This window comes from Pseudomonas sp. gcc21 (genome assembly GCF_012844345.1).
In the GTDB taxonomy this organism is placed as follows: Bacteria; Pseudomonadota; Gammaproteobacteria; order Pseudomonadales; family Pseudomonadaceae; genus Halopseudomonas.
In genome coordinates this window covers 1605036-1720378 of sequence record NZ_CP051625.1, presented here as the reverse complement: position 1 = coordinate 1720378, position 115343 = coordinate 1605036, and the positions used below count along the sequence as shown (strand labels likewise).

The 115343-nt window shown below is 58.7% G+C and carries 108 protein-coding genes and 2 pseudogenes (1 of these 110 only partly in view); 75 read left to right on the top strand and 35 right to left on the bottom strand.

Going from position 1 to position 115343, the window contains the following annotated elements:
- Positions 1 to 30: 30 nt before the first annotated feature.
- The 12 genes from HG264_RS07965 (at position 31) to HG264_RS07910 (ending at position 12343) form a co-directional block, all read left to right on the top strand.
- On the top strand, positions 31 to 288 hold the full coding sequence (locus tag HG264_RS07965) for a type II toxin-antitoxin system Phd/YefM family antitoxin (protein ID WP_169407165.1): 258 nt from the start codon (positions 31 to 33) through the stop codon (positions 286 to 288).
- On the top strand, positions 288 to 707 hold the full coding sequence (locus tag HG264_RS07960; RefSeq protein ID WP_150299302.1) for a type II toxin-antitoxin system VapC family toxin: 420 nt from the start codon (positions 288 to 290) through the stop codon (positions 705 to 707). The genes HG264_RS07965 and HG264_RS07960 overlap by 1 nt, the downstream gene beginning before the upstream one ends.
- Before the next feature lie 366 nt (positions 708 to 1073).
- A complete protein-coding gene (locus HG264_RS07955; protein WP_169407164.1) occupies positions 1074 to 2006 on the top strand; it encodes a hypothetical protein in 933 nt (310 codons plus the stop codon).
- A gap of 435 nt (positions 2007 to 2441) precedes the next feature.
- Positions 2442 to 4403, top strand: coding sequence for a flagellin (locus tag HG264_RS18710; protein ID WP_169407163.1), 1962 nt, complete (start codon positions 2442 to 2444; stop codon positions 4401 to 4403).
- 74 nt (positions 4404 to 4477) lie between these two features.
- On the top strand, positions 4478 to 4882 hold the full coding sequence (locus HG264_RS07945) for a flagellar protein FlaG (RefSeq protein ID WP_169407162.1): 405 nt from the start codon (positions 4478 to 4480) through the stop codon (positions 4880 to 4882).
- A 96-nt stretch (positions 4883 to 4978) separates the two neighbouring features.
- Entirely contained in the window at positions 4979 to 6439 is a 1461-nt protein-coding gene (gene fliD / locus HG264_RS07940) for a flagellar filament capping protein FliD (protein WP_169407161.1), read from the top strand.
- Positions 6439 to 6807: a flagellar export chaperone FliS gene (fliS, locus tag HG264_RS07935; protein ID WP_169407160.1), complete on the top strand. Its 369-nt coding sequence runs from the start codon at positions 6439 to 6441 to the stop codon at positions 6805 to 6807. Before fliD ends, fliS (HG264_RS07935) begins: the two co-directional genes overlap by 1 nt.
- Positions 6808 to 7251: 444 nt before the next feature.
- Positions 7252 to 7632, top strand: coding sequence for a flagellar export chaperone FliS (fliS, locus tag HG264_RS07930; protein WP_169407159.1), 381 nt, complete (start codon positions 7252 to 7254; stop codon positions 7630 to 7632).
- A gap of 10 nt (positions 7633 to 7642) precedes the next feature.
- Complete coding sequence (locus HG264_RS07925; RefSeq protein ID WP_169407158.1) at positions 7643 to 7939, top strand: flagellar protein FliT; 297 nt, start codon at positions 7643 to 7645, stop codon at positions 7937 to 7939.
- 172 nt (positions 7940 to 8111) lie between these two features.
- Entirely contained in the window at positions 8112 to 9587 is a 1476-nt protein-coding gene (locus tag HG264_RS07920) for a sigma-54 dependent transcriptional regulator (RefSeq protein WP_169407157.1), read from the top strand.
- Between the two features lie 123 nt (positions 9588 to 9710).
- On the top strand, positions 9711 to 10955 hold the full coding sequence (locus HG264_RS07915) for a PAS domain-containing sensor histidine kinase (protein WP_169407156.1): 1245 nt from the start codon (positions 9711 to 9713) through the stop codon (positions 10953 to 10955).
- Positions 10952 to 12343: a sigma-54 dependent transcriptional regulator gene (locus HG264_RS07910; protein WP_169407155.1), complete on the top strand. Its 1392-nt coding sequence runs from the start codon at positions 10952 to 10954 to the stop codon at positions 12341 to 12343. The genes HG264_RS07915 and HG264_RS07910 overlap by 4 nt, the downstream gene beginning before the upstream one ends.
- 376 nt (positions 12344 to 12719) lie before the next feature.
- On the opposite strand, the gene HG264_RS18705 is transcribed toward HG264_RS07910, so the two are convergent.
- Positions 12720 to 12968, bottom strand: a complete 249-nt coding sequence (locus tag HG264_RS18705) for a transposase (RefSeq protein ID WP_306085229.1) — start codon at positions 12966 to 12968, stop codon at positions 12720 to 12722.
- A 525-nt stretch (positions 12969 to 13493) separates the two neighbouring features.
- On the opposite strand from HG264_RS18705, the gene fliE reads away from it, so the two are divergent.
- From fliE to flhB, 18 genes are all read left to right on the top strand, one after another.
- Complete coding sequence (gene fliE, locus HG264_RS07900) at positions 13494 to 13826, top strand: flagellar hook-basal body complex protein FliE (protein WP_169407154.1); 333 nt, start codon at positions 13494 to 13496, stop codon at positions 13824 to 13826.
- A gap of 47 nt (positions 13827 to 13873) precedes the next feature.
- A complete protein-coding gene (fliF, locus tag HG264_RS07895; protein ID WP_169407153.1) occupies positions 13874 to 15601 on the top strand; it encodes a flagellar basal-body MS-ring/collar protein FliF in 1728 nt (575 codons plus the stop codon).
- Positions 15594 to 16613 (top strand): flagellar motor switch protein FliG, encoded by a 1020-nt coding sequence (gene fliG, locus HG264_RS07890; protein WP_169407152.1) that lies wholly within the window; start codon positions 15594 to 15596, stop codon positions 16611 to 16613. Before fliF ends, fliG begins: the two co-directional genes overlap by 8 nt.
- Before the next feature lie 65 nt (positions 16614 to 16678).
- A complete protein-coding gene (gene fliH / locus HG264_RS07885; protein ID WP_169407151.1) occupies positions 16679 to 17470 on the top strand; it encodes a flagellar assembly protein FliH in 792 nt (263 codons plus the stop codon).
- Entirely contained in the window at positions 17463 to 18809 is a 1347-nt protein-coding gene (gene fliI, locus HG264_RS07880; protein ID WP_169407150.1) for a flagellar protein export ATPase FliI, read from the top strand. The genes fliH and fliI overlap by 8 nt, the downstream gene beginning before the upstream one ends.
- Complete coding sequence (fliJ, locus tag HG264_RS07875) at positions 18802 to 19257, top strand: flagellar export protein FliJ (protein WP_169407149.1); 456 nt, start codon at positions 18802 to 18804, stop codon at positions 19255 to 19257. Before fliI ends, fliJ begins: the two co-directional genes overlap by 8 nt.
- Before the next feature lie 54 nt (positions 19258 to 19311).
- Positions 19312 to 19617, top strand: coding sequence for an STAS domain-containing protein (locus tag HG264_RS07870; RefSeq protein WP_169407148.1), 306 nt, complete (start codon positions 19312 to 19314; stop codon positions 19615 to 19617).
- A 3-nt stretch (positions 19618 to 19620) separates the two neighbouring features.
- Positions 19621 to 21330 (top strand): fused response regulator/phosphatase, encoded by a 1710-nt coding sequence (locus HG264_RS07865; protein ID WP_256663816.1) that lies wholly within the window; start codon positions 19621 to 19623, stop codon positions 21328 to 21330.
- Between the two features lie 44 nt (positions 21331 to 21374).
- Complete coding sequence (locus tag HG264_RS07860) at positions 21375 to 21722, top strand: Hpt domain-containing protein (protein WP_169407147.1); 348 nt, start codon at positions 21375 to 21377, stop codon at positions 21720 to 21722.
- Positions 21723 to 21804: 82 nt separating this feature from the next.
- The gene (locus tag HG264_RS07855) at positions 21805 to 23001 is read left to right on the top strand and encodes a flagellar hook-length control protein FliK (RefSeq protein WP_169407146.1); all 1197 of its coding nucleotides are present in this window, start codon (positions 21805 to 21807) and stop codon (positions 22999 to 23001) included.
- A gap of 485 nt (positions 23002 to 23486) precedes the next feature.
- Positions 23487 to 23999, top strand: coding sequence for a flagellar basal body-associated FliL family protein (locus tag HG264_RS07850; RefSeq protein ID WP_169407145.1), 513 nt, complete (start codon positions 23487 to 23489; stop codon positions 23997 to 23999).
- A gap of 8 nt (positions 24000 to 24007) precedes the next feature.
- On the top strand, positions 24008 to 24979 hold the full coding sequence (fliM, locus tag HG264_RS07845) for a flagellar motor switch protein FliM (protein WP_169407144.1): 972 nt from the start codon (positions 24008 to 24010) through the stop codon (positions 24977 to 24979).
- 38 nt (positions 24980 to 25017) lie between these two features.
- Positions 25018 to 25485, top strand: coding sequence for a flagellar motor switch protein FliN (gene fliN, locus HG264_RS07840; protein ID WP_169407143.1), 468 nt, complete (start codon positions 25018 to 25020; stop codon positions 25483 to 25485).
- A gap of 1 nt (position 25486) precedes the next feature.
- On the top strand, positions 25487 to 25915 hold the full coding sequence (fliO, locus tag HG264_RS07835) for a flagellar biosynthetic protein FliO (protein WP_169407142.1): 429 nt from the start codon (positions 25487 to 25489) through the stop codon (positions 25913 to 25915).
- Complete coding sequence (gene fliP / locus HG264_RS07830; RefSeq protein WP_169407141.1) at positions 25915 to 26664, top strand: flagellar type III secretion system pore protein FliP; 750 nt, start codon at positions 25915 to 25917, stop codon at positions 26662 to 26664. The genes fliO and fliP overlap by 1 nt, the downstream gene beginning before the upstream one ends.
- A 13-nt stretch (positions 26665 to 26677) precedes the next feature.
- Positions 26678 to 26947, top strand: a complete 270-nt coding sequence (gene fliQ / locus HG264_RS07825) for a flagellar biosynthesis protein FliQ (RefSeq protein WP_169407140.1) — start codon at positions 26678 to 26680, stop codon at positions 26945 to 26947.
- A complete protein-coding gene (fliR, locus tag HG264_RS07820) occupies positions 26948 to 27724 on the top strand; it encodes a flagellar biosynthetic protein FliR (protein WP_169407139.1) in 777 nt (258 codons plus the stop codon).
- The gene (gene flhB / locus HG264_RS07815) at positions 27724 to 28863 is read left to right on the top strand and encodes a flagellar biosynthesis protein FlhB (protein ID WP_169407138.1); all 1140 of its coding nucleotides are present in this window, start codon (positions 27724 to 27726) and stop codon (positions 28861 to 28863) included. The genes fliR and flhB overlap by 1 nt, the downstream gene beginning before the upstream one ends.
- 389 nt (positions 28864 to 29252) lie before the next feature.
- Here the strand turns inward: flhB and HG264_RS07810 are convergent, their stop codons facing one another.
- Positions 29253 to 30206: a nitronate monooxygenase family protein gene (locus HG264_RS07810; RefSeq protein ID WP_169407137.1), complete on the bottom strand. Its 954-nt coding sequence runs from the start codon at positions 30204 to 30206 to the stop codon at positions 29253 to 29255.
- Between the two features lie 207 nt (positions 30207 to 30413).
- Here HG264_RS07810 and trpS point away from each other — a divergent pair.
- From trpS to HG264_RS07795, 3 genes and pseudogenes are all read left to right on the top strand, one after another.
- Positions 30414 to 31424: pseudogene (gene trpS, locus HG264_RS07805) on the top strand (tryptophan--tRNA ligase); the annotation flags it as partial.
- Between the two features lie 87 nt (positions 31425 to 31511).
- The gene (locus tag HG264_RS07800; protein WP_169407135.1) at positions 31512 to 32228 is read left to right on the top strand and encodes an SIMPL domain-containing protein; all 717 of its coding nucleotides are present in this window, start codon (positions 31512 to 31514) and stop codon (positions 32226 to 32228) included.
- 54 nt (positions 32229 to 32282) lie between these two features.
- Entirely contained in the window at positions 32283 to 33161 is an 879-nt protein-coding gene (locus tag HG264_RS07795) for an alpha/beta fold hydrolase (protein ID WP_169407134.1), read from the top strand.
- Between the two features lie 307 nt (positions 33162 to 33468).
- On the opposite strand, the gene HG264_RS07790 is transcribed toward HG264_RS07795, so the two are convergent.
- From HG264_RS07790 to ectA, 5 genes are all read right to left on the bottom strand, one after another.
- Entirely contained in the window at positions 33469 to 34899 is a 1431-nt protein-coding gene (locus tag HG264_RS07790) for an aspartate kinase (RefSeq protein WP_169407133.1), read from the bottom strand.
- Between the two features lie 66 nt (positions 34900 to 34965).
- Positions 34966 to 35874: an ectoine hydroxylase gene (gene thpD / locus HG264_RS07785; RefSeq protein WP_169407132.1), complete on the bottom strand. Its 909-nt coding sequence runs from the start codon at positions 35872 to 35874 to the stop codon at positions 34966 to 34968.
- 19 nt (positions 35875 to 35893) lie between these two features.
- Complete coding sequence (locus HG264_RS07780; RefSeq protein ID WP_150299269.1) at positions 35894 to 36295, bottom strand: ectoine synthase; 402 nt, start codon at positions 36293 to 36295, stop codon at positions 35894 to 35896.
- Positions 36296 to 36305: 10 nt separating this feature from the next.
- A complete protein-coding gene (gene ectB, locus HG264_RS07775; protein ID WP_169407131.1) occupies positions 36306 to 37592 on the bottom strand; it encodes a diaminobutyrate--2-oxoglutarate transaminase in 1287 nt (428 codons plus the stop codon).
- Between the two features lie 18 nt (positions 37593 to 37610).
- Positions 37611 to 38117 (bottom strand): diaminobutyrate acetyltransferase, encoded by a 507-nt coding sequence (ectA, locus tag HG264_RS07770; protein WP_169407130.1) that lies wholly within the window; start codon positions 38115 to 38117, stop codon positions 37611 to 37613.
- 343 nt (positions 38118 to 38460) lie between these two features.
- Between ectA and speA the strand changes: the two genes are divergently transcribed.
- Positions 38461 to 40380: an arginine decarboxylase gene (gene speA, locus HG264_RS07765; protein WP_169407129.1), complete on the top strand. Its 1920-nt coding sequence runs from the start codon at positions 38461 to 38463 to the stop codon at positions 40378 to 40380.
- A gap of 7 nt (positions 40381 to 40387) precedes the next feature.
- Here the strand turns inward: speA and ligB are convergent.
- From ligB to HG264_RS07715, 10 genes and pseudogenes are all read right to left on the bottom strand, one after another.
- Positions 40388 to 42034: pseudogene (ligB, locus tag HG264_RS07760) on the bottom strand (NAD-dependent DNA ligase LigB); the annotation flags it as partial.
- Between the two features lie 77 nt (positions 42035 to 42111).
- Positions 42112 to 42765, bottom strand: coding sequence for a 7-cyano-7-deazaguanine/7-aminomethyl-7-deazaguanine transporter (locus HG264_RS07755; protein WP_169407127.1), 654 nt, complete (start codon positions 42763 to 42765; stop codon positions 42112 to 42114).
- A 113-nt stretch (positions 42766 to 42878) separates the two neighbouring features.
- On the bottom strand, positions 42879 to 43850 hold the full coding sequence (locus tag HG264_RS07750) for an alpha/beta fold hydrolase (protein WP_169407126.1): 972 nt from the start codon (positions 43848 to 43850) through the stop codon (positions 42879 to 42881).
- Positions 43851 to 43966: 116 nt separating this feature from the next.
- Positions 43967 to 44629 (bottom strand): BLUF domain-containing protein, encoded by a 663-nt coding sequence (locus tag HG264_RS07745; RefSeq protein ID WP_169407125.1) that lies wholly within the window; start codon positions 44627 to 44629, stop codon positions 43967 to 43969.
- A gap of 337 nt (positions 44630 to 44966) precedes the next feature.
- Positions 44967 to 45407, bottom strand: coding sequence for a hypothetical protein (locus HG264_RS07740; RefSeq protein ID WP_169407124.1), 441 nt, complete (start codon positions 45405 to 45407; stop codon positions 44967 to 44969).
- A gap of 18 nt (positions 45408 to 45425) precedes the next feature.
- Positions 45426 to 46823 (bottom strand): efflux transporter outer membrane subunit, encoded by a 1398-nt coding sequence (locus HG264_RS07735; RefSeq protein WP_169407123.1) that lies wholly within the window; start codon positions 46821 to 46823, stop codon positions 45426 to 45428.
- Complete coding sequence (locus HG264_RS07730; protein WP_169407122.1) at positions 46813 to 48777, bottom strand: MacB family efflux pump subunit; 1965 nt, start codon at positions 48775 to 48777, stop codon at positions 46813 to 46815. Before HG264_RS07730 ends, HG264_RS07735 begins: the two co-directional genes overlap by 11 nt.
- On the bottom strand, positions 48777 to 49961 hold the full coding sequence (locus tag HG264_RS07725; RefSeq protein WP_218573050.1) for an efflux RND transporter periplasmic adaptor subunit: 1185 nt from the start codon (positions 49959 to 49961) through the stop codon (positions 48777 to 48779). The genes HG264_RS07730 and HG264_RS07725 overlap by 1 nt, the downstream gene beginning before the upstream one ends.
- Positions 49962 to 50087: 126 nt before the next feature.
- Positions 50088 to 51470 carry a sigma-54 dependent transcriptional regulator gene (locus HG264_RS07720; RefSeq protein ID WP_169407121.1) on the bottom strand — a complete coding sequence of 461 codons (1383 nt, stop codon included), beginning with the start codon at positions 51468 to 51470 and terminating at the stop codon, positions 50088 to 50090.
- The gene (locus HG264_RS07715) at positions 51460 to 52986 is read right to left on the bottom strand and encodes an ATP-binding protein (protein WP_169407120.1); all 1527 of its coding nucleotides are present in this window, start codon (positions 52984 to 52986) and stop codon (positions 51460 to 51462) included. The genes HG264_RS07720 and HG264_RS07715 overlap by 11 nt, the downstream gene beginning before the upstream one ends.
- Before the next feature lie 156 nt (positions 52987 to 53142).
- Here HG264_RS07715 and HG264_RS07710 point away from each other — a divergent pair, with 156 nt between their 5' ends.
- From HG264_RS07710 to rpoS, 12 genes are all read left to right on the top strand, one after another.
- Positions 53143 to 53664 (top strand): hypothetical protein, encoded by a 522-nt coding sequence (locus tag HG264_RS07710; protein ID WP_169407119.1) that lies wholly within the window; start codon positions 53143 to 53145, stop codon positions 53662 to 53664.
- A gap of 210 nt (positions 53665 to 53874) precedes the next feature.
- Entirely contained in the window at positions 53875 to 54402 is a 528-nt protein-coding gene (locus tag HG264_RS07705) for a hypothetical protein (RefSeq protein ID WP_169407118.1), read from the top strand.
- Positions 54403 to 55379: 977 nt separating this feature from the next.
- Positions 55380 to 55790 (top strand): DUF4168 domain-containing protein, encoded by a 411-nt coding sequence (locus HG264_RS07700; protein WP_169407117.1) that lies wholly within the window; start codon positions 55380 to 55382, stop codon positions 55788 to 55790.
- A 218-nt stretch (positions 55791 to 56008) separates the two neighbouring features.
- Positions 56009 to 57121, top strand: coding sequence for an S-(hydroxymethyl)glutathione dehydrogenase/class III alcohol dehydrogenase (locus tag HG264_RS07695; protein WP_169407116.1), 1113 nt, complete (start codon positions 56009 to 56011; stop codon positions 57119 to 57121).
- A gap of 89 nt (positions 57122 to 57210) precedes the next feature.
- On the top strand, positions 57211 to 58062 hold the full coding sequence (gene fghA, locus HG264_RS07690; protein WP_169407115.1) for an S-formylglutathione hydrolase: 852 nt from the start codon (positions 57211 to 57213) through the stop codon (positions 58060 to 58062).
- 93 nt (positions 58063 to 58155) lie between these two features.
- Complete coding sequence (ispF, locus tag HG264_RS07685; RefSeq protein ID WP_169407114.1) at positions 58156 to 58629, top strand: 2-C-methyl-D-erythritol 2,4-cyclodiphosphate synthase; 474 nt, start codon at positions 58156 to 58158, stop codon at positions 58627 to 58629.
- Positions 58626 to 59690, top strand: coding sequence for a tRNA pseudouridine(13) synthase TruD (gene truD / locus HG264_RS07680; protein WP_169407113.1), 1065 nt, complete (start codon positions 58626 to 58628; stop codon positions 59688 to 59690). Before ispF ends, truD begins: the two co-directional genes overlap by 4 nt.
- Positions 59690 to 60439: a 5'/3'-nucleotidase SurE gene (gene surE / locus HG264_RS07675; RefSeq protein ID WP_169407112.1), complete on the top strand. Its 750-nt coding sequence runs from the start codon at positions 59690 to 59692 to the stop codon at positions 60437 to 60439. The genes truD and surE overlap by 1 nt, the downstream gene beginning before the upstream one ends.
- The gene (locus tag HG264_RS07670; protein ID WP_150299247.1) at positions 60439 to 61113 is read left to right on the top strand and encodes a protein-L-isoaspartate(D-aspartate) O-methyltransferase; all 675 of its coding nucleotides are present in this window, start codon (positions 60439 to 60441) and stop codon (positions 61111 to 61113) included. Before surE ends, HG264_RS07670 begins: the two co-directional genes overlap by 1 nt.
- A 50-nt stretch (positions 61114 to 61163) precedes the next feature.
- Positions 61164 to 62048, top strand: a complete 885-nt coding sequence (locus HG264_RS07665) for a DUF368 domain-containing protein (protein WP_169409052.1) — start codon at positions 61164 to 61166, stop codon at positions 62046 to 62048.
- Between the two features lie 41 nt (positions 62049 to 62089).
- On the top strand, positions 62090 to 63013 hold the full coding sequence (locus HG264_RS07660; RefSeq protein WP_169407111.1) for a peptidoglycan DD-metalloendopeptidase family protein: 924 nt from the start codon (positions 62090 to 62092) through the stop codon (positions 63011 to 63013).
- A gap of 170 nt (positions 63014 to 63183) precedes the next feature.
- Positions 63184 to 64197, top strand: coding sequence for an RNA polymerase sigma factor RpoS (gene rpoS / locus HG264_RS07655; RefSeq protein WP_169407110.1), 1014 nt, complete (start codon positions 63184 to 63186; stop codon positions 64195 to 64197).
- A 191-nt stretch (positions 64198 to 64388) separates the two neighbouring features.
- On the opposite strand, the gene HG264_RS07650 is transcribed toward rpoS, so the two are convergent.
- The 4 genes from HG264_RS07650 to HG264_RS07635 form a co-directional block, all read right to left on the bottom strand.
- Positions 64389 to 65867: an FAD-dependent oxidoreductase gene (locus tag HG264_RS07650; protein ID WP_169407109.1), complete on the bottom strand. Its 1479-nt coding sequence runs from the start codon at positions 65865 to 65867 to the stop codon at positions 64389 to 64391.
- A 216-nt stretch (positions 65868 to 66083) separates the two neighbouring features.
- The gene (locus HG264_RS07645; RefSeq protein WP_169409051.1) at positions 66084 to 68150 is read right to left on the bottom strand and encodes a bifunctional diguanylate cyclase/phosphodiesterase; all 2067 of its coding nucleotides are present in this window, start codon (positions 68148 to 68150) and stop codon (positions 66084 to 66086) included.
- A gap of 181 nt (positions 68151 to 68331) precedes the next feature.
- The gene (gene sodB, locus HG264_RS07640; RefSeq protein ID WP_169407108.1) at positions 68332 to 68913 is read right to left on the bottom strand and encodes a superoxide dismutase [Fe]; all 582 of its coding nucleotides are present in this window, start codon (positions 68911 to 68913) and stop codon (positions 68332 to 68334) included.
- Between the two features lie 185 nt (positions 68914 to 69098).
- Positions 69099 to 69707: a LysE/ArgO family amino acid transporter gene (locus HG264_RS07635; protein ID WP_169407107.1), complete on the bottom strand. Its 609-nt coding sequence runs from the start codon at positions 69705 to 69707 to the stop codon at positions 69099 to 69101.
- A gap of 96 nt (positions 69708 to 69803) precedes the next feature.
- On the opposite strand from HG264_RS07635, the gene HG264_RS07630 reads away from it, so the two are divergent.
- Positions 69804 to 70703: a LysR family transcriptional regulator ArgP gene (locus HG264_RS07630; RefSeq protein ID WP_169407106.1), complete on the top strand. Its 900-nt coding sequence runs from the start codon at positions 69804 to 69806 to the stop codon at positions 70701 to 70703.
- Here HG264_RS07630 and HG264_RS07625 read toward each other — a convergent pair.
- A complete protein-coding gene (locus tag HG264_RS07625; protein ID WP_256663812.1) occupies positions 70696 to 71751 on the bottom strand; it encodes a trans-acting enoyl reductase family protein in 1056 nt (351 codons plus the stop codon). The genes HG264_RS07630 and HG264_RS07625 overlap by 8 nt on opposite strands.
- 171 nt (positions 71752 to 71922) lie before the next feature.
- Here HG264_RS07625 and HG264_RS07620 point away from each other — a divergent pair, with 171 nt between their 5' ends.
- From HG264_RS07620 to HG264_RS07605, 4 genes are all read left to right on the top strand, one after another.
- Complete coding sequence (locus tag HG264_RS07620) at positions 71923 to 72816, top strand: hypothetical protein (RefSeq protein WP_169407105.1); 894 nt, start codon at positions 71923 to 71925, stop codon at positions 72814 to 72816.
- Complete coding sequence (locus tag HG264_RS07615; protein ID WP_169407104.1) at positions 72816 to 73409, top strand: ACP phosphodiesterase; 594 nt, start codon at positions 72816 to 72818, stop codon at positions 73407 to 73409. Before HG264_RS07620 ends, HG264_RS07615 begins: the two co-directional genes overlap by 1 nt.
- A gap of 118 nt (positions 73410 to 73527) precedes the next feature.
- Complete coding sequence (locus tag HG264_RS07610; protein ID WP_169407103.1) at positions 73528 to 74301, top strand: MBL fold metallo-hydrolase; 774 nt, start codon at positions 73528 to 73530, stop codon at positions 74299 to 74301.
- Between the two features lie 98 nt (positions 74302 to 74399).
- Positions 74400 to 75557: a phosphatidylserine/phosphatidylglycerophosphate/cardiolipin synthase family protein gene (locus tag HG264_RS07605; RefSeq protein ID WP_169407102.1), complete on the top strand. Its 1158-nt coding sequence runs from the start codon at positions 74400 to 74402 to the stop codon at positions 75555 to 75557.
- A gap of 40 nt (positions 75558 to 75597) precedes the next feature.
- Here HG264_RS07605 and HG264_RS07600 read toward each other — a convergent pair whose 3' ends face one another.
- The 3 genes from HG264_RS07600 to HG264_RS07590 are packed head-to-tail and all read right to left on the bottom strand — an operon-like array spanning position 75598 to position 78435.
- The gene (locus tag HG264_RS07600; RefSeq protein WP_169407101.1) at positions 75598 to 76368 is read right to left on the bottom strand and encodes an enoyl-CoA hydratase; all 771 of its coding nucleotides are present in this window, start codon (positions 76366 to 76368) and stop codon (positions 75598 to 75600) included.
- A gap of 17 nt (positions 76369 to 76385) precedes the next feature.
- A complete protein-coding gene (locus HG264_RS07595) occupies positions 76386 to 77312 on the bottom strand; it encodes a 2Fe-2S iron-sulfur cluster-binding protein (RefSeq protein WP_169407100.1) in 927 nt (308 codons plus the stop codon).
- Complete coding sequence (locus tag HG264_RS07590; RefSeq protein WP_169407099.1) at positions 77305 to 78435, bottom strand: GGDEF domain-containing protein; 1131 nt, start codon at positions 78433 to 78435, stop codon at positions 77305 to 77307. The genes HG264_RS07595 and HG264_RS07590 overlap by 8 nt, the downstream gene beginning before the upstream one ends.
- A 260-nt stretch (positions 78436 to 78695) precedes the next feature.
- Here HG264_RS07590 and HG264_RS07585 point away from each other — a divergent pair, with 260 nt between their 5' ends.
- Positions 78696 to 80216, top strand: a complete 1521-nt coding sequence (locus HG264_RS07585) for a fumarate hydratase (RefSeq protein WP_169407098.1) — start codon at positions 78696 to 78698, stop codon at positions 80214 to 80216.
- Positions 80217 to 80752: 536 nt separating this feature from the next.
- Here the strand turns inward: HG264_RS07585 and pyk are convergent.
- Positions 80753 to 82204, bottom strand: coding sequence for a pyruvate kinase (gene pyk, locus HG264_RS07580; protein ID WP_169407097.1), 1452 nt, complete (start codon positions 82202 to 82204; stop codon positions 80753 to 80755).
- Positions 82205 to 82522: 318 nt separating this feature from the next.
- Here pyk and edd point away from each other — a divergent pair, with 318 nt between their 5' ends.
- From edd to HG264_RS07565, 3 genes are read left to right on the top strand one after another with little or no spacing between them, the layout of a single operon-like run.
- On the top strand, positions 82523 to 84352 hold the full coding sequence (gene edd, locus HG264_RS07575; RefSeq protein ID WP_169407096.1) for a phosphogluconate dehydratase: 1830 nt from the start codon (positions 82523 to 82525) through the stop codon (positions 84350 to 84352).
- Positions 84353 to 84356: 4 nt separating this feature from the next.
- A complete protein-coding gene (gene pgl / locus HG264_RS07570; RefSeq protein ID WP_169407095.1) occupies positions 84357 to 85067 on the top strand; it encodes a 6-phosphogluconolactonase in 711 nt (236 codons plus the stop codon).
- Positions 85068 to 85077: 10 nt separating this feature from the next.
- Positions 85078 to 85716: a bifunctional 4-hydroxy-2-oxoglutarate aldolase/2-dehydro-3-deoxy-phosphogluconate aldolase gene (locus HG264_RS07565; RefSeq protein WP_169407094.1), complete on the top strand. Its 639-nt coding sequence runs from the start codon at positions 85078 to 85080 to the stop codon at positions 85714 to 85716.
- A gap of 44 nt (positions 85717 to 85760) precedes the next feature.
- On the opposite strand, the gene HG264_RS07560 is transcribed toward HG264_RS07565, so the two are convergent.
- The gene (locus tag HG264_RS07560; RefSeq protein ID WP_169407093.1) at positions 85761 to 86699 is read right to left on the bottom strand and encodes a universal stress protein; all 939 of its coding nucleotides are present in this window, start codon (positions 86697 to 86699) and stop codon (positions 85761 to 85763) included.
- A 216-nt stretch (positions 86700 to 86915) separates the two neighbouring features.
- On the opposite strand from HG264_RS07560, the gene HG264_RS07555 reads away from it, so the two are divergent.
- The 3 genes from HG264_RS07555 (at position 86916) to sbcB (ending at position 89237) form a co-directional block, all read left to right on the top strand.
- Positions 86916 to 87341, top strand: coding sequence for a DUF4124 domain-containing protein (locus tag HG264_RS07555; protein ID WP_169407092.1), 426 nt, complete (start codon positions 86916 to 86918; stop codon positions 87339 to 87341).
- A complete protein-coding gene (locus tag HG264_RS07550) occupies positions 87341 to 87721 on the top strand; it encodes a PilZ domain-containing protein (protein WP_169407091.1) in 381 nt (126 codons plus the stop codon). Before HG264_RS07555 ends, HG264_RS07550 begins: the two co-directional genes overlap by 1 nt.
- Before the next feature lie 64 nt (positions 87722 to 87785).
- The gene (sbcB, locus tag HG264_RS07545) at positions 87786 to 89237 is read left to right on the top strand and encodes an exodeoxyribonuclease I (protein WP_169407090.1); all 1452 of its coding nucleotides are present in this window, start codon (positions 87786 to 87788) and stop codon (positions 89235 to 89237) included.
- A 75-nt stretch (positions 89238 to 89312) separates the two neighbouring features.
- On the opposite strand, the gene mvaT is transcribed toward sbcB, so the two are convergent.
- Positions 89313 to 89690 carry a histone-like nucleoid-structuring protein MvaT gene (mvaT, locus tag HG264_RS07540; protein WP_169407089.1) on the bottom strand — a complete coding sequence of 126 codons (378 nt, stop codon included), beginning with the start codon at positions 89688 to 89690 and terminating at the stop codon, positions 89313 to 89315.
- 209 nt (positions 89691 to 89899) lie between these two features.
- Between mvaT and purU the strand changes: the two genes are divergently transcribed.
- The 7 genes from purU (at position 89900) to HG264_RS07505 (ending at position 98938) form a co-directional block, all read left to right on the top strand.
- Positions 89900 to 90751: a formyltetrahydrofolate deformylase gene (gene purU, locus HG264_RS07535; protein WP_169407088.1), complete on the top strand. Its 852-nt coding sequence runs from the start codon at positions 89900 to 89902 to the stop codon at positions 90749 to 90751.
- Positions 90752 to 90793: 42 nt separating this feature from the next.
- Positions 90794 to 91204 carry a CBS domain-containing protein gene (locus HG264_RS07530; protein ID WP_169407087.1) on the top strand — a complete coding sequence of 137 codons (411 nt, stop codon included), beginning with the start codon at positions 90794 to 90796 and terminating at the stop codon, positions 91202 to 91204.
- Entirely contained in the window at positions 91201 to 91380 is a 180-nt protein-coding gene (locus HG264_RS07525) for a hypothetical protein (protein WP_169407086.1), read from the top strand. Before HG264_RS07530 ends, HG264_RS07525 begins: the two co-directional genes overlap by 4 nt.
- A gap of 183 nt (positions 91381 to 91563) precedes the next feature.
- The gene (locus HG264_RS07520) at positions 91564 to 93189 is read left to right on the top strand and encodes a methyl-accepting chemotaxis protein (RefSeq protein ID WP_169407085.1); all 1626 of its coding nucleotides are present in this window, start codon (positions 91564 to 91566) and stop codon (positions 93187 to 93189) included.
- 142 nt (positions 93190 to 93331) lie between these two features.
- Positions 93332 to 94414: an efflux RND transporter periplasmic adaptor subunit gene (locus HG264_RS07515; protein WP_169407084.1), complete on the top strand. Its 1083-nt coding sequence runs from the start codon at positions 93332 to 93334 to the stop codon at positions 94412 to 94414.
- 4 nt (positions 94415 to 94418) lie between these two features.
- A complete protein-coding gene (locus HG264_RS07510; RefSeq protein ID WP_169407083.1) occupies positions 94419 to 97490 on the top strand; it encodes an efflux RND transporter permease subunit in 3072 nt (1023 codons plus the stop codon).
- On the top strand, positions 97487 to 98938 hold the full coding sequence (locus HG264_RS07505) for an efflux transporter outer membrane subunit (protein WP_169407082.1): 1452 nt from the start codon (positions 97487 to 97489) through the stop codon (positions 98936 to 98938). Before HG264_RS07510 ends, HG264_RS07505 begins: the two co-directional genes overlap by 4 nt.
- A gap of 63 nt (positions 98939 to 99001) precedes the next feature.
- On the opposite strand, the gene ahpF is transcribed toward HG264_RS07505, so the two are convergent.
- Positions 99002 to 100597, bottom strand: a complete 1596-nt coding sequence (ahpF, locus tag HG264_RS07500) for an alkyl hydroperoxide reductase subunit F (protein ID WP_169407081.1) — start codon at positions 100595 to 100597, stop codon at positions 99002 to 99004.
- A gap of 100 nt (positions 100598 to 100697) precedes the next feature.
- A complete protein-coding gene (ahpC, locus tag HG264_RS07495; protein WP_169407080.1) occupies positions 100698 to 101261 on the bottom strand; it encodes an alkyl hydroperoxide reductase subunit C in 564 nt (187 codons plus the stop codon).
- Positions 101262 to 101613: 352 nt separating this feature from the next.
- Between ahpC and moaC the strand changes: the two genes are divergently transcribed.
- The 4 genes from moaC to moaA all read left to right on the top strand — a co-directional run bounded on the left by moaC (position 101614) and on the right by moaA (position 103893).
- Positions 101614 to 102090: a cyclic pyranopterin monophosphate synthase MoaC gene (gene moaC, locus HG264_RS07490; RefSeq protein WP_169407079.1), complete on the top strand. Its 477-nt coding sequence runs from the start codon at positions 101614 to 101616 to the stop codon at positions 102088 to 102090.
- Positions 102087 to 102335: a MoaD/ThiS family protein gene (locus HG264_RS07485; protein WP_169407078.1), complete on the top strand. Its 249-nt coding sequence runs from the start codon at positions 102087 to 102089 to the stop codon at positions 102333 to 102335. The genes moaC and HG264_RS07485 overlap by 4 nt, the downstream gene beginning before the upstream one ends.
- Before the next feature lies 1 nt (position 102336).
- Positions 102337 to 102795 carry a molybdopterin synthase catalytic subunit MoaE gene (gene moaE / locus HG264_RS07480; protein ID WP_169407077.1) on the top strand — a complete coding sequence of 153 codons (459 nt, stop codon included), beginning with the start codon at positions 102337 to 102339 and terminating at the stop codon, positions 102793 to 102795.
- A gap of 105 nt (positions 102796 to 102900) precedes the next feature.
- On the top strand, positions 102901 to 103893 hold the full coding sequence (moaA, locus tag HG264_RS07475; RefSeq protein WP_169407076.1) for a GTP 3',8-cyclase MoaA: 993 nt from the start codon (positions 102901 to 102903) through the stop codon (positions 103891 to 103893).
- A 106-nt stretch (positions 103894 to 103999) separates the two neighbouring features.
- Here moaA and HG264_RS07470 read toward each other — a convergent pair whose 3' ends face one another.
- From HG264_RS07470 to modA, 4 genes are all read right to left on the bottom strand, one after another.
- Complete coding sequence (locus HG264_RS07470; RefSeq protein WP_169407075.1) at positions 104000 to 104869, bottom strand: hypothetical protein; 870 nt, start codon at positions 104867 to 104869, stop codon at positions 104000 to 104002.
- Between the two features lie 378 nt (positions 104870 to 105247).
- Positions 105248 to 106312: a molybdenum ABC transporter ATP-binding protein gene (gene modC / locus HG264_RS07465; RefSeq protein WP_169407074.1), complete on the bottom strand. Its 1065-nt coding sequence runs from the start codon at positions 106310 to 106312 to the stop codon at positions 105248 to 105250.
- Complete coding sequence (gene modB / locus HG264_RS07460) at positions 106309 to 106995, bottom strand: molybdate ABC transporter permease subunit (RefSeq protein ID WP_218573058.1); 687 nt, start codon at positions 106993 to 106995, stop codon at positions 106309 to 106311. Before modB ends, modC begins: the two co-directional genes overlap by 4 nt.
- Positions 106996 to 107049: 54 nt before the next feature.
- Complete coding sequence (gene modA, locus HG264_RS07455; protein WP_169407072.1) at positions 107050 to 107841, bottom strand: molybdate ABC transporter substrate-binding protein; 792 nt, start codon at positions 107839 to 107841, stop codon at positions 107050 to 107052.
- Between the two features lie 250 nt (positions 107842 to 108091).
- On the opposite strand from modA, the gene HG264_RS07450 reads away from it, so the two are divergent.
- Both HG264_RS07450 and hemN read left to right on the top strand, forming a co-directional pair.
- Positions 108092 to 108526 carry a hypothetical protein gene (locus HG264_RS07450; protein WP_169407071.1) on the top strand — a complete coding sequence of 145 codons (435 nt, stop codon included), beginning with the start codon at positions 108092 to 108094 and terminating at the stop codon, positions 108524 to 108526.
- A 103-nt stretch (positions 108527 to 108629) separates the two neighbouring features.
- Positions 108630 to 110012, top strand: coding sequence for an oxygen-independent coproporphyrinogen III oxidase (hemN, locus tag HG264_RS07445; protein ID WP_169407070.1), 1383 nt, complete (start codon positions 108630 to 108632; stop codon positions 110010 to 110012).
- 57 nt (positions 110013 to 110069) lie between these two features.
- Here the strand turns inward: hemN and HG264_RS07440 are convergent, their stop codons facing one another.
- Positions 110070 to 110846: an enoyl-CoA hydratase gene (locus HG264_RS07440; RefSeq protein ID WP_169407069.1), complete on the bottom strand. Its 777-nt coding sequence runs from the start codon at positions 110844 to 110846 to the stop codon at positions 110070 to 110072.
- Positions 110847 to 111046: 200 nt separating this feature from the next.
- Between HG264_RS07440 and HG264_RS07435 the strand changes: the two genes are divergently transcribed.
- The 4 genes in view from HG264_RS07435 to aliB are tightly spaced (at most 57 nt apart) and all read left to right on the top strand, a layout consistent with a single transcriptional unit that may run on beyond the window.
- Positions 111047 to 112711: an AMP-binding protein gene (locus HG264_RS07435; protein ID WP_169407068.1), complete on the top strand. Its 1665-nt coding sequence runs from the start codon at positions 111047 to 111049 to the stop codon at positions 112709 to 112711.
- A 32-nt stretch (positions 112712 to 112743) separates the two neighbouring features.
- A complete protein-coding gene (locus HG264_RS07430; protein ID WP_169407067.1) occupies positions 112744 to 113511 on the top strand; it encodes an SDR family NAD(P)-dependent oxidoreductase in 768 nt (255 codons plus the stop codon).
- 14 nt (positions 113512 to 113525) lie between these two features.
- Positions 113526 to 114308 (top strand): enoyl-CoA hydratase-related protein, encoded by a 783-nt coding sequence (locus HG264_RS07425; protein ID WP_169407066.1) that lies wholly within the window; start codon positions 113526 to 113528, stop codon positions 114306 to 114308.
- A gap of 57 nt (positions 114309 to 114365) precedes the next feature.
- Positions 114366 to 115343, top strand: partial view of a cyclohexanecarboxyl-CoA dehydrogenase gene (aliB, locus tag HG264_RS07420; protein WP_169407065.1) — the 5' portion only. 162 nt of this gene lie beyond the right edge of the window; 978 of the gene's 1140 nt are visible here — the first part of the coding sequence; the start codon lies at positions 114366 to 114368; its stop codon lies off the right edge, out of view.

Genomic DNA, 115343 nt, shown 5'->3' with positions numbered 1-115343 from the left:
TACATATACTAGGGCGAGCGAGGTTAGGGCATGACTACTATTACCACGGTATCAAGCCGGGAGTTCAACCAGGCGGCCAGCGAAATAAAACGGGCCGCAAATAATGGCCCGGTCTTTATCACTGATCGTGGCCGACCGGCGCATGTACTGTTAAGTATTGAGCTGTGGCAGCGTTTGACCGCAAGCCACACAAAAATAGCCGATTTGCTGGCGATGCCTGGGATTGATGGCGCGGAGCTGGAAATTTCGCGTTCGCGTGAATCGGCACGACCTGCGGACTTTTCCTGATGTTTCTGCTCGATACCAATGTCATCTCGGAGCTGAGAAAAGTGAGATCAGGTCGAGCCGATACTAACGTGGCACAGTGGGCCGACAGTGTGGATGCCGTGGATTTGTATGTATCTGCAATCACGGTACAGGAACTGGAGATGGGTATCCTGTTGGCCGAGCGCCGTGATCCTCCGCAAGGCGCTATTTTTCGAACCTGGTTCGACAGCCACGTTTTGCCTGCTTTTGCGGGGCGCATCCTGCCGGTGGACACAGCTGTGGCGCAACGTTGCGCTGCGCTTCATGTCCCCGATCCGCAGCCGGCGATGGATAGCCTTATCGCGGCTACCGCTTTGGTGCATGGTATGACGCTGGTAACGCGAAACGTTGCGGACTTTCAGTCATCTGGCGTGGCGCTGCTCAATCCTTGGGAGCCATAAATGTACCTGACTTCTTTTTCTCGAGACCAGTTGCAGATCGGCGGGATAGTTTTCAGGACTAGACAGCCGGCAACCTATCGGCGCGGAAATGTTCATCTGACCCCAGCTCCACAGTTGTGGTCCCCGAACCGCAGGTGGATGTAGATCAACGCCGCTGGGTTTCCTGGGAGGTTCGAGCCACCAGCTCGTACGGTTTTCTCCGAAACGTTCATCTGACCCCAATTTCTACCTCATCTGGCCCAGAGGTCCAACGCGGGCTCGTGTGCATCTGGTTTATTCTCATCTGGCCCGGACGTCCACATTCATTCCTGATGGACCACTCCGAAACGTTCATCTGACCCCAATTTCTCCACTTTCACCGCGTTCATGGTCTCTGACGGTTTCATCAATCCAGGCTGGACGCGTCGGCAGGAGCTTGAAGCAGACAAGCTAGGCGTTGATCTGCTGGTTGCTGCTGGTTACAACAGTGACGCCATGTTTACCCTGTTGGACAAGATGGCCATCTGGGAAGAGCGCAACCGAACCGCCCAGGGCGAGCGCAATGCTCTGATTGATCAGCTCTTTATGGTCAATGATCCCGAGCTGGAAAAAACACGCGTGGGTGAATTGTTGGGTGGTTTTCTTGATCAATCCGCTGTCAGCGTCGGCTCCTTTGTGAACAAACTCAGCCAGAATCATGACGCCGCAGAGAAACGCTACGATAATCTGCTGACCTACGTGGATGCGCATTACGCAGGCGCGCCGGCTCCCGCGCTGGAAGTAAAAAACTGGCAGGCCATCAGCAAGACCCAAAAGACGGAGCGAATCTGGCAAGGGCTGGTACAAGTGGTAGAGGCTCGGGAGGGAGTGTCCCGGGGCAGGCTGGCCGACTCGGAAAAACTCATGAGATCTGCAGTCAATCCGCATACAACCCACCAGAACTTTCTGCGCCAGTCCTTCTACGAACTGCGCGCCGCCCAGCGTCAGAAGTCATCCATGCAGCAGAATTTGGCGTTGGGCCTGAACGGAACCTATCCCTCTCTCACCATGCATGTCGAGCATACCCGCTTGGCCGAGGGAAATGATCCAGCCACTGTCAAACAACTGATATCCACCTTCGACCAATACGGCCGCCCGCCGACTTACTTCCAGCAGGTCATCACCATGGCGGAAGCGTCCGAGCTGAGCGGTGACGTTCTGACACTCAAGGCAGAATGTACGGTGAAATACGTAGGCGAAGGCATCGCCTGCGGCGACAAGGCAGCAGCAGCAAAAAACGAATTGTCCTATGGGCGCTTGCTGCAGTCTTTGGCGCCTTAGCAACAACGGATCAAATCTGCTCCACCGCCCGGTTCTCTGCATGAGAGCCGGGCTCCCTCATCGATCGGCGTACCGATCTTCTGCTAAACCGCCCATCGAGCTGGTGCTCGACGTTCCCAGCAAGCCCTCAAAAAAGGCGCCCATGGCCACGCACCGGTTTCCCCCTGGGAAGTTCGAGCACCAGCTCGTACTGATTCTTCAGCTTCCCCATTAAAGCTTTCCCACCCTTAACCGATAACCCTCCCATCGGCGCTGCGTACGTTTCTTGCTGTACAACCCTTTGTCAAGCCAGCAAAAAATGTTTTTTCAGGAAAGGCCTAAAGCTCTTGGCCACCACGCCGATACAGTAACTGAACGCGAACACAATGGGTGCCTGGGATAGCCGGCCCATGAGTCGCATCAGGCATACCTTTTCGGTCTAATGGAGAATTACCCATGGCACTTACAGTAAACACAAACGTAGCTTCGCTTAACGCCCAGCGTAACCTGGGTAGTTCTTCCAGCAACCTGCAGACTTCTCTTGAGCGTCTGTCTTCTGGTTCGCAAATCAACAGCGCCAAGGACGATGCAGCCGGCCTGCAGATCTCCAACCGACTGACCAGCCAGATCAATGGCCTGGGTGTTGCGGTCAAGAACGCCAACGACGGTATCTCCTTGGCGCAGACCGCTGAAGGCGCTCTGCAGGAATCCACCAACATCCTGCAACGTATGCGTGACTTGTCTTTGCAGTCCGCTAACGGCGGTAACGGTGATTCCGAGCGCAAGGCTCTGAATGACGAAGTGGTGCAGCTGAAAAACGAGCTGGATCGCATCTCCACACAAACGAAATTTGGCAGCAAGTCTCTTTTCGACGGAAATTTTTCGGAGAATATTCAGGTAGGTGCTGAGGCCAATCAGACCATCAGTCTCAAGATCGATAGCTTCCGGACTACTGATATGGGCACTACCGCTAGTCGTGAGGCGACTGCTGCCACGCTAGTTGCCGCGAAAGAAGTGAATAGCTTGACCATCGGTACCACAGCGACGCCAGCCAGCGTGGCAGGCGGCGTCGAACTTGCAGTGGCGAATTTGGGATTTGGTACAGTTGCGGGCGTCAAATCTGATATCAAGGGTTCAGTTGATATCGATACAAACGACGTTACGCTTACCGCAGCAAGTAATAAATTCACTATTAACGGTGGTGGCCTGCCGTCTGCAGGGCTTGCTGTCGAAGTGACAGCGAAGACCTACGAATCTGCTGAGGATATGGCGGCTGCGGTCAATACTGCCATTGAAACCGCTTATGGCAGCGGCACTCCGACAGTGGAGGCTTACGCTAGCGATGATGGCATGGTTGGGCTGCGAGAGGTTGGCGACTCAGCGTCTGGGACGGCTATTACAGTCGCCCCGCATGCCTCCGAAGATGGTTCTGCTGCCATTTTCGGCACCCCAACGACTGAAGCGGCAGCATCGGCTGCGAACACAGCTGCTAATAGTAGCTTCACTGTCGCTCTGGGCAACGGCGCAGCGCAAACCATCACCCTCAATCAAGATTATGCCGATGCTAGTGCCTTAGCCGAAGATATAAACTCCAAGATCGGGAAAAGCACTTTGGCCGGGCTTGTCGCTGCGAGCGCAGATGCTGACGGCAAATTGACTTTGACTCAGACGGGAACCTTGGGCGGCGAAGCTCTAACCGTCGGCGGGGCAAGTGCTGATGTGCTTTTCGGCGCTCTTGGAACAGGCGCCACTGATCGTAGTGAGAACACAGGTGATCTGGACTCCTCGAACACTTCCTTCCAGATCGCTCTGGGCACAGGTGCAGCTCAGACAATTGAGATGACTGAAGGCAATTACACCACCGTCGAGGCACTGGCTGACAACGTCAACCAGAAACTGGCGGCTAATGACGAACTGTCAGGTAAGGTCCGCGCAACTGTGGATGGGGGCAAGCTATCTTTTGTCACTACCGAAAAAGGTGGGGAGGCGGAGATCACGCTGTCTGAAGTGGCAGGTAACGTGGGTTTGAGCAATCTCGGCTTTGATGTAGCCGATTCTGATGCACTGACTAAATCTGGGGTCGCGGAAGGAGCTAACAACCAACTGTCTGTCGAAAAAATCGACATCAGCACTGTAGACGGCGCTCAGTCCGCCATCGCTACGATCGACGCGGCGCTTTCAGAAATCGATTCTACCCGCGCCTCCCTGGGTGCCGTCCAAAACCGCTTCGAGTCCACCATCAGCAACCTGCAGAACGTATCCGAGAACGCCTCCGCTGCCCGCGGTCGTATCATGGATACCGACTATGCTGCTGAATCGGCCAACATGACCAAGAACCAGATCATGCAGCAGGCTGGTACTGCGATGCTGGCTCAGGCCAACCAGTTGCCCCAGGCCGTCCTTAGCCTGCTCGGCTAAGGGTAGGTAAGAGGTAACGAATGCGGGGGAAGGGGCGACCCTTCCTCCGCTTTTTCCTATGCGAGGTAAGCACCATGGAAGTGGGCATACACAAGCCGTTTGAGATCAGCCGTATTACCAGTTCTGCTGGACCGGCCGAGGCGGGCCTCAGCAATCGTCCTGCCAGCAGGCAGGCGGGCGCAGCACACCACAACTCCACGGTTGCACCGGTGGAACCCCTTTCTCAGCTACCGGTCGAGCAGCCTGCAGATGCCGAGCGCAACCAGCTCGAATCGGCGGTCACTGACATGCAGCAGTTTGTACAATCGGTCAGCCGTGACATCGACTTCACTCTGGACCATGAAAGCGGCCGTACGGTTGTCAACGTAACGGACCGCGCCAGCGGGAACGTTATTCGGCAAATCCCTTCGGAGGAGGCATTACGACTCTCCGAAAGCCTGTCCGAGATTCGCAGCCTGCTTTTCAAGGCAGAAGCCTGATAGAACGTACGGGGTTGGCTGGCACGTTGCTTGCTACAGTCCCGGAATAGGCGACGCAGTAGCAAGACCGTCAAAAACTAGTCGGGAGGCAGGCACATGGCAATTATGGGGCTCGGATCTGGGATGGATATCCGCGGTATGGTGGATGCCCTGGTCAATGCTGAGGCGGCGCCAAAAAACGCGCAGCTCAATCGCCTGGAAAAGGCCACCACTGCCAAGTTCTCCGGTCTCGGCCAATTTCGCAATGCTCTGTCTGAGTTTCAGACCGTCCTCAAGGACTTGAACAGCCCGGCCCTCTTTGAAAAGCGCAGCGCTTCGTCCGGCAAGGCGGATGTGTTTTCTGTCGCGGCAACGTCCAAGGCGTCAGCCGGTAACTACAGCGTCCAGGTATTGAATCTCGCACAGACAAGCAAGGTCGCCCTCAGCCAAGTGCCGAATGTCACTGACGCAATCGGCACGGGCAAACTGACGGTGACAGCGGGCGACAAATCACTGACGGTTGATGTGACCGATGCCAATAACAGTCTTACGGGTATTCGCGATGCCATTAACGCAGCCGGCAAGGAAAGCGGTTTAAGCGCGACGGTCATCAATGATCCGAACGGTGGCGGTGGGGCGCGATTGATATTGAGTTCAAGCGACTCAGGCACCGGTAAAGATATCAGCGTCACCGTGGATACTACCGGCGAGGTCAATAGCGATCTCAGTGTATTGGCCTTCAGTCCAACCGTCCCGGCCGATTTCAAACTGCCTGAGGTTGACCCTGAGTCAACCGGGGCACGGGTGATCAGCTATGCGCGGGATGCCAACCTGGCGATTGATGGCATCCCGATCAGCAGTGAAACTAATACGGTTGAAGGTGCATTGGACGGCGTCATCCTGACGTTGAAATCAGCACAATCCGCCGAGGACATCGAGAAGGGAAATACCGTCAATCTCAATGTGTCGGAAGACCGTGCAGGTATAAAAACCCAGGTTAAGAAATTCGTCGATGCCTACAACAAGATGATGGAGACCGTCGGGTCACTGACCAAGGTGACGCCGGTTGGTGGCGATGATGGCGAGCCACTTGCTGCTGCGCTGGTAGGTGATGCGTCGGTACGGTCCTTTACCTCTGCTATTCGCGGTGAGCTGGGATCTGTAATCGGCGATACAGGTGGGCTGCGCGTCCTGGCCGATTTGGGCATTTCAACTCAACGCGACGGCTCTTTGAAGCTTGACGATACGAAGTTTGATGCGGCCCTCAAGGATAATTTCGACAGCATGGCGGGCTTTCTAACCGGTAGAGACGGGCTGATGGCCAAGCTCGAAAGCCGCGTCGCTCCGTACACTGCAAACGGCGGTCTTCTTGAGAGCCGCACCACGTCTTTGCAAAACACTCTTGCCAGCGTTGATGATCAACGGCTGGCTTTAACGCGCAGGGTGGAAAAGCTGGAAAGTCGCTTGCTCGCACAATTCAACGCAATGGATTCTATGATTGGCCAGCTTGCGGGCACCAGCGAATACCTGACCGGCGTCCTCGACAGTCTGCCCGGCGTCGTAAAAAAGGATAACTAATGAAAAGCCCCATCGACACCTACAAGCAAGTCAACATCGCTCAGGAAGTTTCCCAGTACCGCGCGGTGCAGCTATTGCTCAATGGCGCCATCGAGCGGGTCAAGCTTGCCCGACACGCTCAGGCTAGCGGCAACCCGGAGCGACGCGGTACGGCCGTGAGCAGCACCCTGAGTATTATCGGTGCGCTGCAGGGGTCGTTGGATAAGGATCTCGGCGGCGAGATTGCCGAAAACCTTGATTCGCTCTACGACTACATGACCCGCAAGCTGGCCGGCGTGGCGCTGGATAATACGCCGCGGTCGCTGGATGAAGTGCAGGGGTTGCTGGAGGAGATCAAGGAAGGTTGGGACTGGATTGAGCCTAAGTAGGGCTTTGTGTGCTGCTGAAATGACGAACCCCGGTTTATAGACCGGGGCTTGTTGTTTCTGGAGGGCCGCTTTTCGGGGAGTAGTGCCCCGGTCGGCGTTCGAGCGCGCCGGCGGGGTTTGGTGTGGTTTGCGAGCTCGGCGTAGCGCAGGCGCGCTACACCCCCAGGGGTGGCTTCCTGCGGCGAGTTGTACCGGTGGGCTGATTGTCGATGGGGGCAGGCCAACGCCGATGTGCCGGAGGGAAGCTGGGTTTGCCTGGGGTTGTAGAGCGCCTGCTCTACGACAGGGTTTTGTCGGGCGGATGGATTGTTGGCGTAGCGCAGGCGCACTACATACCCAGGAGCGACGTCCCGTTGGGTTTAACGAACATCCAAATTACCCTTCAAGTTTTCCCCGTTCTGCCGATATATCAAGCATGTGCAATACACTCCAGGATATTTCGTAATGAACGCCTACGCCGCGATGAAGCAGTACCAGAACGTTAACGTGAACGCCCAGGTAACTGAGGCTGATCCGCATCGTTTGATTCAGATGTTGTTTGAGGGCGGGCTGCAGCGGATTGCTCAGGCGAAGGGTGCCATGCAGTATGGCAACGTTGCATTGAAGGGTGAGCTGATCGGTAAGTCGATCGGCATTGTGAGCGGGCTGCGGGAGTCGCTTGATATCAAAAAAGGCGGTGAGCTGGCAGCTAACCTGGATAATCTTTATGCTTTCATGATTCAGCGCCTAAGCCACGCCAATTTGAAGAATGATCCGGCTGTGCTCGATGAAGTCGCTAATCTGTTGCGCGAGATCAAAGAAGGCTGGGATGCGATTCAGGCCTGAGGAGACGGACATGGCTGTTGCAGTCAAACAACTGGAAGACGCGCACGTAGCGTTGATCGCGGCGGTGCAGGGTGGGGACTGGGAGCAGGTCGGCGAACTGGACGCGCTGTGCCGGCTGCTGGTCGGTCAGGCAATGGAGCAGCCGGACCGCAACGAGCAAGCCCTGGCCGAGGTGTTAACCTCTCTCTCCGAAACCTATAAGGAAGTCATCGCGCTATGTCAGGCGGTGCAGGGGAAGCTAGCCGACGAACTGCATGGGCTGCAGCGCAGCAAGCAGAGCGCCAAGGTGTATCAGATGTTCAGCTGAAATGCCCGCTGTAGAGCTGATGCAGGCAGTTTGCCGGCATAGCAGTTTTAGTGCGCCAAGTATTTGACTCCCATCACAAATATGTCTATCTTTGACTCATCTTACAAAGGCATGGCATTGCGCCATCACGCCAATGATCGGCTGCCTGTGAACAGGACTAGTGCACTCCCTTATGTTGCCAAACAATCACATTTTGTTGATCGAAGACTGCCCGGAAAGCCGGCGTGACCTGCAGGTCATTCTCGAGTTTCTAGGCGAAGACGCGGTTATCACCTGTTCGGAGACGTGGCAGGCGGATGTTGAGGCAATGCTCGACAGCCCGGCTGCGGCGCGCTGTGTCATTCTCGGCCGCTGCGATCATCCGCAAGGCGCGCAGGGATTGCTGACCCAGCTCGATAAGTGGGATGCGAATCTACCGATCATTCTGTTCGATGGGCACCAGTCCACGCCATGGCCAGAGCATTTGCGTCAACGTCTGCTTGCCGTATTGGCTCCCCCGTTGAGCTACAACCAATTGCTGGATTCGCTGCACCGCGCGCAGGTGTATCGCGAGGTAGTGGACACCCGTAACAAGCGCGGCAGCCAGCGCGAACCCAACCTGTTCCGCAGCCTGGTCGGTACCAGCCGCAGCATTCAGTCTGTGCGACTGATGATGCAACAGGTAGCGAACACCGAGGCAACCGTGCTGATTCTGGGTGAATCGGGGACGGGCAAGGAAGTGGTTGCGCGCAACCTGCATTACCATTCTTCCCGCCGCGAAGCGCCTTTTGTGCCGGTCAACTGCGGCGCGATTCCGGCAGAGCTGCTGGAAAGCGAGCTGTTCGGGCATGAGAAGGGCGCCTTTACGGGTGCGATTACCACGCGCGCTGGGCGGTTCGAGTTAGCGCAGGGCGGCACGCTGTTCCTCGATGAAATCGGCGATATGCCGCTGCCGATGCAGGTCAAGCTGCTGCGTGTGCTGCAGGAACGCACTTTCGAGCGCGTGGGCAGCAACAAGGTGCAGACCGCCGATGTGCGCGTTATCGCGGCCACACACAAAAATCTTGAAGACATGATCGAGCAGGGCACTTTCCGTGAAGACCTGTTTTACCGCCTCAATGTGTTCCCCATCGAAATGCCGGCGATGCGTGAGCGGGTTGAGGATCTGCCGTTGTTGCTTAATGAGCTGATCACTCGCCTGGAACGTGAGAAGCGTGGTTCGATTCGCTTCAGCACCTCGGCCATTCTGTCGCTCTGTCAGCACGACTGGCCGGGTAACGTTCGTGAGCTCGCAAACCTGGTCGAGCGCATGGCGATCATGCATCCCCATGGCGTGATCGGCGTGAACGAGCTGCCGCGAAAATTCCGTTACGTTGAGGATGATCACGGCGATCTGCGCAGCCAGCATGAAGAGAGCGAAGACGACGAGCGCGGGGAAGCCTTCAACGGATTGGTCGGATTGGATAGTCCCGCCTTCCTGCCGCCCGAAGGGCTGGACCTCAAGGAATACCTCGGTGGGCTGGAGCAGACGCTGATCCAGCAGGCCCTGGATGAATGCTCCGGCGTGGTGGCACGTGCCGCCGAGCGGTTGCGTATTCGCCGTACCACCTTGGTCGAGAAGATGCGGAAATACGGCCTGAACCGCGGCGCTGAAGTCGTTGAAGAATGACAAAAGACTGACGCTGCTTTGCGTAATTCCATATAGGTCATTGATTTATAAGGGTTTGATTTTAATGGCATAGGCCTTGCTATATCCCCTGTTGAAGAGCGTTTTCGTCATCAGGGGATTTTCATGGCCGTACCTGCTCAGCATTTGCCTCAAGACAATGGATTGCCCGCCGGCAGCGCAGAGGCTGAAACGCGGGATGCTGCCTCTCTTGAGCAGGCTTACCAGCAGTTCAGTAATCTTTCTGGTCAGCTTTCTGAATCCTATGCGCTGCTTGAACAGCAGGTCGCAACGCTGAAATCCCAGTTAGCCGAAGTCAGCCAGCAGCGCACCCGCGAGTTGGCTGAAAAAGCGCGCCTGGCCGGTCGGCTGCAAAATCTGCTCGATCTGTTGCCCGGCGGGGTAGTAGTGCTTGATGGGCGTGGCGTTGTGCGTGAAGTGAATCCCGCTGCGCGCGAGCTGCTGGGAGAACCCATCGAAGGCATGCTCTGGCGCGACCTCATTCGCGAACGTTTTGCGCCGCGTGAGGATGATTACCACGAAGTGTCGCTGCGCAGCGGCCGTCGCGTCTCCATGGCGACGCGTTCACTGATGGGTGAACCGGGCCAGCTGATCCTGATTACCGATCTCACCGAAACCCGGGCATTGCAGACCCAGCTGGCGCGGCATGAACGGCTGTCGGCTCTGGGCCGCATGGTCGCCTCGCTGGCCCATCAGATCCGTACACCGCTTTCTGCGGCGCTCCTATATGCCAGTCACCTCACCGATCCTGCGCTCGCGGACACCCATCGCCTGCGCTTCAGCGAGCGCCTGAAAGGCCGGCTGGAAAGCATTGAGCACCAGGTGCGCGACATGCTGTTGTTTGCCAAAGGCGACTTGCCACTGGAAGACCGAATCAGTGTGGGCGACCTGTTTGCCGCCTTGCGCCAACAGGCCGAGCCGCTGATAGAGCAGGGCGGCGCTGTGTGCCGGTGGGTGGACCGTTGTCCGGGTCATCTGACGCTGCGCTGCAACCGCGAGACGCTGGTCGGCGCCGTCAACAATCTTATCGAGAACGCCATACAGGCCGGTTCGCCCGCTGCGCGGCTGAAGGTGTGCGCGCGTCTGATCGAAGATCAATTGAGTCTGAGCGTGGTGGACGTGGGCGCCGGGATGACCACAGCCCAGCTCGCACGCATCGGGGAACCCTTTCATACCACGCGTGAGCAAGGCACAGGGCTCGGTGTATCAGTGGTCAAGTCCGTGGCCAGGGCACATGGCGGGGCGTTTTATATGCGCAGCAAGGCGGGTTGGGGCACGTGCGCCGAGATTCTGCTGCCCTTTGCCCGTGAAGTGCAGCGCGCTCCGCTGGATGAGGAGCACAGCCAATGACGACGCGGATATTGCTGGTCGAAGACGACCGCAGCCTGCGAGAGGCGCTGGCCGATACGCTCTCGCTGGGCGGTTATGACTATTTCGAGGCAGAGAGTGCTGAAGCTGCGTTGAAGCTGCTGGAGCGCGAAGCTGTTTCGATGGTGGTCAGCGATGTGAATATGCCGGGCATGGATGGGCACGATCTGCTGCGTATTCTGAATCAGCAGTATCCGCAACTGCCAGTTCTACTCATGACCGCTTACGGCACAGTGCAGCAGGCCGTGACTGCCATGCGCGACGGCGCCGTGGATTATCTGGTCAAACCCTTTGAGCCCAGGGCGCTGCTGGATCTGATTGCCCAGCACAGCCAGGGCCGTCTGCAGCCGCTGAATGAAAACGGTCCGGTGGCGGTCGAGCCTGCCAGTCAGCAACTGCTACAGCTGGCAGCACGGGTAGCCGCCAGCGACTCCACCGTGTTGATTTCAGGCGAGTCCGGCACCGGCAAGGAGGTTCTCGCCCGTTATATTCACCAGCATTCCCCCCGTGCAGACCAGCCGTTTATTGCGATCAACTGCGCGGCTATTCCCGAGAACATGCTTGAGGCTACGCTGTTCGGTCATGAGAAAGGCTCTTTTACTGGCGCCATTGCGGCTGCGCCGGGCAAGTTCGAGCAGGCCAACGGCGGCACTCTATTGCTCGACGAAATATCCGAAATGCCGCTGGCGCTGCAGGCCAAGCTGCTACGCGTGTTGCAGGAGCGCGAGGTCGAGCGGGTCGGCGGCCGTAAACTGATCAAGCTGGATATCCGCGTGATCGCCACCACCAACCGCGACATGCTTGCGGAAGTGGCGGCGGGGCGCTTTCGCGAAGACCTGTATTACCGGCTCGGTGTCTTCCCGCTGCAATGGTCGCCGCTGCGTAACCGTCCCGGCGATATCCTGCCGATAGCCGAACGGCTGTTGAATAAACACATGCGCAAGATGAATCAGACCCGCGTGCAGTTTGCTGAAGATGCCCGGCAGGCGTTGAGGCAGCATCCCTGGCCGGGCAACGTGCGTGAGCTGGATAACGCGGTGCAGCGCGCGATGATCCTGCAGCAGGGCGGGGTGATTCGTTCGCAGGATCTGTGCCTGGGAATGGTGCCGGGTGCGGCGATTTCCTCTCAAGCGACTGTTCAGCCGCAGGTTTTGCCCGCTTCATCAGTGGCTGCTGCGCCCCCTGTCGCAGGTGATCTCGAATCGGGCGTAAAGGGGCATGAGTACCAGATGATTCTGGATGTGCTGCGTGCGGAACGGGGCCGGCGCAAGGAAGCCGCCGAGCGCCTCGGTATCAGTCCGCGGACATTGCGGTACAAGTTGGCGAGAATGCGGGAGGCCGGTTTTATAGTTGAGGGGGGTGGGGTTTAGGCGGGTTGGCACGGACCTGCTGGCTGCGCGTGCTCTGGTTTGAGCTTCTCTGTTGCTGTGGTCACATCGCCGCGGGTCGCGCCTCCTACGGGTTATTTTGTGCGTTGGATGAGATGGGGTTTGGTGCAACTTCATCGTCAATTCAGGGCACTTACCCGCAATCGGCACGGCGCCAATTCAGGCCACAAATCCGCAATCGGCACGGCGCTAATTTGTAGGAGGCGCGACCCGCGGCGATCGGGCCTCGCCCGTTGCTACCGAGCCAGTACCTATCTCAAATCCTGGCAGCATTCTCTCTAATTTCACGAACCCAACATGAACTCATTGTCGGGAGGTGTGATCAGGGCTGGCAGGCACGACATAGCATAGACCACGTTCAAAGCCATACAGCATCCCAATGCGGATAATCGCCCACCGAATCCACCAGTCCAGCGCGAAGCGGATTGGCAATAACGTACCGCGCCATGGCCTTGAGGTTTTCTTCGCTCCTTACAGCCCGATCATGGAACCCATCCTGCCAGACACGCCTGCCAAGCTGAGCGGAGGTCAGGCGTTTGATCCGTTGTACGGTTTTCGAGAGGCTTTCGTCTTGCAGTTGCATGAGCCAGTGAAAGTGGTCTGGCATGACCACATAGGCAGGTCTGCGCCTGATTTCTTGCAGATGCCTCGCGGAGTATGTTGATAAGCACTCTGGCGGACCGAAGATCCTGGAAAAGTGGCTGGCGATCGAGTGTGACGGCGGTGATGAGGTAGTAGTGGCCGGGCTCGGATCGGCGGCCTTTGCGAAGGGATTGGGAGTGGGGGTTGAGTGTCATTGGTAACAAGTATGTGGATGATGACTTATTGAATCAGGTGTCACGTTGATTGCGATGTGATATCCATCAAATTGTGATGCTAGTTGCGTTTCATTACACCGGGTCGCAGGAGTTGCGCTCGGCACGCGGCTATTCAGCGGTTGCGGATTTGATCGCCGCGGGTCGCGCCTCCTACAAATTTGTCTGTGCTGCGCCTGCTGTTTCTGTGAACAGACCTGCTCTGTGTATGTGACGACGCCACGCTAGCGGCAGCCGATCCTCATCTGGCACCAATATTGCTTCAGTAGTCTCAAAGCCGAAAGCGCCGTCAAATTTCTTACGGCATGGAGATTGAGATGACCCAGGGTGTCGAGATGAATCGTCTGATGTTGCAAATGCGCAGCATGCAGCTGGAAGCGATGGGCAAGCCCCAGGCGCCGGCGCAGGTCGAGAAGAGCGCTGACGCTCCCGCCTTTGACGACATGCTCAAGATGGCATTCAACAAGGTCAACGAACTCCAGAAGACCACTGGCGAGCTGCAGAGCGGTTATGAGCGCGGCGTGCCGGGTATTGATCTGACCGAGGTGATGGTCGCTTCGCAGAAATCCAGCGTCGCGTTTCAGGCGATGACCCAGGTGCGTAACAAGATGATCAGCGCTTACGAAGACATCATGAAGATGCCTATCTGACCCCGATTCCTCTCACCTCCCGCCTTGATTGACCGAGGACAGTTTTCATGGATGCAACGCCTAATACACCCGCCACGCGCAACGCCCCGGGACCTGATCCCGAGCGTAAGCCCCTGTTGGGTATGGCTTTTCTGGACAGTCTTGCGCAGCTGCCGATGCTGCGGCAGTTTGCCCTGCTGGTCGGTCTGGCCGCCAGTGTGGCGGTTGGCTTTGCCGTGGTGTTGTGGTCGCAGGAGCCGGACTATCGTCCGCTCTACGGCAGCATGGATAACTATGATTCGGCTCAGGTGCTCGAGGTGCTGCAGCAAAGCCGTATTGATTACAAGGTCGAGCCCAATAGCGGTACTTTGCTCGTGCGTAGTGAGGACTATGCCGACGCGCGTATGCGTCTGGCCAGCTCCGGCGTGACCCCGACTGACCGTAATCTAGGCTTCGAAATCATGGACCGTGAGCAGGGTCTGGGCTCCAGCCAGTTCATGGAGACCACGCGCTATCGTCGCGGCCTGGAAGGTGAAATGGCGCGGACCATTTCCAGCCTGTACAACGTCAAGGCGGCGCGGGTGCACATTGCCATGCCACGCTCGACCGTGTTTGTGCGTGATGATCGCAAACCCAGCGCGTCGGTACTGCTCGAAATGTATGCCGGCCGCAGCCTCGAGCCAGCCCAGGTCATGGCTATCGTCAACCTGGTGGCGACCAGTGTTCCCGAGTTGAGCAAGGAACAGGTCACGGTCGTCGACCAGAACGGTAATCTGCTGTCCGACCAGGCCGAGCTTAACGAACTGACCATGGCCGGACGCCAGTTTGACCATGCACGGCGGCTGGAAGATACCTACACTCGCCGTGTCCACAATATCCTGCAGCCGGTGTTGGGCGATGGTCGATACAAGGCCGAGGTGTCTGCAGATGTCGACTTCAGCGCGGTGGAGTCCACCTCTGAAAGCTTCAATCCCGAAGCATCCATACGCAGCGAACAGATCCTCAATGAGCAGCGCGCCAGCGGTGCTGGTGGTCCACAGGGGATACCCGGTGCATTGAGCAATCAGCCACCCGGCGCGGTATCCGTGCCTGAGCAGGTGATTGATCCGGAAACCGGTGAGCCGATTGTCGTCGCGCCGCCGAAGGATATTCGTGAACAATCGACGCGCAATTACGAGCTCGATCGCCAAATCAGTTATACCCGTCAGCAACAGGGCAGGCTGCGACGACTTTCCGTCGCGGTGGTGGTAGACCACACCCTGCAGGTTGATCCGCAGACAGGGGAAGCCGTGCACGTTCCGCTTGCCGAGGCAGAGATCGAGCAGCTGACTCGTCTGGTACAAGACGCGGTGGGCTTTGATGAGGCGCGCGGTGATAGCGTAAGTGTGATCAACAGCCGGTTCGTCCCGGCAGGTGCGCCGGAGCCGATTGCCGAGCCACCGTTCTGGACCGAACCCTGGGTCTGGGACATGGCCAAGCAGTTCCTGGGCATCCTGTTCGTCCTGATTCTGGTGTTCGGCGTGTTGCGACCAGTGCTCAAGAACCTGACTGCCAATAACCGCACCCCGGCCACTGCGGGGGGGTATCCCGCGACAGTGGACGATCTGGGCGGCATGGACGAGGATCTGCGCGAAGACCGCGTCAGTCTGACCGGTTCAGGTTCACCTGCACCGGCCTTGTTACCCCCGCCGGGCGCCGGTTATGAACAGCAGTTGAATGCGATAAAAGGCCTGCTGGCCGAAGACCCAGGCCGTGTGGCTCAGGTAGTCAAAGAGTGGATTAACGACGATGAGTGATGATGCCAAGCGTTTGCAAAAACTGAGCAAGCTCGATAAGGCGGCTATCTTCCTGCTGAGCCTGGGTGAATCCGATGCGGCAGCCGTTCTAAAGCACATGGGCCCCAAGGAAGTACAGCGCGTCGGCACTGCAATGGCCGGGCTGCGTACCGTTCAGCGTGAACAGGTCCAGCAGGTGATGGGCGACTTCATCAGCGTGGTCGGTGATCAGACCGGGCTGGGAGTCGGCGCTGACAATTACATTCGCACCATGCTTACCCAGGCGCTGGGCGAGGACAAAGCCAACAATCTCGTCGACCGGATTCTGCTCGGCGGCAGCACCTCCGGCCTGGATAGCCTGAAATGGATGGAGCCGCGCGCCGTGGCGGATGTCATCCGCTTCGAGCACCCGCAGATTCAAGCTATCGTGGTGGCGTATCTCGACCCCGATATGGCCGCAGAGGTAATCGGCTATTTTGATCACAAGGTACGCCTGGATGTGCTGCTCCGGGTCGCCTCGTTGAATACTGTCCAGCCCTCAGCCTTGAAAGAGCTGAACGAAATTCTCGAGAAACAGTTCGCCGGCAATTCGAACACTATCCGCGCAAACATGGGTGGTGTGAAGCGCACCGCAGACATCATGAATTTCCTCGAATCCACCACCGAATCACAGTTGATCGAGGCTATCCGCGATATCGACCAGGATCTATCCACCAAGATCGAAGACTTGATGTTCGTCTTCGATAACCTGTCAGATGTGGACGACCGAGGTATTCAGGCGCTGCTGCGTGAAGTATCCAGCGAGATCCTCATCGTTGCGCTCAAGGGCGCGGATGAAGCCATCAAGGACAAGATCCTGCGTAACATGTCCAAGCGCGCATCCGAATTGCTGCTGGATGACCTTGAGGCCAAAGGGCCGGTGCGTATCAGCGAAGTGGAAGCGGCGCAGAAGGAAATCCTGACCATCGCCCGGCGCATGGCCGATGCCGGCGAAATCGTGCTGGGCACCAAGGGCGGCGAGGAAATGATCTGACGCGCCATGGTGCTGCGGCGGGACGGGTTGACGGTGGTTAATGGGTATCAGCCTCAGAGGGCGGAATGAAAAACAAACAAGACAGCGATCTGATTCGGGGCAGCAAGCCGGAGGCGTTCAGCCTGTGGAGTCTGCCGAGCTTTGACGAAGAGCCCGACCAGGTAACGCTGGAGCCCCAGGAGCCGGAAGCGCCCGAGCTGGAGGAGCCGGCGCTAACGGCTGAGCCAGAGGAAGAGGTCGAGCATGCGAAGCCTTTTACTGTTGAGGAGCTCGAACAGATCCGCGAAGAGGCCTACAACGAGGGGTTCTCGACTGGCGAGAAGGATGGTTTTCATTCCGGCCAGCTGAAGGCGCAGCAGGAAGCGCGCAGCAGGATTGACGCACGACTACTTGAACTGGAAGCCCTGATGGCCCAGTTGATGGAGCCGATGAAAGATCAGGACGAGCAGGTCGAGGACATGCTGCTGACGCTGGTGGAAACCATGGTTCGGCAGGTTATCCAGCGTGAGCTGACAACTGATTCAAGCCAGATTCTGCAGGTGCTGCGCGGCGCGCTCAAGGCGCTCCCTATGGGGGCTGGCAATATTCGTATCTACCTCAATCCCGCGGACTTCGAGGCGGTCAAAGCGCTGCGTGAACGCCACGAAGAAACCTGGCGTCTGCTGGAAGATGACAGCCTGCTGCCCGGCGGCTGCCGTATTGAAACCGAACACAGCCAGGTCGACGCCTCGCTGGAGACCCGCCTGAAACTCATCGTGGAACAGTTGTTCGATGCGCGACTGGAACAACGCGCGCACCCGCCAGAGCCTGATCTGCAGATCCCTGTCGCGCTGGACGGAAGCACGCCGGATGTCTGATCGCATCAGTTTTGCCCGCCGTCTGGGCCGCTATCAGCCGCTGCTGAAATTGTCATCCGAGCCAGTTGTCGAGGGTCGGTTGATCCGCATGGTGGGTCTGACGTTAGAGGCCGAAGGCTGCAAGGCACCGGTGGGCGGGCGCTGCATGGTCATCAGCGAAACGCCGCAGGGCAGCACTCAGATCGAGGCCGAGGTAATGGGCTTTGCTGGCAGCAAGATCTATCTGATGCCGGTGGACAACATGCAGGGTCTGCAGCCAGGTGCGCGTGTGGTCCCGTCCGCAAGCGGCGGTAAATTGCCGATGGGCTTCGGAATGCTTGGCCGCGTGGTAGACGGGATTGGTAGGCCGCTGGATGGCAAGGGCATGTTCACGGCAGACGATTGGGTCGATCTCAACGGCCCGGTGATCAACCCGCTGAAACGTCATCCCATTGAAGCCACCCTCGACGTCGGTATCCGTTCGATCAACAGTTTATTGACGGTTGGCCGTGGTCAGCGTCTGGGCCTGTTCGCCGGTAGCGGCGTGGGCAAGAGTATGTTGCTGGGTATGATGACGCGCTTTACCGATGCTGATATCACCATCGTGGGGCTGGTCGGCGAGCGGGGCCGGGAGGTCAAGGAGTTCATCGAGCAGATTCTCGGCGAGGAGGGTATGGCGCGCTCGGTGGTGGTTGCCTCGCCAGCTGATGACGCACCGCTGATGCGCCTGCGCGCAGCCATGTACTGCACGCGTATCGCCGAATATTTCCGTGATCAGGGCAAGAATGTGCTGCTGCTGATGGACTCTCTGACCCGCTTTGCCCAGGCCCAACGCGAGATTGCACTGGCAATCGGCGAGCCGCCCGCCACCAAGGGCTACCCGCCATCCGTGTTCGCCAAACTGCCGCAACTGGTGGAGCGCGCCGGCAATGCCGAGGAGGGTGGCGGCTCGATTACAGCGTTTTACACCGTTTTGTCCGAAGGGGATGATCAGCAGGACCCGATCGCCGATGCCTCCCGTGCGATTCTCGACGGCCACATTGTTCTGTCACGCCGACTTGCCGAGGAAGGACACTATCCGGCTATTGATATCGAAGCATCGATCAGCCGGGCAATGCCGCAGATCGTCAGTCGTGAGTATCTGCAGCGCGCCCAGTTGTTCAAGCAAATGTACGCCCGCTATCAGCAGAGCCGCGACCTGATCAGCGTCGGCGCCTACGCCGCAGGTTCTGATCCCCTGACCGATACCGCTATCGCCAGAATGCCGCAGATGCAGGGTTTTCTGCGTCAGGCCCTGCATGAAAGTGTCAGCCTGCCTGAAAGCCAGGCCGGACTTGAGCAACTGGTGAGCCATGAGTGACAGCCGGGTGCGCCGGCTTGCGCCGGTGCTTGATATGGCGCTGGAAGATGAACGCAAGGCCGCGAAACAGCTCGGCGATGCCCAGACGCAACTCGATGCCGCGCAAACCCGCCTGCAGGATCTGGAGTTTTACTGCAGCGAATACGAAAAGGGTTGGACGCAGCGCGGCGAACAGGGTGTCGGTCGCGACTGGCTGTTGAATTATCAGCGATTCATGGCGCAGATGCAGACGGCGATCGACCAGCAGAAGAACACCGTGAGCTGGCACGCCAGGGCACTGGATAAATCCCGGGAGCAATGGCGTCAGCGATATCAACGGCTGGAAGCCATGCGCAAACTGATCGAGCGTTATCAGCAGGAGGCTCGCGCCAAGGCGGACAAGCAAGAGCAAAAATTGCTGGATGAACTGTCACAGCGAGCCATCGGTATGCGCCGCGACGTTAGCTGATACCAGACTCTGTTGCTAAGCTGACTATTACCTGCGAACAGCGAGGAGCTCAGTATGGCGATTCAGGCGAGCCATTCCACCGATGGTCAGGTGTTGACGATCCGTGTGAGTGGGCGTTTCGATTTCAGCGTCCACCAGGCGTTTCGAGAGGCCTACGAGCGTAGCGGGCTTACGCCTCAACGGTACGTGGTGGATCTGCAGGATACCGATTACATCGATAGCTCGGCGCTGGGCATGCTGTTGTTGCTGCGCGATCATGCCGGCGGCGATGAGGCGCTCATCCAGATCGTGCATTGCAACCCCGACGTGCGGAAAGTTTTCAGTATTTCCAACTTCGAACAGCTCTTCAGTATCGAGTAGCACGTGCCGCTTTCTTTCCAGCCCCAACCGTCCGCTGAACTGACGGTGCTGGTCGCCGACGACAATCCCCCTGACCGGATGATTCTGGATCGTCTGGTGAGCCGGCTGGGGCATAAAGTGATCAGTGTGGAAAACGGCCTGCTGGCGGTCGAACAATTTTCGGCGCAGCGTCCCGATCTGGTTCTGCTTGATGCCTTGATGCCGGTCATGGATGGTTTTGACGCAGCGCGGCGTATCAAGGAACTGGCCGGCGAAGATCTGGTACCGATTATCTTCCTCACCAGTCTGAGTGAATCCGCTGCGCTGGTGAAATGCCTCGAAGCCGGCGGTGATGATTTTCTCTCCAAACCCTATAACCCGGTGGTCCTGCAAGCCAAGATCACGGCCTTCGGTCGCATGCATGACATGCACAATACCCTGCGCGCGCAGCGCGACCTGATCACCAGCCAGCACCAGCGGTTGGTCCGAGATCAGCACCTGGCCAAAACGGTATTTGATCGCGTCGCGCATGCCGGCTGTCTTTCAGCAAGCAATCTGCGCTATCTGCAGTCAGCCTTTGCCATGTTCAACGGAGACATTCTGCTGGCGGCCTATAAGCCCTCCGGCGGGATGCATATTCTGCTGGGGGATTTCACCGGTCATGGGTTGTCGGCGGCCATCGGCGCGATGCCCCTTGCCGAAGTGTTCTATGCGATGAGTGCGCGGGGCTTCAACGTGCGCGACATCATCGTCGAGTTGAACGGCAAGCTCGCGCAGATTCTGCCGGTGGGCATCTTCTGTTGTGCCGTGCTGATCGAGGTCAACCCGGCGAAAGCTCTGGTAGAAATCTGGAATGGCGGGCTGCCGGAGGTGCTCATCATCGGTCATCAGGCCGAGCTTCTGCATCGAATCCCCTCCGCTCATCTGCCGTTGGGGGTAGCCAAAGCCGAGCGTTTCGACCCCAATCCGGTCGTGCTCGCCATGCACCCGGGGGATCGCCTGCTGTGTTGGACCGACGGCGTGATAGAGAGCCGCAACCAGCAGGGCGAGCCTTTCGGCGAAGAACGGGTGTTGCGCTTGCTGGATAATTATCCGGGACGTCCGCAGCTGTTCTTCGATGGACTGTTGCATGCGATCGAAACCTTTCACGGGGCTCCGCAGGATGACATCAGCCTGCTTGAACTGGTAATGCTGGAGCCCGCACAGCAGCGTCCCACGGGTGCGGCCAATGCTGGCTACGCACAATCGGCTCAGGACTGGCAGTTGGCCTATACTTTCCGCGCTGCCTCGGTACGGCACTACAATCCGTTACCTTTTTTGCTTGAAACGTTGATGGATATTCCGGGTCTGCGCCCGCATATTGGCAGCATCTATGTCATCCTCAGCGAGCTGTACAGCAACGCGTTGGAGCACGGCCTGCTGAGCCTGGATTCGAAGCTGAAGCGCGACTCCGAGGGGTTTGCCCAATACTATGCCCAGCGCAGCCAGCAACTGTCAGCCCTGCGTGACGGTTGGATTCAGGTGGTGCTCGATCATTCGCCCACCGGGCAAGGTGGCGTACTGCGCATCGAGGTAAGCGATAGCGGCGAAGGTTTCGCGCCGGCGATGACATTCCCCAATAATGGGTACGCCGGGAGAGGGCTCGCATTGGTTGCCGCGCTGGCCGACGAGATCAAATACAATGCGCAGGGCAACCGGGCCAGAGCTGTTTTCAGTTGGGCCATCGGGCCCTAGGGTCTGAAGGCCCTTCCCAAACTATCATCAAGGATCGACTACCCATGTCGGAGCCGCTGGACCTGGAACCATCCGTTCAGGCATCGCTCAGAGAGCTGATGTTGGATGAGTATGAGGTGTTACTGGAAACCTTTATTACCGACACCGAGATGCGTCTCGGTCTTTTGCGCAGCCACTTACTGACGGAAAACTGGCGGGCCTACCGTCAGACTGCGCACAGTTTACGCGGCAGCTGCGGAAATATCGGTGCTCTCGCTTTGCATGGGGCAGCTGCAGAGGCAGAGCGTGCAGGCGCGGCCGCCGACCGGCAAGCCGCAACCGCTGCCTTCGAGCGGCTCCTTCACTTGTATGACCGGGTCAAGCCGCAGCTTTCGCTGATCATTTTCAAATAATCCCTCCTATAACCTCTCCCTGGCCCGCAGTTTGCTTGTAAGTGTTAACAGAGCAATTGCTCATTTGCCATGGAGATCATCAATGTCAGTTAGCCAAGCCCTGCTGGCGTTATCCTCGCCTGAAGTTCGAGCTGCCGGCACCAGTCGCGCAGCCTTGTCATCCGGCACGGGCGACACAGAGCAGGTGGATTTCGCCAACCTGCTGGCCGAACAGCAGCCGGAACGCCTGAACGCCTTGCTGAAACGTCTCGAGGAGAGCGGGCTGGCGGCAATCGAAAACCTTGCGCTTGCCGGGGACGGCAAGCCGTTGCCGGATTCCGTTCAGGATTGGCTTGGCCAGCTGGCTGACATTGGCGACTTGAGCGAGACATTCCATTCAGCGTCGGGAGAGCAATCGCCTGCCGGGACGGCGGCGGTTATGGCTGACGGGTCCTTGACGGAAATGTCCGAGCGGTGGATGAAGTGGTTGAATGAATCCCGCGAATCCTTGACGCCTGCTACTTCAAAACAGCCGGTTGACAGCAGAGCGGCTCTGGCTTTGGTTGCAGTCAAAACTGACGCGCCGATAACTGCAACGCAGGTTGAAGTGTTGCGGCAGTCGAACGATGCGCCGATTTCGATGCAGCGCAACGCTCCACTGGTGACGTTGGGCGAGCAGGTGGCCATTGCCGGTAAGCTCGTGGAGCAGATAGATCTCAAGGCGCTGAATCATGACACCTTACCTGGCGACTCTGAGAGCAAGGACGGGTTCGATCGGCCGGCACTCGCAGCGCAATCGAACGCGGTCCAGCCTGCGCTTACGGCGCGGCCAGTAAATGCAGCAGCCCAGACGCTCGGCGTCCCCTTCGGCCAGCATTCCTGGAGCGAGGCCGCTGTCGAAAAAGTAATGTGGATGTCCAGCCAGAATCTGCGCAGCGTCGAAATTATGCTTGACCCGGCCGAACTGGGGCCGCTGGAAATTCATATCCAGAACCGCGGGCAGGAGCATCAGGTTCAGTTTGTCAGTCAGAACCCCTCAGTGCGCGAAGCCCTCGAAGCACAGATGTTTCGGCTGCGGGAAATGTTCAGTCAGCAGGGCATGGATCAGGTCAACGTCTCGGTCTCGGATGGATCCGCGGGTCAGCAGTCCGGTCGGGAAGCACAGGCCGGCACGTCGGGTCAGGGATCTCGACAAGGGCAGGGCGGTAGCGCGGAAATAACCAGCCAGTCTGATTCGCTGCTGACTACGGCTGAAGCAGCCAGGGTCTCGGCTGAACGTCTGGTTGACTACTACGCCTGATCTGCTGTCGAAGCCGGCGTCACGCCCCAGCGCGAACACATTCCCAAGAACCCGCATGGCTTTGCGGCAACCTGGGGCTGTAGCGCGCCCGCGCTACGGCAAGCGTCCAGCATGCACAAATCCCAATCCTTACGCGATACAAACCCGCTTTCAATCCCAAACACGGCCTGAGCCGCTCGGCATCAGCAGTAAAGAAAGATAGGCGGCAGCACCCCGGGGCTGTAGCGCACCCGCGCTACGGCTATCTCTCAGCAAGCACCAACTCCCAAACCCACCGGGAACCCACGCCACCCGGAATGCGCTCCAGCCAATGACAGCCAGAGACATTCCCTCCGCTTGGCTTTACCCTATGTCTTCATTAAGACGGTGCGCCCAGCGACTCGTCGCCAGCCATTATGGGATGCTCGCCGGCGTCCTCCTTGGCATGCTCAATGCAAGCAGTATCCGAAACAGTTGATTTCACGCATTACTGACGGAATATTGGCATGGCCCGACAACAGCCCGAACCCGCCCAGCCGGCGACGCCCGAGAGCCCACCGGCAAGCCGTAAGAAACTTCTCCTCCTTGTGGGCGCAGGTTTGTTCGCCTTGTTGTTATCTATCGGCGCGGCAGCCTTCTTCCTGTTTGCCAGTGAAGACGAAACGGTGGCCGAGACGCCCGTCGTAGAGGCCGGTAAACCCATGGCCATCTACCAGTCCCTGGATCCTGCCTTTGTAGTGAATTATGTCCATGAAGGCCGGCAGCGCTATATGCAGGTCAATGTGGTGCTGATGGGGCGAGACCCGCAACTGATGACTCAATTAAGTTCCCATTTGCCGTTGATCCGCAACGAGCTGGTCATGCTCTTCAGCAGTGAAGAATTTGACGCACTGTTCAGCCCGGAGGGTAAAGAAGCCCTGCGCGAGCGGGCGTCGCTTGCGGTCAAGGCACTGATGGAAAAAGAGCTCGGCAACCCGATAATCGAGTCCGCGCTGTTCACCAATATCGTTCTGCAATAGGAAACACCATGGCCGTCCAGGATCTGCTGTCACAAGACGAAATCGACGCGCTGCTGCACGGGGTCGATGACGGCGCGATTGATATGGAAGACGATGCCGAACCCGGCACAGCCAAAACCTATGACTTGACCAGCCAGGACCGCATTGTTCGCGGTCGCATGCCGACGCTGGAAATGATCAACGAGCGCTTCGCACGTTATACCCGTATCAGCATGTTCAACCTGCTGCGCCGCTCGGCGGATGTGGCAGTAGGTGGCGTGCAGGTGATGAAGTTCGGCGAATACGTGCACTCGCTCTACGTGCCGACCAGTCTGAATCTGGTGAAGATGAAGCCACTGCGCGGCACCGCGCTGTTTATTCTCGACGCGCGCCTGGTATTCAAGCTGGTGGACAACTTCTTCGGTGGCGATGGCCGTCATGCCAAGATCGAAGGCCGCGAGTTTACCCCCACTGAACTGCGCGTGGTGCGCATGGTGCTGGATCAGGCCTTCGCAGACATGAAGGAAGCCTGGCAAGCAGTTCAGGACGTTACCTTCGAGTACGTTAATTCCGAGGTTAACCCCGCGCTGGCCAATATCGTCAGCCCCAGCGAGGTGGTCGTCGTCTCGACCTTCCATATCGAGCTGGACGGCGGCGGCGGTGATCTGCACGTGACCTTCCCCTATTCAATGATCGAGCCGCTGCGCGAAGTGCTGGATTCTGGTGTGCAGTCCGATGTGGACGAGCATGACGAGCGCTGGGTGCGTGCCCTGCGTGAGGAAATTACCTGCGCCAAGGTGCCGCTGAGCGCGACGGTAGTTCGGCGTGAACTCAAACTGAAGGACCTGTTGAGCATGCAGGCCGGCGACGTCATCCCGGTTGAATTGCCCGATCACATGGTGCTGTGCGCCAACGGGGTACCCACGTTCAAGGCCAAGCTGGGCTCGGTGAAGGGCAATCTCGGCTTGCAGATTCTCGGCCCTATCGCGCGGCCACGATAAACAACGAATACGTAACGCTAATTTAGAGGAACGGCACGATGTCTGATGACAAGAACTCCGGCGAAATCAGTCCTGAAGAGCAGGCGCTGGCGGATGAGTGGGCAGCCGCGATGGAGGAGGCCGGCGATTCCAGCCAGGCTGATATCGATGCCATGCTGGCTGGCAATAACGGCTCCCAGGCGTTGCCCATGGAAGAGTTTCCTAAACCTGCCAAGCCCTCTGACGATTACTTCCAGGGTACCGATGGTCCGAATCTGGACGTCATTCTGGATATCCCGGTAACCATCTCAATGGAGGTCGGTAATACCGAAATCACCATTCGCAATCTGCTGCAGCTCAATCAGGGTTCGGTGGTCGAGCTTGACCGTCTGGCCGGCGAACCGCTGGATGTGAAGGTCAACGGTACGCTGATTGCTCACGGTGAGGTGGTGGTAGTGAACGAGAAGTTCGGCATCCGCCTGACCGATGTGATCAGCCCCTCTGAACGCATCAAGAAGTTGCGCTGATATGCGGGGGATTTCGTTCATTTTACTGGCTGCTCTGTCGGCAGGTGCGTTTGCCGCAGAGCCCGTCGCCTCTGCCACCACCAGCGCTGCGCAGACCTCGCTCATCGGGCAACTCGCCCAGCTTGGACTGGGATTAGTGCTGGTGGTGGGGCTGATTTTCCTCATGGGCTATCTGATGCGCCGTGTTGGCCCGCTGGCCGCCCAGGGCGGTCAGCATATCCGCATCGTCAGCAATCTGCCGCTGGGACCGCGTGATCGTCTGATACTTGTCGATGTCGGCGGCAAACAAATGCTGTTGGGCGCATCCCCTGGCCGCATCAGCACGCTGCATGTGTTTGAAGAACCCGTTGCCGAAATTCCGCTGGAAACGGTCGACGGTGATTTTGCGCGCAAGCTGCAAGCGCTGCTTAAACGGGAGAATCGCCCGTGATGCGTTGGGTGTTAATGATGCTGGCGCTGCTCGCGCCGGCGGCCCTGGCGCAGACTGCCGGCGATCCGCTGAGCCTGCCGGCGGTCACCCTGAGCACCGACGCCGATGGAGAACAGACCTACTCGGTGAGTCTGCAGATCCTGCTGCTGATGAGCGCGCTGACGTTCATCCCGGCCTTCGTCATGATGATGACCAGCTTCACCCGCATCATCATTGTGTTTTCGATATTGCGCCAGGCGCTGGGCCTGCAGCAGACGCCGTCGAGCCAGATTCTTATCGGGCTGGCGCTGTTTCTGACGATTTTCATCATGGCGCCGATATTCGAGCGCATTAACGAAACTGCGTTGCAGCCCTATCTCGCCGAAGAATTGGCGCCACAGCAGGCGCTGGAGCAAGCCAGCATTCCATTGCGCGAGTTCATGCTGGCGCAAACCCGGGAAACGGATCTGGAGTTGTTCGTGCGGTTGGCGCGGCGCACTGATATCGCTACGCCGGAGGACGTTCCCTTCCATATCATGGTGCCGGCTTTTGTAACCTCTGAGCTGAAAACCGCGTTCCAGATAGGTTTCATGATCTTCATTCCCTTCCTGATCATCGATCTGGTGGTGGCCAGCGTGTTGATGGCCATGGGTATGATGATGTTGTCGCCGCTGATTATCTCGCTGCCGTTCAAAATCATGCTGTTTGTGCTGGTGGATGGTTGGGCGCTGATCATAGGCACCCTCGCGGCCAGTTTCGCCGTTACTTAGCCCGGAAAAATACATGACACCTGAAGTAGCGGTAGACCTGTTTCGCCAGGCCCTGTGGCTCACGACTGTGATGGTCGCGGTGATCGTATTGCCGAGCCTGCTGGTTGGTCTGGTGGTGGCGATGTTTCAGGCGGCCACGCAGATAAACGAGCAGACGCTGAGCTTCCTGCCGCGTCTGCTGTTTACCTTCATCACCCTGATTGTGCTCGGCCCCTGGCTGGTCACGCAGGTGATTGACTTCACCGACAACCTCTACCGGGCGATTCCCGGACTGATCGGCTGAATGTTCGAATTCGCCGCAGCTGAGATCAGCCGTTGGGTGGCCAGCTACATGTGGGTGCTCTTCCGGGTGGCCAGTGTGCTGATGACCATGCCGGTGTTCGGCACGCAGATGCTGCCGGTACGCATTCGCCTGTACCTCGCGTTGATGATCGCCATGCTGATTACCCCGATGATCCCTCCAGTGCCGGCGATTGACGCGTTATCGCTGGCCACTTGGGTGATCATCGGCGAGCAGATTCTGATTGGTGCGGCGATGGGCTTCATGTTGCAGTTGCTGTTCCAGATCCACGTGCTGGCTGGCCAGATCGTCGCCATGCAGATGGGTCTGGGCTTCGCCTCGATGAACGATCCGAGCATGGGCGTTTCCGTCGCGGTGGTGGCGCAGGTATTCACCATGCTGGTGACCCTGTTGTTTCTGGCGATGGATGGCCATCTGGTGGTGATCGAGGTGTTGGCCGAGAGCTTCATGACATTGCCGATTGGCGAGGGGTTGCTGGCCACAGACTTCCATACGTTGGTGTTGCGGTTCAGCTGGGTGATGGCTGCTGCGCTGCTCATCGGGCTGCCGGCGATTACGGCGCTGCTGATCGTCAACCTGTCTTTCGGCGTAATGATGCGCGCCGCACCGCAGCTGAATATTTTCTCCATCGGTTTTCCGCTGACCCTCGTGTTCGGCCTGTTTATTCTCTGGGTAGTGCTGGGCGACGTCGGCGCTCAATATCATTCGCTGGCAACCGAAACCCTGGAGTGGTTGCGTGAAATGGTGCGGGTGCGCTGATGGCAGAGCAACCGGACAGCGGTCAGGAAAAAACCGAAGAGCCCACGGAGAAACGCCTAAAGGAATCCCGTGAGAAAGGCCAGATTGCCCGCTCCAAGGAGCTGAATACACTCGCCGTGGTGATGGTTTCGGCGATCGGGCTGCTCATGGTCGGGCCAGCCATGGTCGGCAAGCTGATGAGTCTGATGGTGTTCAACTTCAGTCTTGACCGTGAAGTGCTGTACTCAACCGACACCATGGCGCTGCACCTGCTGGCATCGGTCGAACAGGGTTTCAGCGTGCTCGGCCCGCTGTTTCTCATGGTGCTGGTTGCCGCACTGGTTGGGCCCCTGCTGCTGGGCGGCTGGCTATTCAGTGCCAAGTCCCTTGCGCCCAAGTTCGAGCGAATGAACCCGCTGGCTGGCTTGAAGCGCATGTTTTCAGTCAAGGCGCTGGTTGAATTGCTCAAGGCGCTGGCCAAATTTCTCGTCGTGCTCATGGTGGCGCTGGTGGTGCTGAACATGCGTCAGGATGATTTGCTCGCGCTTTCGCGAGAGCCCTTGCCTGACGCCATCGCCCACAGCGGCTGGGTGCTCAGCAGCTCGCTGCTGTTTCTAGCCTGTTCGCTGATCCTCATTGCCACCGTGGATGTGCCTTTTCAGTTGTGGGACAACAAGAAAAAGCTGAAAATGACCAAGCAGGAAGTGCGCGACGAGTACAAGGATTCCGAAGGCAAGCCGGAGGTGAAGTCCCGGATTCGCCAGCTTCAGCGCGAAATGGCGCAGCGCCGCATGATGGAAGAGGTGCCCAATGCCGACGTGGTCATCACCAACCCGACGCATTATGCCGTTGCGCTGAAGTATGACCCGGTCAATTCCGGCGCGCCTGTGGTGGTTGCCAAGGGCGGCGACATCATGGCGCAGAAGATCCGGGAAATCGCGGGCGAGCACGACGTCGTCATCCTCGAGGCACCGCCGCTTGCGCGGGCCGTGTATTACAGCACCGACCTCAATCAACAGATCCCGGCCGGGCTTTATTTGGCTGTGGCGCAGGTGCTGGCTTACGTATTCCAGCTGCGTCAGTACCGGGCGGGTGAGGGCAAGCGTCCAGGACCTATGCCGGATGTGCCTATTCCGGATGACTTGCGGCGGGATGAGTAAAAGCGAATAGCTGAACGCGAAAAGCAAATCCCCCCTAGCCCCCCTTTTTCAAAGAGGGGAATTAGTTCTGCGTGTTGGTTGTGTCGGCGCGAGGCTGGTGGTCATGGACAGCGACGCAACTCAAGAGCATATGTCACACGCACAGAAGAGCAGCGTCTCGGACGATTCCCCCTTTGGCAAAGGGGGCTAGGGGGATTTGATTTTGAGATTGCGAACCCGCAGATCAGACACGCCCACAGCGAGCTCAAGCTCTATGGCGTAGCGCGCCGACGAGGCCGCGCTGACCGTGCGATGACATGGATGTCATCGACGAGCTTACAGGGATGTACTTGCTGCGTGTCAGCGAGGGCTCGTCGGCGCGCGATAGCTGACTTCGGAATTCAAGCGACTCACCCCAGCAACCGCTGCTTGGCCGCCAGATAATCCCGCTTGAGCTCAGCAATTACCTCCGCCGTAGACGTCACTTCACCAATTCCGCCAACGCCCTGACCAGCGCCCCAGATATCCCGCCACGCCTTGCTTTTGTCGCTACCGAATGACATTGCGCTCTTGTCTGCTTCCGGCAGGTTGTCTGGATCCAGCCCTGCCTTGGAGATGCTGCCGCGCAGGTAGTTGCCGTGTACGCCGGTAAAGAGGCTGGAGTAGATAACGTCGGTAGCAGAACTGTCGACGATCATCTGTTTGTAGGCTTCGTCGGCGTTGGCTTCGTGGGTCACGATAAAGCGCGTGCCCATGTAGGCGAAGTCCGCGCCCATGGCTTCGGCGGCAAGGATCTGCTTGCCCTGGGTGATGGAGCCAGACAGGGCGATCGGGCCGTCATAGAACTTGCGGATCTCGGACACCAGCGCGAAGGGGTTGAGGGTACCGGCGTGTCCACCTGCGCCTGCGCAGACCAGAATCAACCCATCGACGCCCGCTTCGATTGCCTTTTCCGCGTGACGCACGCTGATGACGTCATGGAATACCTTGCCGCCGTAACTGTGCGCCACCTTAACGGCATCGTGTGGGGCACGCAGGCTGGTGATCATGATCGGCACTTCATATCGAGCGCAGACTTCCAGGTCGTGCTCCAGTCGGTCGTTGGAATGATGCACGATCTGGTTTACCGCAAAAGGGGCGACCTTTTTGCCGGGGTTGGCGGCCTTGAAATCAGCCAGTTCGGTCGTCAGCTGCTGCAACCATTGTTCCAGTACTTCAGACGGGCGCGCGTTGAGGGCAGGGAAGGATCCGACTACGCCGTTCTTACATTGCTCGGCCACCAGACGCGGGTTGGAAATGATGAACAGGGGAGATGCAATAACCGGCAATTCGAGCTGTGCCTTGAGTTCCTCAGCGAACGACATCGTGCCTTCCTCGGGTGATCAACAGGGCAATCAGTCTAATCAAGCAGACTTGGCTCGACCAGCAACCGGGGACCAGTATCAGGCTGTGCAATGGTTCGCTATCAGCGATCGGGGCACCGCTTCAAGGTGTGTGGTCGCTTTGAAAAGTCCCGCCGTTGTACACTTGGCCCCATTCATTTCATAGCTTACAAGTAGAATCGCTCGCCAATGCAAAAGACCCGTGTACTTACCGGCATCACCACCACCGGCACGCCGCACCTCGGCAACTATGTCGGCGCTATCAAGCCCGCTATCGCAGCCAGCCAGGATCCCAATGTGCAGTCCTATTATTTTCTGGCTGATCTGCATGCGCTGATCAAATGCCAGGACCCGAAGCGGGTTCAGGAATCGCGGCTTGAAATCGCTGCGACCTGGCTGGCGCTGGGACTGGATACCGATAATGCAGTGTTCTACCGGCAGTCGGATATTCCCGAGATCACTGAGCTGACCTGGATGCTTTCCTGCGTGTGCGCCAAGGGGTTGATGAACCGCGCGCATGCCTATAAGGCATCCGTTGCGGATAACGAGGCAGCCGGTCAGGCGGATCCCGACAAGGGCGTAACCATGGGTTTGTTCAGCTATCCGGTGCTGATGGCGGCGGACATCCTGATGTTTAATGCCAACAGGGTGCCGGTCGGGCGCGACCAGATCCAGCATATCGAGATGGCGCGCGACATGGGCGGGCGCTTCAACCATCTGTTCAAGGGACAGTACTTCACGCTGCCCGAGGCGCAGGTGGATCAGAGCGTGGAAGTGCTACGGGGGCTGGATGGGCGCAAGATGTCCAAGAGCTACGACAACACCATCCCGCTGTTCACCCCGGAAAAGAAACTGCTCAAGCTGGTGCGCAAGATCAAGACCAACTCGCTGGAGCCAGGCGAGCCGAAGGATCCGGATACCTGCACCCTGTTCCAGATCTATTCGGCTTTTGCCACACCCGCAGAGTCCCAGGCGATGCGCGCCCGCTACCTCGAGGGGATCGGCTGGGGCGAAGCCAAGGATCAGCTCTTTGAATACCTGAACCACTATCTGCGTGAGCCACGTGAACGTTATCAGGCGCTGCTCGAAGACCCGGCGTATATTGAGAGCGTCCTGCTCAAGGGTGCGGAGCGCGCCCGTGCCGAAGCCGCTGAATTGATGACGCGGGTGCGTCAGGCCGTGGGGCTGGGTTCCTTTATCTGACCCCCGGCCCGGCATTCGTGCCGGTTTCGCATGGCGTCGGGCAGAACCAGATATCCAACAAGAAGTAATCTGGAGACGTGAAACATGAGTAAGCCGGTAATGACTGCCATCACTGGCATCCTCGCTGCGCTGATTGTGGCGACAGCGCTGGTGTTGATGGCGATGAGTCTGAAGAGCGGATTGCTGCAATTCGGCGGCGCTGACAGGGTGGTCAGCGTCAAGGGCCTTGCCGAGCGCAACGTCGAAGCTGATCTGGCACTCTGGCCGGTCAGCTTCTCGGTGGCTGATGACAGCCTCGACCGTTTACAGGGCAAGATTGAGGAACAGCAGGGTCTGGTCCGTTCCTTCCTGCTGCTCCGTGGGTTCGTTGAAAGCGATATTCAGCTGTCCATGCCCAGGATCACCGATCAGCACGCCAATACGTACGGCAACACCCTGTCACCTGAACGCTACCGCGCGGAAGTAACGGTGCTGGTGCGCACGCAGGATATCGAGAGTGTGCAGAGCGGCATGCAGACGGTTGGCGAGCTGGTCAAATCCGGCATTGCCTTGACGCAGAACTACGATAGCCAGCCGCGGTTTCTGTTTACGCGGCTGGAGCTGATCAAGGCCGACATGATCGCCGACGCAACCCGTGATGCCCGTGCAGCTGCGGACCAGTTTGCCCGCGATGCCGACGCTGAGGTTGGGAGCATACGCCGCGCGTCCCAGGGTTACTTTTCCATTGATGATGTCGACCCTTACACGCCGCAGGTAAAGCGCGTCAGGGTCGTCACAAACATCGATTACAGCCTGCGCTGACAGGCCGCTGCGCAGGTGATTCGACCTGCCGGTTCACTTTTCGGGGAAACCTTTATGACGTTGTTGCCCTGGGCACATCAGACAAGTGCCGGGTTCACACTGCGCGGCTGGCATACCGCGCCCAGTGACAAACCCTTGCTGCAATTCCTGCACGGTAACGGCTTCTGCGGCCGCACCTATGAGCCCTTTCTGAAGCATCTTTCCGAGCATTTCGATCTGTGGCTTTGCGACCTGCAAGGGCAGGGCGACAGCGATCACGGCGGGGATTTTCTCGGCTGGAATCGCAATGCCGAGCTGGCGCTGGAAGCCTTCAATGCGGGCAGGGAGCAATTCGGCGCTGTGCCTTTATATGCGTGTGGTCACAGTTTCGGCGGCGTGCTCACCAGTCTGATGCTGGCCCGTCACCCCGGTGTGTTTGATAAAGCCGTGCTGCTCGATCCCGTTCTGTTTCCTCAGTCGCAATTGCTTATGCGTACAGCGCTGGGCCTGGTTGGCCAGCGCAGTAACGCCTTGTCGAAAAAGACTCGCACCCGCCGCGATCAATGGCCGGACCGCGACTCGGCGTATAAAGCGCTGCACAATCGCGGCATGTTCCGGGGCTGGGAGGAGAGCGCCTTCAGCGCGCATATCGAACATGGGTTGCGCCAGGTCGAGGACGGCAGCGTAACGCTCAAGTGTCGGCCCAGCCGCGAAGCCGAAGTGTTCGAAAGCTGGCCGAGCAGGCTGTGGTACTCGCTGGGCAAGATTCAAACGCCCACCTTGCTGATGCACGGTGATGCGACCTATCCCTTTGTGAAGCTGTCAGCTCAACGGCTGGCGCGGATCAATCCCAGCGTCACCGAGCGCGAATTGCCGGGCGGGCATTGTTTCATGTTGGAGGATTCCAAGCGGGCGGCGGGAGAGATGGTGAGGTTTCTTGCTTCACCGGTTTGATAATTCAGCTCGTTTGGTGGTTCGGGCCGCGTTCAGTTCCAGGGTTGGGCCTGGTGCGGCTGCAGGCTTTGGCGTAGCGTAGGCGCGCTACACGCCCAGGATGCAGGCGCCGCTGGGGTTTTCTGGGGTTGGCGTGCGCCTGCGCGCCGACAGATGGACGGCGTACGGACTCGCCAATGGGACTGGTTTCGGAGGGCGGTGTTATCGCACGGCCTCGGCGTAGCGCAGGCGCGCTACACCCCAGGCAAATGCAATCTTGCAGATACAAAAAAGCCCGGCGAGTGCCGGGCTTCGTTCGCGGACCAAATCAGGCGGCGACGATAACGTCCCCGTGATTCTCCGGCTCGATCAACGCCTTGTGCAGCGCATCGACCGCAGCGTCGTAATCGTCTTCGTTGATCACGCACTGCATCTCGACCTGACGAATCGACTGGTGAATCGCCTGGATGCTGATGCCGGCGCTGGCCAAAGCGGCAACGGTCTTGGCGAGGATGCCCTTGACCTTCAGGTCCGAGCCAATCGCCGAGACGATAGCAATGTTGTGTACCCGTACCTCAGCCATGGGATAGCGTTCCTCGATCAGCCGTGAGGCACGGTTGATCAGCTTGCGCGAACCGGAAGCGTAGTAGGTGATGCTGTTGGCGTCGGAGTCCTTGTTCACGACATAGAGCTTCAGCTGCTTGAGCAACTTAGTGATCTCGATGTCGTAGGCGACGTCGCCGAGCATCTCCTGGTCGAACACCTCGAGGCCAAATACATCCTTGCGGCCGGCGATGATCTCGACGCAGGGCTTCTCGCTGCAATAGTCCTGGCTGATCAGTGTGCCGCCGTGATCGGGCTCGAAGGCATTCTTGATGCGCAACTGAATGCCGGCACGACGCAGCGTACGCGCTGCCTTGGGATGGATAGCCTCCATACCCAGATTGGACAGCTGATCGGCGACGTCGTAGTTGGTGCGGCCAATGGTCACGACCTTGTCGACGCCAACCAGATTCGGATCTGCGCTGGAAAGGTGATACTCCTTGTGAATGATCGCCTCGTGCGCACCTGTGGTCGCGGCGATCTGGGCGAAGGTGATTTCGCTGTAGCCACGATCGAAGGTATTCATCAACCCTTCGGAGCAATGGGTATAACCCGTTGCAACAACCAGCTCCTTGCTCAGGTCGATACCGGCGAAGCTGTCCTTGATCATCTGCTGGAACTGCTTCGGCTCGCTCTGATTCCAGCCAGTAAGGTCGACTAGGCGGGCGTTCACGCCGCGCTTTTTCAGCGCAAGCACGGTATTGAACGCACTGTGTGCTTCGCCAAGGGCGGCCAGCATTTCGCGCACTTTCATCAGGTGCTCGGTCAGCTGGAAGTGACCGTAAGTACACAACTGCTGCAAGCTGACCATGCAATCCCGAACGTCGCTGATGCGGCCTTCGATGAAGCGGTCAGCGGCCTGGCGCTCATATTCGCTGGGGAACAGCTGATGATTTTTGCGCTTCATGGTGGCGAGCACCGCGTCCAGCGCTTCAAGCCAGGCATCTTCGTTCTGCGCATCGGCAAAACGCTCATACACGCCCGGCTCACCGGTTTTCTTGTGTTCAAGCAGCATGTTTGTCATGCCGGAATAGGCAGAAACAACAAATACCCGGTTGTAAAGCTCGGCTTTTTCTCGGTCGCCAATGAAAATGTTGTTCAGTACTTCATCAAAGCGGCTCATTGATGTGCCGCCGATTTTTTCTACTGTATGCATAATCCTGGTTTCTTTTCCTGGTGAATGTCGTCCCTGCCGATCAGACAGAGGCGAGGGCTCCTGCCCTCAGTCGTACTGCTGCGGAGCTATCTGCAGCGGCTCGACCTGTCCGCGTTCGGCAACAAAGTCCGGTCGCGGTGGCACCTTGCCAAAAGGCTCAACCGGCAAGTTGTCTACATGGTTGTAGACAAAGAACAGGTTGCTGCGCGGGCTGGGCGTGATGTTGCTGTTAGACCCGTGCAGGGTGTTGCAGTCAAACAGCACCACGGAGCCAGCCGGCCCGGTGGCCATATCTACGCCGTTACTCTGAAACAGTTCCTGGAGGCTGCCTTCATCGGGTACGCCCAGTTCCTGTTTGCGTAGTGATCTCTGGTAGTGATTCTCCGGCGTCTTGCCTACACAACTGATGTATTGCTTGTGCGAGCCGGGAATCAGCATCAAGGGACCGTTGAACGGATGGTTGTCTGTCAGCAGAATCGAGCAGCTGACGGTACGCATCCGCGGCAAGCCGTCTTCGACGTGCCATGTTTCGAAATCGGAGTGCCAGTAGAATTCCTTGCCCTTGAATCCCGGTTTGAGATTCAGTCGCGACTGGTGGACATAGATGTCCCCGTCGAGAATGTAACGAGCAATACCGGCAATCCGCTCGTCCTGCGCCACCCGGGCAAACAGGTCGTTGCTCCGGTGGATCGCGAACAGTGAGCGTAGCGCGCCACTGTCCGGTTCCCGTATGGCTGCAGGCGAATCAAGGACTTCCTGTAACTGACTGATCCGGCGCAGCTCCCGCTTGAAGACTTCAACTTCGCGGGGGCTGAATACCTCCGGTAATACCAAATAACCATCGCGTTCAAAGCTGGCCATCTGTTCGGCGCTGATCGGCGCATTGTGCAGGTCGCGCCGGTACAGCACCGGGTCTAGCCGTTCGTGCCAGCTGGGCTGGTCGTGCTCACGTGATGGGTACAGATCAGCAAACATTGATCCTCCTATTCGATTTTTAAGGGGCGTTTTCCTCTATATCGGCCGGGTAAACGCCGTTCTCGTCATGTACTTCCTTGCCACTGAGCGGCGGGTTGAATACGCAGGCCATTTTCATGTCCTCGGTGCCGCCACGTAGCATGTGCTCATCGTGCTGGTCCAGGATGTAAAGCGTGCCTGGCTCGATGGGGTAGACCTTGCCATCGGACAAAGTTTCAATTTCGCCGTTTCCGCTCATGCAGTACACCGACTCCAGATGGTTCTGGTACCAGATGTGCGTTTCGGTGTTGGCATAGATGGTGGTGATGTTGAACGAAAACCCCATCTTGTCTTCCTTGAGAATCATCCGGGTGCTGTCCCAGGTCTCGGTGACAACCTTGCGCTCGGAATTCTCACAATCTTTCAACTGACGTACGATCATTCGGTGTTCCTCAGGATGCTTGAGTTTCAACTTGTTCGCTGAATACGGTGGCGAATGCCGCATCCAGAATAGTCATGGCCTTGTCGATCTGCTCTTCGGTGATGACCAGCGGGCACAGGCATTTGACGACCTGGCTATGGTTGCCACTGGTTTCGACTACCAGGCCGCGCTCAAAGGCTTCGCGGCAGACCGCTGCAGCGGTTTCGCCGTCGGGGCAGCTGATGCCGAGCATCATGCCGCGGCCCTTGACGAACAGTGAGTCGGGGCCATGCTTGCGTACGATCTTCTGCATACGCTCCTTGATAATCTTGCCCTTGGCCTGAACGCTCTTGGCAAACTCATCGGTGGTCCAGAAATGCTCGAAGGCAGCAGCAGCGGTGACGAAGGCGTGGTTGTTGCCACGGAAGGTACCGTTATGCTCGCCCGGCTCCCACTGGTCCAGATCGCGGCGCATCACTACAACGGCGAAGGGCAGGCCATAACCGCTCAGTGATTTGGACAGGGTAATGATGTCCGGTTTGATACCCATTTCTTCAAAGCTGAAGAAGGTGCCGGTACGGCCACAACCGGCCTGAATGTCGTCAACGATCAACAGCATTTCATGCTTGCGGCACAGCTTCTCGAGCTTGCGCATCCATTCAGCTGAGGCCGCATTCAGACCGCCTTCGCCCTGGACCACTTCTACGATCACAGCAGCCGGCTTGTCGATGCCGCTGCTCGGATCGCTCAGCAGCTTGTCCATCATGGCAACGGTGTTGACCTTGTCGCCAAAGTAATTGGCATAAGGCATGCGGCTGACGTCGGTCAGCGGTACGCCTGCGGCGCCGCGGTGGTGACCATTACCGGTAGCGGCCAGGGCCCCGATGGTGCAGCCATGGAAACCATTGGTGAAACTGATGACGTTCTTGCGGCCAGTGACCTTGCGCGCCAGTTTCAGGGCGGCTTCAACCGAGTTGGAACCGGTAGGACCACTGAACTGAACAACGAAATCGCCCATGCCGCGCGGCTCAAGGATCACGCGGTGGAAGGTTTCGAGGAAACGCTCCTTGGCTTCGGTGTACATATCCAGACCGTGGGTCAGACCGTCAGCCTCTAGATACGCAATGAGTGCTTTCTTCAATACGGGGTTGTTATGCCCGTAGTTGAGCGTCCCGGCACCGGCCAGGAAATCGATATAGGACTTGCCATCGCGCGTGATCAGTTCTGCGCCCCGTGCCTGGTTGAATACGACGGGGAATGAACGGCAGTAGCTGCGGATTCCGGACTCATGTTTTTCGAACTGTTCGAAGTTTTTCATGTTGGCTCCTGGAGCTTTTTAGGCAATTTGAAAGTTGAACGGGCCGGCGCGATAAAGCACTTCGTCATCATGCAGGCCATTGAAATGGGTGGCGCGATCAAAGATCACGCGGGTGCTGTATTCGACGCCAAGCTGCCGGAATGCTTTCTTGAACAGCGCTTCGGAGGCGTCGTTGCCTGGCGAGATCGTTGTCTCAAGCCAGTGCACGCCTTGCGGTGCGACGCGTTCAATCAGTCCCATCAGCATCTTGAGGGCGAGGCCCTGACCGCGCGTACTGCTGTCAACAGCAACCTGCCAGATGAACAGCGTGTCAGGACGGGACGGGGGGCGGTAACCGGAAATGAAGCCAACCAGTTCGCCCTGAGTGTTTTCTGCGGCGATGGCCGTGTCGGCGAAGTCGCTGCACTGGAGGAGGTTGCAATAAACGGAATTGGTATCGAGTGGCTTACAACGTTCTACCAGTTTGTTGACTGCCTGACCGTCCGTATCAACCGGGCGGCGAAGCGTAAAAGGTGTAGAGGTCAAAAGGCCCTGCCTTTATTTACTATTGAATTCTTTTTCTATAAAAACACATCGAAAAATTTATCTCAACCCAACAATTCCGCCACTTACAGGGATGATGCCTCATATTTGAATGTTTATAGCTGTTAAATATTTGTGTCATTTCGATGTGCTTGGGGGCGCTGCGTCCAAGCAAATCAGCGGTGTTTAGAGCGATCGGAGGGTTGAGCGGTTCCCCGTTTTTTCCTGGCGGGTTTACTGAAGGACTGGCTCATGAAAAAGATTGTTAAAAACTGCCCGACGGGGCAGGCGTGACGCATTTGCTTTATCCTATGCCCAGATTTCTCAACCTGCAGAGGTGTGCTCGATGGTTTCACAGCGGCGTTCACGCAAAGAAGATGCATCGGCCTGGACGGTGGGCGATAGCCGGAGCGTCTACGGAATACGTCACTGGGGGGCGGGCTATTTCAACGCCAACGAGCAGGGCCATGTTGAAGTCATGCCGCGCGGGACTGAGGGGCAATCCATCGATCTGCACGAGCTGGTTGCGCAGCTGCGCGACAGCGGTCTTGATCTGCCCTTGCTGATTCGTTTTCCCGATATTCTTCAGGACCGCGTACGTCAGCTGACGGGTGCCTTCGATCGCAATATTGCAGAACTAGAGTACGGCAACAGCTATACCGCTCTGTATCCGATCAAGGTGAACCAGCAGGAGGCGGTGGTCGAGAACATCATTGCCACTGAGAACGTATCCATTGGCCTGGAAGCCGGGTCCAAGCCCGAATTGATGGCGGTGCTGGCTCTGGCACCCAAGGGCGGAACCATTGTCTGCAACGGCTATAAGGACCGCGAGTTCATCAATCTGGCTCTGATCGGGCAGAAGCTCGGGCACAACGTGTTCATCGTGATAGAGAAAGAGTCCGAGGTGCGTCTGGTCATTGAAGAGGCCGCCGCCCTCGGAGTGATTCCGCAGGTGGGCCTGCGCGTGCGGTTGTCCTCGCTCGCATCCAGCAAATGGGCCGATACCGGCGGCGAGAAATCCAAGTTCGGCTTGTCCGCGGCGCAGTTGCTCCGCGTGGTTGATCGGTTCCGTGAGGCAGGCCTGCAGGACGGTGTGCGTCTTTTGCATTTCCATATGGGTTCGCAGATAGCAAATCTGGCTGACTATCAGCATGGTTTTCGTGAAGCGATCCGCTATTTCGGCGAACTTCGGGCCTTGGGCCTGCCGGTGGACCATATCGACGTAGGCGGCGGGTTGGGTGTGGATTACGACGGCACACATTCGCGCAACGCCAGTTCGATCAACTACGACGTCGGTGAGTACGCGCACACGGTTGTGTCGATGCTGAAGGACTTCTGCGATGACCAGGGTCTGCCGCATCCGCATATTTTTTCGGAAAGCGGGCGGGCGATGACCGCGCACCACGCTGTGCTCGTGGTGCAGGTGACGGATGTCGAGCGGCACAACGACACCGTTCCGCCGATCGACAATCTTGAGGATCTACCGCAGGTGATTCGCAATCTGGTTGGTTTGCTCGGCCAGAACGATATCGAAATGGTCACTGAAACCTACTGGCGTGCCACCCATTACATTGCCGATGTGGCAGCGCAGTATGCCGAGGGTCGTATCACTCTGGCCCAGAAGGCGCTGGCCGAGCAATGCTACTACGCGTTGTGTAACCGACTGCATACCTTGCTCAAGGCGCGGCAGCGTTCGCACCGCCAGGTACTGGACGAGCTCAACGACAAGATGGCCGACAAGTACATATGCAACTTCTCGGTTTTCCAGAGCCTGCCGGATACCTGGGCCATTGATCAGGTATTGCCCATCCTGCCGCTCAACCGGCTCGACGAAGAACCGCTTCGGCGGGCCGTGCTACAGGATCTGACCTGCGACTCCGACGGCAAGATCCGCCACTACGTCGATGAGCAGAGCATCGAGAACAGCCTGCCGGTGCACGATCTGCGCGAGGGCGAGGATTATCTGCTGGGGATCTTCATGGTCGGCGCGTATCAGGAAATCCTCGGTGACATGCACAACCTGTTCGGCGACACGGATTCGGTCAACGTCTATCTGCGCGCTGACGGCAAGGTGGTGCACGGCGGCATCGAAACCCATGACACCATCGAAGACATGCTCAAGTACGTACACTTCGAGCCCGACGAGCTGGTCACCAAATACCGCGACAAGGTATCAGGAGCGCGCCTCAGTGCCGTCGAGCGTGCTCGCTTTATCGACGCGCTGCGCCTGGGCCTGACACGGTCGTCGTATCTGACTGCCGAATAACCGGCTGAAACCCGTCAACACCGGCCTCTGCCAGACTGCTGGCGAGGCCTGTATTGTGTAGATGCGTTGTAAATTCGACCAGCTGGCGGGCACGGGTGGGGCCGATTCCGTGCTGTGCTTGCCAGTCTGTCGCGCTCATACGCTGCACGGCGTTCCAATTATCGGGGAGCTGGGCGCTTCCGCTGGCAGGTAGCGATAACGCTCTGAGCCATGTCTTGAAGGGACGCTGTCGGGCCGGCGCAAGCCTGGCGCCTATTTTTGCATCACACCCCTGTGCCGTCCTCTCAGGCAGCACCAGCCAGTCAAGCAATCCAGTAATGGCGCCGTTGTCGATCAGGCACTGCCACGTGCCGGGCCCGACTCCCTGCAAATCCAGCCCGTTTTTGCCGCCAAGCCAGCTGAGTCTCGCCAGAAATTGTTCTCGGCAGTCCTCGGTAGCGCGCCAGCAACTGAGTGCGTGGTATTTCCCCTCTGGCGGCGCGCTAAGGAAGGCAGGTTCAGGTGCTTTGCTGACCAGATGTTCTATCTGCGGAATGGTCTGACCGGCCAGACGTATGGAAATCAGATCACCGGCGCCAACGCCCAGTTCTTGCCAGTGTTGCAGCGAGCCGGTACTGACCCGGCGGATAATGCGGTCGTCAAGCGGTGTCGGCTCAAGCTCCAGCACCGGCGTAATGCGTCCGGTACGACCGATCCGGAATACAACCTCGGTAACCTGCGCCAGGGCACGCTGCGGCGGGTACTTCCAGGCCACAGCCCAGCTGGGTGGTTCGGCTTGCCAGCTGGATGGTTCCGGCCGAGCACTCTGGCGCAGCACTATGCCGTCGGTTGCGAAGGGCAGGGGCTGATTGAACCACCGCTCTCGCCATTCGATTGCCTGTGCAGCTGATTGAATCGGATGGGTGTATTGAGCGGTGTTCAGCCCCGCCAAGGTCATTATCCGCAGCCGCTCGGACATGGCTTCCGGCCCGTCCGGCCAGTCCCATACAAACAGACCGATGCCGGCAAGCTGGCCCTTGTCGAGCTGTTTGCGCTGCAGCATTCCCGCTACGGTGCTGCGCGCGTTCATCCCGCCGTCGCGCGAGTGAACATGCCTATCAAGTCGCCAGTAGAGCTCGCCCTGCAGCACCAGATCCTGCCGTTGTGGCCAGTGCGTGGGGACTGCCGGCAGCGAGCGCACAGCATTCGTCCAGTCCTGGCCCTGCCTGCCGTCGCCGCGACTGATTGCCTGCGCCAGCACGCCATCGTGATACACCAACGTGACGGCCACGCCATCGACTTTGGGTTGAACCCATAACCTGCTGCGCAGATCAATCCATCGCCTGAGTTGTTCCTCGTCAGCGATCTTGTCCAGGCCGGTCTGGGCAACCGGATGTGCGACCTTTCCGGCGCGCAAACGGTAGGGCTGCGTAGCCGAAGCGTTAGGAAAACAGCCTTGCCAGCGAGCCAGCCGAACCACCGCCTGATCGTAGACCTCGTCATGGATTGGCGAGACGCCGTGCTCTCGATAGGCTTGATCCCAGAGATGAATTTGCTGACTGAGCTGCTGGATCTCGGCGGTAGCGCGGGGCGCAGCCCAGTCAGGGCAATCGGCGGCGATAGCGGAACGGAGCAGGAGGGCGCAAGCGCACAGAGTGAACAGAAATCGGGACATGACGCAGCATCCTTGCTGTGGGCGTCATAGTCTAGCAATGGGCCAGTCGCCTGTTTGTGGCCTGGCTGGCATTGCGCTCACGCCGTGGCGGGCTTGTTCCCTGCGATCATGCGCATGATGCCGTTGAGCAGCAAACCGTAGAGCGGCACGAATAAAACCAGGCTGACGATCAGTTTGATCGCGTAATCCACCGTGGCGATTTCCAGCCAGTGTTCGGCCATGAAGGCGTTGCTGCTCTGCCAGAACGCGACCGAGAAGAACGCATAGGTGTCCAGCAAGTTGCCGAACACCGTGGACAGGCTTGGCGCGACCCACCACTGCGGCAAGCGGCGCAGTCTGTCGAACACCTGAATATCCAGGAACTGGCCAAGAACATAGGCGACGAAGCTGGCCAGCGAGATGCGCAGCACGAACTCATTGAACTCGGTCAGCGATCCCAGGCCGCGGAAAGCTCCCTCCTGAAACAGCACCGATACCACATAGGAAGCCATCAGCGCTGGAAGCATGACGCGGGAGATCACCTGGCGCGCCGGCGTCTTGCCGAGCAAGCGTACAGTCAGATCCGTCGCCAGGAATATGAAGGGGAAGCTGAATGCACCCCAGGTGGTTTGCCAGCCGAAAATACTCATCGGCAACTGCACCAGATAGTTGCTGGCGATGATGATGAGAATGTGAAAGGCGATAAGAATGGCGAGAACGCCGCGACGACGCGGCAACGACAGGTTGTGCATGCGGAGACCTTTTTAGTTGATGGGGTTAGGGAACCCATGCTGCCGGGATTGGCAGCGGCGCGTACTTTACAGCCTGCACGCGCTGCTGGCCAGCCCTGCGCGGCGGCACGCTGTCAAACGGGAAAATGCTTGCGTAAAAAGCTGAGCAACAATTCGTTCACCGGTTCGGGTTTTTCCGCCTGAATCCAGTGGCCGCAATCAGGGATGACGTGCTGTTCCACCTTGGGCACCACGGATGGCATCCGCTTGATAGTGTGCGCTTCGAGCTGCCCGACCTGATCGCGGTCACCGATGAGAAACAGCGTGGGCTGGTCCACTGTCTTGCCTGCCAGATGTCCGGTGCGTTCCCAGCTGCGCTCGAAGTTGCGATACCAGTTGAGTGGACCGTGAAATCCGCTGCGCTGGTAGCTTTCCAGATAGACCGCGAAGGCCTCCGGCGGGCACCACACTGGCGGCTTGCCCGGATCCTCCAGGCCTTCGAGCCAGCCGGAATCGGCCGGTTTGTTTTGTATCAGTCCCTCGCCGGGTGCTGTGTTGCTGGACAGCCCGTGCATCACCAGGCGCAGCGTGCGGGCGATGTCCGCCTCCAGCTCCCGTTCAGCCGGTCCGATTTCCTGGAAGTAAACGATGTAGTGAAAACGGTCTGCGAAAAGTTCGCGCATCTTGTGAATGGCCGGCATTTTCGGGCGGCCGGCGAAGGGCACCGACATGCACGACAACGCCTTGATGCGTGTGGGCTCAAGCAGCGCCAGGTGCCAGGCCACCAGTGCGCCCCAGTCGTGACCGACCATGGCGACCTGATCCTGCCCTAGCAGATCCATCGCGCCCTGGATGTCGGCGCACAGCGTGATGATGTCGTACTGCTCCGGTGCGTCGGGCGCGCTGCTGCGGCCATATCCGCGCATTTCAGGTGCGTGGACGCGGTAGCCCTCTGCAGCCAGCATGTGGATCTGATGCCGCCAGGAATACCAGCACTCCGGGAACCCATGCAGCAGCCACACGGGCTGGCCTTCCGCCGGCCCGGCGATATGGACGCTGAGTTCAATGCCGTTAACCTTGAGGATATGCTGTTCGATATTGGCCATGCCTGCTCCGTTCGGTAATCACTCATCTGATGAGCAGCTACTATGGCAAAACCCGGGAGTGGCTTCTGCTGTCATTCACCAGATGATGATCGGCGCATCAGCTGGCGCTGAATGATTCAGACTTTGGCAATGACGTAAGCGAGATTAGCCAGGCTGACACCCAATGCGAGCAGGCTGATGCCCATTGTCATGCGATCACGGCGAAGCCTGGCGGCATCGTCGAAGGCTTCGGGCAGCAGCTGCGGGGAAGGAGAAGCCGAATCGCTGGAAGACAGAGAGCGAGAGGTAGCCTCATTTATCGTCGGATCCACCAGTCCCTGCATCAGCTGTAATACGCGCTCGACCAGAAAGTTATCAAAGCGATAGGGGTCGAACTGCTCGAAGCCGTGCTCGGTAAGCAGATCCTGCATGTGATCATCGTCGGGTACGAATTTCATCGGCCATTCAGGGAAGGCCAGACGGTCAACGGGCTCGCTGACCAGAAGCTTGAGGTCGCGGTGGCGGCGATCCTTCAGCAATATGCGGTACAGCTTGTGCACCTTACGCCGCTCGCCTTCGATGCATTGAATGAAGCACCCGTCACGGTAGTACAGCATACCTACCAGGCCGTCTCGCAGGTTGGCGGCGCGGGATGCGCGAAGAATCTCCGCTACGTGGCGGTCGAGCGCGATCGCCTCTGCCGCGACGCTGGCAGACCCGTCATTTTCGGGCCTGGCCGCGTCAGAGCTGGCCGCGAAAGTTGCACGGCTGATATAGACGATGCGGGCGAGGTCGTTCATACACTGCCTAAGGGGCTGTTGGCGTTTCGTCGTGAGTCGCGTTGCTGTGTCAAATGGCGCCAGGCCGGGCGGCGTTCCGCAACGCCGCGTGGCGTCATTTGACACTCAACCCGCAGGGACGGGGCCCGTTTAGCGCAGCACTGCGTTACTCGTCGCTCATTTGGAACAACCAAACTTCACTCCTCGCGCCTTGTTCTGCGCTAAACGGGCCTCCGTCGCGACCACGACGAAACGTCAGCAGACCCTATGCGAAATCAGAACCAGTAGCTTAGGCCGTTAGGCCGGAGATTTGGACCTTGCATGTATTTCAAGAGACGTCAGAGGCGCTGTGCTCTGGTCAATCTGCGGCCAGATGAAACTGCCCGCCCTCGGGTTCCAGCGGTGCCAATAGCTGCTCGCAATAGCGCAGCTCGGCGGCAAGTGCGGGTATGTCGGCACCGGGTAGTTCCCGGGGGTGATTGCGTTGCAGGTGGCGGGTCAGGGCTTCGATGCTGGTCATGCCCGCTGCGACGGGGCTCCAGCTCATATCTTCGAGACCATAGGGGAGGCCGGTGAGCGGATCAGGCTCGACGCGTGCCGGGGCCTGTCCATCGAGCAGCTCAGCCGCTTCGCGAAATTCCAGTGCGGTGACATCGACGAACTGGCTGAGCGGAATCACGCCAAGGCTTTTGCACAGTGCATCCAGACGCGTCAGTTGGCCACAGATCTGCGTCAGTTCCTGCTGGTGCAGGTGGAACTGGCTGTTATTCAACGTTGCCAGGCGCAGGGTGGCAGCCACTGTCGATCCTCCGGAATATCAAGGCGCGTAGCTTACCGCTCCCTCCGACCAACCGCCACCCAGCGCGCGGTACAGATCCACGGTTGCCTGCAGCCAGCCAGAGCGCTGCTGAACCAGATTATCCTGACTCTGGTACCAGGTGCGTTGTGTGTCCAGCAGCGTCTGCAGGGTGATGGCGCCGGCGCGGTAACGGGTTTCGGCAAGATTGAATGCCAGCTCGGCCTCGTTGTTGGCCTGTAGCAGAAAGTCGTGGCGGATGCGGGCTTGCTGCACTGCGCCTAAAGCGGTGTCGACGTCACTCAGCGCAGTGAGCAGGGTGCGCCGGTAATCGATCAGCAGTTCCTCCTGCCGTGCTTCGCTCAGATCCACCTGGGCGCGTAGACGCCCGCCCTGAAAGATCGGCTGGGTAAGCCCTGCGGCAAGACTCCAGGCACTGGCCGGATTGCTCAGCAGGCCTGATAGCGCCAGGCTCTGTGCGCCAAACTGACCGGTCAACTGGATGCCTGGCAGCAGCGCCGCCCGCGCGGCGGTCAGATCGGCATTGGCAGCGACCAGGCGCGCTTCGCTGGCGCGGATGTCGGGGCGTCTGGTCAGCAGTTCGACGGGCAAGCCGGCGCTGATTTCGGGCGGCTGAATCTCCAGTAGCGAGTCAGCCGCTGGCAGCACGGCGTCCGGGCTGGCGCCGAGCAGCAGAGCGAGACTGTTGCGCAGCTGCAGGCTGGACTGCTCCAGACCCGGTAGTGAGGCCTGTAACTGGGCGACCAGTGTACGCTGCTGGCTGACCTCCAGGCTGTCCGCTGCGCCGTAGCGGTATCGCGCCTCGACCAGTTGCAGGACGCGTTGCGCAATGTCTAGGCTATCGCGCGCCAGGGTCAGACGGCGCTGGTTCTCCAGTAGCTGAAACCAGGTACTGGCTACGCTGGCATCGATGCTCAGTGCGAGGGTATCCCTGTCGAAACGGCTGGCCTGCAGGTTGGCTTGGGCAGACTCGACCAGGGCGCGGTTACGGCCCCAGAAGTCGATCTCATAACTGGCGTTGAGTGTGGCGCTGTACATATCGCGCCCGGTATCGCCATTTCCATCGCTGCGCAGGCTGTCGCTGCGGTTGGCCGAGAACCCGGCACCCAACTGAGGAAGCAGGGCAGCGCCGCTCTGGCGCAGCTGTGCATCAGCCTGCACCAGGCGGCTGGCGGCACTGGCAAGGTCCAGATTGCCGTCCCGGGCGCGCTGCATCAGTTGCTCCAACGATGCGGACTCGTAATGTTGCCACCAGTTGGCTGCCGGCCAGGCACTTTCAACGGGGGCATTGTTCCATCCCGACGGGATGGACACTTCGGCTTCCGGCATCGGTGTGTTGAGGCTGCAGCCGGTGAGCATCGCCGACAGGATGAGCGGAGCGAAATATTTAATCTGCACTGAGGGCCACCACTGGATCGAGATGCGCGGCTTTGTGCGCAGGCATGTAACCGAAGATCAGGCCGGTGGCGAAGGCGCAGGCGAAGGCCAGCACCACTGGGCCGGTTGTGAACTGAATGGCCGTACCCAGCGCCTGCAGGCCGGCGGCAAATGCCAGCCCGCCGACCACGCCCAGGGCTCCACCGATTGCCGAGACCACCAGCGCCTCGACGATAAACTGCTGAAGAATGTGCCGTGTGCGCGCGCCGGTTGCCATACGGATGCCGATCTCCCGGGTGCGCTCGGTGACGTTCACCAGCATGATGTTCATCACCCCTATACCGCCCACCAGCAGCGATACCGCGGCAATCGAGCCAAGCAGAATGGTGAAGGTGTTCTGTGTTTCGGCAACGTTCTCCAGCAACGACGCCATATTGCGGATCTGGAAGTCCTCGACGCCGCCGTGGGACTGCAAAATAACCTGGCGGGCTGCTTCCTGGGTCAGTTCGGCGCGGGACAGATCGTCCATCATGATGGTGATCGAGTTGAGATGACGCTGGCCGATCAGCCGCAGGCTGCCGGTATTCAGCGGCACGAACACCACGTCGTCCTGATCCGCACCCCAGGGCGCCGCACCGCGCTCCGCCATCACGCCAATGACCTGGAAGGGCACGTTGTTGATCAGGATGTACTCCCCGAGGGGGCTGCCCTGTTCGCCGAACAGGTTGGTAACCACTGTCTTGCCGAGAACCGCGACCGCAGCGTATCGCTGGTTGTCGTCTTCATTGATAAACACGCCGCTGCTCACACCCCAGTCCCGCGCCAAGGGCAGGTCCGGGCTGGTGGCGGTTATCTGTGTCTGGTAATCATTGTTGCCTGCGCGGACCGTGGCCCGGCCATTCATTTCGGGTACGGCGACCACAACGTTATCCAGCTGAGCGGCCAACTCGGCATCGGCCGGCATCAGCGTGTTGGTCTGCCCGTCCACCGAGCGGCGGGTATTGGGTGCGCCGGGACGCACCAATAACAGATTGGTCCCCATCGAGCTGATGCGATCGAGTACTTCCTGACGCGCACCATTGCCGACGGCGAGCATCACTACCACCGAGGCCACTCCGATCACGATGCCCAGCAAGGTGAGTACGGTGCGAAACAGATTGGCCTGCAAGGCACGCAACGCCATGCGTACGGCCTCGCCGGTGTCGGCCAATGCAGCACGGCGTGAGGTTTCGACGTCGTCGTCGGTGGCAACAGGCGCGGCTGTCTCGCTTGATGGTTGCTCTGTATCAGTTTTGCCGCTGTCGCTCAGGATGTGCCCGTCGCGGATCTCGATGAGCCGGTCGGCATGGCTGGCCACTTCGCGATCGTGGGTAATCACGATGACCGTCTTGCCACGTGCGTGCAGTTGTTTGAGCAGCGCGAGTACGTCCTTGCCGCTCTGACTGTCCAGCGCGCCGGTGGGTTCGTCAGCCAGTATCACCCGGGCGTCATTCATCAGCGCGCGGGCGATCGATACCCGCTGTTGTTGCCCGCCGGAGAGTTGATTGGGCCGGTTGCCGAGACGTTCGCCCAGACCCAGTTCGCCAAGCAGTTGTTCGGCGCGCGCATGGCGCAGGTCCCGCGGCATGCCCGCGTAAATGGCCGGTACTTCCACGTTTTCGGTCGCGGTGGCCGAGGCGATCAGGTGATAGCTCTGAAATATGAAGCCGAAGGTCTTGCGCCGCAGACTGGCAAGGGCGTCGCGGTCGAGCTGCGCAATGTCTTCCCCGGCAAACAGATAGCGACCGCTGGTGGGCTTGTCGAGACAACCCAGCAGATGCATGAGCGTGGACTTGCCGGAGCCCGACGCGCCCATGATGGCGACGAACTCGCCTTCTTCTATATCCAGCGAAACGCCGTGCAATACGGTAGTGGCCAGCTCGCCGTTGCGGTAGGTCCTGGTAAGTTCTTCCAGGCGAATCAAGGGAGTGGTCATCAGCGGAACCGTCCGCCACGCGGCTGGCTGGTTTCAGGAGCAGGTTGCAGGCCACCGGTAACGACTTCATCGCCGGCTTCCAGCCCGTCCAGCACCTGCGCCATCACCCGGTTGCGAATACCTACACGCACCGTGCGCGGCTGCGGCCGGCCCTGTGCGTCGAGGACCTGCACCTCGTATGGACGCCCGGGTGCGCCTGGGTTGCCGCTGTCGCTGCTGGTCTGCCGCAGCGCAGAGACTGGCAGGGTCAGCACATCCTCAGCCGAGGCGCGCACGAAGTACACCTGTGCACTCATTTGCGGAAGCAGATCCCGGTCAGGGTTGGGTACGTCGAACAGGGCATTGAACAGCACGACGTTGTTGATTACCTCCGGCGTCGGCAGAATCTGCCGCAGCGTTCCCTCCCAGCGACGGTTCGGCTGGCCCAGCGTCGAAAAGTACGCGTTCATGCCGACCTTGAGCTGGCTGATGTCCGCCTCGGACACCTGGGTGCGCACGGTCATGGTATTGAGATCAGCAATCTGCACCACAATCGGGGCGGTCTGGTTGGCGTTGAGGGTTTGCCCCTGATTGGCCAGTTGCTGAACCACAGTACCGGCCATGGGTGCGTAGATGCGGGTGTAGTTGAGATCGGCCTGGTCACCCTTGAGCGCGGACTCGGTCTGGCGAATCTGCGCCTTGATCGCTTCGATCTGGGCGCTGGCAGAGCGCAGCTGGGCTTCGGCGACTTCCAGCGCCTCCTTGCTGGTAGCGTCGACCTTGATGAGGTTGCGCTGGCGTTCGGCTTGCAGGCGAGCGAGCGTTTGCTGTGATTCCCGGTCCGCCAGTTGTGCTTGCAGGTTGGCCAGCTGCGCCTCACTGGCCTCGACCCGGGCGAGGTACACCGTCGGGTCGATTTCGGCGAGTAGCTGGCCCTCTTCGACCTGATCCCCCAGTTCCACGTGCAGGGCTTGCAACTGGCCAGACACCTGGGTACCCACGTCAACGTAATTCAGCGGTTCCAGGGTACCCAGCGCTGTAATGCTGTCTTCAATGTTTCCGCGGCCAACGGTTGCGCTAGTGAATTCCGGGGTGCGGTTGTTCGGTGCGAGCCAGAAAAACCAGGCGAGGGCAGCGGCTATCAACAGGGCGACGATGATCATCCATGGTTGGCGGCTCGAACGGCGAGTAGGGCCAGCTTTCATTCGAAGGGTTCCGGGTTTGGGCAGATGCTGCAAAGTGTACAGAGGCGTTCGTCAAGCAGAACGCCGCCAAGGTAAAGACTGTGTAAAGCCAGGGGTCCGGCAATAGACGCTCGGCAACAGACCTGGTCACTCCAGCCAGCGGTAAAGCGTTCGGCGAGTGATGCCGAGAATATCGGCAGCCTTGCGTTTGTTGCCCTGCGTAGCGTTCAGCACCTGGTGAATGTACTGGCGCTGTACGGTCTCCAGATCCGGCAGTCCTTCGGCGTTATCGGAGGCGGGCAGGGGCGCGGCGGCCAGCTCGGCGGTTGTGGCGCTCTGCTCGGACTGCTGGGGCTGCTCGCGGATGCGCTGCGGCAGATGACGCGGTTCGATCAGCGGGCTGTCGCAGAAGGTAGCCGCACGCTCAACGGCATTCTGCAGCTCCCGCACATTTCCGGGAAAGCTGTAGCGCGTGAGTATCGCCAGCGATTCATCGCTGAAGCCCTGGATACTGCGTTGCTGGCGCGCATTGAAGCGCGCCAGGAAGTATTCGGCCAGCTGCTGGATGTCATCGCCCCGCGCACGCAGGGGCGGGATCTGTATGCCAAAGGTCTCCAGCCGGTAGAACAGATCTTCCCGAAAGCTGCCCTCAGCTACCAGATCAGGCAGGTTACGGTTCGTCGCGCCGATGACCCGTACATCCAGTTGAATTTCATGGTCGCTGCCCACTGGTCGGACGCGGCCATCCTGTAACGCGCGAAGCAGTTTGGCCTGTAATGCCAGCGGCATTTCGCCCAGCTCGTCGAGTAACAATGTGCCGCCCTCGGCTTGCTGAAATAGTCCGGCACGCTGGCTCTTGGCACCGGTAAACGCCCCGGCAGCGTGGCCGAAGAATTCGCTTTCCATCAGTTCGGCGGGGATGCCACCACAATTGACCACCATGTAGGGCTTGCCCTTGCGCGGACTGAGTTCATGCAAGGCGCGCGCGACCAGCTCCTTGCCGGTGCCGCTCTCGCCCTGAATCAGTACCGGGCCGTCGGCGCTGGCGATCTGGCGAATCTGGTGGAACAGCTGCTGCATGGCCGGGCTCTGGCCGATGATGCCGTTGAGCTGCTCCACGGCCATGAGCGAACGGTAGCGGTGCAGCTCGCTGCGCAAACGGCGGTTCTCCAGTAACCGCGAAACACTGAGCAGAAAGTGGTCCATTTCCAGTGGTTTGGTGAGAAAGTCATCCGCGCCGGCTTTGAGGGATTCAACCGCCTGTTGGACCGAGCCGAAGGCGGTGATGATCAGCACGGTGGGCCGGGGTGTCAGCTCGCTGATTGCAGGTAAAAGGCTCAGACCATCGGCGCCGGGTAGCCGCAGATCGCTGATCAGCATGTCGGGGATATCCTCGCGCAGGACGCGCAAGCCGCTTTCCGCGTCGCCGCAGGCAGTGACCGTGTAGCCCTCGGCTTCGAGTTCTTCCTGCAGCAGCTCGCGCAACCCGCTGTCGTCTTCAACCAGCAGAATGTGTTCGTTATGCGTCATGTGTAATGTCCTGTGCGGAGCGCTGGGTGAGCGGCAGCTGCAGGGTGGCCACGCAGCCTCCGTTCTGCCCCTGCTCGAGTGTTAAAGCGCCGTCGTGTTCATCTGCAACAGACTGGACGATCGCCAGCCCGAGCCCGGTGCCTTCCCCCGGTGACTTGGTGGTAAAGAAGGGCTCCAGCAGTTTGTCAGTGGGGTGGTCGGGAAGGCCCGCGCCATCGTCCGTTATGCGAATGTCGAGGCGGATGCCATCGGTTACCAGCTCCACATGGATATCACTCCGGGCTGCCTGGAGCGCATTGCGTAGCAGGTTGAGCAGCGCCAGCTCCAGCCGGCCCGCATCGCCGGTGAGGTCTGGCAGCGTGGGCGGTATCTCTGTTCTGAGATGCTTGCCCGCCGCTTCGATCTCCGGCGCGATAGCGTCGATGACTGTCTGGAGGAGCGTGCGGGGGGAAAGCGGCCGGGGCTGCGGCGCAGTGGGACGGCAATAATCCAGCAGCTGCTTCACCGTACGTGTGAGGCGCGCAACCTGGATGCGGATAGCCGATAGCTGACGTCGCTGCTGATCATCGAGTACGTCGGAGCGTTCCAGTCGACGCGCGCGGCCATCAATCACGCTGAGTGGCGCACCAAGCTCATGGGCGATGCCCCGCGCCATACTGCCGATGGCAGCCATTTTCTCGTTGTCCTTCAGCCGTGCCAGCAATGCTGTTTCTGCCTGACGATGACTTTCCAGTTCGCGGTTGGCCTGCTCGATGCTGTCGAGCATCTGGTTAAGACCGTCAGCCAGCGCTGCGACTTCCTTGGGGCCTTCAAGTGCGACCCGGTGGGAATGGTCACCCCCGGCCACTCGTTGCATATGCTGCAGCAACTTGTCCACGTAACGGCCAACGCCGCCGTAGTGCCCGAGCAGAACGGCCATCAGAATCGTCAGGCTGAGCAAGCCCCATATGGCCCAGGCAATCACTGTGATTTGTTGTAGCGCCTGATGAAAATCGCTGGCCAGTCGGGTGATCTGGATCAGCCCCTGAATCTGTCCGGCACTGTCGAATAAAGGCAAAAAGTGTGAGAAAAGATTACGTCCGGCGACGCGGCTATAACCTTCCTGGCCTTCGCCCGTGGCTACGATCTCGGTAGGAATAGTGGTGCCGCTGAGGTCGCTCTCGGTGATACCTGCTGAAGCAAGCCGTACGCCGTTAACGTCGAACACCGAGGCGCCGTAGACCTCGCCGAGAACGAATACCGAACCCAGCGCCAGCTCGATGGCCTGCTGGTCGCCCTCGCTGAGGGCCCCGCCTACCGGAATGCTGATAGCGCGGCCGATCAGCTCCAGATCATTCTTCAATCGCCGTTCCTGGAACTGGTTGGCCTGTTCCAGTCCGATGCGGATACCGAGCGCCGTGAGGAGCATCAAGGGGAGGACAACGAATAACAGCAGCGTTTGCTGCAGACCGCTGATATGGGTCCAGGCGCGCTTCAGGCGTGCCCGGCCAGGCTGGGATGGGTAGTTTTTGCTCATGTGTAGATTCTATACATAAAGCAGGCAGGTCGCAGCCGCTGCTGGACGGGTGTCGGCAATCCGATGGCACTTCTAAGCGTTATCGGTATCACATTGTTAAGGCGCGTCGTGAGACGCGCTTCATGCTTTCCATCAATCAATGAAGGAGATCAATGCATGAACACTATAAAAAGTCTGACCACTGCGGTCGCGTTTGCCACCTTGGGCTTTGCTGCGCCCACCGTGCTGGCGGATGACGATGGCTCCTACAATCAGCAGGGAGCGCCTACTACTCAAGGCACCTATTCTGGGTCGGCTGCAGGCAGTGCAACGGGTACTCCGGGCTCGGGTATGACAGGTACCGGCACGACAGGATCAGGCACAGGCACAGGCACAACAGGTACGGGCACATCAAATATGCCTGCGACGCCCGCTACGCCTGCCACACCTGGCGACGAAACCACTCCGCATCGCGGCGTTAATAGTTCACCGGAAAGCACTCCCCACCGCGGCCTTAACGGCTCACCCCAAACCACTCCTGGCGAAGCCCGGACCAATAGGGGTGGTGCGAGCGGTACCGCTGAGGGCAGCACCGAGGGCTCGACCGACGGCACTACTGGCGGCGGGACCACCGGCGGAGCTACCGGCACAGGCACAGGTACAGGTACAGGCACAGGCACAGGCGGTACATCCCGGTAACTGCTGAGTCGCACACTGATCAGCTTAGATACGCCAGCGCCCCGGCTTTTCGCTCCGCTCGATTGCGGTGCAAACAGCAATATCAAAGGGCTGGCCAATCAGCATCCCAGCCGTACTGGTTAACGCCTGATCCATCCAGGCATTGCACTGACCCGCACAAGTCGAGTCGCAGCGAGGCCAGCCAAGGCTGACAACCCAGGAGAGATACGTATGAACGCACTCAAGAAACTCACCACGGCAGTCGCTTTTGCATCGCTGAGCCTTGTTGGAGCCACAGCGATGGCGCAGAGCCCAGCCGCGCAGGGCACCGATCCGGGCCCGGATACCAAGCTTGGCACGGAAGGGCATAGCATGACCGGCAAAGGCGCAACCGGCGATACCGGTCAGGCGACGGGGCAGGGTAATACCATGCAGCACGGCGCAACGGGCCGTGAGGCCGAAGGTGGCCACGGTATGGATTACGACAGAACTGAAAAACGCGTCGATAAAGAAGAGAAGCGTTCAGGCGGTGGCAGCAGTAACTCGCGCGACAGCAGCAGCTCCACTGGCCAGGGGAGCACTGGCAGCAGTAACACCGGTAGCAGCAACCGCGATTCGGATACCATGAGCGCGCCTGGCCATAGCGCGAAGGATCAGGGCGGCATGTCTGACCCGGCACGCACCGCTGATCGTCCCGGTGTCACCGGTGCGCCAAACGAGGTCGAGCGTAGCCAACGCGACATCGATGACAGCAACTGATCTGACCCGCAGACCGGTAACGCCGGTCTGGTGAGCAAAGGGGCCTTTGGGCCCCTTTTTCGATTGTGCGTGCCTTTGGTGTGCTGAAGCTCCGGCGACGTAATCAGGCAGTGCTCGTTTGGGGTGTTTCACTAGCTGATGCCATCGCTGCAGCAAAGCTTTGAGCGGGTCGGCTGCCGGCTATCCGGATTACGCAAGACGCCGTGAATTCGTCCGTGGGGGCTTGATGAAAACATCCCTGTTTTCAACACTTGCTCCACCCTGACAGCCAGCGGGCTCGGTCGGGCATCGGCGCGATGTGAATAAAAGATCCGGTTTGGGTTGTGCTATCTGGCAACTCAAATCGTTACCGCGAAGCAAGGCGACAGGGCTGAGCCGACCGTGCGATGACAGGGATGTCATCGACGAGCTTACAGGGACGTACTTGCAGCGTGTCGGCGCAGCGCTGTCGGCTTGCGGCAGCTGGCCACGGAACCAGAACCAAAATAATTGGTGTGGTCCGCATCAGCTTGCGGGCAACATGCTTTTCGAGCAGGTCGCCCACCGACTGCCAGGGTTACGCAAGACGCCGTAAACCCGTCCCTGGGGGCTTGATGAAAACATCCTTGTTTTCAACACTTGCTCCACCCTGACAGCCAGCAGGCTCGATCAAGCGTCGGAGTGAAGCAGAGAATAAACCCATTTTGGCTTGCGGCAGCTCGCCTAGGAGAGGAGCCAAATAGAACCGAGGCGCTTCAATCGCATCGGGTAGCGGGAAGCTGACCAGCCATGGTATTCGGTGTATTCATTCTGAACGGATCTATATTACTCATGTGTAATAAGTATGCATTTATCGCGTGCCGAAAGCGCTTGTAGTGAATTCTGACGTGGCCATGAGGCGACTAAAATATGATAATAAACAGAGGGTTATAGTTGTTTAAGTGATCCTGGCACGCTAGTTGTAACAGTACGGATAACTAACCAACCAGGAGATTCATATGAATACATTGAAAACACTTGCCGCCGCTGTCGCTCTTGCCGCTCTCGGCGCTACCGCTCCGGCTGCCTTTGCTCAAGCCACCGGCGGTACGCCTCAAGGCGCTACACAGGGTGCTCAGCAAGGCGCTCCTGCGGGTCAGATGGGCGGCGCTCAAACCGAAATTTCAGAGGAAGATCTGCAAAAGTTCTCAAAAGCGGATTCGGCTGTCGGCGAAATTCGTGATGATTTCTCACAGCGCTTGAGCCAGGCAGAGAACCAGGAAGAAGCCCAGTCCCTGCAAATGGAAGCTCAGGAAAAGATGGTTGAAGCCGTCCAGAGCGAAGGGCTCGAGATTCCCAAGTACAACGAAATCGCCACACGCATGCAGAGCGACCCGGAGCTGCAGCAGCGCGTTCAGAGCATGAACTGATAGCTGATAGCGGATAGCTAGTTGGAAGTACCGAAAGGGGTCTGAACGGCCCCTTTTTCATGTCTGTTGGTTGCGTCAGGTTTATCCGTTGGCTTATTTCTGCGCTGGCCGTCTTCGCTTCGATAGCAATTTCAGGCGGACCAAACCGGTCGTCGATTGGGGTATCCTTGCTCGCAATCCAAACAGGTTTCCATTTACCGCTGACCGGGAGTAACACAATGATCAAATCACGCGCAGCCGTGGCGTTCGCCGCAGGCAAGCCTCTGGAAATTGTTGAAGTTGACGTCGCACCGCCGAAGGCCGGTGAAGTTCTGGTTCGTATCGTTGCCAGCGGTGTGTGTCATACGGATGCGTTTACCTTGTCAGGTGATGATCCGGAAGGCGTATTCCCGGCGATTCTAGGCCATGAAGGCGGTGGGATCGTTGAAGCCGTGGGCGAAGGGGTAACGTCGCTCGAGGTGGGTGATCATGTAATTCCGCTGTACACGGCCGAGTGTCGCGAATGCAAATTCTGCCGCTCTGGCAAAACCAACCTGTGCTCCGCAGTGCGCACCACCCAGGGTAAGGGTTTGATGCCTGATGGTACGTCGCGCTTCTCCTACAAGGGCGAGCCGATCTATCACTATATGGGCACCTCGACCTTTTCCGAATACACCGTATTGCCAGAGATCTCCCTGGCGAAAATCCCCAAGGAAGCGCCACTTGAGAAGGTCTGCCTGCTGGGCTGCGGCGTCACGACCGGCATAGGCGCGGTATTGAATACGGCCAAGGTTGAAGAGGGCGCAACGGTGGCAATCTTTGGTTTGGGCGGGATCGGCCTGGCCGCGATCATAGGTGCGACCATGGCCAAGGCCAGCCGTATCATTGCGATCGACATCAATCCAGCAAAGTTTGATATTGCCCGTGAACTGGGTGCGACCGATTTCGTTAACCCGAAGGACCATGACAAGCCTATCCAGGAAGTCATCGTAGAGATGACGGATGGCGGTGTGGATTATTCCTTCGAGTGTGTCGGCAATGTGCAGTTGATGCGCGCGGCACTGGAGTGCGCGCATAAAGGCTGGGGTGAATCGGTGATTATCGGCGTAGCCGGTGCTGGCCAGGAAATCAGCACGCGCCCCTTCCAGTTGGTCACGGGTCGAGTCTGGCGCGGCAGTGCTTTTGGTGGCGTAAAAGGGCGCACCGAGTTGCCGTCCTATGTCGAGAAGGCGCAGAAGGGTGAAATCCCCCTGGACACCTTCATCACACACACCATGCCCCTCGACGATATCAACAAGGCATTCGATCTGATGCATGAGGGTAAGAGCATCCGCACGGTTATCAATTTCTGACGCCGTAGGCTTTATGTCTCCTCGTAGCGGCTCGTTTCAAACGGGCCGCTGATTTTTCCAGGCTCAGTTCTACAACTGGATGGATGATTATGCAGACTACATTTGAGCAGATTTCAGCCACCAAATGCTTTGGCGGTTGGCACAAGCGTTACCGGCACCGGTCCGAGGTGCTTGATTGCGACATGGTTTTTGCCGTCTACCTGCCCCCTCAGGCCGAACAGAATGCGGCGTTGCCGGTGCTGTACTGGCTCTCCGGATTGACCTGTACCGATGAAAATTTCATGCAGAAAGCGGGCGCTTTGAAGCTTGCCGCCGAGCTGGGGCTGGTGATTGTCGCTCCGGATACCAGCCCGCGCGGGGAGGGCGTCGCGGACGATCCCGACGGCGCCTACGACTTCGGCCTTGGTGCGGGCTTTTACGTCAACGCCACTCAGCAGCCCTGGGTTGCGCATTATCAGATGTACGACTATGTCACCGCGGAACTGCCTGCATTGATCGAGGCCAATCTCCCGGTCTCAAAGCGCCGCAGCATCAGTGGTCACTCCATGGGCGGGCATGGCGCGTTGATATGTGCGTTGAAGAATCCGGGGCGGTATCAGTCTGTCTCGGCCTTCGCGCCCATCGTCAATCCGGTCAATTGTCCCTGGGGGCAGAAAGCCTTCGGCGGCTATCTGGGCGACGATCGCGTGCAGTGGAGGCAGTGGGACACCTGCGAGTTGATTGCCGGTGCTCAGGAGCGCTTACCGCTTCTGATTGACCAGGGCGAAGCAGACAACTTCCTGGCGGAGCAGTTGAAGCCCGAGGCTCTGGAGGCAGCGGCTGCTGCGGTTGGCCATCCACTGACGCTGCGACGGCAACCAGGCTATGACCACAGCTATTATTTCATCGCCAGTTTTATTGATGATCACCTGCGGCACCACGCGGCGGCGCTGAAAGGCTGAGCCACCAGGCGACACTGCGTCGGGTCGAGCCTTCTAGGCTCGGCCCTCAGGCTGTAAGATCAGCACCTCGATTATTCAGCCGAGAGGTCTGGCATGCGCATTGGTCATGGTTACGACGTACACCGTTTCGGTGAGGGCAACTTCATTACGCTCGGAGGCGTGCGAATCCCTCACTCGCAAGGCTTGCTGGCGCATTCCGACGGTGATGTGGTGTTGCATGCGTTGATGGACGCGCTGCTCGGCGCTGCGGCGCTAGGCGATATCGGTCGGCATTTTCCCGACACCGATCCGCAGTACAAGGGCGCGGACAGCCGCAAGCTGCTGCGCCACACGCTGGACCTGCTCAGCATAAAAGGCTGGAAGGTAGGCAATATCGACGCCACCATCATTGCCCAGGCACCGAAGATGTCTCCGCATATCGAGGCCATGCGCCAGGCGATTGCAACAGACCTGGCGATTGATCCTGAACAGGTCAATATCAAGGCCACCACAACCGAGCGACTGGGTTTTGTCGGGCGCGAGGAAGGTATAGCGGTGCATGCGGTCGCGCTGCTGGTAGCGCTGTGAGTGCGCCTGCAGACCAGCTGCTCGGGCCGCTAGCCTGGGGCGGACCTTTCGGTAGTGCGGTATTGAAGGCCGCGCCGGAGGATTTTCTGGTCACCGAAATACTGGACTTGGAGTTGGAAGGGGCTGGCGAGCATCTCTGGTTGTTGATCGAGAAGCGCAATCTGAATACCGAGGAAGTCGCCCGGATGCTGGCCAGGGCGGCAGGCTTGAAGCTCAAGGACGTAAGCTACGCGGGACTCAAGGACCGCAAGGCCATTACCCGTCAGTGGTTCAGCATGCAGTTGCCTGGCCAGGCCGATCCTGATTTTTCAGCACTGTGGGATGACGATCTCGTCTGTATGGAACGTCGTCGTCACCGCCGCAAGCTGCAGCGCGGGGCGCACCGGGCCAATCATTTTGCTATTCGTCTGACAGAGCTACAGGCCGACAGCCGTTTGCTGGATGATTGCCTGCGAAAAATGGCCGAGTGCGGGACGCCCAACTATTTCGGGCCTCAGCGATTCGGACGCGATGGCAGTAATATGTTCGATGCGCGGCGCTGGGCTGAGCGCGGCGGATTACCGCCTGCACGCGGAACGCGCTCGCGCCTGCTTTCGACGGCGCGCAGCCTGCTGTTCAATCGGGTGCTTGCACGCCGTGTCGCTGACGGTACCTGGAACCGGGTGTTGCCCGGCGATTGTCTAGCATTTACCGATAGCCGGAGCCAGTTTCCGGCAAGCAGACTGGAAGCTGACGACCCGCGCCTCACTGCGCTGGATCTTCACCCTACCGGTCCATTATGGGGCAAGGGCGAGCCAGCGGTCGAAGGTGCGGTCCTGGCCATGGAAAAGTCAGAAGTCGAGCGTGAGCCACAGTTGGCAACCTGGTTGATTTCTGCGGATCTTGAGCACGCCAGGCGTATTCTGCGTCTCCCTTTGAAAGCCTTGACGTGGCATTATCCGTCACCGAATTGTCTGGAACTTGAATTCACACTGCCGACCGGCTGTTTCGCAACCGCGGTAATCCGCGAGCTGGTACGACTGGCCGAAGAGCCGGGCGGCGGACTGGAAAGCGAAACCTGATGCGTATTCTGATTGCCAATGATGATGGCGTGCTGGCACCGGGTCTGACAGCCTTGTACGAAGCGTTGAACGATTATGCCGATTGCGTGGTGGTGGCGCCCCACGAAGACCGTAGCGGGGCCAGCAGTGCCTTGAGCCTGGATAAACCGCTGCGACCCTTTACCCTGGAGAACGGCTTCGTCGGGCTCAACGGAACGCCTACCGATTGCGTGCATCTGGGCATCAATGCGCTGTATCAGGGGACGATCGATATGGTCGTTGCGGGCATCAACCTGGGCGCCAATCTGGGCGACGATGTTCTTTATTCGGGTACGGTGGCTGCTGCGCTGGAAGGGCGCTTTTTGCCGCATACAGCCATGGCGTTTTCGTTAGTGGGCCGTCAGACGGATAATCTTCCGACCGCTGCGGCAATCGCCAGACGCATGGTCGAGGCACACGAAAAGCTTGAGTTGCCGCCGCGGACGGTGCTCAGCGTTAACATTCCCAATCTACCCCTTGAGCAGATAAAGGGTATTCGCCTGACCCGGCTGGGTCATCGTTCGCGGGCCGCTACACCTGTCAAATGGGTGGATCCGCGGGGCAAGGAAGGTTACTGGATTTCAGTCGCTGGCGACGCCGAGGATGGCGGCGAGGGGACTGATTTCCATGCGGTCATGCAGGGGTACGTATCGGTTACGCCTCTGCGCGTCGATAAAACCCACTACGAGGTGTTTGATCACCTGGGACAGTGGCTGGAGAATCTTGGTTAATGGCAGCGCGCGAAGACATCTACAAACACGGAATAGGCATGACCTCCCAGCGCACCCGGGAGCGTCTGCTGGAACGGTTATTCGAGGAGGGGATCCAGAACCTGCAGGTACTGGAGGCTATACGTCGAACGCCTCGGCATCTGTTCGTTGATGAAGCTCTGTCGCATCGTGCATACGAAGACACCGCGCTGCCCATAGGACACAACCAGACCTTGTCGCAGCCGTATATTGTCGCGCGCATGACCGAGCTGTTGCTCGGTGGCGGGCCGCTGGACAAGGTGCTGGAAGTCGGCACCGGTTCGGGTTACCAGACCGCGATTCTGGCTCAGGTGGTAGAGCGAATCTTCAGTGTCGAGCGCATCATGCCGCTGCAGGAACGCGCCAAGGCAGTACTCCGTGAGATCAACATCCGTAACGTGGTTTTCCGGCATGCCGACGGTAACTGGGGCTGGCCGCAGTACGGGCCATATGATGCGATCCTGGTAACCGCAGCACCGGCGGAGGTCCCCACGGAGCTGCTCAGTCAGCTGGCTGACGGAGGCCGCATGGTCATTCCGGTCGGTGAAAAGGAACAGCATTTGACCCTGGTGATCCGCGAAGGGGAACAGTTCATCAGACATCAGGTCGAACCGGTACGTTTTGTACCGCTATTGGCAGGAGCTATAACTTCTTGAAGGCATTACCCCTGGGGCTTGTGCAGTACCTATCGGTTTTTTTCAAGGGCATGGCAATGGGCGCCGCGGATGTGGTGCCAGGCGTTTCCGGCGGAACCATCGCCTTTATCACAGGCATCTATGACCGACTTGTCGGCGCGATTGCAGCTTGTAGCCCGGCCAAGCTTGGCTGGTTGCTGAAAGGGCGGGTCAGGGAGACCTGGCAATCCGTTGACGGTACCTTCCTGGTCACGCTGCTTGCGGGTGTGCTTACCAGTATCCTCAGTCTGGCGAAGCTGATCAGCTTTTTGCTTGAAGCCTATCCGGTACATCTGTGGTCTTTCTTTTTCGGCCTGATTCTTATCTCGGTCCTTGTGATTGGACGCCAGATCACACGCTGGAATATCGCTACCCTGTCAGCTGCGCTGGCCGGCGCTGCTTTTGCGTATCTGATAACCGTCGCTGTGCCCCTGCAACTCCCAGTGACCTTGCCGATGGTGTTTGTCGCGGCTTCGATCGCTATATGCGCGATGATTCTTCCAGGTATATCCGGCAGCTTCATTTTATTGCTACTGGGTCTGTATGCCCCGGTGCTGGACGCGGTGCGCTCAATGGATCTGGCTTTCATCGCCGTATTCGGATGTGGCTGTATCGCAGGTCTGCTCAGCTTTTCCAGAGTGTTGCAGTGGCTTTTGAATAACCTGCGTCATGTTACGCTGGCGTTCCTGACTGGGCTGATGGTCGGCTCCCTGAACAAGGTCTGGCCATGGAAGGAAACACTCAGCTGGCGAGAAAACAGCGGCGGCGAGCTGGAGCCTTTACTGCAGAGCAATATCACTCCGGCGCATTATCAGGCGCTGACCGGGGAGCCATCCTACTGGCTGGTAGCGTTGGCGTTGATGCTGCTTGGCATGCTATTAGTGTCGGCACTTGAGTGGTGGGGAGGGCGAACCTGAGCCAGTCGCTTCACCCGTTATTATTCTCACGATTACAGAACATGGGGCGAAGTGTGTTCGACAGGCATCTGGTGATTATCAATTCCAAGCGGGCCTTGCTGATCCTGGCGGTCAGCCTGCTCACAGCCTGTGCAGGGCCGGCCGGTATGGTGCCTATCGACGATCGCAGCCGCGGCGGCCAACGTGCCGAGCCGGCACCGGCGTCCGGGCTGCATACTGTCAGCCGCGGCGAAACCCTTTATCAGATTGCCTTTCGATACGGCAAGGACTGGAAGTCAGTCGCTGCAGCCAATGGTCTTCGCCAGCCGTTTACCATCTATCCCGGCCAGCGTTTGCGCGTCGGGCCTTCTCAGTCATACGCTAGATCACCCACCAAACCGCGTACCACTGAAACCATAGGGTTACGTACTACCGTGCGGCCGGCGGGCACCGTTACCTCCAAACCAAGCCCGACTCCGCCTGCGGCGGTGCCGCGAGCGACTCCCCGTACCACGCCCCCGGCCGTTACTTCCAGGCCGAGCGCCCCGACAGCTAAACCTGCTCCGAGCGCTAAACCCGCTACCCCGGCTCCGGTAGCCAAGGTGCCAACTAACGTCGATGGCTGGAACTGGCCTGCCGAGGGCGCGCTGATCTCGCGTTTTCAGTCAAACGGGAGTTTGAATAAAGGAATTGATATCGCTGGTGAAATGGGACAGCCTGTCAAGGCAGCCGCCAATGGGGCTGTGGTGTATGCCGGCCGTGGCCTGATCGGGTATGGCGACATGATTATCATCAAACACGATCAGACCTACCTGAGCGCTTATGCCCACAACAGTCGTTTGTTGGTGAAAGAGGGCGATCAGGTCAAGGCCGGCCAGAAAGTCGCGGAAATGGGCAACAGCGGTACCGACAGGGTGAAGCTCCATTTCGAGATACGACGCCAAGGCAAGCCGGTGGATCCTTTGAGTTATTTGCCCAAGCGGTAGGATCATTCGGTCTTAATATGTTTGTCATGGAGGGCGGGCAAAAACAATAGTGCGCATGACCGGAACAAGCGGGGGCTTGGCCGGTCAATTACAGTGAGAGATGGAACGGGCGGCCTCGATGCCATTTTCCATCTATCCGGACGTACTTAGATCGATATGGGGCAGAGAAAATGGCAGTGAATAATAATGAGCCCGTACAAACCCTGACTGACGAACTCGCTCTGCTTGAGCGGGAACCGAAGGACGTGGAGGAGCTCAACATGGACACACCAGCCGAGTTGAACCCGGCGGGACTGAACAGAGCTTCCTCACCGCGTACCCACCGTCGCGAAAACTCCTTCGAATTCACCAAACAGCTCGATGCCACCCAGCTGTATCTCAATGAGATCGGTTTTTCCCCGCTTCTGACTCCTGAAGAAGAAGTCTACTTCGCGCGTTTAGCGCAGAAGGGGGATGCTGCGGGCCGCAAACGCATGATCGAAAGCAACCTGCGTTTGGTGGTGAAGATTGCACGTCGCTACGTCAACCGCGGCCTGAGCCTGCTGGATCTGATCGAGGAGGGTAATCTGGGTTTGATTCGGGCTGTCGAGAAGTTTGATCCGGAGCGGGGCTTCCGTTTCTCGACGTACGCGACCTGGTGGATCCGCCAGACAATCGAGCGCGCGATCATGAATCAGACGCGGACCATCCGCTTGCCGATTCACGTGGTCAAGGAGCTCAACATCTATCTGCGTGCCGCCCGCGAGCTGACGCAGAAGCTGGATCATGAACCGTCGCCTGAAGAAATTGCCAATCTGCTGGACAAGCCTGTCGCCGATGTAAAGCGCATGCTCGGGCTGAACGAGCGAGTCGCTTCGGTGGATATGTCGTTGGGGCCGGACTCGGACAAGACACTGCTCGATACCCTGACCGATGAACAAGCGACAGACCCGTGTGAGCTGCTGCAGGGGGACGACCTGAATGCCAGTATCGATAACTGGCTGGGCGAGCTGAGCGAGAAGCAGCGAGAGGTCGTCGCGCGCCGGTTTGGCTTGCGTGGTCACGAAAGCAGCACGCTTGAAGAGGTTGGACGTGAGATTGGCCTGACCCGCGAGCGGGTACGCCAGATCCAGGTCGAGGCGCTCAAACGGCTACGCGATATTCTCGAACAGCATGGTCTGACCGGTGAGTCGCTCTTTCAATAGGCAACGCACTTGATACAAAAGCCCCGCACGGTTGGTTCCGTGCGGGGCTTTTTGTTGAAGGTGACTAGCACCCAGTATCCGGATCTCCGTGGCTGGCCTTTCGGCCAGCGTCGTGCCGAGGGCGACAGTCTCGCAGCTTGGGACTTTCCACGGTTACAAGGAGTGCCGCCCGGATCGGTTAAAGAGTCGCATCAGATTGATTTGGGTGCCAGCTTCTGCATGGCCGGGCCATGGATCACTTCGCCATTCTTGCCAAAAACCGAACCGTGGCACGGACAGTCCCAGGTGCGGTCCGCGTTATTCCAGGTTACCGTGCAGCCCATATGGGTACAGGTAGCGGAAACGCCATGCAAGGTGCCGCTGTCGTCGCGCCATACGGCAATTTTTTCCTCGCCCCGCGTAATCACGCCGCCCTGGCCAGGGCCAATCGAATCCAGATCGCTCACCTGTGACTGGCTATCCGTGCTCTGGTTGTAATCGTCGGGTTTCGGTCGGGCAGGGTCGAAAAGTGTGCCCCAGGGCCAGCTGCCGGTGGTGATCTGCCGGGCGATACCCAATCCGGCGGCGGTGCCATTACTGATGCCCCAGGCATTGAAGCCGGTTGCTATATACAGGCCGGGCGCTTTTTCAGGGTCCGCTTCGCCGACATAGGCCAAGCGGTCAGGGGTGTCGTAATCTTCATTGCACCAGCGCCAGATAGCCTCGCCTACCGGAAGATGACGGCGAGCCCAGTCTTCAAGCTCGGTAAAGCGCTGGGCCACGTCGTCATCCTGTCCCGTATTGAACCGCGGCCCGAGCACCACCACGAGCGGCCCTTCAGCGTCGCGGCCCATGCGAATCGAATGGGTGGGTTCCTCAGTGGCGATGAACATGCCTTCTATCGGCGAAGAGCCGTTTTCAGGTCGGAACGCCATGGCCACATGGCAACGGGGCTGGGTTGGAGAGACCAGATCGACAGGCGTTTCCACGGGCATGTGTGTAGCGATGATCAGCTGATCAGCAGTCACTGAACCGCCCTCGAAGCCGATTTGCCAGCGCTCGTCGTGATCGGAGCTTATAGCGCGAGTATGCTCGTGAATACGTCCGCCGCGTTCCTGTACCGCGGCAGCCAGGCCAGTCAGGTAACGGGCGGGATTGAATTGTGCCTGCTGGGGAAATTCCAGCGCGGCACTGGTTGCGAAGGGCAGAGGCGCTTCATCCAGCACCCGTGCATCAAAGCCCAGGCTCCGCGCGGCATCGGCCTCTCGCTCGATGGCTGGTCGGCCAGCGGCGTCGCAGCTGTAGGCGTAGGCAGAGCGTGTTTCGTAATCGCACTCGATGCCAAGATCGTTGATCCAGGTTTCGATCAGCTTCATGGCCTCGCGGTTTGCGTCGGCATAGGTTTGAGCCAGCTCCTCGCCGAAGGTGTCGATCAGGTGCCGGTAAATCAGCGCATGCTGTGCAGTAATCTTGGCGGTGGAGCGTCCGGTCACCTGGTGGCCGACCTGCCGGGCCTCCATGACCACTACTGATTTGCCCGCTTCGCATAGCGTCATCGCAGCAGTCAGCCCGACGATGCCGGCTCCGACAATCACTACATCGCAATCAGCGTTTCCGGTCAGTTGTGGGAAATCGCCGGCAGGCGCGTCAGCTACCCAGCAGCAAGCGGCTGTTCCAGAGAGCTTGGTCATAAACATCTCCTCAGAATTAACCTTGCGTTGTAGTTGTAGAGTTGGCCTGCTCGGGAGGGTTCCTGCTGCAGCGCAGGGCAAGACCGTCGGTGATCCAGATGTGAGGGATCGCCGCCAATTGACCGCAGCGTGGTATTACGTAGCTGGACGCGATGACGAAGCGCGCAGCGGAATTGATGTGTTCAGCAGGGCCCAAGGGCCCGGGTATCGCTGTGATTAGTTATGCAAGCTCAGCGGGGGCGTCAGCGACCGGGTGTTGTATCGGTGCAGCCAGTCCGCTACGGCAGAAGCCGGTAGTGGCCGGCTGTAATAATATCCCTGGCCTTCATTGCAGCCATGGTTGATTACGTATGTCTGCTGCTCCAGGGTTTCTACGCCTTCTGCAATAACCTGCATGTTAAGGCTGCGGCCGAGCTGGATAATCGCGCGGACGATTGTCGCGTCGTCCTCGTTCAACAGAACATCTTGCACAAAGCTCTTGTCGATCTTGATCTTGTCCAGCGGCAGTCCGCGCAAATAGCTGAGGGATGAATAGCCGGTCCCGAAGTCGTCGATGGCGATCAGCACGCCGGCTTTTTTCAGATTGTTCAAATGGCTCGCTGCGGCGGAAATATCATCCATCAGGCCCGTTTCGGTCACTTCCAGTTCCAGGCTTAGCGGAGGCAGTTCATAGCGTTGCATCAGCGCCGCCACTTTGTCGGCCAGTCCGCTATGGTGCAGCTGCACGGTTGAGAGGTTGACCGCCATGCGCAGGTCAGCGAAGCCTGCAACATGCCATTCATGAAGCTGCTGGCAGGCCTGCTCGAGTACCCATTCACCGATAGCGTTGATTGAACCGTTCTGCTCAGCCAGAGGAATGAACAGATCAGGCGGTACTAGGCCGCGGTCGGGATGCTGCCAACGCAGCAAAGCCTCGACGCCCACCGCACGGTCTTGATCAAAGCTGACCTGCGGCTGATACATCAGATGAAATTCCTGACGATCAAGCGCACCGCGCAGGTCCTTTTCCAGTTCACGGCGCACGCGCATTTCGGCGTCCAGGCTGGCGATATAGAACTGATAGCGGTTACGTGAACGGGTCTTGGCGAGCATCATGGTCTGCTCGGCTTTCTGCAATATCGTCTCGGCCTCTGTCCCGTCATCCGGAAACAACGTAATGCCGATGGTGGCGCGCAAACGGACGGTTCCATCCCCAAGCACGAACGGGCGTTGCAGATCGTCCAGAATGGTCTGAGCCAACTCTGCTGCTTCGTAAGGTTGGCTGATACCGGTTTGCACCATCGCGAATTGATCGCCACCCAGCCTGGCCAGGCAGCCCAATCGGCTACTGCTGGCGCGAAGTCGGTCCGCAACCGCTACCAGAAGGGCATCGCCGGATTGATAGGTGAATTGCTCGTTGATTTCCTTGAAATCGTCCAGCCCGCAACAGAGCACTGCAACGCCTTTTTGCAGGCGTCCGGCGTCACTCAGCATCCTGGTGAGCTGATCCTGCAACATGCTGCGATTGGGTAAGCCGGTGAGATTGTCGTGCTGGGTCATGTGCTGCAGGTTAGCTTCAGCTTCACGGCGCTGGTTGTTGTTGCGCTCTATGGACTCCAGCAGCTGGTTGGCTTTGCTTATCCATAGCCCCAGTTCGTTTTTTTCGTGGCCGGGTAGAACGGGAATCAACATTCGTCCCGGCTGGTCGGGATTGATCTGGGAAATGTTACGGAGAATGCGTGACAGCGGCCGGGTCAACAGGATGTGATACAGCAGATAGAGCACCAGCGCCATGGTCAGCGCGCGCAGGATCCCGGAGATGAAAACAATCAACGAGCGTTGCAGAAAATCCTGTCCGTAGGGAGCCGTGTCGAGCGTGAGCCGCAGTTGCCCGTAATATTCGTGTCTTGGCTCGGGCCCTCTGAGCTCGATCGCATACTGGCGGTCTGCGCCAAGCAAGCGGTCGGTCAACGCCCGCCAGGGTTGATGGGTGAGGGACTCTTCGCGAACAACCTGAAAGTCTTCCCGGGGGTCGCCGATGGATACAAAGCGCACGGCTTTATGCTCGAACAGGCCTTCAACCACCTGGGAGGCCATTGCACGGTCAAAGCTATATACCGCCTGGGTCGCGGGATCGCGCGACATGGCGAGAATCTGTTCAGCGGTCTCGTCTATGAAACGACGTTCAAGTCGCAGGTCATTGATGATCTGAGCGGCGCTCAGAATGATCCCGACGATGAATGCCCACAACAGGACTTGCTGAAATAGCTTGACGGAGAGGCTGTCTCGGCGCTCCAGTTTCACTGTTTTCATCCATGATCGACTACGGGCGAAGCGTATCAGCCTGAGACAGTCGTGACTGCCCGGACTTGTTATGACCCAAGTATTGGCAATGGAAAGGCCGGTGTCAAAGTAAAGTCATATTAAAATGCCATAAAAATGACAAACCCCGCCGGAGCGGGGTTTGTTTCGTGCTTAACCGAAATCAGCCAGCGAAGTTCTTCGCGACGAAATCCCAGTTAACGATGTTCCAGAACGCCTCGACAAACTTCGGACGGGCATTGCGGTAATCGATGTAGTAGGCATGTTCCCAGACGTCGCAGGTCAGCAAGGGTGTAGCGCCATCGGTCATGGGGTTGTTGGCATTGCTGGTGCTTACGACAGCCAGCGAACCGTCGGATTTTTTCACCAGCCAGCCCCAACCGGAACCGAAGGTGGTTACCGAAGCCTTGCTGAACTCTTCCTTGAATTTGTCAAAGGAGCCGAAAGCCTTGTTGATGGCTTCGGCCAGCTCGCCAGTAGGCTCGCCACCGCCGTTCGGGCTCAGGCAGTTCCAGAAGAAGGTGTGGTTCCAGACCTGGGCAGCGTTGTTGAAGATGCCGCCGCTGGATGTCTTGATAATGGTTTCCAGATCCTTGCCTTCGAACTCAGTGCCCGGAACCAGGTTGTTCAGGTTGGTTACGTAGGTGTTGTGGTGCTTGTCGTGGTGAAATTCCAGGGTCTCGGCGGACATGTGCGGCTCGAGAGCGTTCTTTTCGTAGGGTAGCGGTGGTAATTCAAAAGCCATGGTTTCTCTCCATCTTCAGGTTCGGAACGGAATTTTTCGGTACAGCAGGCTGCTGGCGAGGCCGGCAGCCTATTGTGAGCACCTCTTTTAAAACTGGGCGCTGCCCGTCATGTCAATCGGCAAGGCAAGATCATAGCAGTTGGGGCCTGGCCTATCTACGTAACAAGCGTGTGGGTATAGCATGGCTATGGCGCTGGGCGAGCCAGTGACCAGGCGACCGCCAGCATCATGATGGCCACGCCTGCATCGATCAGGCGCCAGGTCATCGGACGAGAAAGCACCGGTGCCAATCGTGCCGCACCAAGAGCCAGGCAACCGAACCACAACACAGATGCACTGACCGCGCCCAGTACAAACAGTTCGGGTATACGCTGCTGGGCACCAATGGAGCCGATCAACACCAGCGTGTCGATATAGACATGCGGGTTGAGCAAGGTTACCGCCAGGGTTGCCACGACGACTGCGCCGAGCGAGCGCGGCGCTCGCTCAGCCGCTTTGAGACTCTGCGCGCTGCATGCACGTTTAAGGGCGAGCAGGGCATAACAGGTCAGGAACAGAACGCCGCCCCAGCGGGTGAACGCCAACAACATGGCGTGGCTATCCAGCAGCGAAGCGAGCCCGAAGGTCCCTGCGCTGATCAGTAGCGCATCACACAACATGCATATCATCGCAGCGCCAAGATGGTGTTCGCGCCGCAGCGCCTGGCCCAGCACGAAAGCGTTCTGCGCGCCGATCGCCATGATCAGGCCGCCGGCAGTAAACAATCCGTTGATGAAATTGCTCAGATAAAACATCAGCTATCAGTCCGCTCGGGAGGGTGGAGCTGGTAGCTTGCGACCGTTGAGTTTATAAGTGAAATAGATATTGCTCATGCTTCATAAGGAATACTAATGCTGGACTACAAGTTGCTGACAGCCCTGGCTGCGGTTGTCGAATGCGGCGGGTTCGAACGGGCAGCGCGCATGCTTGGCTTATCGCAGTCGGCAGTGTCGCAGCGGATCAAGCTACTGGAGGTGCGGGCCGGCGCACCGGTATTACAGCGGGCGTCCCCACCCCGACCAACGTCCGTAGGCCAGCGCCTGCTCAACCATGTCCAGCAGGTGCGCTTGCTCGAGCGGGACCTGCACGAAGACCTGCCAATTGCCGGGCCAGGTGATCCGCCCGCGCGTCTACGCATTGCGCTGAACGCCGACAGCCTGGCGACCTGGTGGTCAACGGCTGTCGCGGGATTGTGTGAGCGCGAGAACCTGTTGCTGGATCTGCTGGTTGATGACCAGGACGTCGGCCTGCGCCGCATGCGTGCCGGTGAGGTGGCTGGTTGTCTGTGCGCAACAGCCGACCCGGTAGCGGGCGCTCGCTCGGTATTATTGGGACATATGCGTTATCTGGCAGTGGCCTGTCCCGCTTTTATCCGGCGACATCTCCCCGAGGGGCTGAATGCCGGGTCGGTGGCGAGCGCGCCGGCGATCGTGTTCGGGCAGGATGATCAGTTACAACACCGGTTTGTCAGCGGGCAGGGACTGGTCGGCGAGTTTCCCTATCATCTGTGCCCTTCTTCGGAGGGCTTTGTAAGGATGCTCGTATCAGGGCTGGGCTGGGGTATGGTGCCTGCGCTGCAGATCCGCCAGGAGCTGGAAGACGGCGTGTTAGTGGAGCTGGCGGCTGGCGAAGGCGTGGAGGTGCCCTTGTACTGGCATTACTGGCGCCACGGCGGGCGCCTGCTGGATTCATTTACCAACCAGCTGGTTCGCGAGGCACCTCGCTGGCTTGAAACGATATGCCCTAGCTGATTTCAATCGTGCCCGACCCCGGCAGTTGTTCTACGCAGTGCTCGCCAAGCAGCCGGGAGGGCGTAAAGTAACCAGCAAGAATGTCTTCAGCAGACAACATATGCCGCACTGCGAACAAGGTTCCATGGACCGTCACATCGTAGCCGTTGGCCGTCTGGACGCGCGCGACTACCTTTTTACCTGCGGGATTCTGCGCCTCACCCCATACATAGGTTGGCGCATCGCGGCGTTGATCGCTATCAGGCCCGGTTGTCCGCCTGCCGGCCAGGAATTTGAGCAGGGCCTGTACCGGTGGCAGCGCTAGCAGCGGCCGTAACCAGTCGAGCCGGCGTAGACGCAATGCGGCACTCGGAGCCATCGGTACGAAGACTTCGATATTGTCGATACCGGTGGTGAACCAGGCCGTGGCAATGTCGCCCCAGGGAATGGTTACTGCGTATTTGGTGCCGTTACCGAAGTCTATTTCCCGACTCTGGTATACCAGCGGGACCGTCCGGATCTCATCATCAATCCGTACCTTTCCGCCATGCTTGAGCCCTTCGACGGACGTCTTGGCGGTGCCCGGGGAAAAACCGCTGCGCGAGTCGAACCCCAATGCCAGGCGATCGGCGTCGGGCAGTGCTTCCTTCAGGCAGGCCGCAAGGCAATCGGTGGGAATAACGTCAAACCCGACGCCGGGGCACAATACGATGCCGGCAGCCTGCGCTTCGGCATTGCGAGCATGGGCCTCGACGAATACATCGATCTCGCCGGTGATGTCCAGGTAGTGCGTCCGGCTGGCCAGGCAGGCGTTGATCATGGGACGGCTGGTTGCAGAAAATGGCCCAGCGCAGTGCGCCACTACGGTTATATCCTTGAGCGCTGCCTGCGCGGCTGCGCTATCGTCCAGTTTGAATATCCGGTGTTCAAGCCCCAGCTCGGTGGCAAGCGTTTGAATGTCCCGTCGTTTGCGCCCGGCGAGTATTGGCTGCAGGCCCTGCTTGACCGCTTCCCTGGCTAGCAGGCGCCCGGCATAGCCATTGGCACCATAGATCATCCATTGATGCATCGCTGACCCTCTTGAAGTATTTATCCAAGAGTACTGCCTGGCTGGCTGGGTCACCAGCGCCAACAGGAAATCACTAAGGAATACGACCCTAGTCATGCACTGGCAGAGCACGCACAATACGTGCGATGTGTTGCATAGGTATGACGAAGCGCTTCGGTTACGAGGATCGAGATGAGAAAACAAGATATGCCTGATGACCGCACGGACGATCAGTCTGACGGGTTATCAGGTATTCGTGCCACCGACGACGAGCGTGCGTATATTTCTCCGTCACGGCGTGACGACATGCCTGAAACAGGCGTGCGGGCGCCGGTACGCCCCGAGCCGGCTCAGCGCGGCGCTGGCGGATTATGGGCCCTGTGTGCGGCGCTGGCGTTATCGCTGATCGGTTTCGGCTATTGGAGTCATCAGCAACAGACCCGTTTGCAGCAACAACTGGTGGCTACACAGAACAGCTTTGCGCGTATCAGTGAAGACGCAGCCGGGCAGATCGAAAGTATCACCGGCAAGGTAACCGCGACCGAGTCCAGTCTGAGTGAGCTGGATGCGCTGAATCGACGCATCGACCAGTTATCCGAAGTGGTCGGAAGTCAGGGACAACTGCTGGAGCAGGTGGAGCAGGGCGGTACGACGCTCAAGGAGCACGGATCGAAGCAGCAACAACGCCTCGACGACGTCATCAATCAGACCGCCGCCCTGAGCGGCCGGCTTGACGCCTATGACGAAAATGCTACCGCGCTGGCTGGCCAGCTGACCATGCTCAATGCGCAGGTTATGGCGCTGAGTGAAGGTGTTGAGCAGCTGGCTCCGCTTGAAGCGCAGCTCGATCAGCAGGCGCAGCAACTCGCTGCGCAGCAACAGACCCTGGCTACGCTTAGTGAGCAGGTATCGACCCTGGATGTCGACGCTGAAATCGCGGCACTGCGCAGGCAGCTTGAGGAACGCATGTCGCTGGTGGCGGAGGAGATCCAGTCGATTGACAGCTTCCGGTTGCAGACCAATCGCACGCTCACTCGTCTGCAGACTCAACTGCGGGCGATGAACGAGACTGCCGGGCAGCCCTGATGAATTTTCTGGCGCACCTGTTTCTTGGTCCGCAACAACCGGAGCTGGCGCTGGGCAGTCTGCTCGGCGACTTCGTCAAAGGCCCGCTGGATTCCATGTCGCTGCCTGAACAGGTCAAACAGGGTGTCTGGCTGCACAGGCGTATCGATAGCTTTACTGATGCGCATCCGATGGTGATCCGGAGCAAGGCACGTGTCAGCGCAACGCGGCGGCGCTTTGCCGGAATCATGGTCGATATGTTCTACGATCATCTGCTGGCCGCCCACTGGCATCGCTACAGCGAGCGTCCCATCGAGCATTTCACGCAGGACATGTATGCCGTCCTGCTCGCTCAGCGCGCGCAGATTCCCCAGTCGGCCTGGCCGGTTATCCAGCGTATGGCGCAGCAGGACTGGCTGACCAGCTATGCTGAACTGAGCAACCTGCATCAGGCGGTGAACAACATCGCCAGGCGATTCACCCGGGCGACGACCCTGCCTGGCGGGGTAGCCGAACTGGAAGCCGAATACAGCGCCTTCGAGCGCGACTTTCTCTCGTTCATGCCGGACGTCATTGAGTTTGCCACTGCCGAGGCAACATTCCTCAGAAGTTAAGCCCGTTGATGCAGGTCAGCATGCCTTTCCCCGGTTTGCTCTATAACGAGTTCCGCCGCCACGGTGACAACCGATTTGCCGTGCGTAAAGCGTATTCAACCGGAGAGAAGGGAAGGCTATGGCCAGAGTGCTGTTCGATAATGGACCTCATAAAGTGTTGTGTTTTGATCAGTTGGTAACGGGCGACGGCGTCCAGTCCAATCAGTTTCTGATCATCGATCATGACCAGCATGCGCTGCTCGACCCGGGCGGCGACCTGACCTATATGCCCCTCGCCCTGGCAGTGAGCGAGCACATCGCCATTGCCGACCTGACCTATGTGTTCGCCTCCCATCAGGACCCGGACATCATCGCTTCGCTGGACAAGTGGTTCCTGCATACCGGCTGCAAGGTCGTGTGTTCGAAATTGTGGGCGCGATTCCTGCCCCATCTGTCGGCGGGATATCTCAGCAAAAGCAAGGGAATGAGCACTACCGAACGGATGATTGCGGTGCCTGACAGAGGGCAGAACGTTCCGCTCGGCAGAACTGAAATCAAGGCGTTGCCGGCGCATTTTCTGCACTCGGTGGGAAATCTGCAATTCTTCGATCCGGTCAGCAGGATACTTTTTTCCGGCGATATGGGCGCTTCGATGGTCGATGATGCCGAGCCGGTAACCGACTTCCACGAGCATGTTCCCAGCATGGAAGGTTTCCACCGGCGGTATATGGCTGGCAACAAGGCGTGCCGTTTGTGGGCCAATATGATTCGCTCGCTGAAGCCTGACATGATCGTTCCGCAGCACGGCCGACCCTTTGTCGGACCTGCTATGATCAACACCTTTCTCGATTGGGTCAGTCAATTGCAGTGTGGCCTGGACCTGCTCGAACAGGATGACTACCGCGTCCCGTAGGAAGGGCCTGTTCCCGTTCATCGTGGTCGCGATGGAGGCCCGTTGAGTTGACAGCGCGGCTCACCCGGAATGGGAACAGGCCAAGCCCAAGGAGCACCATGCCCGCACCGATTTACCCCTGGAGGCAGAACAACCAGTTCGAGTTGCTGATAGATGGCGAGGTGTTTTTTCCACGCATCATCGGAGCCATGCAGCGCGCTCAGTACGCCATTGATATTGAACTGTATCTGGTCAGTTCGGGTGAGAGCAGCAGCCGTGTGAACGAGGTCCTGATTGATGCGGTGGCGCGCGGCGTTAAAGTGCGGTGTCTGCTTGATGGGCTGGGTAGCCACGGCATGTGTGACGATGACCGTGAACGGCTGCTGGCTGGCGGCGTTGCGCTGCGCTTCTACAACCCGATCAGTCTGTTTGGCGGCAAGGGTAATTTCCACCGCGACCACCGCAAGCTGCTGATAATCGACGAGCAGCAGCTATTCATCGGTGGAACCGGGTTCACCGACGAATTCTGTCAACCTGGCGAGAAGGGCTACTCCCAATGGCATGAGCAGATGTTGCTGGTGCGCGGTCCGGTGGTGGCTGATTGTCTGGACCTGTTTGAGCGGCAGTGGGCCGCGTCCGGCAAGCGTCTGAGGCTGTTGCCGCCGCGTCGACAACGGGTATCGGTGCCGCCATCGCCGCCGTCGGGTGATGGTTATGCCAGGTTGTCATACACCGACTCGCAGGAGCATCGCGAGACGGTACAGGCGCTGTTTGCGACCATTTCCCGCTCGCGCAGAGTCATCTGGCTGGCGACCCCTTACTTTCTGCCGAGCTGGAAAATTCGACGGGCACTGATGCGCGCGGCTCGCCGCGGTGTGGACGTGCGCCTGTTGCTGAGCGGTCGTATTCACGACCACCCGGCGATACGTTATGCAGGACAACGGTATTACCAGAAACTGCTCAAGTCAGGCATTCGCATTTATGAGTACCAGCCACGCTTCCTGCATCTGAAAACCGTGCTGGTGGATGACTGGGCCAGCCTTGGCTCATGCAACTTCGATCACTGGACGTTGCACTGGAACCTTGAGGCTAACCTCAATCTGGTCGATACAGGGCTGAACCGGGCGATCACGCAAAGCTTCGAGACGGATTTTGGCATGAGCCGCGAATGGACGCGGGAGCAATGGCGCACTCTGCCTCGATTGCACAGGCTCAAGATCTTTCTCTGGGGATCAATCAATCGCGCGATCATGCTCTGGTTCAGCATCAAAGGCTGATCAAGGCGGCCCGCCGGAACGGGCGGCCGGGGATACCAGGCTAGGCAACCGGATAGGTCGGCTTGCGCTTCTCGAGAAAGGCCGACAGCGCTTCCCTGGCTTCCGGACCCTGAAGAAGGCTGGCGAAATGTTCACCTTCCTTGTCCATGATTTCACAGGCAGTCTCCCTGACGCCCTGCTTGATCAGCTGTTTCGTCAAACGTACCGACCCGGGCGGCAGCTCGGCGATGCGCAATGCGGCCGTGCGGGCTGCGTCCATTACGTCTGCGCCGGTGCCGAATGCATAGTTTGCCAGGCCCATATCAGCGGCGCGTTGGCCAGTGATTGCCTGCCCGAGAAGCAGCATTTCGGCGGCGCGCAGGTGTCCGATCAAGCGCGGAAGAAGAAAGCTGGAGGCCGCCTCCGGGCAGAGTCCCAGATTAACGAAGGGCATGGTCAGCATCGCGTCGTCAGCGACGTAGACCATGTCGCAGTGCAGCAACATGGTCGTGCCGATGCCGACGGCGGGACCGTTCACTGCAGCGATCAACGGCTTGTCCGCGTTGCAGATGGTTTTGAGAAAGTCGTACACCGGGCTGCCTTTGCCTCCGGGCGCGACGTTTACGAAGTCACTGATGTCGTTGCCGCTGGTGAAGCATTCTTCGCTGCCCTGAATGATCACGGCACGCAAGCTGCTGTCATCCTGAGCTGCGCGAATGGCCTCGGCCATACCGGCATACATTTCACGGCTGAGAGCGTTCTTCTTTTCCGGACGGTTCATGGTGATGGTCAGTACCGCATCACTATGGTCGATGAGCAGCTGGTCAGTCACATTGGCTCCTTGGCTTGTTATTGAGGGCGACTGTGAAAGGCTTCGTCTAGCACCTGTCGGCCGGGCAATCCGGCGAAAAACAGCGGCTTACGCAGATGCTCGACAAAACCCGGGTCGCCGCAGATTAGCGCCATGGTCCTGCGCGAGGCAATACGCAGCTGTCTGATATCGTCGGCCAGGGTGGACCGGCGCTGGAGTTTGACGGTCAATTGAGAATGTTGATCGGCAAGTTCTCCGAGACGGTTCTCCAGATAGCAATCACTTGTCGACCAGTGCCAGAGTTCAATCGGCGCTTCATGCCCGGATTCCAGCGCATGCCGCAGAATGGCCTGCAGTGGAGCCAGTCCGGTGCCTGCAGCCAGCAACAGAAGGGGGCGATCCTGCCAGTCCGGATCGTACTGCAATGCGCCGGTTGGCGATCCGAGGAACAGCTTGTCGCCTGCGCTGAGGTCCGCTGCGGCGCGACTGAATGCACCGGAGGCATGCCGCCGGATATGGAACTCCAACCAGGGCTCGCCTGGCAGGCTGGCAATTGAGTAGGGCCGTCCGAGCTGCGAATCAAGCCAGAGGGCGAGATGTTGACCTGGCAGGAACCTCAGGGGACGTTCCGGACGGAGGCGAAGTATCACAACGTTATCAACGGGCGTGACGGAAACTACCTCGGCGCTGAGGTCATCGCGTGCAGGGTCGTGCAATCGCAGGTCCATATCCTGCACTACCGGGCACTGACAGCTAAGCAGCCAGCCTGCCTCGCGTTGTTCGGTTGTCAGCATGTGGCACGCTTCAGCAGGCGCCTGACCTGGTTGGGCCTGAATCAGGCAGGTATGACAGTATCCACCGCGGCACGACCACGGGACGCTCTGGCCTTGGGCAAGCAGCGTGTCGAGCAGGTTTTTACCATGATGTGCATGCAGGGTCAGGTTGCCCAGTCGCAGCTCAGGCATGGGCCGGTTCGAATACTTCGCAGCGGTTGCGGCCGCTATTTTTGGCGCGGTACAGCGCATGGTCTGCGTCGCTTATGCAGGCATCCAGCTCATCGCCGGGGTAGACCAAGGTCAAACCGGCCGATAGTGTGCAGAATGTGCCTTCGGGCAAACACGTGAATTGGGTTTGGGAGAAGGCATTGCGGATGCGGTTCAGGCAGTGCTGCAGGCTGACCATGTCGCTGTTGTTCAGAAGCAGAATGAATTCCTCGCCTCCGAACCGGGCGACCAGATCCCCGCCGCGCAGGTTTTCCGCGGCTACCCGGGCAAAGCCTTGCAACACTTCGTCCCCTGCAGCATGGCCGTAGTTGTCATTGATCAACTTGAAATGGTCCAGGTCCACCAGAGCTATCCCCAGCGTTTTTCCGGGCCCCAGCAGCTGAATACGTCGGCGGGACTCGTCGATGAAATGGCGCCGATTGGCCAGACCGGTCAGGCTGTCAGTAGCGGCCAGATCCTGAAGTTGACCCATCATCCCCTTGAGAGTTTCCTGATGACTCTTTAGCGTGCTGTGGCGTTGTTGTAGCTCTTCTCTCAGCTTGCGAACGTAGCTTGCAACGACGCATAACCAGCTCAGGAAGCACGACAATGCGAACCATTCCATCAGTTGGACCGTAGGGTCGCGCTGCGACAGGTCGAAATAAAATTCGAAAGCAAGGACGACGGAATAGCCGCCCAGGGCTAAAACGGAGTGGAGCACGTAAGCACGCATACTCAGCCCGAACACACCGAATATCACGCCCATCGGGTACAACAGCAACATACTGCCGCGCAGGTCACCGAGAAAAATTATCAGATAAGTGACAAGCAGCGTCCCGGTGACGATCTGTATATTGGTGAGACTGGGATCGGTGAAGCGCTTGTTGAAACCGCTTTTAAAAGCCAGCCAAAAACCGAATTGCGTCACTATGCCCAATACGAAATGGCTGATGAATGTCAGGGTGTTGCCAACGTACTCACCGGATAGCCAGGCGACGGCGATCAGTACGTAGCCAATAAAGTAGTTGCTCTGAGCGAGATATAAGCGCTGCAGGCGCAGCGCCAAAGCTTTCGCTTCACTGACGTTGGAATCCTTTCCGGTCACGTTGCGCCTGTCCTTTTTGTATGATGGCGATTTGACGTCAATTTAGCGCTGCGTAGCTGTTTTGCAAAGCCTTTTGTCTCATTCGCAGGCCAACTGGCGCAACACCCTCTGCCGCAGAGGCGTTGCTCAGGTATACTGCGTGCCTCTTTTCTGGCAAGGGCCTCCGGCCCAGCCGTCGCTTTGTCCGTGAACCTGGCAGTTCTGTCCTCTTCCTTGCAGGTCAGCGCGAGCCAGCAGCCAATAGAGGAGCCTGTCCGAGCATGGCCATAATCAAGCAAGATGATTTGATTCAAAGCGTGGCTGACGCGCTGCAGTACATTTCTTACTACCATCCTGTGGATTTCATCCAGGCCGTGCATGAGGCCTATCTGCGGGAGGAGTCCCCGGCCGCACGCGACGCCATGGCTCAGATCCTGATCAATTCCCGTATGTGCGCCACGGGCCACCGCCCCATCTGTCAGGACACCGGCATCGTTACGGTCTTCGTCAAGATCGGCATGAATGTGCGATGGGACGGCGCCACCATGAGCCTCGATGACATGATCAACGAGGGCGTGCGTCAAGCCTACAATCTGCCCGAGAACGTGCTGCGTGCTTCGATTCTGGCTGATCCTGCCGGCAAGCGCACCAACACCCGCGACAACACGCCTGCGGTAATCCATTACCAGATGGTGCCCGGCGACACAGTTGAATTCCACGTTGCGGCCAAGGGCGGCGGCTCGGAAAACAAGTCGAAGATGGTCATGCTCAACCCGTCCGACTCCATCGTCGATTGGGTAGTGAAAACCGTTCCGACCATGGGCGCAGGCTGGTGTCCGCCCGGCATGCTCGGCATCGGTATTGGCGGAACCGCAGAAAAGGCTGCGGTGATGGCCAAGGAATCGCTGATGGATCCGATCGATATCCATGAACTGCGTGCCCGCGGTCCGCAGAACCGGGTCGAAGAACTTCGCCTGGAAATCATGGACAAGGTCAACGCGCTTGGTATTGGCGCACAGGGCCTCGGTGGTCTGACTACCGTTCTCGACATCAAGATCATGGATTACCCGACCCACGCTGCGAGCTTGCCGGTGTGCATGATCCCGAACTGCGCAGCGACCCGTCACGCGCACTTCGTGCTGGATGGCAGCGGTGCGGCCGAGCTGACGCCGCCTCCGATGGATGCGTATCCGGATATCACCTGGGAAGTCGGTACCGGCGTGCGCCGGGTCAATCTGGACACGCTGACGCCGGAAGACGTGCTGACCTGGAAGACGGGTGAAACTGTTCTGCTGTCAGGCAAGATGCTCACGGGCCGCGACGCTGCGCACAAGCGCATGGTCGAAATGCTGAATAACGGAGAGCAGCTGCCCGTTGATCTGAAAGGGCGCTTCATCTACTACGTCGGCCCGGTTGATCCCGTGCGCGAAGAAGTGGTCGGACCGGCTGGCCCGACTACCGCTACCCGCATGGACAAGTTCACACGCCAGATCCTTGAGCAGACTGGCTTGCTGGGTATGATCGGTAAATCCGAACGCGGTCCGATTGCGATCGAAGCGATCAAGGATCACAAGGCGGTGTATCTGATGGCGGTCGGTGGCGCAGCGTATCTGGTTGCCCAGGCGATCAAGAAAGCCGAAGTACTGGCCTTCCCGGAAATGGGCATGGAGGCGATCTACGAGTTCGAGGTCAAGGACATGCCGGTGACCGTAGCAGTTGATACCAATGGTGAGTCGGTACACATCACTGGACCGGCAATCTGGCAGAAAAAAATCGCTGATAGTCTGGCGGTTGAAATCTAAGCCCGGTTCCTTTGCGCTACCGAAAGCCCCGAGCGCGCAAGCGTCTCGGGGTTTTTTCGTTTGGCTCGCTTATTCCGGACCCGAGTCTAAAAGCACGCAACAAGCATCGCCCATGTGCTGGATTACGCACAGACCATACGCAACACCAGTCCATTCCCCACTTTGAAAAAGGGGGGCTAGGGGGGATTCGCTTTTTTGCTGACTAACCGGTGCAGGTCGCCCACCAGCTATCAGGCTTGCGCAAGACGCCGTGAACCCATCCCTGGGGGCTTGACGAAAACATCCCTGTTTTCGACACTTGCGCCACCCTGATAGCCGGCGGGCTCGATGAGCATCGGCGTGAGGTGGAGATTTAAAACCGCTTTGGTTTTTGCTTTGGTCTTTCTCTCAGACAACGCCAACGTCCATGCGAAGCGTGGCGACAGAGTTGAGCCGACCGTGCGATGACATGGATGTCATCGACGAGCTTACAGGGACGTACTTGCAGCGTGTCGGCGCAGCGCTGTCGGCTCGCGGAAGCTGGCTCCGGCCCAGCGTTACACCAATGATTCACCCACATGTAGCAGTTTCAGTGAGTTGGTGCCACCTTGCGAGTCGTACACATCACCCTTGGTCAGGATCACCCAGTCGCCTTGCTGAACATGACCGAGCGCTAGCAGTTTGTTCACCGCCGCCTGATTGACTTTCCTCGCTTCCACCGCTGAAGGATCGAATTCGATGCTTTGCACGCCTCGGAACATGGCGACCTTGCCCAGCGTCTGGCTATTGGGCGACAGCGCGAAAATCGGCAGGTGAGAGCGGATACGCGACATGATCAACGGGGTATAGCCGCTTTCGGTCAGACTGATAATGGCGGTAACGCCCGGGAAGTGGTTGCCGGCATACATAGCAGCCAGCGCAATGGTTTCATCGCAACGCTCAAAGCTCTGGTGCAAACGGTGGCTGGATGTCTGGCTGATCGGGTGTTTCTCTGCACCCACGCAAACGCGCGCCATGGCCTGAACGGCTTCGATCGGGAAGTTGCCAGCAGCCGATTCGGCAGAGAGCATTACGGCGTCGGTGTAATCCAGCGCGGCGTTGGCAACATCCGAGACTTCCGCACGCGTGGGCAGGGGGCTGCTGATCATCGATTCCATCATCTGGGTGGCGGTGATGACCACCTTGTTCTGGCGACGGGCGCGATTGATGATCGTTTTCTGGATGCCAACCAGTTCAGCGTCGCCGATTTCGACGCCCAGATCGCCCCGTGCGACCATCACGCCGTCACTGGCTTCGATCAAGCCATCCAGCGCTGCTTCGTCTGCCACCGCTTCGGCGCGTTCGATCTTGGCGATCAGCCAGGCCTGGGAGCCGGCGTCTTTCAACAGGCTACGTGCAAGGTGCATATCCGCGGCGTCGCGGGGAAAGGATACAGCGACATATTCCATCTCCAGTTCGGAGGCGAGCAGGATGTCATTGCGATCCTTGTCGGTGAGTGCCGCAGCGGACAGTCCGCCGCCGCGCCGGTTGATACCCTTGTGATTGGACAGTGGGCCGCCTGCCGTGACGGTGCAGCTGACTTCCTCCGCGGTGACCTGATCGACGTGCAGCACGACGCGGCCGTCATCCAGCAGCAGTTCGTCGCCCGTACGGCAGTCCTCGACCAGCTGTGGGTAGTCGATGCCGACGACCTCGGCGTTGCCGGCATCCAGTGAGTGGGTCGTACTCAGACGGAATTTATCGCCAATGGCGAGCTGAATCTTGCCGTTCTCAAAACGGGCAATGCGGATCTTGGGGCCCTGCAGGTCGCCCATCAGCGCAACGTGCAACCCCTTCTTGGCAGCCATCTCGCGTACCAGTCGCGCTCGTTCGCGGTGCTCGTCTGCCGTGCCGTGGGAAAAGTTCATACGTGCGACGTTCATCCCTGCATCGATCAGCGCAGCGATGCACTGCGCTGTGCTGCTGGCAGGTCCCAGGGTGGCGACGATCTTGGTACGGCGGATAGACATGTCAGGTTTCCTATTGATGTGTGGGGGCGCCTGCTTGACGCGGGTGCCCGAAAGGTGGCGCTGTAATTGTCGCTAGCAAGCTAAGCAACATGATGTGGCATTCATGCGATTCAACCAGGATGAATTATCACTGGTCCGGTACCTGGAGGCGTACAATGGCGCCAGGTTGGCGACCTGTTACCGAAGCTATAGTCTAGCCGGTATGTGTCAAGCCAGAGCGTCATGATACTAGGGAAGCGCTGAACAATTCTTGCGCTCTCTGGCTTCCAGACGGGTTCGGCGATTCCTGGGAGACGCGCACTGCGAAGGGGAGGGCAAATGCACCCACGTGTTATCGAAGTGACTGAACGCCTGCGTGAGCGCAGCCAGCAATCGCGCCAGGGCTATCTGCAGCAGATGGCCGATGCCGCAGCGCAACCGCGCGGTCGCCGGCGCCTGTCGTGCGGCAACCTCGCCCACGGCATGGCCGCCTGTTCCTCTTCCGATAAGGACCGGTTGCGGATGATGGACGAGGTCAATATCGGCATCGTTACCGCCTACAACGATATGCTCTCTGCGCACCAGCCCTATGAAACCTATCCATCGTTATTGCGTGACGCCTTGCGCGCCTTTGGCGCGACTGGCCAGGTTGCAGGTGGTGTACCGGCAATGTGTGACGGTGTCACTCAGGGCGAGCCGGGTATGGAGCTGTCGCTGCATAGCCGGGATGTGATTGCCATGGCGACTGCTGTCGCGTTGTCCCACAACATGTTTGATGGCGGCCTGTGTCTGGGTATCTGTGACAAGATCGTTCCCGGCCTGTTGATGGGGGCGCTGCGCTTTGGCCATCTCCCGATGCTGTTCGTGCCTGCCGGCCCAATGCCCTCCGGGCTGCCCAATAAAGAGAAGGCCGCAGTGCGGCAGCGCTTCGCCGAGGGGCTGATCGACCGTGAAGCCCTGCTTGATGCTGAAACGCAGTCATATCACTCTCCCGGCACCTGTACGTTCTACGGAACAGCGAACACCAACCAGATGTTGCTGGAGGCGATGGGGCTGCAGTTACCCGGCGCCTCCTTTGTTAATCCGGGCACGCCTTTGCGCGACGCGCTCACTGTATATGCAGCAGAACAGGCCGCTCGTCTGGCGCGCAGCGGGGAAGGTTCGCTTGCTTCGATTGTTGATGAGCGGGCGTTGATCAATGCTGTGGTGATGCTGCTGGCCACAGGTGGTTCGACCAATCTGACCTTGCATCTGGTTGCGATCGGTCAGGCTGCGGGTCTCAAACTCAACTGGGACGATATGGCCAGCCTGTCTGAAGTGGTGCCCGGGTTGGCAAAGATCTACCCGAATGGTCAGGCTGACATCAATCACTTCCAGGCTGCCGGTGGTACGGCTTTCCTGTTCCGTCAATTGATCGAGGCAGGGTTGTTGCACACTGACGTGCACACCGTGGCGGGACCGGGTCTTGAACGTTATACCCAGGAGCCGATGCTGCGCGATGGCAAGCTGACCTGGCGGGCCGGGCCAGTCGAGAGTCTGGATCAGTCGATTCTGCGCGATTGGCGTGAGCCGTTTTCAGACGACGGCGGGCTGAGGTTGGTGCAGGGTCGGCTTGGCCGTGGCGTTATCAAGGTCTCGGCGGTTGCCGAAGCGCATTGGCGCGTGAGTGCGCCCTGTCGGATCTTTGAAAGCCAGGAAGCCTTCGTTGCGGCCTTTCAGGCCAATGAGCTGGAGCGCGACCTCGTCGCTGTGTTGCGTTTTCAGGGCCCGGCGGCCAATGGGATGCCGGAGCTGCATAAGCTCACACCCTATCTCGGCGTGCTGCAGGACCGAGGCTTCAACGTCGCGCTGGTTACCGACGGGCGTATGTCCGGCGCGTCCGGTAAAGTCCCTGCGGTCATTCATCTGTGTCCTGAAGCGCGCGGCGGTGGCCCTCTGGCTTTGCTGCACGACGGTGATCTGGTGACCCTTGATGCGGCTGCGGGCACGCTTGATGTTGCAGTAGACGAGGCGGTCTGGAGTGCTCGTCAGCCCGTTAGTCAGGCCGAGCCGGTCCGCCGCGGATGGGGGCGGGAAATGTTCGCTTTCATGCGCCATGCTGTCAGTTCGGCGGAGGAGGGCGGTAGCAGTTTCACCGCGAGCCTGTATGAAGCGGACGAGGAGAGATGAGTCTATGACACTGCAGCAATCAGTAACGCAGCGGGGATTGCGGCTGGATGAAGCGCAATCGGTCGAGGAGCACGCAACACGTCTGGCGGAGCGTATCGCTACGGCATTAGGCGAGGCCATATCCCGCAGCGGGCGCGCTGTTCTGGCCTTGTCGGGCGGGCGTAGTCCCGAGCCGGTTTTGCATTGCCTGAACCGTTTGGAACTGGACTGGCAAAAAGTCATCATAACGCTCGCCGATGAGCGTTGGGTCCCGCAGGATCATCCCGACAGCAACGGCGGTATGGTCTGTCGTTGTCTGCAAGACGTCATGCAGCTGGCGCGCTGGGAGCCGATGTACCGCGGGCGGAGCCCTGAACAGGATGCTGCTGAGTTCGATACGCTCCTTCAGTCGCTGTTACCGCTTGATGTGCTGGTGCTGGGGATGGGAACAGACGGGCACACTGCTTCGCTGTTTCCGGGTATCGATGATCTGGAGACGAGTTTGTCGGCGGCGGCTCCAGTATTGTGTCGGGCCATTCCCGCCACCGAGGATCGTCTTCCCCGGGTTACCATGACGGGCAAGGCGTTGAATCAGGCAGCGGTTCGCCTGCTTCAGATCAACGGACCGCAGAAGCGCCAAACGCTGACAGAAGCGTTTTCCGCATCCCCTGCGCGGCGGCCGATTGCGGCATTTCTTAGGCCGCCCATGGACATTTATTACAGCCCAGAGGGCTGACAGGACATTTATGAGCCTTGCCGAGAATACTCGCGAACTGGATCGTCTATTTGCCGCCGTGCGAGTGTTGCCTGTACTGAGCATCCGTCGGGAGGCTGACATCTTTCCGCTTGCCGACGCGCTGCTGGCCGGTGGAATCACCACGCTTGAGATCACATTACGTACGGCTCATGGTCTATCAGCTATCGCAAGGCTGCAGCAGGAGCGGCCGGAACTCTGTGTTGGCGCGGGGACAGTGCTTGATGGCCGGCAGTTTCAGTCCGCTCTCGACGCTGGCGCGAGGTTCATCGTGACACCCGGTTGTACGGATGAACTGCTCACGCTGGGACTCGATAGCCCGGTTCCGCTATTGCCAGGCATTGCCACCGCTTCCGAGTTGATGATGGGCTATCGGCTCGGTTATCGGCGGTTCAAGCTGTTTCCAGCGGAGGTATGCGGGGGTGCGGCTGTCCTGCGGTCGTTTTCCGGTCCTTTCCCCGGCGTGCGATTTTGCCCCACAGGCGGTATTACCCAGGCGAAAGTTGCCGATTACATTGATCTGGACAACGTCATGGCAGTTGGCGGCAGCTGGATGGCACCGCGTGAAGCCGTCGAGGCGGGCGACTGGTCGACTATCAGCGAACTCAGCCGCCAGTCACTCGCAGATTAAGCATGCCTGCCGCCGTCCCATGGCAGCGATGCACGTAGTAATGATCAGGAAGCAGGTCTGCTGGGATCAACGAACTCGTCAGGTTTGATCACCAGTACATCGCAGGGCACTTCATCGAGCAGGCGCTCGGCGGTGTGACCGATCAGGGCAGCATCCAGGCGCGAACGCGATACCGCGCCCATCACCAGCAAGTTGATTGCCTGTTTTTCGATGAACTCGGGTATGGCTTCCTCCGGGTATCCCTGCAGCAGTTGTCGATGGGTTGCCGGTATGCCGGCTGTATCGGCCAGCTCGGCGAATGCTTGCTGATGCCGGGCTCTCACTTCGCCAGCATAGGCATCGTAGTCACCGATGATGCTCGCATCGAATACCAACGTGCGCGGAAGCGGGTTGTAGCAGTGGGCAATATACATCTGCGCACGCATTGCCTTGGCCAGGCTGTCGGAGTTGGCTATCAACTTGTAATCCAGAGCAGCTGGTTTGTCTGCTTCGTGCAGGGGGTCGACGCTGGCGCAAATCGAGCCGATCAGCGTGTCAGCCTGTTTGACCAGCCATAGAGGGGCTTCGCAGTGGCGAATCAGTTGCCAGTCGGTATTGGTCAGTAACAGTTTCTTGATCGGGTTGTGGTGGTGAGTGGTCTTGATCACCAGGTCAGCACGTAATTCCTGAGCCGCTTGAAGAATGTGCCGGTCGCGGCGCTTGCCCCATACGGCTCGGGTCTCCACGCTAGCCGCTTTTTCCCGCAGAGGCTTGGCGAGCTTGTCGAGGAATACTTCGTGTTGCTTGATGAGCGAGGCGCGCGCCTTTTCCAGCCCTGGCGTCGCAAACAGCAGCCCCCCGTCCAGTGCGGAGTTGTAGTCACACAGGAATAGCGTAAAAGTCGCGTCTGGATAGAAAGCGGCCAGCTGTTCGGCGCGGCGCAGCGATGGCTGGTCTGATTCGCTGGTCGGGTCAATCACCACCAGCACATTGTGGAATTCCATCAATACTGCCTCCTGATTCGGGAAAGTTTGAATGAGTGTAAGACAAGATAGGGCTTTTGGAAGTGACCTGCATCAAGATGGATGGTCGGTCGTTGAGCCGCTGGAATCTATAGGATGCAACTGACTATCGCTCGTTTGGGTTAGTTTGTGCTTGGCCAGCGCGAACAGCTGCATTATTCTCGTACATTCAGGATGTTAGCGGACCAGGACGGGCCAATGTTCAGATGGTTAACAATGTGTGTGCTTGCTTTGTCTCCGATGCCGTTGGTGGCTGAAATCTACCGCTGGGTCGATGCCGAAGGCCGTGTGCAGTTCAGTGAACGGCCGGCAGCAAATGCCGAGCTGATGGATATTCGTCCGCAGGTAATCGAACGCGATGAGCAGGTCCTCCAGAGGGAAAGAAATATCCGAAAGATCATGGAGGTGCGGGCCAGTGAACGGGAAATCGAAACGGCCCGTTCCGTGGCGCGACGCGAGCAGACTAAGGCACAATGTGATGAACTGCGGCGTCATTTGGCCAAGTTTGAAGGTCGAAGACTGTGGTATGAAGTAAATGCGGACGGCAAGAAGGTAGAAGTTCACCCGGGCCGCGTCAAAGCACGCAAACATGAACTTGAAACCCAGCTACAGGAGCGCTGTTAATGCCGTCTCTGCCTCTGTCCGGCAGCATGAGCTCGCCAGGATATATTGAGCAGCGTCACATCGCCCGCCATCAACTGGCGGCGTATCTTAGTGTCTACAATGCTCGCACGGATAAGCCGATGGGGCAGATAGGCAACGTTTCGGGCAATGGGTTGATGTTGATCAGCGTATTGCCGGTCATGGTCGATGAAATATATGACATGCGCTTGAAGTTGCCAGCCGGTGAAGGTGGTCTGGATATCATTGATTTCAAGGCATTGAGCCATTGGTGCCGGTCAGATGTATCGCCGGGCTTTTTTGATACGGGTTTCAGCATCGTATCAAGCACGCATTCCATCAGTGAGCTTGCCCATCTGCTGGAGCGATTCTTCACCTTTTAAGGGCGCGAAGATGCCTGTCCCGGCCGCTTCGGTTAACCTGCATATTTGAGCGGCGGGAAGCGAAATGGGCAAAAGCATCTTCTGGTACGATTTCGAATCGACAGGTATAGATCCGCGCAGGGACCGGCCGCTGCAGGTCGCGGGGATTCGCACCGACGAAAACCTCGAAGAAATCGGTGAACCGTTGTGTATCGATTGTCGGCTCTCGGACGATACGCTTCCTCATCCAATGGCTTGTCTGGTAACCGGTATCGGGCCCGAGCGCGCTGCAGCCGGGCTTCCGGAAGCTGAATTCATAGCCTTGTTGCATCGCCAGATGGCTGAGCCGGGTACCTGTACCGCTGGATACAACAGCCTGCGGTTCGATGACGAAATGACCCGCTTCACGCTGTATCGCAACTTCTACGATCCTTACGCACGAGAATGGCAGGGCGGTAACAGCCGCTGGGATCTGCTTGATGCGTTACGCACAGCCCAGGCGCTAAGGCCCGAAGGGATTGTATGGCCTGAGCAGGACGGTTTGCCGAGCCTGCGCCTTGAACTGCTGACCCAAGCCAACGGAATCGAACATGGTCAGGCGCATGACGCGCTGGCGGACGTGCGGGCGACCATTTCCATGGCACGCTTGCTGAAGCAGGCGCAGCCACGCTTGTACCAGTACCTGTATGACCTGCGTAGCAAACATAAAGTCTGTGAGTTAATCGACCTGCAACGGGTGCGGCCTCTGGTGCATGTATCGGGGCGCTTCGGTCGTGAACGTAGCGGACTGGCGGTCGTCCTGCCGCTTGCCTGGCATCCGGTCAACCGCAATGCGCTGATTGTTTACGATCTGGCTGCAGACCCTGATCTGCTGATCGATCTTGACGCAGATACGCTTCGTGAATTGATGTATACCCGCACCGAAGATTTGGCCGAAGGCCAACAGCGGCCTGGGCTGAAGTTGGTGCATATCAATAAATGCCCGGTATTGGCGGATATCAAGGTACTTCGCGAAGAAGATATTCAGCGCTTGTCACTGAATATGACCGAGTTTCGTTATCGCGCAGAAACACTTGCAGCGTGGCGGGAAAACGGACAACGCAAATTACACAGCCTGTTCAATGAGCAGCGAGGATTCGATAATCCGGCAGATGATGATTGCGAGCTGCAGTTGTACGGCGGTTTTATGAGTGACGCCGACCGGACTCAGCTGGAAATGATCCGACAGGCGGGAGGCGAGCAACTTGACCTTGCGCTATGGCCGCTGAAGGATCAACGACTGGTCGATATGCTGCCGCGTTACCGTGCGCGAAATTTTCCGCAAAGTCTGAGCGAGGCCGCTCGGAAGGACTGGTCTGGATTCTGTAAAAGTCGACTTGAGGGTTCTACTCCAGGCGCCGCGATTACGCTGCCCGAGTTTTTACGTACCATCGAAGAATTACTGCCTACCCAGACGGGAGCGCAGAAGGCTCTGCTACTCGCCTGGCAGGAATACGCCAAAGCTCTGGGTACCCGGTTGCAGGTCAGTTCGCTTTGATGTTGTCCGAGGCTTAGGAAAAATATCGGAAATAAAAAACCCGCCGGTAATGGCGGGTTTGCGGATGCCTGGAGATTAGCCCAGGATAGTCATCCAGGATTCAACAGTGTCCGAACCGTACTGTTCTTTCCATGCTTTCAATGTTTTGTGATTACCGCCCTTTGTCTCGATGGTTTCGCCGTTGTGCGGGTTCTTGTACTGCTTTACCTTGCGCGCGCGCTTGGCTGGTGCCGAGGAACGTGCGTTCTTGCCTTGGGCTGAACCCTTGTTGTCCGGGTCGAGAAGGGCAACTACCTGCTTGGGCGTCTTGCCGTGCTGATCCATCAACGCACGAAGTTTTTCTTCGAATTCGAGTTCTTTTTTCAGCTTGTCGTCATTGGACAAAGACTGGAGACGCTCGGAAAGTTCACGGATCGTCTCCTCGAGCTGGCGATATTCCTGAAGCATTGACATAAGTTGCACCTTATTACGGTAAAGTTGTATTTGACCCGGAAATAGTAAGTTAAGAGCCCAGACCATACAACAACTTGATGGTCGCAATATGTAAATATTCACGTTTTCTTCACAGCGCCCGGCTCTGATCCAGCTGCAATCGTAGAGCGCAGCGGGTAGAATGCTCCACTTTAACCGCGGCTTCCGCCAGCAGTATTGGAGATCAATGAATGCGTACTTTTCGTCTGGTTATAGCCTGTCCTGATCGTGTGGGTATAGTCGCTAAAGTCAGTAATGTACTTGCGACCTATAACGGCTGGATAACAGAAGCCAACCATCATTCGGATAATCTCTCGAACTGGTTCTTCATGCGCCACGAGATCAGAGCCGATTCGCTTCCTTTTGATGTTGATGGCCTGCGTACTGTGTTTGCGCCTATTGCCGCCGAATACTCGATGGACTGGCGGGTGAGCGATTCCGCGCAGCGCAAAAAAGTCGTTCTTATGGCAAGCAGAGAGTCGCACTGCCTGTTTGATCTGTTACATCGCTGGCACAGCGGCGAACTCGATTGCGAGATAACCAGCGTTATATCCAATCACGATGATTTGCGCAGTATGGTTGAATGGCATGGCATACCCTTTCACCATGTTCCGGTAAAACCGGACCATAAAGCTGAAGCCTTTGCCGAAGTAACGCGTTTGATCGACGAGCAGCAGGCTGACTGCATCGTATTGGCGCGTTACATGCAGATATTGCCGCCGGAACTGTGTAGCCGGTATGCCAACAGGGTCATCAATATACATCACAGTTTTCTGCCTTCGTTTGTCGGTGCCCGGCCTTATCACCAGGCAGCGCAGCGAGGCGTCAAGCTGATCGGCGCGACCTGTCACTATGTTACCGAGGAGCTCGATGCGGGTCCGATCATCGAGCAGGACGTCGTGCGCATCAGCCATCGCTTGAATGCCGAAGACATGGTTCGCCTCGGGAAAGATGTGGAAAAGATGGTACTTTCCCGGGGTTTGCGCTATCACTTGGAAGACCGGGTATTGGTCCACGATAACAAGACGGTGGTATTCAACTGAGACCTGCCCCCGGATAGCCCCCTGCCAGCTAAGGAAGATGCCATGCTCAAGATAGTCAAAGTCAGAGACTATATGACCACTGACCTGATCTGTGTCTCTCCGCACACGGACCTGACCAGGGCAGTCGAAACACTATTGCTGCACAAGATCTCGGGTGCTCCGGTAGTGGACGGGGAAGGGCGGCTGGTGGGTATGTTGTCGGAGGCGGATTGCCTGAAAGGCATTTTTACCGGGAGTTATTTCGATGAAGAGAGCGGAATCGTCGAATCGGTCATGACGCAAGCCGAGACCATCAATGCCGAGGAAGATATTGTCCGGGCCGCTGAGTATTTCATCAGGCAGGGTAGGCGTCGGCTGCCGGTGCTGGACGGTGGCGAGCTGGTGGGACAGATCAGCCGACGGGATATTCTGCGCGCGGTTCAGCATTTCAACGACAATGGCGCGCGGAAATGAACTGGGCTGACGATGCCCAAGAGTTCGACCCGCTTCTGCGCGGCGCGGTCTCGTTGCCGCCGGTGATCGGGGAGGGCTGTCTGGCGCGTTTTGACCCGGATAGCCTGAACGAGGAGTCAGGGACAGACTTCTCGGCGGCGGCCGGATTGCGCTCCATGACGAGCGAGCCAGACTAGCATAACCTTCACGCACGACCATTCGTCGGTCGGCACTCATTAACCGCAGCCCCTCGCCGATAGCCCCTTTATCTGGCGTGGAGTTATTGGTTGCCCATAACCCCTGCCAATCGAGCCCCGCCGCTATCAGGTTTCCAATCAAGGCGCGGGTGGCCATTTTTTACGTCCCAGGTGCAATCCGTGATGAATTCCAGAAACTTTCCTGTTGCCGCAAGGCTGACCGGCGGCTTTGCCGCAGTGGCGCTGATCGTATTGATGTTGGGATTTTTGGCCGTGCAAGGCATGAGTAATATGCGAGAGGAAGCCACCGAAATCGAACAGCTCTGGCTGCCGAGTATGCAAGACATCGGTGAGTTCAATCAGGATTTCATGAGGTTGCGTATTTTCACGTTCAGGGCATTGCTTGCCGAAGATAACCGCGAGATCCAACAGCTCAATCAATCAATGGATGAACTGGAGCGGCTGTTGACGCAGGCAGAGCAGGCATTTGAACAGCGTATCTCCAGCGCTGAATCTCAGCAGGCATTTAATCTGTATAAAGCACAACGCACCGAATACATGCGCCTGCAGGCTCAGGTTATGCAGCGGATAGCTCAGGGTAATCTGGATGGCGCCATGGGCATCGTTCAGAATCAATTGAATCCGCAAGCTGATGTCGCTACGCAAAGCCTGATCGCGCTGGAAGATCTGATAATCGCGGGGGCAGGGGAATCCGCAGAGTCGGCAGAGTTGATCTACGAGCGGGGCTTCCGTCAGGTCATTCTCTTTATTGCCATTGCTGCTGTGCTGACTGTTTTGCTGGCCTGGCTGATTACCCGCAGTATCGTTGCTCCCATCAGAGAGGCGGTGCGGATCAGCGAGGTCATCGCCACGGGCGATCTGACCCAGCGTTTCCAGGTCGAGGGCAAGGACGAGCCGGCGCGGTTGCTGAGGGCGCTATCGGCCATGCAGACGCAGCTGCGCGATACGATTGAGCGTATCACCAGTTCCTCAACCCAGCTGGCTTCGGCGGCCGAAGAGCTGAACGCAGTAACCGAAGATTCCACACGGGGTCTGCAACGGCAGAATGATGAAATCCAGCAGGCAGCGACCGCCGTCAATGAAATGAGCGCCGCTGTCGATGAGGTGGCCGGCAATGCTGTCTCGACATCGGAGCAGTCCCAGGCGACCGCGAGCGTCGCCTCGGAGGGTCAGCAACAGGTGGTTTACACAGTCACCAGTATCGACAAGCTGTCCGGGTCCATTCAATCCACCGCTACCGAAGTGCAGGAGCTGGCGGAGAAGGCGCAGAACATCAGCCGGGTGCTTGAGGTCATCCGCGCCATTGCGGAGCAGACCAACCTCCTTGCCCTGAATGCCGCCATCGAGGCCGCCCGCGCCGGCGACCATGGACGAGGCTTTGCGGTAGTGGCTGATGAGGTGCGGGCCCTGGCATACCGCACGCAACAGTCCACGGCGGAGATCGAGGACATGATCGGCACTATTCAGCAGGGCACCGAGCGCGCGGTTGAAGCCATGCAGATCAGCAATACCATGGCGTCCAATACCCTTGGGCAGGCGGAATCGGCTGGCGAGGCGCTTAATCGAATCACCGCCGCCATCAATCAAATCAACGAGCGGAACCTGGTGATTGCCAGCGCAGCGGAGGAGCAGGCGCAAGTGGCGCGCGAGGTGGATCGTAACCTGGAAAATATTCGCGACCTGTCGACGCAATCCGCCGCAGGCGCTGAACAGACCAGCTGTTCCAGCCGGGAGCTTTCCCGTTTAGCCGTGGAGCTGAATGATCTGGTAACGCGTTTCACCATCTAGCGCCTTCGGGCTCGTTTCGTAACCAGCCGTTGCCTTCTCTGATCGCAACGGCTTTTTTTGGAACTCGCGCAGCTATTTACCCCTCTATTGCATTCAGTACTCAAACGAGCGTTTTATTCACCGTAACTCGAGCGGAGCACGAATGCCCCCAGCGACTGGATCACGTCTTTCCTGTCTGTTCTGGCTGACCCTGTCAGTACTTTTACTTGGAGCCGTTTCCGGCTGTGCAGGGGAAGAAGAGCCCGCTCCGGAGCCGCCGCGTATTGCGCTGGTAGAGCGGCTGCAAGCAGCGGAACCGTTGCCGGAAGCCCTGCGTTTTGCCGGTGTGGTGGAGAGCGTTACCACGACCCAGATCGCGTTTCAGGTGCCTGGCCGAATCGAACAGATACTGGTTGACGAGGGCACCCGGGTAACTCGGGGTCAGCCATTGGCGAAACTGGATGCTACGGATTATGAACTGCAATTGCGCGAGGCCGAAGCGCAACACCGGCAACTACAGGCGGACCTGACGCGCAAGCGCAGCCTGCTCGCCGAAGGCATTCTGTCCCCTGCGGCGATCGAGCCGCTGGAGGCCGGGCTGATCTCCGCCCAGGTCGCACGTGACAGCGCGCTGCGAAATATCGCCCACAGCACACTCAACGCGCCCTTTGACGGTGTGGTTGCAGAACGTATGGCGGAGCCGGATATGGTCGTGAGTAATGGCACGCCGATCCTTCAGATTCAGGATAACCAGTATGTGGAGGTGGGTGTCGATCTGCCCGAGCGGGCGGCGCTCAGCCTGCCGCTGGGGCCTGATCTGCAGGCGCAGGGCCAGTTGGTGATCGCTGATGTGACCCTGCCCCTGAAATACAAGGAACACAGCACCCAGCCACGCGAGGGCGCCCGTACCTACCGGCTGATCCTGCGCGGGGCACCCCCCGAAGACTTCAACCTGCTGCCTGGCATGGCCATGCGCGTAACCATAGAGTTGCCGGTGCCCGTTGCCGATGCCACTGCCGAGAGGTTCCGCATACCCTTGTCGGCCTTGCAGACGACGCCCGAGAGTGAGCATTTCGTGTGGCTGGCGGTCGACGGCCAGGCGGTGCGCAAAAATCTGACCTTGCAGCGTATCGATGGGAGTCATGCGCTGGTGGCCGGTGACTTCGAAACGGGTAGCCAGATAATAGTCGCCGGGGGCAGCAAGCTGTTCGAAGGTCAGGCGATCAAAGCCCAGCAGCGGGATTGAACTGATGGATTTTGCCCGTTACGCCATAGGTAAACCTGTGAACACCTGGTTGCTGCTACTGATCTGCCTGGTCGGTGGGAGCATCGCTTTTTTTGAAATCGGTCGCCTGGAAGATCCCGAATTCACCATCAAGCAGGCCATCATCAACGTGCAGTATCCCGGCGCCACAGCGCTGGAGGTCGAGCAGGAAGTCACCGAACCGCTGGAAAGCGCGATCCAGCAGATGACCCAGATAAAGGAAATTCGCTCGCGCTCGATGGCGAACCAGGCAGAAATTCGCGTCGATATTCAGGACCGCTTTACCGGTGATGCCCTGCAGCAGGTCTGGAACGAGTTGCGCAACAAGATCAACGATGCCCAGGGCGACCTGCCACCGGATGCCCAGCCGCCCGTGGTCAATGATGATTTCGGTGATGTGTATGGGATTTTCTATGCGCTGACCGGCGAAGGCATGACGCTGAAGGAGCTTCACGAGCTGGCCAAGGAGCTACGGCGAAGGCTGGTTAGCGCAGAGGGTGTGGGCAAGGTCGAGATATCAGGCGTTCAGGAGGAACGGATACTGGTCGAGGTCGATCAGGCGCGTCTGGCTGCCCTGCGGCTGTCGCCGGAGGAAATCATGGCTGCCCTGAGCGATGCCGATGCGGTGGTCGATGCGGGTGGCGTGCACAGCGGCGAGCTGTTTGTGCGTATCCGCCCGACCGGTGCCTTCGATTCTGTCGAGACATTGCGCGCGATACCGGTTGGGCAGGGCACACAGAGCCTGCCTCTGGGATCGATCGCCGAGGTCCGTCGCGATTATCAGGATCGCCCCACACAGATTATTCGTCACAATGGCCAGCCTGCCTTGACGCTGGGCGTCAGCGGGGTTTCCGGTAGCAATATCGTCGAGGTCGGCGAATCCGTCGAAAGTGCGCTATCGGACATGAGGCATCTGATGCCGTTGGGCGCGGAGCTTCATCCGCTCTACGAGCAGCACCAGGTAGTCAATGAGTCGGTCAATAGCTTCGCGCTGAATGTGTTCATGTCCGTCGCCATCGTCGTGGCGGTGTTGTGCATTGCTATGGGACTGCGCGCCGGCACGATCATCGGCATTGTGCTGTTTCTGACAGTGCTGGGTACGCTGCTGCTGATGTGGCTGGCGGGTATCGAACTGGAGCGGATCTCCCTGGGCGCGCTGATCATCGCCATGGGTATGCTGGTCGACAACGCCGTGGTGGTCTGTGACGGAATGCTGGTACAGCAGCGCCGCGGCTTGAGCATTCTCGAGGCGGCGCAGAAAACGCTGCGGCAAACCCAGTGGTCGCTGCTTGGGGCCACCATTATCGGAATTCTGGCCTTTGCCGGCATCGGGCTGTCGCAGGACGTGACCGGTGAGTTTCTGTTCTCGCTGTTCTTCGTGATCGCCGTGTCATTGCTGTTGAGCTGGCTGCTGGCACTGCTGGCGGTACCGCTGTTTGGTCATTACCTGCTTGAGAGCAAGGCGGTCAAGGCGGGCGAGGACGAGCAGCAGGGCGAGCAGAACACTGACGAACCCTATTCGGGCGCGGTTTATGAGCGCTTTCGCAAGGTTATTGGCCGCGTTCTGTTGCACCCCTGGATCACCGTAAGCGTGCTGGTAGTGCTCATGGTGGCGAGTGTGCTGGGTTTCAGCCGGGTGGAGCAGAGTTTCTTTCCGGCCTCCAGTACGCCCTTGTTCTACGTCAATATCTTCCTGCCGCAGGGCACGCATATTCGCGATACCAGCCGCCACGCTGAGGATGTTTCCGATTATCTTGCGCAGCGTGATGGGGTTACGGATGTGTCGACCTATGTCGGTGCTGGCGCCTCGCGCTTCATGCTGACCTACATGCCCGAGCAGCCTAATCCGTCGTTCATGCATTTTCTGGTGCGCACCGAAGATGCGGAGCTGATCGATGGCCTGGTTCGGGAGATAAACCAGGCGTTGCCGACCCGCTACCCGGATGCTGACGTGCATGCGGCGCGCTTTCTGTTTGGCCCCAATGCCGAGGCCAAGCTTGAGGCGCGTATCAGCGGCCCGGACATCAGTGTCCTGCGGGCATTGTCTGCCGAGGGGCAGCAGCGCCTGCAGGAAGAGGGGCGTGTATTCAATATCCGCGATGATTGGCGCGCGCCGGTGGTGGTGGTGCAGCCGCAACTGGCGCTGGACCGCCTGGCCGATGCGGGGCTCACTCAGCAAGCCGTTGCGCGGTCCCTGGCCGCCGCCAGTGAAGGTACCCAGGTCGGTGTTTTCCGCGAAAGGGATGAGCTGATTCCGATCCTTCTGCGCGCCACCGAAGAGGACCAGGTCAGTGCCGACGACCTGTTGCAGCGCTTGATCTGGAGCCCGGCGACCAACACCTACGTGCCACTGGCGCAGGTTGCCGATGGCGTCACGGTGAACAGTCTGGATACCGTCATCCGCCGCTTCGACAGAGAGCGCACCATTGCCATACGCGCAGAGCCCCGCGACGGGGAAAACACCAACGCAACCCATAGCCGCATCCGCCCGCTCATCGAGTCCATGGAGCTGCCGCTGAATTATTCCATAGAGTGGGGCGGCGATTATGAACAGTCCTCCGATGCCCAGGAGGCATTGGCCAGCACACTGGCCTTGCCCTACCTGGCAATGGTGCTGGTAACGGTGCTGTTGTTCGCCAGGGTGCGTCAGCCGCTGATGATCTGGCTGGTGGTGCCGATGGCGATCTGTGGGGTGACCTTCGGGTTGCTGATTACTGGCCGGCCCTTTGATTTCATGGCCTTGCTCGGGCTGCTTAGCCTGACCGGTATGCTGATCAAGAATGCCGTGGTACTGGTCGATGAGATCGATCGCCAGGTGCAGCAAGAGATACCGCGCCTGACGGCGATTATCGAGGCATCGGCTTCGCGGCTGCGCCCGGTAACCATGGCGGCGGGTACCACTGTCGCGGGCATGGTGCCGCTGCTGTTCGATCCCTTCTTCGCCAACATGGCAGTGACCATCATGGGTGGTCTCGCCTTTGCGACCCTGCTGACTCTGTTGGCCGTGCCTTGCCTGTACCTTCTGTTCATGCGAGTCAGGCAGGAGGAGGTGCAATGACTGGCGCTCCGTTCAAGTGCTCCCTTGCGCTGTTCGCGCTGATACTCGGCGGCTGTTCCAGCGTGCCGGAGCATCCTGCGCCGCAGGTGCCGGACAGCTGGTTCGGTACGTCCCAGGCACAGCCGGCCGACGCTCAAGCACTGGCGCAGTGGTGGCAGGCATTCGATGATCCGGTGTTGACGGGGCTGGTGCACCGGGCCATGCAGCAGAGCCATGACGTGCGCCTCGCCATGTTGCGTGTCAACGGTGCGCGGGGCCAATTGCGGCTGTCCCGGGCGGGGTTGTTCCCCAGCATTGATCTGCCGGGATCGGCCAGCCGTCAATGGGTCGGTAACGAGCAGGAGCCGGACAGCCCGCTGGCGGAGTACGGTCTGGACGACACCATTCGCTTCGATATGTGGGAGCTGGCGGTGGAGGCCAGTTGGGAGGTGGATCTGTTCGGCGCCACCCGCGCCCGCACCGAGGGCGCACGGCAGATGGTACGTTCGGCGCAGGCCGAGGCCATCGCAGCGCGCATTGCCGTTGCATCGAACGCTGCGCAAGGCTATGTCCAGGTCCGCGCACTGCAAGCGCAGCAAGGATTGCTGCGCGAAGGTATAGAAGTGGCACAGGAACTTGAACGCATCGCTGGACTGCTGTTCGAGGCAGGGGAGGTCACCCGCCTGGACGTGGAAAGCGCCGCCGCCGAACGTGCCGCATTGCAGGCCGACCTGGGTGAGCTGGAAATCAACCTGGCCGAAGCATTGCTGGCGCTGGATACGCTGCTGGCTGAGCCGCCCGGTTCCATCGGGCGCGAGCTGGATACCGTAGCTGTTGCGCCCGTTCCGCTGGTCGGCGCCGCCATTGCGCCCGGCCAGCCGGTAGATCTGTTACGCCGCCGGCCCGATCTTGTTGCTGCGGCCGCGCAACTGGATAGTGCTGCCTTGGAGTCGCTGGCCGCCCGCCGTGATCTGTTTCCCACCCTGACGTTGCAGGCGGCGATGGGCCGTTCCGGTCTGGCGCTGAATAATGATTTTTCATCGGCGTCGAATTTTGCCCGCCTCGGCGCGATGTTTGGCCTGCCGCTGCTGGATTTTGGTCGCCGTGGCGCGGCTATTGACCTGGCGGACATTGAGGGCGAAACAGCCTATGTCGGCTTCGAACAGGCACTGACGCAAGCCCTGGAAGATGTAGAACGCAGTCTGGCCGCGATTGAGGGGCAAGAGCGCCGGCACGCCGCTCTGGAGCGTGCCCGTGATCATTTTGAGCGCGCCTATCGGCTGGCACGCACCAGCTATCGCCTTGGTGAGGCCAATCTCTTTGAGGTGCTGGAGGCTCAGCGGGGCGCGCTGCAAGCCAGGCAGCAGTATCTGCAAGGGCGTACCGCACTGGCGACCGCGCAGGTTGCATTGTTTGTCGCACTGGGCGGCGGTTGGGAGTCCGGAGGGGAAGGCATAGCTCAGCATTAAATACCAACCAAAAAAAAGCCGCGCCTGGAAGAGCGCGGCTTTGTCCTGCCTGGTGGTATGCGGTCAGGCGGATTCGGCCTCGGCATGTGCCTTGGCTGCCTGGATTGCAGCCGGGGCCGGAGTGCGGATCAAGTGATCAAATGCACCCAGAGCAGCGGTGGAACCGGCACCCATGGCGATGATGATCTGCTTGAAGGGGACGGTCGTCACGTCACCTGCAGCAAATACACCCGGCATGGAGGTGGCTCCGCGGGTATCAATCTCAATCTCGCCGTGCTTGCTCAGCTTGAGATCGCTGCCCTTGAGCCACTCGGTGTTTGGCACCAGACCGATCTGCACAAAGATGCCTGCTACATCGACCGGTTTGCTCTCGCCCGTTGCGCGGTCGGTATAGGTCAGGCCGACCACCTTCTTGCCATCGCCACGCACTTCTGTGGTCTGGGCATTCATGATGATCTCGACGTTGCTCAGTGAACGTGCCTTGCGCTGCAATACTTCATCCGCACGCAGGCTGTCACCGAACTCCAGCACTGTCACATGTTCAACAATACCGGCGAGATCGATTGCCGCTTCGATACCCGAGTTGCCGCCGCCGATGACCGCAACGCGCTTGCCCTTGAACAGCGGGCCGTCACAGTGCGGGCAGTAGGCTACGCCCTTGCCGCGGTATTCCTGCTCACCAGGTACATTCATTTCACGCCAGCGCGCACCGGTTGCCAGGATAACTGAACGGCTCGACAGGGTAGCGCCGCTTTCCAGCGTCAGTTCAACCAGCTCGCCGCTGTTGAGCTTGGCAGCCTTCTGTTCGGTCATCACATCCACGTCATAATCCTTGACGTGTTGCTCCAGGCTAGCGACCAGCTTGGGGCCTTCGGTGTAGGGAACCGAGATAAAGTTTTCGATACCCACGGTGTCCATCACCTGGCCACCGAAACGCTCGGCTACCAGACCAGTACGGATGCCCTTACGTGCAGCGTAGATAGCTGCAGCCGCACCAGCCGGGCCACCGCCGACGATCAATACGTCATAGGGTGCTTTCTCGTTCAGCTCTGCAGCTTTGCGATGCGCAGCGCCGCTGTCGACCTTGTTGACGATTTCAGCAAGGGTCATGCGGCCCTGGCCGAAGTGCTGGCCGTTCAGGTAAACGGACGGAACGGCCATGACCTGACGCTCGTCGACTTCGTCCTGGAACAATGCGCCATCGATCATTACATGGGTGATGTTCGGGTTCAGTGTCGCCATCAGGTTCAGCGCCTGGACCACGTCAGGGCAGTTCTGGCACGAGAGCGAGATATAGGTCTCGAAATGGAATTCGCCCTCAAGGTTGCGCACCTGTTCAAGCAGCGCAGGATCGGCTTTGGAGGGATGGCCGCCGGCTTGCAGCAGTGCGAGAACCAGCGAGGTGAATTCGTGGCCCATCGGGATGCCTGCGAAGCGTACACGCGGCTCCTGGCCGGCTGGCGCGATGGCCATGCTCGGCGAGCGCTTGTCGCTGGCCTCGGTCATGCTGATCTTGCTCGAGAGCCCGGCGATTTCAGTCGCGAGCTCTTTCAATTCTTTAGCCTTGGGGCTGTCATCGACGGACACGCTGACTTCTATCGGGTTAACGATATTCTGCAGGTACGTGTCCAATTGCTGCTTCAGATTCGCGTCCAACATATGCGTGTCCTTTGTCAAATTGGTAAATTTTGGGCGAAAAAAACCCGGCCCGCCAACCGGATGCGCGAGGCATCACGGCGGGCCGGGTATCTGGCATTGCTTAGATCTTGCCTACCAGGTCCAGCGAAGGAGCCAGAGTAGCGGAGCCTTCTTCCCACTTGGCCGGGCAGACTTCGCCTGGGTGGGCGGCAACGTACTGGGCAGCCTTGACCTTGCGCAGCAGGTCAGCTGCGTTACGGCCGATGCCTTCTGCAGTGACTTCTACGGCCTGGATGATGCCTTCAGGATCGACGATGAAAGTACCGCGGTCAGCCAGACCCATGTCTTCGCGCATGTTGTCGAAGTTGCGGGTGATGGTGCCAGTCGGGTCACCGATCATGGTGTACTGGATCTTGCCGATAGTTTCGGAGCTGTCGTGCCATGCCTTGTGAGTGAAGTGGGTGTCAGTCGAAACGGAGTAGATCTCGACGCCCATCTTCTGGAACTCTTCGTAATGGTCAGCAACGTCACCCAGCTCAGTCGGGCAAACGAAAGTGAAGTCAGCAGGGTAGAAGAAAAATACTGCCCACTTGCCCTTCAGGCTTTCTTCAGTTACTTCGATGAATTCGCCCTGCTTGAATGCCTGGGCCTTGAACGGTTTGATTTGCGTATTGATAACGGACATCGTGTAACTCCTTGATGAGTCGGGTTGGTTAGAAGACATGAGCAATGATAGGTGCTGAAACCGGCTCCTTGAAATTGATTTCGCCTAACCAGTGAATAGCTTTTGCCTATGTGAATTGCCATGTTGATAAACCAGCTAATGATGGCCGCTTTGCCGGCAGGAAATCAATCCCTCCCGGTAAAGCGGCCGCTGAGCCTGGTCGAAGCATAGGGCATATGGGTGTCAGATGCGTGACTGGAGCGGAGGTTCCTGCTCCGCCCGCTGCCGCGCCATAATCCGGACGAGGAGGGTGTGTACCCGGCCTCATTTGGTTAAAGTGATGGACCTAGTTTGCTGCACTAAAGGACAACAGATGCTTTCCCACCTTGATGCCCAAGGGCACGCCAATATGGTCGATGTCACCGCCAAGAGCGTTACCGCCCGTGAGGCGGTAGCTGAAAGTCTGGTTCGGATGCGTGCCGAGACCTTGCAGTTGATCCAGTCCGGCGGACACCCGAAGGGCGATGTCTTCGCCGTTGCGCGGATTGCCGGTATTCAGGCAGCCAAGCGTACCCACGAACTGATCCCGTTGTGTCATCCATTATTATTGACGGGCATAAAAGTCGAGCTGATCGCCGAAGAGCCCGATGCAATGCGTATTCGCGCCCGTTGCAAGCTGGCCGGGCAGACAGGGGTCGAAATGGAAGCACTGACCGCCGCGAGCGTGGCAGCGCTGACGCTGTACGACATGTGCAAGGCAGTCGACCGCGGGATGGTCATCGAATCTACCCGTTTACTGGAAAAGCTAGGTGGCAAAAGCGGGCACTACCAGGCGGGAGACGAAGAGTGATCACCGTACAGTTTTTTGCTCGTTACCGGGAAGTGCTCGGTAGGGATCAGGAACAGCTCCCCTGGGATGACGGATTGGACAGCCTTGAAGCGCTGCGTGATCGGTTGGTAGCCCGTGGGGAAGACTGGAGCGTGCTGGCTGAACGGCGATTGATGTGCGCGCGCAATCAGGACATGTGCGACCTCCAGGAGCCGCTACGTGATGGCGACGAGGTGGCGTTTTTTCCGCCCGTGACCGGAGGTTGAAATGGCGATTCAGGTCCAGACCGAAACCTTTGACCCGGGCCAGATGCTCAACGCGCTGCATGGTCGGCATGCCGGCGTAGGTGCCAGCGTGGCCTTTGTCGGCTATGTGAGGGACTTCAACGATGGTGAGGAGGTGGCGGGTATGCTGCTCGAGCACTATCCGGGCATGACCGAAAAAGCCTTGCAGAAAATAACTGACGAGGCTTGCCGGCGCTGGCCCCTGATACGTCTCGATATCCTGCACCGTGTCGGCCGCCTTAAGCCCGGCGAGCCGATCGTTTTTGTCGGGGTTACTTCGGCGCACCGTGACGCGGCTTTCCAGGCAAGCCACTATGTCATCGACTATCTCAAGACCCGGGCTCCCTTCTGGAAGAAGGAGGATACCGGCGCGGGCCCTCGATGGGTTGAAGCCCGCGACAGCGACAACGTGGCTCTGGACAAGTGGAACGCAGCGCAGTGAGGCTGTGGAACAAGCCCGATGCCGGGGCATCCAAGAGTTATCCGATCACATTCAACAAGCTGGGCAGTCCGGAAGTAGCTGACTGTTTGAGCGGGGAAGCAATCTATGGCTGATACACAGATGCAGGACGGGTTGGGCCGGCATATCGAGTACTTGCGGATGTCGGTCACTGATCGCTGTGATTTCCGCTGTGTGTATTGCATGGCCGAGGACATGACCTTCCTGCCCCGTCAGCAGATTCTGACCCTGGAAGAGCAATTGCGACTGGCGCGACTCTTTGTAAATCTGGGCGTAAGCAAAATTCGCCTTACCGGGGGTGAGCCTCTGGTACGCAAGGGCGTGCTCTGGTTGTGTGAAGAGATTGCGGCTTTGCCAGGACTGAAAGAACTGGTGATGACCACCAATGGTTCGCAGCTGGTCAGCATGGCCGAGCCGCTAGCCAGAGCCGGCGTAAAGCGTCTGAATATCAGTCTGGATAGCCTGGACGAGGATAAATTCCACGCTATTACCCGCACCGGGCAACTGCAGAAAGTGCTGGACGGTATCGAGGCGGCGCGCACCGCGGGGTTCGAACGCCTGAAGCTCAACACGGTGGTGATGAAGGGTCGCAACGCAGACGAAGTTCCGGCTCTGGTGGAATACGCCCTCGACCGTGGCATGGATATCACCTTCATCGAAGAAATGCCGCTGGGTGACGTGGGGCGCTCCCGTGGTGAAGCTTTCTGCTCGAGCAGCGAAGTGCGCGAGATGATCGAGCAGCGCTATCGCCTCATCGACAGTGCCGAAAGTAGCGGCGGCCCCGCGCGGTATGCGCGTGTGGAAGGTTTTCCTGAAAGCCGGATCGGGTTTATATCGCCGCATTCGAATAACTTTTGTGCGACCTGCAACCGCGTTCGCATGACGGTTGAAGGGCGGTTACTGCTGTGCCTGGGGCATGAGAACTCGATCGATTTGCGGGCGCTGGCGCGTCGGCATCCTGAATCGGATGAACCCATCCTGCGCGCTATCCGTAATGGCCTACAGTACAAGCCGGAGAAACACGAGTTTGATGTGAATGAGGTTCAGCTGGTGCGTTTCATGAACGCGACGGGGGGGTGAAGCCGCGAAGGATACCGTTTGCGGCAGATGCCCGGCAAAAGTGTAATCGAGCGGGCAGTAGGCCGGTCCTTCGGCCCTTTGGTTTCGATCCTGCCTCGTTCGCTGCTTACCAGTTCTTGTATTCTGTCTCGTAACCGGGACCACAGAATTCACAGCTCGGATCGACAAACATGCTGCGCCGCTCGGTCTCACCGGCCAGATGCCAGCGCAACCATGCCACGATCATCGGCAGGCCGTCGCGGGCCGCGCTGGTATGGCTGGAATCATCTATGACGGTAAACCACACGGGCACGCGCGTGGCGGCGTAGTCCCGCTCGCAGTTCGGTGTTGCCAGGGTGTCATCCTCTCCACAGATGTAGGCAGCAGGCTTACGCAAATTGCTTGAGCCACGACCGTCGAATGAGCCGCCGGCGACGTGAATGGTAGTGGTCAGACGTGGATCATCCCCGATTGCGAACGTACCGACTGAGCCGCGTGAGTGACCACCGGCTGCAATCCGGCCAGTGTCGAGTTTTTCGTGGTACGGGCTGCGCGTGCTGTCATTCTGCTCAATCAGCCAATCCATCGCATCGGTCATTTCGTCGCCGGAACTGCTGGAAACCTCGGAATACACCACGAAGCCATGTGATGCGATACGGCGCAGATGGTCTTCATAGCTGCTTGGCGTGGAGCCAGCGCCGGGACCCCAGATGAATATCGGGTGCTGAACGCCGTTTTCGCCAAGTGTGGCCGGACGTGCTACCCATCCCTGACGCGAAGGCCCGGTGTTCTTGTCGATGGTGACCTGATAGGGGCCGTCCCTCTCTACGCTGGATACAGGCGGCAATGGCGTGCCTGTCGAGGGTGGTGGGTCAGTCGGATCCGTTGGATCAGTCGGTGGGTTGGTCGGCGGGTTGAAAGCAGCGGCGTGCAAAGGCAGCAATCCGATGCAGAGCCCCATTATCAGGGCCTTTTTCATTGCGATTCCTACGGACATGGATGTCCTCCTTATTAGATTAAAAATATTAGGGATGGCCACGTATCCGGAGGCGTCAGCGCTGGCAGGGCTTGCTTGCCCGGCGAGCGCTGAGGCGCGAGAAAGCATATTGGCCAACATCGCCACCCGGCAATCGGAACCTCGGGCGGGGCGACGCCTCAACTATAGTTGTATCGAAGTGATATGTTTTGTCATTTTGTACATTTGCGGATCAGTTCAATAAAGTGGTCGTTCGTGAGTGAGTTTAGTCACGACAAGGCATGAAGTGTTGAACTCTCTAGGTGATCGGCGAGCCGCGGGGAATCGCTTGAGCCACGAATGCTAGCCACCCGAAGGCCAGGCGGTGCCGAGGCGGCGGGATGTCGGGTGGTTGGCAGGTTAGTCCAGCAGGGAGACCGCCTTGATCAGCGCGAACACCTGGCTGTTAGCGCGCAACTCTAGCTGCTGGCAGGACCAGTGACTTATCTCGGACAGCAGCGTTTGTCCGTCAGCCAGGCTCCCCTCGATAATGACCCGGCCGTCGATGGCAGGGCGGATTTGCTGGATACGCATGGGCAAGTGATTGAGGATACTGATGCGCTGCGGTGGGTCCAGCGCCAGACTGACGTCGCGGGCCTTGATACGCAGCCTGACACTGGTCGTAGGGCCCGGTACTTGGGGTAGACGCAGGGTCAGTGAGCCGGTCTGGAAGTGAGCCAGACCGGTGTGGTCAGCAGGCTTGAGTTGACCATGCAGGACTGTGGCAGGACCGTCGTCACTGAACAGGGGCGAATCCGGGCGAGCCAGTGCCTGCTGGAGCGATTCGACGGCGTCAATGTGCCCATCACGCATGAACACTACCTGATCCGCCAGCCGCTCGATTTCGCTGGCTGCATGACTTACATAGATGACCGGCACGTCAGAATGACTGGCCAGCCGCTCGATGTAGGGCAGGATGTCGCGCTTGCTGGACGCGTCCAGCGCGGAGAGCGGCTCGTCCAGCAGCAGCAACTGCGGACTACTCAGCAGGGCCCGTCCCAGAGCGATGCGTTGGCGCTCCCCGCCGGACAGTTGATGTATCTGCCGCTGCAGCAGCGGCGCAAGCCCCAGTTGTTCGATGGCCTCGCCGGGCTCGAGTCGACGCAGCTGTTTTGGCGTGCGCTGGTAGCCGTAAAGCAGGTTCTCGTGCACGCCGAGATGCGGTAGTAGCGAGGCTTCCTGAAACACCAGTCCGATGCGTCGGCGCTCCAACGGGACGAAACGTCGGCCGCTTTGCCAGATTTGATCTGCAAAGCGAACCTCTGCATTGGCGCAGCGCTCAATGCCGGCAATGATGCGCAGCAGGCTGGTTTTGCCACAACCGGACCGGCCAAAGATTGCTGTCACGCCCTGTGTAGGGAGGGTCGCGTTAACATCCAGAACAAAGCCGGGGAACCTGAGCGCTGCGTTCACCTGTAGCGTCATGCCTGCACCGCCGGGGTCCGGCCGCCGTTAACCCGATAAACAACAAACAGCACGGCAAAGGCTGCGCCGATAAGCAGCAGGGATAGCCGGTGTGCTGCCGCGTAATTCATGGCTTCTGCGTGCGCGAAAATCGTGGTCGAGAGCACGTGGGTCTCGCCGGGAATACTGCCGCCGATCATCAAAATGACGCCGAACTCGCCCAGCGTATGAGCGAAGGTAAGGGTCGCAGCCATCACAAAGCCGCTGCGGGCAAGCGGCAAGGTTATGCTGAGAAAGCGATCCAGCGGACCGGCTCCGAGCGAGGCTGCCACGTGCAGCGGGCGCCGACCAGCCTGTCGGAATGCCTGCTGCAAGGGCTGCACCGTAAAGGGCAGGGAATAAATTACCGAGCCGATGAGAATACCGGTGAAGCTGAAAGCCAAATGGTCGAATCCCAGTTTCTGTAGCGTCCCGCCGACCCATCCCTGCGGGCCAAGCGTCAACAGCAAATAGAAGCCGAGTACCGTGGGTGGCAGCACCAGCGGCAACGCAACCAGTGCTTGAACAACCGAACGCAGGCGGCTGTTACCTGCCGCTAGCCATAACGCTATGGGAGTGCCCAAAGCCAGCAGAATCAGCGTGGTAAACAGGCATAGGCGCAGGGTCACGCCTATGGCGGTCCAGTCTTCCGGGCTGAGCGTCAGCATCGTGGCGATACGGGCAGAAAATCAGTCATCGGATCATGATAGCCGCTTGGCTTACGGCGCGGGTAGCGCCAGGCTTTCAGGCGGAGCGGCGAAACCGTATTTCTCCAGAATCTTCTGCGCGGCAGGGGCGCGAATGAACCGGGCCAGTCGCTCTGCGTTGGCATTGTCCGCTGCGCGACGCGTCACGACCATTGCTTGTAGCAATGGAGCATGCAGACGGTCATCGATGAGTTGGTAATGCCCCTGTCGTTGCATGCCCGGATGCAGGGCGAGAGACAGCGCAATGATCGCTGCCTCCGCCGCGCCCGATTCTGCCATTTGCGCGGTGCCGGATATGTTCTCCCCGTAGACCAGATGCGGCTCAACCGTCGTCCAGGCGCCAATTGCCTGCAAGGCTTCCTGTGCCCTGGCGCCATAGGGCGCATGTGATGGCCGGGCGATAGCCAGGCGCTTGGGCGGAGACACCGCCAGCCCCTCGAGGCCCTTCTCGGCCAAGCGACTATCTTTGCTCCACAACACGATTCGTCCGATGGCGTAGGGCTGCGGTGGCCCGGCGGTAAAGCCATCCTGATGCAGAGCAAGCGCGTAGGTTGCGTCAGCTGACAGGTAGAGATCAAAAGGTGCGCCCTGGCGTATCTGCGTGGCGAAGCGCCCCGAGGAGCCATAAATGACCCGTACTTCCTGCTGCGGATACTGTGCATCCCAGGCCTGAATGATTTCCTCCAGCGCGAAACGCAAATCCGAAGCGGCAGCCAGGGTAAGGGGTTGATCAGCGGTCGTGACCAGCGGATAGCCCAGGCACCAGGCCAGTACAACGCGGCCAAACAGGCGGGAGAGTGTCATTCAGCTGTCCCTGTCAGGCAGTGACAGGCGGATAGCTGGCTGGCGGGGCGATCGGTGTTGAGCACATCAACTTCCATTTCTTGTGACCATTCGGGCCAGGGATGAGTTGTGATAATGCCAGAGCCTGTGAAAGAGGGCGATCCATGCGCTGCAGAACACCCCAGCCTATTCCCCCGGAACGCGTGATTGAACCTCAAAATCGCCACCGGTTTACGGTATCCTGACGCTTTGCTCGTTCCATGGACCTGACATGACCTACCTCGCGCTCAAGACGCTGCATCTGCTCGCTGCCGCCACCTTTATCGGCAGTCTCTTCTTTCAGATATTCGTTTTATGGCCGGCCAGTAGACAACTGCCCGCGCAAAGTCTCAGCGAGCTTGACCAGTCCGTTCGCCGGCGGTTCATGTTGGTGATTCATCTGGTGGCGCTGGTGTTATATGGCGCGGGGTTCGGCCTGTTGACCAATTACTGGAAACATCTGCTGACGCCTTTCTCCAGTAACTTTTCGATGTTGCTCAGTCTGAAGTTGATCCTCGCGTTCTCCATCATCGTCCATTATCTGGCGCTGGCAGCCACTCGCCGTCGCGCGCCCGTAGGCCCGGTAGGCATGCGCTGGGTCAATATCAGCCTGCTCTTGCACGCCGCACTGATTGTGGTCTGCGCCAAGGCCATGTTCATGCTCTGATCAACGGCTACTGGTAAATGGGCCTGTGTTGATATGCATCAACATGGCGCTACGGGCCAGCGTTTAACCTGCGCGAAATCAGCATTCGTAGCCGGAGAGCGCCATGTTCAACCCCATTCGCTGGGACGCGGACCTCATTCGCCGTTATGACAAGCCCGGTCCGCGCTATACCACATACCCTGCCGTGTCGCAGTTCCACGAAGATGCCTCCGCGCTGGTGCTGGAATACGCGTTGGCAGCCAGCAAGGCGGCCAGGCGTGACCTTTCTCTATACCTGCATGTGCCGTTCTGCGCGAACCTCTGCCATTACTGCGCCTGTGACAAGGTCATTACCAAGGACCGCAGCCGTGCCCGCCCATACCTGCAAGCGCTGTTCCGCGAGATCGAACTGATCAGCCAGTCTCTCAGCCGCGACCAGGTAGTTCAGCAGCTGCACCTTGGCGGTGGTACCCCGACCTTTCTGAACCATGCAGAAATGCGAGAGCTGATGGATAAGCTGCGTTCGCATTTTTCACTGCATGATGACGATACCGGGGATTACGGAATCGAAATCGACCCCCGTGAAGCTGACTGGTCGACTATAGGCATGCTCCGTGAGGTGGGTTTCAATCAGCTCAGTCTCGGCGTCCAGGATCTTGATCCTGACGTACAGCGCGCAATCAATCGGTTGCAAAGCCTCGAACAGGTGCAGGCGCTGATGGATGCAGGCCGTACGCTGGCTTATCGGTCTATCAATATCGATCTGATGTACGGCTTGCCGAAACAGACGCCGATCAGCTTCGCCAGAACTCTAACGAGCATCATTGAGCTCAGGCCGGATCGGCTATCGCTATACGACTATGCGCATGCGCCTGATCAATTCCCATCCCAGCGGCGCATCGTTGCGGCAGACCTGCCAGCCGAAAAGATACGGCTGGCGCTGTTGGAGGAAAGCGTGAAACAACTCGGCCATGCCGGCTATCGCTACCTCGGCATGGGGCATTTTGCTCTTGCTGACGACGCGCTAAGCAACGCACAGGAAACCGGCCGCCTGCACCATGATGTCCAGGGCTACAGCATCCACGGTGATTGCGACCTGTTGGGACTCGGGGTATCGGCAATCAGCCAGGTGGGCGATCTCTACACTCAGAACGACAGCGATCTGCGGTCTTACCAGTACAGCCTCGAAAGCGGACAGCTCGCGACGAGCAAGGGGCTCGTTTGCACCACTGATGACCGTATACGTCGAGCCATCATTGCGCAGCTCATCTGTTATTTCCACCTCGAGTTTGCCGATATAGAGAAACGCTTCGAGATCGTGTTTCGCGAGTACTTTGCTGATTGCTGGCCCGTCCTAGAACAGATGCACAGGGACGGGCTGGTGCAGCTGGGGGAGGGTGGCCTGAACATATTGCCAGCGGGCAGATTGCTGGTGCGTTCGATCTGTATGGTTTTCGATGCTTACCAGGCACTGGAAGAAAACCCGCGGTATTCGCGGGTAATCTGAAGCTGCGCATGGGCAACGGCTCTATGCCAAGCCCGCCCGGCATCGTATCGCGTCACGTCAGCGATGCCGCCACTCGGGCTGGCGCTTATCGATAAACGCCTGCATCCCTTCCTTCTGGTCTTCGGTGGCGAAGCTGGCATGGATCAACCGGCGCTCGAACTGAATACCTTCTGCCAGTGTTGTCTCGAACGCCCGGTTTACCGCTTCCTTGTTCAGCATGGCCGCCATACCCGAATTAGCGCTTATCGCTGCCGCAGCGCTCAACGCTTCTTCGAGCAGCTTGTCGGTCGGGACGATGCGGCTGATCAGTCCGCTGCGTTCGGCTTCTAGTACGTCCATGGTGCGGCCGGTCAGGCACATGTCCATCGCCTTGGCCTTGCCCACTGCGCGAGCCAACCGTTGGGTACCGCCAGCGCCGGGCAGGGTGCCCACTTTGACTTCCGGCTGGCCGAAACGGGCGTTCTCAGCGGCGATGATGAAATCGCACATCATCGCCAGTTCACATCCCCCTCCAAGCGCCAGGCCGGCTACCGCAGCGATCACCGGTTTGCGGCAACGCGCAGCCTGTTCCCAGTTGGTGGTTACGAAGTTGTTCAGGTAGGCATCGGAAAAGGACATGTTGCGGATTTCCGATATGTCCGCGCCGGCGGCGAAGGCTTTCTCATTGCCGGTAATGACCATGGCGCGGATCGCTGAATCCTGTTCGAAGGCGCGTAAGGCGTTTCCCAACTCATCCATCAGAGCATTATTGAGCGCGTTGTGGACGGCCGGGCGGTGCAGTCGGATCAGGCCGATCGCGTCATGGGTTTCCACCTGCAGGTTGCGGTAAGTCATTTGTTTTCCTTTTTTATTCAAGTGAGCACGCGCCGAGCAAACCCTGATGGGCCGGGTCGTTTTATTCTAGGTAAGAAAATAATTAAAGACAACATGTTGACATAATGAGCCTGTGGTCCTAATGTTTTGTTCAACAGGCAGCGCCTTACTGGGCGTCAGGTCTGACCCTACAAGAACAATTATTGTCACCGGGAGATAGCATGATTATTTCAACGTCTGGTTTCGCCGAACGTCGGGAAGAGATGATTCGAGTTGGTGCATGGAATGACAGGATCATTACTGAATATCTAGATGATATTGTCTCCGAGACGCCTGATTCCACAGCGGTTGTCAGTTACCGGGTAGCCACTGATGAGCGTACGGAGCTCACCTATGGTCAGCTGGACGCTATTTCCCGGCGAATGGCGGCAGGGTTGGCGGCGCTCGGCGTGGCAAAGGGCGAAGTGGTGTCCTGTCAGTTGCCGAACTGGTGGGAAATGATCGCTCTGAATCTGGCCTGCGCACGCATAGGCGCGGTGCTCAATCCGTTGATGCCGATCTTCCGGGAGCGCGAGCTGCGCTTCATGCTGGCCCATGCCGAAACCCGTGTATTAGTGGTGCCGCAAACCTTCCGTAATTTCAATTACGCGGACATGGTCGCGGGCATTCGCGCTGACCTACCAAGTCTCAAACAGGTTCTGGTGATAGGTGGCGAGGGTGACGACAGCTTCGAGACAGTACTGCTCGATCGTGCCTGGGAAGAGGAAACCGACACCGCGGCGCTGTTCGCTGAGCGCAAGCCATCGGCGGACGATGTCATTCAGCTGCTGTTTACCTCGGGCACGACCGGCGAGCCCAAGGGTGTTCTGCATACCTCCAACACCCTGTTCAGCAACGTGCAGCCCTATGCTGAACGCCTGCACCTGAACGCTGACGACGTGATCATGATGTCCTCGCCGATGGCGCACCAGACCGGCTTTTTGTATGGCGTGCTGATGCCTGTCTACCTCAAGGCACGGGTGGTGTTGCAGGATATCTGGGATGCGAAAGCCTTTGGCCGCATCGCGCGGGCTGAGAAACCGACTTTCACCATGGCCTCAACGCCGTTCCTGGCAGATCTGATCGACACTGCGCCGACCGCCACCGGCAACCTTGATTCTCTGCGCATTTTTGTTTCCGCCGGGGCACCTATTCCAGGCGCGCTGGTTGAGCGTGCTGCGGGCGTGCTGCCTGCCAGGATCATTTCCGCCTGGGGCATGACTGAGAATGGCGCTGTCACCATGACCCATCCGGAAGATGATGCATCACGCTCTATTCATAGCGATGGCGTGGCGCTGCCCTATATGGAGGTCAAGGTTGAAAACGACCAACACGAACAGCTGGGCGCAGGACAGGAAGGCAATCTTCTGGTTCGCGGCGCAAGTCTGTTTGTCGGTTACCTCAAGCGGCCCGAGCTCTACAGCGTGGATAACGAAGGCTGGTTCGCCACTGGCGACCTGGCGACCATCGATGCGGATGGCTACATCCGTATCACCGGCCGGACCAAGGACGTGATCATCCGTGGCGGCGAGAACATACCGGTGGTGGAGATCGAGAACCTGCTTTACAAGCACCCCGGCATTTCCGCGGTCGCCCTGGTTGGTTGTCCCGACCAGCGCCTCGGCGAACGGATGTGCGCCTACGTCACTCTGCACAACGGTTATACCGACCTCACACTCGATGAAGTGACGACCTTCCTATCCAACCAGGGCGTATCGCGCAATTACCTGCCGGAGCATCTGCAGGTGATGCAGGAATTGCCCCGCACGCCCTCCGGAAAGATCCAGAAATTCAAGCTGCGCGAAATGGCGCAGGACATCGAAATCGCACCGGCCAAACGCGCCTGAGCTCCCATTTCCAGATAACAGAGAGGTTCGTCATGAAAGGTCTTAACGGAAAAACAGTCATTGTCACCGGCGGTGGCGGCGGTATCGGCCGTGCAGTCTGTGCTCGTTTTGGGGAAGAAGGCTGCAACGTTGCAGTGCTTGATCGCGACCAGGCGGCCGCGCAGGCCACTGTGGATCTGATCACCGAGCATGGCGGCAAGGCCAAGGCCTATGCAGCGGATATCACCGACTACGCCGCAATTGAGTCCACTGTCGGGGCAATCGAAGCGGACTTCGGCGTGCCGACCGTACTGGTTAACAATGCAGGCTTTGATCGCTTCATGCCGTTCCTCAAGACCGAGCCGCAGATGTGGGAGCAGCTCATCGCCATCAACCTGACCGGTGCGCTGAATATGCATCACGTTGTGCTGCCGAAAATGCTCGAGGCGGGTGGCGGCAAGGTGGTCAATATTGCGTCCGACGCAGCGCGCGTGGGTTCCTCCGGGGAGGCGGTCTACGCCGCGTGCAAGGCCGGGCTGGTCGGGCTGAGCAAAACGCTGGCCCGCGAGCTGGCCACCAAGAACGTCACCGTGAATGTGGTATGCCCCGGCCCGACGGATACCGCGTTACTCAAGGGCGTGGCGGACACTGCCAACAATCCCGAGAAGCTGCTTGAAGCATTCAAGAATGCTGTGCCGATGCGGCGCCTCGGTCAGCCCGAAGACTTCCCCGGCATCATTGCTTTGCTGTCCAGCGACGATGCGAATTTCATTACAGGCCAGGTGATCAGCGTATCCGGCGGCCTGACCATGGCCGGCTAACAGGAGAAAACAACATGAACTACGAAGATATCCTCTACGAAGAAAAAGACGGCGTCGCGACCATCACGCTCAACCGCCCGGAGCGCTACAACGCCTTCCGTGGCCAGACCTGTATGGAATTGCTGGATGCCTTCAACCGCGCCGGATGGAACAAGAATGTAGGTGTGATCGTACTCACCGGTGCTGGCGACAAGGCCTTTTGTACCGGCGGTGATCAGGGCGCCCATGACGGTCAGTACGACGGTCGCGGCATCATTGGTCTGCCGGTGGAGGAGCTGCAGACGCTGATCCGTCAGGTGCCCAAACCGGTCATCGCCCGCGTTAACGGCTTCGCAATCGGCGGCGGCCATGTGCTGCACGTGGTATGTGATCTGACCATTGCCTCGGATAACGCCATTTTCGGCCAGGCCGGTCCCAAGGTCGGTTCGGTCGATCCGGGCTTTGGTACGGCTTATCTGGCCCGCGTTATTGGTGAAAAACGTGCCCGGGAAATCTGGTACCTGTGCCGCAAGTACACCGCTCAGCAGGCAATTGAATGGGGCCTGGTCAACGCGGTTGTGCCGCAGTCCGAGCTCGACGCTGAAGTGCAGAAGTGGTGCGACGAGATTCTAGAGAAGAGCCCGACAGCATTGTCGATTGCCAAGCGTTCGTTCAACGCCGACAGCGAGAATATCGCCGGTATCGGTGCGCTGGGTATGCAGGCGCTGAGTCTGTACTACGACACCGACGAGTCGAAGGAAGGTGCCAAGGCCTTCCTCGAAAAGCGCAAGCCCGACTTCCGCAAATTCTATAAATAACAGCAGGATGCCGGCGGTCCGCCGCCGGTAAAACCCAGCCGGGTTTGGAGACCAGATATGAACTTTGCATTCAGTGACGAACAGAACGCCATCCGCGAAAGCGTCGCGCGGTTTAGCGCCGAGGTGCTCGCGCCAGGTTACCGCAAGCGTGACAAGGAAGGCAGGATTGAGCGTGAGACGATCCAGCAGATGGGCGAAATGGGTTTTCTCGGCGGAGAGCTGCCCGCAGAATTCGGTGGCAGCGATCTGGATTGCATGACCAGCGGCATTATCATCGAGGAAATGGCCAAAGGTGATTTCAACGTGGCCTATATTCCGCTGTTGACGTCCCTGAATGGCCAGATTATTGCCAGCCACGCAGCGCCGGATCTCGCACGCGAATGGCTAGGCGCTATTACTGCAGGTCGCAAGGTAGCCTGTATTGCATTGACCGAGCCGCAGGGCGGGTCCGATGCAGCCAACCTGCGTTTGAAGGCAGAGCGACGTGGCGATGTCTTTGTGCTCAATGGCGAGAAAACCTCCATTTCGATGGCTGACCAGGCCGACGTCGCGGTGGTTTTTGCCCGCACCGGGACTGTCGAACAGCGCGCCAGCGGCATCAGTGCCTTCCTGGTACCGATGGACTTGCCGGGAGTGACTACCACCCGTTTTGAAGACGCCGGCCAGCGGGCTATTGGGCGCGGTTCGATCTTCTTCGATAACGTCGAGGTGCCGGCGGCAAATATGCTTGGCGATGAGGGAAAAGGCTTCAAACAGGTGATGCAGGGCTTCGATTACAGTCGTGCGCTGATTGGTTTGCAATGTCTGGCATTGGCCCAGGTGTCGCTGGACGAAACCTGGCGATGGCTGACAGAGCGTCAGGCTTTCGGGCAACCTTTAGCGGGATTCCAGGGGCTGACCCACCCGCTAGCCGAATACCAGACGTTCGTGCATGCTGCCCGATTGCAGTGTTTTAATGCGCTGTGGCTGAAAGACAATGGTCTGCCGCACAGCACCGAAGCGGCAATGAACAAGTGGTGGGGGCCGAAGTTGTCC

Coding starts and splice junctions, on each gene's coding strand:
- HG264_RS07965 (WP_169407165.1), top strand. CDS start 31: ATGACTACTATTACCACGGTATCAAGCCGGGAGTTCAACCAGGCGGCC.
- HG264_RS07960 (WP_150299302.1), top strand. CDS start 288: ATGTTTCTGCTCGATACCAATGTCATCTCGGAGCTGAGAAAAGTGAGA.
- HG264_RS07955 (WP_169407164.1), top strand. CDS start 1,074: ATGGTCTCTGACGGTTTCATCAATCCAGGCTGGACGCGTCGGCAGGAG.
- HG264_RS18710 (WP_169407163.1), top strand. CDS start 2,442: ATGGCACTTACAGTAAACACAAACGTAGCTTCGCTTAACGCCCAGCGT.
- HG264_RS07945 (WP_169407162.1), top strand. CDS start 4,478: ATGGAAGTGGGCATACACAAGCCGTTTGAGATCAGCCGTATTACCAGT.
- fliD (WP_169407161.1), top strand. CDS start 4,979: ATGGCAATTATGGGGCTCGGATCTGGGATGGATATCCGCGGTATGGTG.
- fliS (WP_169407160.1), top strand. CDS start 6,439: ATGAAAAGCCCCATCGACACCTACAAGCAAGTCAACATCGCTCAGGAA.
- fliS (WP_169407159.1), top strand. CDS start 7,252: ATGAACGCCTACGCCGCGATGAAGCAGTACCAGAACGTTAACGTGAAC.
- HG264_RS07925 (WP_169407158.1), top strand. CDS start 7,643: ATGGCTGTTGCAGTCAAACAACTGGAAGACGCGCACGTAGCGTTGATC.
- HG264_RS07920 (WP_169407157.1), top strand. CDS start 8,112: ATGTTGCCAAACAATCACATTTTGTTGATCGAAGACTGCCCGGAAAGC.
- HG264_RS07915 (WP_169407156.1), top strand. CDS start 9,711: ATGGCCGTACCTGCTCAGCATTTGCCTCAAGACAATGGATTGCCCGCC.
- HG264_RS07910 (WP_169407155.1), top strand. CDS start 10,952: ATGACGACGCGGATATTGCTGGTCGAAGACGACCGCAGCCTGCGAGAG.
- HG264_RS18705 (WP_306085229.1), bottom strand. CDS start 12,968: ATGCCAGACCACTTTCACTGGCTCATGCAACTGCAAGACGAAAGCCTC.
- fliE (WP_169407154.1), top strand. CDS start 13,494: ATGACCCAGGGTGTCGAGATGAATCGTCTGATGTTGCAAATGCGCAGC.
- fliF (WP_169407153.1), top strand. CDS start 13,874: ATGGATGCAACGCCTAATACACCCGCCACGCGCAACGCCCCGGGACCT.
- fliG (WP_169407152.1), top strand. CDS start 15,594: ATGAGTGATGATGCCAAGCGTTTGCAAAAACTGAGCAAGCTCGATAAG.
- fliH (WP_169407151.1), top strand. CDS start 16,679: ATGAAAAACAAACAAGACAGCGATCTGATTCGGGGCAGCAAGCCGGAG.
- fliI (WP_169407150.1), top strand. CDS start 17,463: ATGTCTGATCGCATCAGTTTTGCCCGCCGTCTGGGCCGCTATCAGCCG.
- fliJ (WP_169407149.1), top strand. CDS start 18,802: ATGAGTGACAGCCGGGTGCGCCGGCTTGCGCCGGTGCTTGATATGGCG.
- HG264_RS07870 (WP_169407148.1), top strand. CDS start 19,312: ATGGCGATTCAGGCGAGCCATTCCACCGATGGTCAGGTGTTGACGATC.
- HG264_RS07860 (WP_169407147.1), top strand. CDS start 21,375: ATGTCGGAGCCGCTGGACCTGGAACCATCCGTTCAGGCATCGCTCAGA.
- HG264_RS07855 (WP_169407146.1), top strand. CDS start 21,805: ATGTCAGTTAGCCAAGCCCTGCTGGCGTTATCCTCGCCTGAAGTTCGA.
- HG264_RS07850 (WP_169407145.1), top strand. CDS start 23,487: ATGGCCCGACAACAGCCCGAACCCGCCCAGCCGGCGACGCCCGAGAGC.
- fliM (WP_169407144.1), top strand. CDS start 24,008: ATGGCCGTCCAGGATCTGCTGTCACAAGACGAAATCGACGCGCTGCTG.
- fliN (WP_169407143.1), top strand. CDS start 25,018: ATGTCTGATGACAAGAACTCCGGCGAAATCAGTCCTGAAGAGCAGGCG.
- fliO (WP_169407142.1), top strand. CDS start 25,487: ATGCGGGGGATTTCGTTCATTTTACTGGCTGCTCTGTCGGCAGGTGCG.
- fliP (WP_169407141.1), top strand. CDS start 25,915: ATGCGTTGGGTGTTAATGATGCTGGCGCTGCTCGCGCCGGCGGCCCTG.
- fliQ (WP_169407140.1), top strand. CDS start 26,678: ATGACACCTGAAGTAGCGGTAGACCTGTTTCGCCAGGCCCTGTGGCTC.
- fliR (WP_169407139.1), top strand. CDS start 26,948: ATGTTCGAATTCGCCGCAGCTGAGATCAGCCGTTGGGTGGCCAGCTAC.
- flhB (WP_169407138.1), top strand. CDS start 27,724: ATGGCAGAGCAACCGGACAGCGGTCAGGAAAAAACCGAAGAGCCCACG.
- HG264_RS07810 (WP_169407137.1), bottom strand. CDS start 30,206: ATGTCGTTCGCTGAGGAACTCAAGGCACAGCTCGAATTGCCGGTTATT.
- HG264_RS07800 (WP_169407135.1), top strand. CDS start 31,512: ATGAGTAAGCCGGTAATGACTGCCATCACTGGCATCCTCGCTGCGCTG.
- HG264_RS07795 (WP_169407134.1), top strand. CDS start 32,283: ATGACGTTGTTGCCCTGGGCACATCAGACAAGTGCCGGGTTCACACTG.
- HG264_RS07790 (WP_169407133.1), bottom strand. CDS start 34,899: ATGCATACAGTAGAAAAAATCGGCGGCACATCAATGAGCCGCTTTGAT.
- thpD (WP_169407132.1), bottom strand. CDS start 35,874: ATGTTTGCTGATCTGTACCCATCACGTGAGCACGACCAGCCCAGCTGG.
- HG264_RS07780 (WP_150299269.1), bottom strand. CDS start 36,295: ATGATCGTACGTCAGTTGAAAGATTGTGAGAATTCCGAGCGCAAGGTT.
- ectB (WP_169407131.1), bottom strand. CDS start 37,592: ATGAAAAACTTCGAACAGTTCGAAAAACATGAGTCCGGAATCCGCAGC.
- speA (WP_169407129.1), top strand. CDS start 38,461: ATGGTTTCACAGCGGCGTTCACGCAAAGAAGATGCATCGGCCTGGACG.
- HG264_RS07755 (WP_169407127.1), bottom strand. CDS start 42,765: ATGCACAACCTGTCGTTGCCGCGTCGTCGCGGCGTTCTCGCCATTCTT.
- HG264_RS07750 (WP_169407126.1), bottom strand. CDS start 43,850: ATGGCCAATATCGAACAGCATATCCTCAAGGTTAACGGCATTGAACTC.
- HG264_RS07745 (WP_169407125.1), bottom strand. CDS start 44,629: ATGAACGACCTCGCCCGCATCGTCTATATCAGCCGTGCAACTTTCGCG.
- HG264_RS07730 (WP_169407122.1), bottom strand. CDS start 48,777: ATGACCACTCCCTTGATTCGCCTGGAAGAACTTACCAGGACCTACCGC.
- HG264_RS07725 (WP_218573050.1), bottom strand. CDS start 49,961: ATGAAAGCTGGCCCTACTCGCCGTTCGAGCCGCCAACCATGGATGATC.
- HG264_RS07720 (WP_169407121.1), bottom strand. CDS start 51,470: ATGACGCATAACGAACACATTCTGCTGGTTGAAGACGACAGCGGGTTG.
- HG264_RS07715 (WP_169407120.1), bottom strand. CDS start 52,986: ATGAGCAAAAACTACCCATCCCAGCCTGGCCGGGCACGCCTGAAGCGC.
- HG264_RS07710 (WP_169407119.1), top strand. CDS start 53,143: ATGAACACTATAAAAAGTCTGACCACTGCGGTCGCGTTTGCCACCTTG.
- HG264_RS07705 (WP_169407118.1), top strand. CDS start 53,875: ATGAACGCACTCAAGAAACTCACCACGGCAGTCGCTTTTGCATCGCTG.
- HG264_RS07700 (WP_169407117.1), top strand. CDS start 55,380: ATGAATACATTGAAAACACTTGCCGCCGCTGTCGCTCTTGCCGCTCTC.
- HG264_RS07695 (WP_169407116.1), top strand. CDS start 56,009: ATGATCAAATCACGCGCAGCCGTGGCGTTCGCCGCAGGCAAGCCTCTG.
- fghA (WP_169407115.1), top strand. CDS start 57,211: ATGCAGACTACATTTGAGCAGATTTCAGCCACCAAATGCTTTGGCGGT.
- ispF (WP_169407114.1), top strand. CDS start 58,156: ATGCGCATTGGTCATGGTTACGACGTACACCGTTTCGGTGAGGGCAAC.
- surE (WP_169407112.1), top strand. CDS start 59,690: ATGCGTATTCTGATTGCCAATGATGATGGCGTGCTGGCACCGGGTCTG.
- HG264_RS07670 (WP_150299247.1), top strand. CDS start 60,439: ATGGCAGCGCGCGAAGACATCTACAAACACGGAATAGGCATGACCTCC.
- HG264_RS07665 (WP_169409052.1), top strand. CDS start 61,164: ATGGCAATGGGCGCCGCGGATGTGGTGCCAGGCGTTTCCGGCGGAACC.
- HG264_RS07660 (WP_169407111.1), top strand. CDS start 62,090: ATGGGGCGAAGTGTGTTCGACAGGCATCTGGTGATTATCAATTCCAAG.
- rpoS (WP_169407110.1), top strand. CDS start 63,184: ATGGCAGTGAATAATAATGAGCCCGTACAAACCCTGACTGACGAACTC.
- HG264_RS07650 (WP_169407109.1), bottom strand. CDS start 65,867: ATGACCAAGCTCTCTGGAACAGCCGCTTGCTGCTGGGTAGCTGACGCG.
- sodB (WP_169407108.1), bottom strand. CDS start 68,913: ATGGCTTTTGAATTACCACCGCTACCCTACGAAAAGAACGCTCTCGAG.
- HG264_RS07635 (WP_169407107.1), bottom strand. CDS start 69,707: ATGTTTTATCTGAGCAATTTCATCAACGGATTGTTTACTGCCGGCGGC.
- HG264_RS07630 (WP_169407106.1), top strand. CDS start 69,804: ATGCTGGACTACAAGTTGCTGACAGCCCTGGCTGCGGTTGTCGAATGC.
- HG264_RS07625 (WP_256663812.1), bottom strand. CDS start 71,751: ATGCATCAATGGATGATCTATGGTGCCAATGGCTATGCCGGGCGCCTG.
- HG264_RS07620 (WP_169407105.1), top strand. CDS start 71,923: ATGAGAAAACAAGATATGCCTGATGACCGCACGGACGATCAGTCTGAC.
- HG264_RS07615 (WP_169407104.1), top strand. CDS start 72,816: ATGAATTTTCTGGCGCACCTGTTTCTTGGTCCGCAACAACCGGAGCTG.
- HG264_RS07610 (WP_169407103.1), top strand. CDS start 73,528: ATGGCCAGAGTGCTGTTCGATAATGGACCTCATAAAGTGTTGTGTTTT.
- HG264_RS07605 (WP_169407102.1), top strand. CDS start 74,400: ATGCCCGCACCGATTTACCCCTGGAGGCAGAACAACCAGTTCGAGTTG.
- HG264_RS07595 (WP_169407100.1), bottom strand. CDS start 77,312: ATGCCTGAGCTGCGACTGGGCAACCTGACCCTGCATGCACATCATGGT.
- HG264_RS07585 (WP_169407098.1), top strand. CDS start 78,696: ATGGCCATAATCAAGCAAGATGATTTGATTCAAAGCGTGGCTGACGCG.
- pyk (WP_169407097.1), bottom strand. CDS start 82,204: ATGTCTATCCGCCGTACCAAGATCGTCGCCACCCTGGGACCTGCCAGC.
- edd (WP_169407096.1), top strand. CDS start 82,523: ATGCACCCACGTGTTATCGAAGTGACTGAACGCCTGCGTGAGCGCAGC.
- pgl (WP_169407095.1), top strand. CDS start 84,357: ATGACACTGCAGCAATCAGTAACGCAGCGGGGATTGCGGCTGGATGAA.
- HG264_RS07565 (WP_169407094.1), top strand. CDS start 85,078: ATGAGCCTTGCCGAGAATACTCGCGAACTGGATCGTCTATTTGCCGCC.
- HG264_RS07560 (WP_169407093.1), bottom strand. CDS start 86,699: ATGGAATTCCACAATGTGCTGGTGGTGATTGACCCGACCAGCGAATCA.
- HG264_RS07555 (WP_169407092.1), top strand. CDS start 86,916: ATGTTCAGATGGTTAACAATGTGTGTGCTTGCTTTGTCTCCGATGCCG.
- HG264_RS07550 (WP_169407091.1), top strand. CDS start 87,341: ATGCCGTCTCTGCCTCTGTCCGGCAGCATGAGCTCGCCAGGATATATT.
- sbcB (WP_169407090.1), top strand. CDS start 87,786: ATGGGCAAAAGCATCTTCTGGTACGATTTCGAATCGACAGGTATAGAT.
- mvaT (WP_169407089.1), bottom strand. CDS start 89,690: ATGTCAATGCTTCAGGAATATCGCCAGCTCGAGGAGACGATCCGTGAA.
- purU (WP_169407088.1), top strand. CDS start 89,900: ATGCGTACTTTTCGTCTGGTTATAGCCTGTCCTGATCGTGTGGGTATA.
- HG264_RS07530 (WP_169407087.1), top strand. CDS start 90,794: ATGCTCAAGATAGTCAAAGTCAGAGACTATATGACCACTGACCTGATC.
- HG264_RS07525 (WP_169407086.1), top strand. CDS start 91,201: ATGAACTGGGCTGACGATGCCCAAGAGTTCGACCCGCTTCTGCGCGGC.
- HG264_RS07520 (WP_169407085.1), top strand. CDS start 91,564: ATGAATTCCAGAAACTTTCCTGTTGCCGCAAGGCTGACCGGCGGCTTT.
- HG264_RS07515 (WP_169407084.1), top strand. CDS start 93,332: ATGCCCCCAGCGACTGGATCACGTCTTTCCTGTCTGTTCTGGCTGACC.
- HG264_RS07510 (WP_169407083.1), top strand. CDS start 94,419: ATGGATTTTGCCCGTTACGCCATAGGTAAACCTGTGAACACCTGGTTG.
- HG264_RS07505 (WP_169407082.1), top strand. CDS start 97,487: ATGACTGGCGCTCCGTTCAAGTGCTCCCTTGCGCTGTTCGCGCTGATA.
- ahpF (WP_169407081.1), bottom strand. CDS start 100,597: ATGTTGGACGCGAATCTGAAGCAGCAATTGGACACGTACCTGCAGAAT.
- ahpC (WP_169407080.1), bottom strand. CDS start 101,261: ATGTCCGTTATCAATACGCAAATCAAACCGTTCAAGGCCCAGGCATTC.
- moaC (WP_169407079.1), top strand. CDS start 101,614: ATGCTTTCCCACCTTGATGCCCAAGGGCACGCCAATATGGTCGATGTC.
- moaE (WP_169407077.1), top strand. CDS start 102,337: ATGGCGATTCAGGTCCAGACCGAAACCTTTGACCCGGGCCAGATGCTC.
- moaA (WP_169407076.1), top strand. CDS start 102,901: ATGGCTGATACACAGATGCAGGACGGGTTGGGCCGGCATATCGAGTAC.
- HG264_RS07470 (WP_169407075.1), bottom strand. CDS start 104,869: ATGTCCGTAGGAATCGCAATGAAAAAGGCCCTGATAATGGGGCTCTGC.
- modC (WP_169407074.1), bottom strand. CDS start 106,312: ATGACGCTACAGGTGAACGCAGCGCTCAGGTTCCCCGGCTTTGTTCTG.
- modA (WP_169407072.1), bottom strand. CDS start 107,841: ATGACACTCTCCCGCCTGTTTGGCCGCGTTGTACTGGCCTGGTGCCTG.
- HG264_RS07450 (WP_169407071.1), top strand. CDS start 108,092: ATGACCTACCTCGCGCTCAAGACGCTGCATCTGCTCGCTGCCGCCACC.
- hemN (WP_169407070.1), top strand. CDS start 108,630: ATGTTCAACCCCATTCGCTGGGACGCGGACCTCATTCGCCGTTATGAC.
- HG264_RS07440 (WP_169407069.1), bottom strand. CDS start 110,846: ATGACTTACCGCAACCTGCAGGTGGAAACCCATGACGCGATCGGCCTG.
- HG264_RS07435 (WP_169407068.1), top strand. CDS start 111,047: ATGATTATTTCAACGTCTGGTTTCGCCGAACGTCGGGAAGAGATGATT.
- HG264_RS07430 (WP_169407067.1), top strand. CDS start 112,744: ATGAAAGGTCTTAACGGAAAAACAGTCATTGTCACCGGCGGTGGCGGC.
- HG264_RS07425 (WP_169407066.1), top strand. CDS start 113,526: ATGAACTACGAAGATATCCTCTACGAAGAAAAAGACGGCGTCGCGACC.